Raw genomic sequence first — 112,660 nt, 5'->3', positions numbered from 1 at the left:
CGCACCGCCTCGAGTCCGTGGCGCCGGACCACGATGCTGTAGCAGGCCCAGCTGAAGGCCGCGCTCATGAAGAGCAGGTCGCCCTTCCAGATCTGGCCGCCTTCGAGCGCGTGCAGCAAGCTGGTGCCGCCGACGAACAGGTCGCCGAGGACGATCAGCGCCAGCCCGAGCGCGCGCAGCGGCGTGATGCGGTCGCGCAGGACCAGGGCCGCCAGCAGCGTGGTCCACAGAGGAAGGCTGCCGGGCATCAGCACCGAGGCGTGGCTGGCCGGCGCAAAGAAGAACCCGGTATAGGCCAGGAGCGCGTAGGCCAGGCCGCCGCAGACGCCGGCCAGCGCGGTCAGGCGCAGCGGCAGCGGCGAGAGGCCGAAGAAGGAGTCGCGGGTCGAGCCTTCGGCGCGGGCGCGCATGACCAGCCAGGCGCCCCAGGGCAGCAGCACCAGGCTGGCGCCGCAGATGCGGGCGAAGGCGAGGTCGAAGGGGGTCAGCGAGCGCCCGGCGGACGCGCGCGCGATGACGATGAACGCGGTCCAGACCCCCACCGTGACGACGGCCGCGCCGATGCCGATGGTGCGGGCTGAGAAACGGGGGGCTGCGGGCATCGGGGGATTATCCAGGGTGGGCGGCCGGCCTGCTGCCGCCGGCCGCGAGAGCCGCCGCCGGCCCGGGATAATCCGGGCATGACCGTCGCCCCGCCGTCCGAGCACCGCCGCTCGCGCCTTGCCCGCCCCCTGGTTTTGGTCCTCGCACTCGCCGCCGCCGCGGTGCCGGTCCTGGCCCAGGGCCTGCCGAACGAGGTCGAGGCGGCGCTGGCCCGCGCCAAGGTGCCGCGCGACGCGGTCACGATGCTGGTCGTGGATGCAGAGGGCACCCGGCCGCCGCGGCTCGCCTGGCGCTCCCAGGTGCCGGTGAACCCGGCGTCGATCATGAAGCTGGTCACCACCTATGCGGCGCTCGACCTGCTCGGCCCGGCCTTCACCTGGCAGACGCCGGTGTACGTCGACGGGCCGGTGCGCAACGGCGTGCTCGAGGGCAATCTCTACATCCAGGGCCAGGGCGACCCGAAGCTGGTGATCGAACGGCTGTGGCTGCTGCTGCGCCGGGTCAAAGGGCTCGGCATCCAGGCCGTGCAAGGCGACATCGTGCTGGATCGCAGCGCCTTCGAGGTGGTCGAAAGCGATCCGAATGCCTTCGACGGCGAGGGCCAGCGCCCCTACAACGCCGCCCCGGACGCCCTGCTGGTCAACTTCAAGTCGGTGGTCATGACCTTCGTGCCCGACCGCGGCGCGCAGACCGCGCGGGTGAGCTACGAACCCCCGCTGGCCGGCGTCGCGATGCAGGCGGCGGTGCCGCTGGCGGCCGGCGAGTGCGGCGACTGGCGCAGCGCCCTGGGCAGCGACTTCGCCGATCCGGCGCGGCTCGGATTCGCCGGCAGCTTTCCGGCCGCCTGCGGCGAAAAGACCTGGGCCGTGGCCTATGCCGACCCGCGCAGCTACGCCGAGCGTGCCGTCGGCGGCCTCTGGGCCGAGATGGGCGGCCGGCTCCAGGGCCAGGTGCGCGACGGCCGGGTGCCGGCCGGGTTGCGGCCGGCGTTCGAGGCGGCGTCGCCGCCGCTGGCCGAAGTGATCCGGGACATCAACAAGTACAGCAACAACGTGATGGCGCAGCAGCTGTTCCTGACGCTCGGGCTGCAGCAGAAGAAGCGCGGCACGCTCGACGCCTCGCGCGCCACGCTGCGCCAGTGGTGGAACGAGCGCATCGGCACCGGCGAAGGCCAGCCGGTGATCGACAACGGCTCGGGCCTGTCGCGCGACGAGCGCATCAGCGCCGCCGCGCTGGCCAGGATGCTGCAGGTGGCCTGGCGCTCGCCGCTGATGCCGGAGCTGGCGTCCTCGCTGCCGGCCTCCGGCGTCGACGGCACCCTGCGCAAGCGCGCGCTGCGCTCGGGCGGCGCCGCGCACCTGAAGACCGGCACTTTGCGCGATGCCGCCGGCGTGGCCGGCTACGTGCATGGCGCCAGCGGCCGGCGCTGGGTGGTGGTCGCGATCGCCAACCACGCCAATGCGGCCGCGGCGCGTCCGGCCTTCGACGCCCTGGTCGACTGGGCCGCCCAGGACTGACCCCGCGCCCGCCGTGTAGGCGGCCGCCGCTTGCGCAGGGGGCGGGCGGTGACCAGAATCGAGCGCCGGTCGAAATCCCGCAGGAGACACATCCCATGAACAGACTCCCAGCCCTCGCCCTCTCGGGCGTTGCCCTGATGATCCTCGCAGGCTGTGGCGGCGGCGGCAACGACGGCTTCGCCGTCAACGTGCCGGCGGACACCGGGCGCGGCTCGGTCGTGACCCAGCCGCCGGAGCGGGTGCAGCGGCTCACGACCGACCAGTTCACTGCCCTGCTGCAGGTCACTGCGCAGGGCCGTTCGCTGCAGACCATCGCCGGCACGCCGAAGTGCGGCGTCGACCTGCGCTACCTCGAATACCGCACCATCGGCGGCCAGGGCGAGGCCACCAATGCGACCGCGGCGATCATGGTGCCGGCCGGAACCGACCCGGCCTGCAATGGTCCCCGCCCGGTGGTGCTGTACGCGCACGGCACCGCCGTGGAACGCAGCTACAACATCGCCCGCTGGACCGACACCAGCCAGCCGGCAGCGGGCGAAGGGGTGATCGTGGCGGCGATGTTCGCGGCCCAGGGCTTCATCGTGGTGGCGCCGAACTACGCCGGCTACGACAAGTCGACGCTGACCTACCACCCCTACCTCAACGGCAACCAGCAGGGCAAGGACATGGTCGATGCGCTGACCGCAGCGCGCAAGACCTTCCCCTTCATCGACGCCAGCGACGCCGGCGCGCTGTTCGTGACCGGCTATTCGCAGGGCGGCTACGTCGCCCTGGCGGCGCACCGCGAGCTGCAGGCCATCGGCGCGAAGGTGGCGGCGTCGGCGCCGCTGTCCGCGCCGGCCGCCATCAGCCTGCTGACCGACTACACCTTCAGCGGCTGGCCGGCGCTGGGCAGCACGCTGTTCACGCCGCTGCTGTCGACCAGCTGGCAGAAGCAGTTCGGCTACGTCTACAACAACACCGCCGACATCTACGAAGCCCAGTACGCCGCCGGCATCGACACCCTGCTGCCGAGCCTGACGCCGAGCAACACGCTCTACACCACTGGCAAGCTGCCGCCGCTGGCGCTCTTTCCGCCGAACGCGGTGCCGGGCCCGGTCGATCCCTCGCTGGCCGTGTTCTATGCGCCCAACAACCTGGTCCGCCAGACTTACCTGACACAGGCCGCCACCGACATCCAGGTCAACACCTGCCCGGGCAACGCGCTGCCGGCGACGCCGGCCTCGCTCAACAACGCGTCGCCGCTGGGCTGCCAGCCGCTGCTCGGCTTCCGCAGGGCGGCGCTGGCGAACGACCTGCGCAACTGGCTGCCGACGCGCCCGGTGCTGATGTGCGGCGGCGCCAACGACCCGACCGTGAACTTCCTGAGCACGCGGGCCACGGCCGGCTACTTCCGCGCCAGCGGCATGCCGGCTTCGGCGCTGACCGTGGTCGACCTCGAGGACATCAACGCCACCGACGCCTTCTCGGCGGCGCGGGCCGGCTTCGCGCAGGCCAAGATCGGCACCGCGACCAGCGCCGGCGGCACGACCGCGAACCAGCAGCAGGCGGTGGTGCAGGCTTATCACAGCACGCTGGTGGCGCCGTTCTGCATCGCGGCGGCGCGGGGGTTTTTTGTAGGGGTGCTGGCTTCGGGGGGCTAGCCCTTTGAAGCGCGCGTCAGCCGGTCCCGCACGCCTTCCCACTCGGGGCCGGGCGGCGGGGTCTCGACCCAGATCAGCTTGACGCCCTCGGCGTCGAAGGCGCGCAGCACCGCGAAAAGCTGCTGCGCGGCGGCGCTTGCGTCGTCGGGCATGCGCCGCTGCAGCAGGCGCTGCGACCGGCTGCTCAACTCGGACCGCGACCAGACCGCCATGTTGGCGGCGTTCGCCCCCAGCACGTCGAGACCGGCCTGCAAGGCCTTGGCGTCCATCAGGCGCACCTTGGCGCTCGGCGCGTAGTGCGCTTCGAGGGTGCCGGAGGCCCGCGGGTCGGGCGCCCCGAGCGAGTCCTTGTCGCGCAGCGGCTCGCCGCCGGCGGCCTCGATCTGCGTGCGCGTGATCGCGCCGGGACGCAGCAGCACCGGCGCGCCGCGGCTGCAGTCGACGATGGTCGATTCGATACCGACCTCGCACGGTCCGCCGTCGACCACCAGCAGCGTGTCGCCGAACTCCTGCTGCACGTGCAGCGCGGTGGTCGGGCTGACGCGGCCGAAACGATTGGCGCTCGGCCCGGCGACGCCCAGCACGCCCTGTTCGGCACAGGCGGCCAGCAGGGCCTGCGCCACCGGATGCGCCGGGCAACGCAGGCCGATGGTGTCCTGGCCACCGGCTGCCGCGGCGCCGACGCCGGGCTGGCGTTCGACGATCAGCGTCAGCGGGCCGGGCCAGAAGGCGCGCACCAGCTTCTGGGCGAAGGCCGGCAGGGGCCGGGCGAAATGCGCCAGCGCCTCGGTGCCCCGGGCGCCCGCCGCCACGTGGACGATCAGCGGGTGGTCACTGGGCCGGCCCTTGGCCGCGAAGATGCCCGCGACCGCGGCATCGCTGCCGGCGTCGGCGCCCAGTCCGTAGACGGTTTCGGTCGGGAAGGCGACCAGGCCGCCGGCGCGCAGGACCTGCGCCGCCTCGGCGATCGCCTCGGGCAGGCGGCCATCGCGGATCATCCCGGCGACCCCGCTCATTCGGACAACGGGATCGCCAGCCCCAGCAACGCCGCCGCGAAGTCGGCGGTGCTGCGGACCGTCTCGATGCCGTCGCCGGTGATGTTGAGGTGGCCCATCTTGCGGCCGCGGCGCGCCTCGGTCTTGCCGTAGAGGTGCAGGTGGGTGCCGGGCAGGGCCAGCACGTCGGCCCAGCGCGGCTCCTGCGGCGTCTCGCCGTCGACGAACCACAGGTCCCCCAGCAGGTTCAGCATGATCGCCACGCTGTGCTGGCGCGGCGGATTGAGCGGCAGCCCGGCCAGCGTGCGCACCTGCAGTTCGAACTGCGAGACGTCGCTGGCGTCCATGGTCCAGTGGCCGCTGTTGTGGGGCCGCGGCGCCATCTCGTTGACCACCAGCCGGCCGTCGCCGAGCACGAAGAACTCGACGCACAGCACCCCGACATAGGCCAGCCCGTCGGCGATCGAGCGGGCCGCGGCCACGGCGCGGCGGGCGGTCGACTCGGGCATGTTGTGGGGATGGACCTCGGTGACGGCCAGGATGCCGTCGCGGTGCAGGTTGCGCTGCACCGGGAAGTTCACCATCTGCCCGTCCTCGCCGCGGGCGACGATCACCGAGCATTCGAAGTCGAGGGGCAGCAGCTGTTCGAGCACGCAAGGCACGTCGCCGGCGTCGTGCCAGGCGGCCTGCAGCTCGGCCCGGGTCGCCACCCGGCGCTGGCCTTTGCCGTCGTAGCCGAGCCGCGCGGTCTTGAGGATGCCGGGCAGCAGTTCGTCCGCCACGGCCGCCAGCTGGTCGTCGGTCTCGATCACGGCGTAAGGGGCGCATTCGACGCCGCAGCGCACGAAATGGCTTTTTTCGCGGATCCGGTCCTGGGCGATCGCCACGGCATCGGCGCCCGGCGACACCGGCCGGGCCGTCGCCAGGTGCTCGAGAGAGGGCGCCGGCACGTTCTCGAACTCGGTCGTCACGGCGTCGGCCAGGCCGGCCAGCCGCGCCAGGCCGTCGACGTCGGTGTAGTCGGTGTGGATGTGGTGGTGGCTCACCCGCCCGGCCGGGCTGTCGGCGTCGGGGTCGAGCACCGCGGTGAAATAGCCCATGGTCTGGGCCGCGTGCACGAACATCCGCCCCAGCTGGCCGCCCCCGAGCACCCCCAGCGTGGCGCCCGGCAACACGACGCTCACAATGCGCCCCCGCCCTGCGGCGAGAACGGCGACACCGGCTCGGCATCGCCCGGCGGCAAGGTCATGGCCTGCGCGGCCTCGGTCTGCCGCAGCCGGAAGGCGTCGAGCTGTGCCCGCAGCGCCGGATCGCCCACCGCCAGCATGGCGACCGCGAACAGCGCCGCGTTGGCCGCCCCGGCATTGCCGATCGCGAAGGTCGCCACCGGCACGCCCTTGGGCATCTGGACGATGCTGTAGAGCGAATCGACGCCCTGCAGGTGCCGGCTGGCGACCGGCACGCCGAGCACCGGCACCGTGGTCTTGGCCGCCAGCATGCCCGGCAGGTGGGCGGCCCCGCCGGCGCCGGCGATGATCGCCGCCAGCCCGCGCGACGCGGCGCTTTCGGCGTAGGCGAACAATTCGTCGGGCATCCGGTGGGCCGAGACCACCCGGGCTTCGTGGGCGATGCCGAATTGCTGGAGAATCTCGACCGCGTTGCGCATCGTCTCCCAGTCGGAGTTCGAGCCCATCACCACGCCGACCTGAATTGCTTGCTTCATGGTTCCAATTTTACGTTTCACCCCCACCTTCCCGCGATGATCGACATCACCCTCGAAAATTTCCAGTCCGAGCTGATCGACGGCTCGATGACCACGCCGGTCCTGCTCGACATCTGGGCCGAATGGTGCGGGCCCTGCAAACAGCTCGGGCCGGTGCTCGAAAAGCTCGAAGTCGAGTACGCCGGCCGCTTCACGCTGGCCAAGCTCGATGCCGACAAGGTGCCGCAGATCTCCGAGCAGCTGAGCCAGATGTTCGGCGTGCGCAGCATCCCGTTCTGCGTCATGTTCAAGGACGGCCAGCCGGTCGACGGCTTCGTCGGCGCGATCCCGGCCGACCAGATCCGCGCCTTCCTCGACAAGCACGTGCCGCCGGGCGACGAGGACGCGCCGCCGCTCGACCAAGAAGTCTCGGCCCAGCAGGCCCTGGCCGAGGGCGACACCCAGGGCGCGCTCGAGAAGCTGCAGCACGCGGTCGCCACCGACCCGGCCAACGACGACGCCCGCTTCGATTACGTCAAGCTGCTGCTGCAGGAAGGCCGCACCGACGACGCCAAGGTCGCGTTCGCCCCGGTGATCGCCAAGACCTCGCTGGTGCGCCGCTTCGATTCGCTGCAGCGCTGGATGGACGCGATCGACTTCGCGGCCCCGGCCGCGGGGGCGGCACCCGCGCTGGCCGACCTGGACAGCCGGATCGCCGCGAACAAGCGCGACTTCGACGCCCGCTTCGACCGCGCCCGCCTGCTGATGGCCGCCCGGCGCTGGACCGACGCCATGGACGAGCTGCTCGACATCCTGATGCGCGACAAGAGCTGGAACGAGGACCTGGCGCGCAAGACCTACATCGCGGTGCTCGACATCATCGAACCGCCGAAGGTCAAGGTCGCCGACGGCCAGATTCCGCCGGACGACCCGACCGTGGCCAGCTACCGGCGTCGACTGAGCAGCGTGGTGCTCAGCTGAGGCCCGGGAAGCGCGAGGCGTTGGCGCGCCGGGCCCGGTCGCATACGATGGCGCAAATATCAATTTGTTGCAGAAGGACACACAGGCCATGCGCTCCCGCCCTGCCGCCATCCCCCTTTTCACGGCCGCCCTGCTGGCAGCGATGCTGACTGCCGGCTGCGGCAGCGCCATCCCGCTCGACGAACCGATCGAAGGCCCGGTCTGGCGCCTCGACCAGCTCGGCGGCGAGCCGGTGGCCGCCGGCAACGATCCGCGGCGCGATCCGCAGGTGGTGTTCAACCGCAGCAACGGACGCGTGAGCGGCTCGGGCGGCTGCAACCAGCTGTCGGGCACCTTCGAGCGCAGCGGCAGCACGCTCAAGCTGAGCCAGCTGGCCTCGACCCGGATGGCCTGCGCCGACCCGGCGCTCGGCACCAAGGAGCAACAATTCTTTGCCGCCCTGCAGGCCACCGCCAGCTACCGGCTGCAGAGTCCGACCCGGCTGGCCCTGCTCGATGCGAGCGGGCGCACCGTGGCGACGCTGAGCGCGGCGCGCTGAGACGCGCCCGGCTACCAGCGCGCCGGCAGCTCCCGCAGCAGCGTCAGCTGGCGCTGCGCGACCGCCACGTAGTCCCCCTGCTCGAGGTCCTTGAGCAGCCGGCTCACCATTTCCCGCGAACAGCCGATCTCGCTGGCGATCGCCTGGTGCGTCAGCCGCTCGGCGATCGGCCGGCTACCGTCCGCCGCCGGCGCCGACGCGCGTTCCTCGAGCAGGCGCTTCAGGCGCGCGTAGACGTCGAGCAACGCCATGCTGCGGGCGCTCTCGGTGGCCAGCCGGGCGCGGCGGATCAGCCGCACGATCAGCGCCAGCGCGAAATCGGGATGGTCGGCGATGTGCTGCAACATGGTTTCGCGGGTGACGACGGCGCAGACGGTCGGCTCGACCGCTTCCACGCTGGCGGAACGCGGGCCGCCGTCGAGCGACATCTCGCCGACATATTCGCCCGGCCCGTGCAGGCCCAGGGTGATCTCGCGGCCGCGCGCGTCCGAGAGAAAGGCCCTCAGCCGCCCGGACAGCACGATGTAGATCGAGCCGCCCTGCTCGCCTTCTTCAATCAGCCGCGCCCGCGTTCGGTAGCGGCGCTGGATGCCGCGTTGGGCGAGTTGCAGCAGGGCGGGCGGGAGTGGGACGTGTTCGACACCGGAGGCAGCGGGCATCCGTCGAATATAAGGTCAGCGGGGCCGCCCCCGCCGGCCGTCACTCGCCGAATCTCAGCGCCGACACGATCTGCGGCATCCGCGAGACGCGGTGCACCACCTCGCGGATGCTGTTGCTGCCGGTCTTCTGCCGGACATTCTTGATGTGGGTGCGCACCGTGGACATCCGGATGCCTTCGAGGCAGGCGATCTCCTCGGCGCCATGGCCGGCGCAGAGCCGGGCCAGCACGTTCTGCTCGGCCCGGGTCAGGTGCCGGGCGCGGGCGAACATCTGCATGGTCAGCGTCTCGCAGCCGGGACGGCGGCTGCACATCACGAGCACCGTGTCGACGGTGCCGCTGCCGTGCACCGCGGCCAGTGGAATGAAGGCCACCGAGAGCGAATCCTCGCCGTCTTCGAGCTCGACGATGCTGCGGCAGTCGCGCTCGGCATCCTTGAGGGCCTGGCGGATCTTCGCCTGGGAGGCGGCGTTGCCGGCGCAGAGCATGCCCTCGCCGTTGCGCAACGCGCGCGCCGCGGCCAGTTCGCGCCGGGCCGGGAAATTGGCATGCAGGATGCGGCCGGTCAGGTCCAGCAGCAGCAGGCCATGGTCGATCTCGTCGAGCACCCGGGCCAGCATGCCGGGCTGCAGCGCGTCCGGCGGCGCGGCGGTGACGTCGCGGCCAAAGCGCTCCAGGTAGGTGATCTCGAAATCTGCTGCGGTTTCCATGGTGCTCTCCTCATCTGGGGGGATGAAAAGAGTTTGGAAGACTGCGAGGCTGGCGTGCGGTGAGTATTGCCGCGGATTTTGTGATCTATTTACATTCCGCTGCCTGATCAGGCAGCAGTCAGCCGGTGAGCCGCTGCAGGGCTTCGCGGTACTTCGCCGCGGTCTTCTCGATCACCTCGGCCGGCAGCCGCGGCGCCGGCGGCGTCTTGTCCCAGGGCTTGCCGTTGATCTTCGTGGCCTCGAGCCAGTCGCGCACGAACTGCTTGTCGTAGCTCGGCGGGTTGGTGCCGGCGGCCAGCGCGGCCTCGTAGCCTTCGACCGGCCAGTAGCGCGAGCTGTCGGGCGTCAGCACCTCGTCCATCAGCACCAGCGTGCCGGCCTCGTCGAGGCCGAACTCGAACTTGGTGTCGGCGATGATCATGCCCTTGGTCAGCGCGATCGCGGCCGCGGCCTCGTAGATCGCGATGCTGGTCTCGCGGATCTGCTGGGCCAGCGTCGGGCCGACCACCTCGACCACCTTGTCGTAGCTGATGTTCTCGTCGTGCGCGCCGGCCGCCGCCTTGGCGGCGGGCGTGAAGATCGGCCGCGGCAGCTTGCTGGCGTTGGTCAGCCCCTCGGGCAGGGGGACGCCGCAGACGGCGCGGTTGTCCTGGTATTCCTTCCAGCCGCTGCCGGCCAGGTAGCCGCGCACCACGGCCTCGACCGGGATCGGCGTCAGGCGCTTGACCAGCATCGAGCGGCCCTCGACCTGGGGCACCTCCTCGGGCGTGACCACGCTCTCGGGCGCGTCGCCGGTGAGATGGTTCGGGCACAGGTGGCCGAGCCGTTCGAACCACCACAGCGCCATCTGCGTCAGGATCACACCCTTGCCAGGAATGGGCTCGCCCATGATCACGTCGAAGGCCGACAGGCGGTCGCTCGCGACCATCAGGATGCGGTCGCTGCCGACCGCATAGTTGTCGCGCACCTTGCCGCGCGCCAGCAGCGGAAGGCTTTTGATGGAGGAGGTATGGACGGTGGTCATGGCGAAATGGATGAAGCGGGGCGGGTGACGCCGGAGATTGTGCGCGCGCTGCGGCCGGCGCAGAAAAAAGCCACCGCGAAGGTGGCTTTCAGGCGCAAGCGAAGGGTCAGACCACTTGTTGCGCGAGCTCGCCCTTGGCGTACTTGGCGGCGACCACCTGCAGGGTGTCGCCCTTGATCTTCGGGCCCTGGCCTTCGCAGCCGAACTCGAGGTAGCGCTGCTTGCAGATCAGGCGCGCGGCTTCGCGCGCCGGCTTGAGCCATTCGCGGGCGTCGAACTTCTCGGGGTGCTCGGCCAGGAACTTGCGCACCGCGCCGGTCATCGCCAAGCGGATGTCGGTGTCGATGTTGATCTTGCGCACGCCGTGCTTGATGGCTTCCTGGATTTCCTTGACCGGCACGCCGTAGGTTTCCTTCATGTTGCCGCCGTACTGGCGGATGATCGCCAGCAGCTCCTGCGGCACGCTCGACGAGCCGTGCATCACCAGGTGGGTGTTCGGGATGCGGCGGTGGATTTCCTTGATGCGGTCGATCGCCAGGATGTCGCCGGTGGGCTCGCGGGTGAACTTGTAGGCGCCGTGGCTGGTGCCGATGGCGATCGCCAGGGCGTCGATCTGGGTGCGCTTGACGAAGTCGGCGGCCTGCTCCGGGTCGGTCAGCAGCTGCTCGCGGGTCATGGTGTCGTCGGTGCCGTGGCCGTCTTCCTTGTCGCCCTTCATGGTCTCGAGCGAGCCCAGGCAGCCGAGTTCGCCTTCGACCGTGACGCCGACCTTGTGCGCCATGTCGGCCACCTTGCGCGTGACGTCGACGTTGTAGTCGTAGCTGGCGATGGTCTTGCCGTCGGCTTCGAGCGAGCCGTCCATCATGACCGAGCTGAAGCCGAGGTCGATCGCGCCGCGGCAGACGTCGGGGCTCTGGCCGTGGTCCTGGTGCATCACCAGCGGCACCGTCGGGTAGGCCTCGATGGCGGCCTGGATCAGGTGCTTGATGAAGGCTTCGCCCGCGTACTTGCGGGCGCCAGCGCTGGCTTGCAGGATGACGGGGGCCCCGACTTCCTTGGCGGCCTCCATCACGGCCTGCACCTGTTCGAGGTTGTTGACGTTGAAAGCCGGAATGCCGTAGCCGTTGGCGGCGGCATGGTCGAGCAGTTCGCGCATCGAGACGAGTGCCATTGAAATACCTCGCGGGAATCTAGGGATGGAAACGAAATAACTCCCGCGATTCTACCGAGGCCCCCTGCAGGACGGCTTCGATGGCCCCTGCCACCGCGGGGCGCGCGCTAGCTGACCCTGCAGATCTTCAGCATGTTGGTGCCACCCGGCGCGCCCATCGGCTCGCCGCAGGTGATCGCGTAGACATCGCCAGTCTGCACGATGCCGCGCTTTTTCAGATGCGCCTCGGCCTGCTCCAGCGCCGTGTCCCGGTCGCTTTCCGAATCCATCAGGAGCGGCCGCACGTTGCGGTACAGCGCCATCTTGCGCTGGGTCGAGAGCCGCGAGGTCAGGGCGTACATCGGGATGTGCGCCCGGTGGCGGCTCATCCAAAGCGGGGTCGAGCCCGATTCGGTCAGCGCCACGATCGCCTTGGCGCCCAGGTGGTGGGCCGTGAACAGCGCGCCCATCGCGATCGACTGGTCGATCCGGCTGTAGTTCTTGCCGCTGAAATCGGCGTCGAGCTGCAGGTCTTCGGCGGCCTCGGCGGCTTCGCAGATCTTGCTCATCTCCTGCACCGTCTCGAGCGGGTAGCGGCCCGAGGCGGTCTCGGCCGAGAGCATCACGGCGTCGGTGCCGTCGAGCACCGCGTTGGCGACGTCGCTGACCTCGGCCCGCGTCGGCACCGGGTTGGTGATCATCGACTCCATCATCTGGGTCGCGGTGATGACCACCCGGTCCATCTCGCGCGCCATGCGGATCATCTTCTTCTGCAGCGCCGGCACGGCCGCGTTGCCGACCTCGACGGCCAAGTCGCCGCGGGCCACCATGATGCCGTCGCTGGCGCGCAGGATCTCCTCGAGCTTGGGGATCGCCTCGGCGCGCTCGATCTTGGCGATCATGCCGGGCTTGTGGCCGAATTCGGCCGCCGCCACGTTGCACAGCTGGCGCGCCATCTCCATGTCGGTCGCGTTCTTGGGGAAGCTCACTGCCACGTAGTCGGCCTGGAAGCTCATCGCGGTCTTGATGTCCTCCATGTCCTTGGCGGTCAGCGCCGGCGCGGTGAGCCCGCCGCCCTGCTTGTTGATGCCCTTGTTGTTGGACAGCTCGCCGCCCAGGCGCACCGTGGTGTGGACCGCATCGCCCTTGACCGCGTCGACCGTCAGCACGATGAGGCCGTCGTTCAACAGCAGGCTGTCGCCCGGCTTGACGTCGCGCGGCAGGTCCTTGTAGTCGAGGCCGACGGCGTCGACGTCGCCCGGCTCGGTGCGCGAGGCATCGAGAATGAACTTGGCGCCGGGCTCGAGCCAGACCTTGCCCTCGGCGAACTTGCCGACCCGGATCTTCGGGCCCTGCAGGTCGGCCATGATCGCCACCTCGCGGCCGCTGCGCCGGGCCGCCTCCCGCACCATCGCGGCCCGGTTGATGTGGTCCTGCGCCGTGCCGTGGCTGAAGTTGAGCCGCACCACGCTGACCTTGTAGTGGATCATCTGCTCGAGCAGCTCGAGCGTGTTCGAGGCGGGACCGAGGGTCGCGACGATCTTGGTGGCGTGGCGGGGCAGGCGGGGCGTGCTCATCGTTGTCTCCTTTAATCAGTTGAGGACAGAGCAAAAACTGCTGGGCAGTTTCTTGGTCTGTCCCGCAAAGTGTTTGTATGCCGTACTGTATACACTTTATAGGAGCACCGGAAGAGGGTTATCCGCCCGCCGCCCGTTTCGACAGGATTTCGAAGGCCGGCAGCGTCTTGCCTTCAAGGATTTCCAGGAAGGCGCCGCCGCCGGTCGAGATGTAGCCGATCTTGTCCTCGATGCCGTACTTGGCGATGGCCGCCAGCGTGTCGCCGCCGCCGGCGATCGAGAACGCCTTGCTGTCGGCGATGGCGTGGGCGATGGTCTTGGTGCCGTTGGCAAAAGCGTCGAACTCGAACACGCCCACCGGACCGTTCCAGACGATCGTGCCGGCCTCGCGCAGCTGGGCGGCCAGCAGTTCGGCGGTCTTCGGGCCGATGTCGAGGATCAGGTCGTCGTCGGCGACGTCGGTGGCGTCCTTGATGGTCGCCGCCGCGTCGGCCGCGAAGGCCTTGGCCGTCACCACGTCGACCGGGATCGGCACTGCCGCGCCGCGCGCGCGCATGGCATCGATCACGGCCTTGGCCTGGTCGATCAGGTCGGGCTCGGCCAGCGACTTGCCGATCTTCAACCCGGCGGCCAGCATGAAGGTGTTGGCGATGCCGCCGCCGACGATCAACTGGTCGACCTTCTCGGCCAGGCTCTTCAGGATGGTCAGCTTGGTGCTGACCTTGGAGCCGGCGACGATCGCCACCAGCGGCCGCTGGGGCTGCGCCAGGGCCTTGGTGATGGCATCGATCTCGGCCGCCAGCAACGGGCCGGCCGAGGCGACCTTGGCGAACTGGGCGATGCCGTAGGTGGTGGCCTCGGCCCGGTGCGCGGTGCCGAAGGCATCGTTGACGTAGATGTCGGTCAGCGCGGCGAGCTTGCGCGAAAGCGCCTCGTCGTTCTTTTTCTCGCCCTTGTTCAGGCGGCAGTTCTCGAGCAGCACGACCTGGCCCGGCGCGACCTGCACGCCGTCGACCCAGTCCGACACCAGCGGCACTTGGCGGCCGAGCAGCTCGCCCAGGCGGGCGGCGACCGGCGCCAGCGAATCCTCGGGCTTGAACTGGCCTTCAGTGGGCCGGCCCAGGTGCGAGGTGACCATCACGGCGGCGCCGGCGTCGAGCGCCGCACGGATGCAGGGCACCGAGGCGCGGATGCGGGTGTCCTCGGTGATGCGGCCCGTGTCGTCCTGCGGCACGTTGAGATCGGCTCGGATGAAAACGCGCTGGCCGGCGACTTTGCCTTGCGCACAGAGGTCGGTGAATCGAAGGACGTTCATGGGTGGCAATCTGAAAGCGGATGAAGGGGGCCACAACGGGCAGCGCCATTGTAGGTTTCAGCCCGCCAGGCCCGGCTCGCGCGCGACCTGCTGGAGCAATTCCACGAAGCTGGCGGCCGCCGGCGACAGCGAGCGTTTCGCCGCCCCGTAGACGCAGACCTCGCGGTGGAAGTCGGGCTGGTCGAGCCGCACCATCTGCAGCCCGTGGGCCCGCACCAGCGAGGCCGAATAGGTCGGGCACACCGTGAGCCCGAGCCCGGCGGCGACCATGCCGAGCGCGGTCGTCATGTACGACACCTCCTGGGTCGTGGCGCGCAGCATGAGCTCGCGCGCGTCGGCGGCGAGTTCGGGCAGCACGCGCTGGCGGAAGTCGCGCGTCGGCGCGATGAAGACGTAGGGGCCGAGTTCGCTCCAGCGGACCTGGCGGCGGCGCGCGAAGGCATGGCCCGGCGGGCAGATCAGCCAGTGCCGGTCGCGAAACAGCGTCCGCCGCTCGACCAGCGCGGCGTCCACCGCCACATCCTGGCCGACCGCCAACTCAACCTCGCCCGACAGCAGGCCGTCGAGCAGGTGCTCGGGCAACGTGTCGGCCAGCCGGACATCGACGTCGGGATGCAGCTCGCGGTAGGCCGCGATCACGCGCGGCATCAGCGTGCAGGCCATGAGCTGCGGCGCCGCCAGCCGCAGCACGCCCTTCTTCTTGTCGCGCAGGTCGGTGACGCCGGCCACCGCGCCGGCCAGGTCGGCCAGCAGGCGCTGGACCGAGGGCTGGAATTCGCGCCCGGCCTCGGACAGCAGCACGCGCCGGGTGTGACGGTCGAACAGCTGCACCCCCATTTCGCGTTCGAGCTCGCGCACCAGCACGCTGAGCGCCGACTGGGTCAGGTGCAGGGTGGCGGCGGCAGCGGTGAAGCTGCCGGTCTCGGCCACGGCGGCGAAGGCGCGCAGTTGGCGCAGGGTCAGATTCATGGTCTCGCTTCATCAATCGATGAATTTATTTCGATTGAATCATAAGAAGAATGGCGGCCCAATCGCTCCGACCCTGCGAGACCTTGACTGGAGAGACCGCCATGCCATCGCCCACACCACCCCCCGTGCCCGTGCGCGGCCTGCACCACTTCGCCTGGCGCTGCCGCGACAGCGAGGAGACCCGCCGCTTCTACGAGGACCTGCTGGGCCTGCCGCTGGTGCACGTGATCAAGAGCGACCACGTGCCGAGCACCGGCGAGTACTGCCCCTACGTCCACATCTTCTTCCAGATGCGCGACGGCTCCTACATCGCCTTCTTCGACCTCGGCGACGACATCGCGGCGCTGCCTTCGCCCAACACGCCGGCCTGGGTCAACCACATCGCCCTGCGGGTCGACTCGCAGGCCGAACTGCGCAGCGCCAAGGCCCGGCTCGAAGCCGCCGGCATCGAGGTGCTGGGCCCGACCGACCACCACATCATCGAATCGATCTATTTCTTCGATCCGAACGGCATCCGCGTCGAGCTGACGACACCGACCGTGCCGCAGGCCGAGATGGACGCCCATGCGCTGCACGCGCGCGCCGACCTCGACGCCTGGACCCTGCGCAAGGCCGGGCTGCGCGCGGCCGCCGCCGGAAAGGCAGCCCATGCCTGAGCTGCATCTCGCCGTCATCGACGTCAAGCCCGGGGCCTCGCTCGAAAGCCAGTCCGGCCTGCAGATGCTGCGCCCGCGCATCTATGGCGCCTACCAGGCGCCGGCCGGTCCGAAGAAGGTCGCCGCGATCGTGATGCATCCCACGAGCAACTTCATGGGCCACTACCTGATCGGCCCGCTGGCCGCGCGCGGCATCTGCTGCATGGGACTGAACTCGCGCTACATGGGCAACGACACGGTGCTGCTGATGGAGCGCGCGATCCAGGACCTCGGCGCCGGCGTGCAGTTCCTGCGCGCGGCCGGCTACGAGAAGGTCGTCTTGATCGGCAACTCGGGCGGCGCCGCGCTGGCCAGCTTCTACCAGGCGCAGGCCGAGCAGCTCACGGCCCACCACTTCGCCGACGGCGACCCGACCCACCTGCACCCGGACGACCTGCCGCCGGTGGACGGCCTCGCGCTCTGCGCGGCGCACCAGGGCCGCTCGAAGCTGATGCGCGACTGGATCGATCCCTCGGTCACCGACGAGCACGACCCGCTGTCGGTCGATCCGGAACTCGACATGTACGACTCCCGCCACGCGGTGCCGTACAGCAACGAATTCCTGGCCCGCTTCAGTGCCGCCCAGCAGGCGCGGCTCGAGCGCATCGAGCGCTGGGCGCTCGAACGGCTTCGCCAGCTGCGCAGCACCCCGGGCGCGCCTCGCGACCAGGCCTTCATCGTCTACCGCACCCACGCCGATCCGCGTTGCGTCGACCTGTCGATCGACGCCAACGACCGCGCGCCCGGCAGCGTCTGGGGCGATGCGCGGCAGGTCAACTATTCGGCCAACGCGATGGGGCGCACCACCTCGCTGACCGCCTTTCTCTCGCAGTGGTCGTCGCGCTCGCAGGCCGACGGCCCGTCGAACCTGGCGCGCACCACGGTGCCCAAGCTGCTCCTGACCTACACCGGCGACCAGTCGACCTTCCCGAGCACCCGCGATGCCTGGCTGGCCGCCGGCGGTGCGCGCATCCGCAACGTCGACATCGTCGGCGGCAACCACTACCTGGCGGGCCAGCCGCAACTGGTGCAGCAAGCCGCCGATGCGATCGCCGAATGGGCGCAGGCATTGTGAGCACCGCCATGGAAAGCTACAAGTTCGCCCCCGCCTACGAACTGCCGAACTGGCCCTTCGTGACGCCGCCAGAACTCGGCAGCGACAGCGTCGCGCGCCACCCGATCGTGATCGTCGGCGCCGGCCCGGCGGGACTCACGCTGGCCTGCGATCTCGCCCGCCGCGGCGTGCGCGCCCTCCTGCTCGACGAGGACGACACGGTCGGCGTGCGCGGCGCCTCGTCGCGCGGCATCTGCTACGCGCAGAAGAGCCTGGAGATCTTCGCCCGGCTGGGCATCTACGAGCGGGTCGCACAGAAGGGCATCACCTGGTCCTTCGGCCGCACCTTCTCGGACCAGCAAGAGGTCTACAACTTCAACCTGAAGACCGACAGCGTCTCGGCGCAGCCGCCCTTCATCAACCTGCAGCAGTTCTACATCGAGTGGTTCCTGGTCGAGCGCATCCTCGAACTCGGCCTGACCGACCTGCGCTGGAAGAACCGCGTGGTCGACGTGACGCCGCTCGCCGACGGCGTGCGCATCGAGGTCGAAACGCCCGCCGGCCGCTACACGATCGAAGCCGACCACCTGATCGACGCCACCGGCGCCAACAGCCCGATCCGCACCCAGCTCGGCATCGACGCGCACCCGTCGCGCAGCACCGACCGCTGGTGCATCAGCGATGTTCGCTTCAAGAAGCCGCTGCCGACCGAGCGCTGGACCTGGGTCGATGCGCCCTTCAACGAGGGCCGCGCCGTGTGGCAGCACCTGATGGGCGACGGCGTCTGGCGCATCGACTACCAGATGCCCGAGGACTGCGACTCGGCCCAGATCAGCCAGCCCGAAGTGGCCGGTGCGCGATTGCGCGAGCAACTCGGCCCCGGCGTCGAATTCGAGTTCGTCTGGATCGGCCCGTACGGCTACCGCGATCATCTGCTCGACAATTTCCGGCACGGGCGCATCCTGTTCATCGGCGATTCGGCCCACGTCGTGAGCCCCTTCGGCGCCCGCGGCGGCAACAGCGGCATCCAGGACGCGGCCAACCTCGGATGGAAGCTGGCGCTGGTCGCGCAGGGCCTCGCCGGCGATGCGCTGCTCGACACCTACGACGCCGAACGCCGCCCGGCCGCGGTCGAGAACCTCCGCGTCACCAGCCGTTCGGCACGCTTCCTCGCACCGCGGACGCCGGCCGAGCACACGCTCCGCCGGGCCGTGGTCGCGCTCGCATCGCGCCATGCCTTCGCCCGCGCGCTGGTGAACACGGGCCGCATGTCGGTCGCCAACGACTACCCTGCGGCAGCTCATTTGCCCGAGGGCGGACGCAGCGTGCAGAACCTGCCGCTGCGCCACCTCGACGGAACGCCGACCACGCTGATGGAACTGCTGGCCGACGGCACCCGCTGCCTGGGCCTGTGGTTCGCACCGACGCGCGCGCAGGCGGAAGCCGCGGCCGATGTCGCGGCCTCGCTGCCGCTGCGGCTGGTCGCGGTGGGCGGCGACAGCGGCCTGCCTGCGCTGCAGCCCGACGAGGCACTGGCGCGCCACCTCGGCAACCCGACCCCGGGCAGCCTGTGCCTGGTGCGTCCGGACGCCTATCGCGCCACGCTGCTGGACAACCCCGCGCCGGCGTCGATCTCGGCCGCGGTCCACGCCGCGCTGGCGCACCGTTGAAGGTCACAAGACATGATCACCGAACCCCGCATCCCCGATCCCGACGGCTTCTACGCGGCCTGGGTCAGCGCCCATGAAGGGCTGACCGAGGCGCAGAGCGCCGACTTCAATGCCCGCCTCGTGCTGCTGCTGGCCAACCAGTGCGGCGACCAGGCCGTGCTGCTGGACTGCATCGATGCCGCACGAGAAAGCGGCGTCGCGCCCGAACCCCCACCACGAAGCCCCGCATGACCGACTCCGTTTCCTTCGCCTCCGCCTCCGACACCCGCGAGCAGAAGCCGCAGGTGCGCGAACTCGCGCCCAACGTGTACGGCTACATCAGCGACTTCGATCCCAACTGCGGCTTCATCGTCGGCGATGCGCATGTGGTGCTGATCGACACGCGGCCGACGCCGCGCATGGCGCGCGACTTCCTGGCCGACATCCGCGCGGTCACCGACAAGCCGATCAAGTTCATCGTGCTCACGCACTACCACGCCGTGCGCGTGATGGGCGCCAGCGCCTTCGACGAGGTGCAGGCCATCATCGCCAGCCAGGGCACGCTCGACTGGGTGCGAGAGCGCGGGCAGGCCGATTTCGATTCCGAGGTCGGGCGCTTTCCGCGCCTCTTTGCTGGCGTCGAAGAGATCCCCGGGCTCACGGTGCCGACGATGAGCTTCGAGCGCGAGATGAGCCTGTGGCTCGGCCCGCGCGAAGTGCGCTTGATGTGCCTGGGCCGCGGCCACTCGGGCGGCGACACGGTCGCCTGGCTGCCCGACTGCGGCGTGCTGTTCTCGGGCGATGTGGTCGAGAACCGCTGCGGTGTGTATGCCGGCGACGCCTACATCCAGGACTGGGCCGGCACGCTCGATGCCGTCGCCGCACTGAAACCCGAGGTGCTGGTGCCGGGCCGCGGCGCGGTGGTGCGCGGCACGCCGGCCTGCGTCGAGGCGATCGAACTCACCAAGGCCTTCCTGTCGACGCTGCTGGCCAGCGTGCGCTCGGCCATCGATGCCGGCGACAGCCTGCGCGGCTGCTTCGAGCGCGCCGAGCAGGCGATGAAGCCGCGCTTCGGCGACTGGCCGGTGTTCCAGCACGTGCTGCCATTCGACGTGTCGCGCGCCTATGACGAGTTGCGCGGCATCGAGCATCCGGTGGTCTGGACCGCGGAGCGCGACCGCGAACTGTGGCAGACGCTGCGCGGCTGATTCACGAGATTCCCTTTCAACCCCGGAGACAAAGACGATGAAGAGATTCCTGCAACTGCTGGCCGCAGGCCTCATGCTCGCGCTCGGCAGCCATGCGCCGGCCCAGACCGCCTATCCCAGCCAGCCCGTGCGCTGGATCGTTCCCTACGTGGCCGGCGGGGGCACCGACAACCTGGCGCGTGCGCTGGCCGAGGCGATGCAGCCCTCGCTGGGCCAGCCCCTGATCATCGACAACCGGCCCGGCGCCTCGACCAACATCGGCGTCTCGGTGCTGATGCAGTCCAAGCCGGACGGCTACACGATCATGCAGGCCGAGAACGCGGCGCTGCTGTTCAACGAGTACATGTTCGCCAAGCTGCCCTACAAGCCGGCGAGCGACTTCACCTACATCGGCGCCATCGGCCGCTTCCCGGTCGCGCTGGTGGTCCATCCCGACTTCCCTGCAAAGACCGTGGCCGAATTCGTGAGCTACGTGAAGGCCCATCCCGACAAGGTCAGCTACGCCTCGCCCGGCAATGGCTCGCCGCACCACATGGCGATGGAGCTCTTCAAGCAGAAGGCCGGCATCAACGTCCAGCACGTGCCCTACAAGGGCGCAGCGCCGGCGATGACCGATGTCATGGGCGGCCAGGTGCCGACCATGATGCTGGACCTGGCCTCAGGGCTGCCGATCATCAAGTCGGGCAAGGTGCGCGTGCTGGCGATCGCGCTGCCGCAGCGCGCCGGTGCATTGCCCGAGGTGCCGACCTTCGCCGAACTCGGCTTCAAGGACGTCAACGCCTATGCATTCCACGGCCTGATCGGCCCGTCGGGCATGCCGCCCGAGGCGGTGGCCCGCATCAACGCCGAACTCAACAAGGCCATGCAGGCGCCGAAGGTGGTCAAGTTGTTCTCGGATTTCGGCTTCGAGGCGCTGCCGGGAACCCCGCAGGACTTCTACAAGCTCTCGCGCGCCGAAAGCGAGCGCTGGGGCAAGATCATCAAGACCGCCGGCGTCCAGCTGGACTGACGGGCCCGGGGCCTACCAGCCCAGCCCCAGGTGCAGCGGCAGGTACACCGCCATCCCCGCCAGCATCGTCCCGAGCACGCCGCGCCGCCAGAAGAAATAGGCGGTGCCGGCGACGGCCCCGTAGAGCCGGGCGTCGTGCAGGGTCGAGATCAGGTGGCCCTGCGTCATGACGATCTCGGGCGCGATCACTGCCGCCAGCGCCGCCGCCGGCGCGTAGTGCAGCGCCCGGTGGGCCCACTCCGGCAGGCCCCAGGGCCGATCGAGGATGAAGAAGAAGCAGCGCGTGAGCACGGTGACGCCGGCCAGGCCGAGGATCACTCCGAGGGTCCAGAGATCCGTCCCTCCAAAAACGGCGCTCACTTGTCATCCTCCGCATCGACATCCAGCCCGAACTGCTTCTCGAGCCAGAAGCAAGCCAGCACCGCGACGCCGATGGCGGCCACGATGTTGAGCTTGAGCGGCAGCGCATAGGCCGCCACCGCGGTCGCCGAGGCGATCAGCACCGCCAGCAGCCGAAGCCGCGTGGTCGCCATCGAGCAGACGATCGCCACCAGGCTCAGCACGCCGGCGAAGCCCAGGCCCCAGCTCTGCGGAATCATGTTGGCCAGCACGATGCCGAGCAGGCTCATGCTCATCCAGGCGCACCAGGTCACGCAGTAGTTGCCGGTGAGATAGGCCTCCTGGGCCTGTTCCTCGGCGCGGGTGCGTGGCGGTTGCGCGTACTTGCGGGTGAACAGCGCATAGCTCATGTCGGCAGTGAGATAGCCGTGGGTGATGCGGCGCCAGCGCGGCATGTGCATCAGATAGGGCCGCAGGTGCAGGCTGAAGACCACGAAGCGCAGGTTGACGCAGAAGCCCGTGGCCAGGATGACCCAGGCCGGCGCGCCCGCCATCAGCAGCGGGATGGCGGCCAGCTGCGAACTGCCCGCGTAGACCAGCAGCGTCATCGCCACCGACTCGAACACGCTCATGCCCGACTTGAGCATCGCCACGCCGGTCATCAGGCCCCAGGCGCCGATGCCCATGGCGACCGTGGACATGTCTCTCACGCCCTGGCGGAATTCCGGCTGGCGCCGGATCGCAGAGGAGAGAAACATCAGTGGAAGCGCTGGCCGGGCTTGACGTCGAATCCGCGCAGGAAGTCGGCGACCGCCAGGCGCTTGCCGCCGGCGCGCTGCAGTTCGGTGACCCGCAGCACGGAGTCCTTCGCCGCGACGGCAATGCCCGAAGGCGTCACGGCCAGCACCGTGCCGGGCGCCTCGCCGGGCCCGCCCGGCTCGGCCTCCGCGGCCCACAGCTTGATCGTCTCGCCGTCGAGCACGCTGCTGGCGCCAGGGAAGGGGTCGAAGGCGCGCACCCGGCGCGCGATCGCCGCGGCGTCCAGCGACCAGTCGATCTGGGCCTCGGCCTTCTCGACCTTGTGGGCGTAGGTCACGCCTTCGGTCGGCTGCGGCTCGGCCTTCAGCCCGCCGGCCTCCGCCTGCCGCAAGGCGTCGACGATCAGCCGGCCGCCCATTCCGGCGAGCCGGTCGTGCAGCCGTGCGGTGCTGTCGGTACCGATGTCGAGCGCTTCGCGCAGCAGCATGTCGCCGGTGTCGAGACCGGCGTCCATCTGCATGATCGTGACGCCGGTCTGCGCGTCGCCGGCCTCGATGGCCCGGTGGATCGGCGCCGCGCCGCGCCAGCGCGGCAGCAGGCTGGCATGGATGTTGAGGCAGCCGAGCCGCGGCGCATCCAGCACCCACTGCGGAAGGATCAGGCCGTAGGCGGCGACCACCATCACGTCGGCCCCCGCGGCCGCGATGGCCTCGCGCGCGGCGGCCGCGTCGTCCGGGTACTTGCCGTCGAGCCGCAGGCTGCGCGGCTGCGCCACCGGCCAGCCTCGGCCGACCGCGAACTGCTTCACCGGCGAAGCCTGCAGCTTCATGCCGCGGCCGGCCGGACGGTCCGGCTGGGTCAGCACCAGGACGATCTCGAATCCGGCCGCCGCGATCGCCTCGAGGGCGACCCGGGCGAACTCGGGCGTGCCCGCGAACGCGACTTTCAGTGAGCTCATTGGTCCGTCATCAGCTGGCGCAGGTCGTCAGCCGTATGGTAGTGGTCGACCACGCCGTCCAGGTCGATGTAGATATAGAGCAGCCGCGGGTTGTTCTGCGACTTGTAGCGCCAGGCCCAGACATCGCCGTCGAAGGGCCGCACCTGCGAAATCTCGAAGGGCCGGCCATAGCTGCGCAGGACGTCGTCGACCCGCCAGACACCGGGCTTGATCGTGATGTCGAACATGCCGTCTTCGAGCTCCTGGCGGATCGAGACCACCCGGCCGCCGGCGTCGAGGTCGACGTTGTTGACTGCGAAGCCCGATGGCGCACGCGAATACTGGAGCCGCTCGCCGCCGCCCGGCATCGCATAGGTGGCGGTCGGCTCGCCGAGCTTCTGGAGCGTCTCGGCACGGGTGCTGCCGAGCGGCAGGCGGGTCGGGTCGAGCGCGCAACCGGACAGCGCCACCAGCAGCGCCGCCGCCGCCGGCCACAGGCCCCGCATGGTCAACGCCGCCCTTCGCGCTGTTCCGATTTCTGGTCTTCGCGCTGCTGCTTGAGCAGCTTGCTCTTGATCCGGTTGCGCTTCAGCGGCGACAGGTATTCGACGAACACCTTGCCCAGCAGATGGTCGAGCTCGTGCTGGATGCAGACCGCGAGCAGGCCCTCGGCCTCGATCGTCTGCGGTTCGCCGTCGGCATCGAGCGCGGTCACGCGCACCGAGGTCGAGCGCTCGACGCCGTCGTAGATGCCCGGCACCGACAGGCAGCCTTCTTCGTTGAGCACCTTCTCGTCGCTGGCCCAGACGATTTCGGGATTGATCAGGACGATCGGCTTGTCGCGTTCTTCCGAGATGTCGATCACCACCAGCCGCTCGTGGACGTCGACCTGGGTCGCCGCCAGGCCGATGCCGCTGGCGTCGTACATGGTCTCGAGCATGTCGGCGACCAGCGTCTTGATGCGCGCATCGACGCCCTGGACCGGCTTGGCCACCGTGTGCAGGCGGGGATCCGGGTAACTCAAAATGGTTCTTTTTGCCATGAAAGCGAGGAGAAGTTGTCGCTATTTTCGCCATTTCCGCGACGCCCTGCCGGCCAACAGCCCGAATACGTTGCCCTATCAAGGGCTTCAGCGCAAAATTCGTAGCAAATTGTGAGGATTCGTACATCCTGCGTGGCGTAGTGTGTGCACACCATAAACCATGACCAAACTCCGAATCAACGAAAGCCTGCGTCCCAGCCTTCTGGCCACCCTGGCGGCCGTCGCCCTCGGGGCCGCTGGCGCCACGACCGCTTTCGCGCAGAACTATCCGGTCACGCCACAGCAACGGGCGGTGGCCCAGCAGACTTCGCAGTCCGGCATCCCGATCAGCGAGCTGGCGCCCAACGCGCCTGACGATTACACGGTCAAGCCCGGCGACACGCTGTGGGCCATCTCCCGCCTGTTCCTGCGCAGCCCCTGGCGCTGGCCGGAGCTCTGGGGCATGAACATCAAGGAGATCTCGAACCCGCACCGGATCTACCCGGGCCAGGTGCTCTACCTGGAAAAGAGCGGCGGCCGGGCCCGCCTCAGCACCCGCCGCGGCGGCGCCTCCGACGGCACGATCAAGCTGTCGCCGCGCGCCCGCTACGAGTCGCTGTCGGGGATGGCGCTGCCGACCCTCAATCCGAGCCTGATCGAGCCCTTCCTGAGCGAGCCGATCATCGTCGACGAGGACACCCTCAAGGCCGCGCCCCACATCGTGGCCGGCAACGACAGCCGTGTGCTGCTGGCCCGCGGCGACCGCGCCTACGCGCTGGGCCAGGCCGACGAACAGCTGATCGAGACCGCCGGCCCGATCAAGACCTACCGCATCTTCCGCAACGCGACGCCGCTGAAGGATCCCGCCACCGGCGAGCTGCTCGGCTACGAGGCGGCCTACCTCGGCAAGGCCCAGCTCAAGCGCAGTCAGACCGTCGCCACCCAGCTGGTCGAGGGCAAGGACGTGGTCAACGTGGTCCCCGCGACCATCGACATCGTGGCCGCGCGCGAGGAGATGCGCGCCGGCGACCGCCTGCTGCCCGAGCCGACTCGCCAGCTGCTCAGCTATGCGCCGCGCGCGCCCGAGCAGATCATCGACGGGCGCATCGTCTCGGTCTACGGCAACGCGGTGCAGTTCGTGGCCCAGAACCAGGTGGTGGTCATCAACAAGGGCACCCGCGACGGCATCGAGTCCGGCCACGTGCTGGCCATCCTGAAGAACGGTGACACCATCGTCGACCGCGCCGGCGCGCCCAACGACACCGGCAAGGAAGTGCTCAAGCTGCCGAACGAGCGCATCGGCCTGCTGATGGTGTTCCGGCCGTTCGAAAAGGCGTCCTATGCGCTGGTGCTCGAGATCAGCGACGCCCCGCGGCCCGGCGACCTGCTGGTCAACCCCTGATGCGAGCGCGATCTTGGGGTGGCACGCGATGAACTCTCGGACTGGCTGCGCCTTGCGCTGACGCCCGGGATCGGCAACGTCGCGGCGCGCGCGCTGCTCGCCGCCTTCGGCCTGCCGGCCGGCATCTTCTCGCAGACGCGGCAGGCGCTGTCGCAGGTTGCCACCCAGGCACAGGCCGAGGCGCTCCAGGGGGTGCCGGCCGAACTTCCGGCATTGCTCGGCCGCACCATCGAATGGCTCGAGGGCACCGAGGCCGGGGGCGCCACACGCCGCATCGTGACGCTCGGCGATCCGGGCTACCCCGCGGCGCTGCTCGAGACCGCCGATCCACCGCTGATGCTCTATCTGATCGGCGCGCCGGGCTTCGAGCTGGCGCAGCTGGCGCGCAGCATCGCGATGGTCGGAAGCCGCAACCCCACCGCGCAGGGCGCCGAGAACGCGCGGGCCTTCGGGCGGGCCTTCGGTGAAGCGGGGCTGACCGTGGTGTCGGGCCTGGCGCTCGGCATCGATGGCGCGGCCCACGAAGGCGCCCTCGAGGCCGCTCGGCCGGGGCAACTGGCCACGGTGGCGGTGGTGGGCACCGGCCTCGATCGCGTCTACCCGGCCCGACATCGCGAGCTGGCGCACCGGATCGCCGCGCAAGGGCTGCTCGTGAGCGAATACCCGCTGGGTACGCCGCCCCTGAACCAGAACTTCCCGAAGCGCAATCGCATCATCGCCGGACTCGCGCGCGGCACGCTGGTGGTCGAGGCGGCGCTTCGCTCCGGCTCGCTGATCACGGCGCGGCTGGCGGCCGAGGAGGGGCGGGAGGTGTTCGCGATCCCGGGCTCGATCCATTCGCCGCAGTCGCGCGGCTGCCACGCCTTGATCCGGCAAGGCGCCAAGCTGGTCGAATCGGTGGCCGACGTGCTGGAGGAGTTGCGTTTCGCGCCGCCTCCCCCACCGCCATCGCCCGCCGCCGACGACGACGATGCCGCCGAGCCCGCCTTGCTGGGCGCACTCGGATTCGATCCGGTCAGTCTGGACGCCCTGTGCGACCGCAGCGGATTCAGCCCGGCCATGCTGCAGGCGCAGCTGCTCGAACTCGAGCTGGCGGGCCGCGTCGCCCGCCTGCCGGGGGGCTTGTTCCAGCGCATCGCGCTCGGTTGAGCCGCCGGCAGCGTCGTGTCGGCGCAACTTTCGACGGCCAGCGCGTCGAGTGGGCTATATTGAACCCATGTTCGAAGTGCTCGTGTATGTCTACGAAAACTACTGGCGCGGCGACGCCTGCCCCGAACCCGAGCAGCTGGGGCGCAAGCTCAGCGCGCAAGGCTTCGATGCGGACGAAATCCGCGAGGCGCTGCACTGGCTCGACGGCCTGAGCCTGGCGACCCGGGGCGTCCAGCTCGAGCGCCATGCCGACGGCACCAGCGCCACCGTGCTGCCGGGCATTGCGGCCGATGCCGCGCTGCCCCAGTCGGCCGATTCGATGCGCGTCTACTCCAGTGCCGAGCAGGAGCACATCGGCGCCGAGTGCCTGGGCTTCATCAGCTTCCTCGAATCCGCGAGCGTGCTGCCGGGCGGCATGCGCGAGATCGTGGTCGAGCGCGCCATGGCCACGCCGGGCGAGCCGCTGGCGCTCGACGAACTCAAGATCATCGTGCTGATGGTGCACTGGAGCACCGGCGTCGAACCCGACGCCCTGGTGCTGGATGAGCTCTGCGACGCATCGAGCGACCGCATCGCCCACTAGCTAATTCAACAGTCGCTCGGGGTTGGCGTCCAGCTTGGCCAGCGCTTCGCGCGTGGCCCGTACCGTCAGCGTTTCTTCTTCGGCCGGCACCAGCAGGCCGGCCTGCAGGTAGGACGCCAGGCGGCCGACCTGGATCAGGAAGCTGCGGCCGTCGCTGGATGCGAACAGGTGCAGCTGCTTGCGGTCGCTGCGCCAGACGAACTGCACCTGGCTCACGCGGTCGTTGTGGTCGAGCATGAACCAGGTGCCGACCTGCAGCTCGTGCGCCCAGGCCAGCATGTCCTCGCTGACCTTGGTGCCGGTGTCGGGCACGACCTCGATCGAGGCGGCATCGACGCCGAGCAGCAGTTCGATGCTCGCGGCGTCCAGCGGCAGGTCGGTGGTGCCCTCGTCGGAGACGAAATCCTCGAGGTTGGCCAGGCGCTTGGCCATGGCTTCGATCTTGGCCGGCGGAATCGCCTCGGTCTTCGACAGGAAGGCATCGGACAGCGTCGCGCCGATGGTCTTGATGTGCGCTTCCTGGGGCTCGCCCACGATGCCGAGCAGCGTCATGCCCTGGCGCAGCCGCTGCAGCAGCTTGGGGAGGTCCTGGATGACGCGGGTGCGGTCGTTGCGGTTCGGCTTGGCGCTGGCCGCCCAGACCAGGTCGGAGGCGACCCGCTTCAGCGTCACGGTCTGCTCGTCCTGGGCGCCGTAGCGCAGGGCGGCGATGGCCAACACCTCGGCCCAGACCTTGAACAGGAACTCGCGGATCTCCTCGCGCACCGGCATGTCGTTGAGCATCTTGCGCAACTCGATGGTGTACTGGATCGCCATCGTCTCCTTCTGCTCGACCTGCTGCGCCACGCTCATCACCCGCTGGGTGGTGTCGCTCTGCGTGAGGTACTTGTTGAGGAAGGCGACGAATTCGTCGAACACCAGCTTGAACACCCGCTGGCCGGTTTCCGGGTATTGCTCGATCACCTGGACCACGCGGCGGATCTCGCCCTCGAGCGCGCTGCCCGAAATGGCGGCGGCATCGAAGCCCATCACGCAGGAGCCCATGCGGTCGATCAGCATGCGCGCCGGATGCTGCAAGGTGCCGAAGAATTCGGGCTCGGCGATGGCCACGCGCAGCACCGGCATCTGCAGCCGCGCGAACCAGACGCGGGCCGAGAACGGGATCCGCTCTTCGGCCAGGATGGCCTGGAACATCAGCGCCACGATCTCGACCGTGGCCTTGTCGGCGGTGGTGGGCGCCTTCTTCTTGAGTTCGCTGGTGCGCCGGCGCAGTTCGGCCGATGCGTTGTGGATGGCCGTGGCCTCTTCGCCGACCACGTACTGCGAGGCCGCGACCTGGTAGGCCGCCTCGGCGTCGGCGATCGCGGCGACGAAAGCCGGAGAGGCGGCGCCGCCGACCCCGCCCGCCATCTCGCCGCCGCCCTGGCCGCGCGGCAGCGTGATGTCGCCGCCGATGCGCGCGGTCACGAAGCGCTTGAGATTGAGCAGCACCCCCTGGGCCCGCTGGCGCGCCATCAGCAACGGCGAGCCGCCGGTGGCCACCAGGGTGTCGCCACCCGCCTGCTGGCCCATGCCGGCCGCACCGCGGCCGACGCCGATCGCCGCCGGCGCGAAGCTGCCGGCCGGCGCGCCGAAGCCGCCCGGCACCATCCGCGTCTGGCCGACGCCCATCGAGGCGCTGGCGGCCGCGCCGCCCGCGAAGCTGCCGCCCAAGGGCGCGCTGCCCGAGCCGACCGATCCGGTGCGGCGCACGAAGCTCTTGAGATCGATCTCGGGCATCACGTCCTTGCCGACCAGGAAGGCGTTGGCGTCCTTGTAGGCCTTGACCACCGGATCGACCATGTGCTGCTGGACCTGCTCCTGGACCTTGGTCCAGAGGCCGCGGCTCAGGCCGGTGGCCAGCCACTGGTCGACCAGGACCTTGGCCAGCGCCTCGGGCTTCAGGATGTCCCTTGTGTCCAGTTCATGGGTGCCTTCGAGATGCTGGATGCGCAGCCGCAGGTCGTTGAGCTCGAAGCTGGCCTTGTCCTGGATCGCCTGCGCGAGCCGCGACGACAGAATGCCGGTCTCGACCACCTCGTCGCCGATCAGCTCGAGGCGCGACAGCGAGTTGGAGGACGACCCTTCGATCGCGCTGCTGGCCAGCGCCTTGCGCCAGGCCGCCTGCGACTGCGCCACCCAATTCGCGCCGTGGGTCTGGAAGGCCAGGAAACCGTCGCGGTTCTCCTGCATCTCGCGCGCATTGCCGGTCTGGGAGGCCAGGGCCGTCAGCCGTTCGCCGATAGCCCGGGCGACCGGCGCGATCAGCGGCTCGGTGGCGGCGACGAAACGCTCGCGCGTCTCTCGGGAGAGTTGAAGGGAGGCTGCATGGGACCGCTGGATCATGGATGGTCAGGACGGCAATGGATTCGATTCGACGACAAGGACGAGCTTGCATCGGGAAGCGTAACCGCACAAGGGCTCTCCATGCTCGGCAACCCCAAGATCAGACGGTGGCGCCGGCGTTCGGGTCGTCCGGGTCGCCTTCCCGCTTGGTCGGCGTCTTGACCAGGTCCTCGCGCTTGACGCCCAGCCACATCGCGATTGATGCCGCCACGAAAGCCGAGGAGTAGATGCCGAAGCAGATGCCGATGGTCAGGGCCAGCGCGAAGTAGTGCAGGGTCGGGCCGCCGAAGAAGAACATCGACAGCACCACCAGCTGGGTCGAGCCGTGGGTGATGATGGTCCGGCTGATGGTCGAGGTAATGGCGCTGTCGATCACCTCGGGGGTGCTCAGCTTGCGGAAGCGGCGGAAGTTCTCACGCACGCGGTCGAATATCACGACCGACTCGTTGACCGAATAGCCCAGCACCGCCAGCACCGCCGCCAGCACCGCCAGCGAGAACTCCCACTGGAAGAAGGCGAAGAAGCCCAGGATGATGACGACGTCGTGCAGGTTGGCCAGCACGGTCGCCAGCGCGAACTTCCATTCGAAGCGGAAGGCCAGGTAGATCATGATGCCGACCACCACCATGCCGAGGGCCTTGAGGCCGTTGGTGGTGAGCTCCTCGCCGACCTGCGGGCCGACGAACTCATTGCCGCGCAGGATGGCGGTCGGGTCGACCGCCTTCAGCGCGGCCATGACCTGCTCGCTCTGCTGGGCCGAGGTCTGGCCCTTCTGCACCGGCAGGCGGATCTGGACGTCGCGCGAGGTGCCGAAGTTCTGCACCTGCACGTCCTGGTAGCCCAGCTTGGCGATGGTCTCGCGCACCCGGCCGACGTCGACCGACTGCTGGGAGGCGACCTCCATCACCGTGCCGCCGGTGAACTCGACCGACAGGTGGAGCCCGCGATGGAACAGGAAGAACACCGCCAGGGCGAAGGTGACGAAGGACACCGCGTTCAGCACCAGCGCGTGGCGCATGAACGGGATGGTCCTGTGGATCCGGAAGAATTCCATTTGTCGTGCCCCTTATTTCGCGTTGGCCACGGCGGTGGTGTCTGGCTTCCAGACGGTGCCGATCGACACCGTCTTGAGCTTCTTCTTGCTGCCGTACCAGAAGTTCACCAGCCCGCGCGAGAAGAACACGGCCGAGAACATCGAGGTCACGATGCCGATGCAGTGCACCACCGCGAAGCCGCGGATCGGGCCGGAGCCGAAAGCCAGCAGCGCGACACCCGCGATCAGCGTGGTGACGTTGGAGTCGAGGATGGTGCCCCAGGCGCGCTCGTAGCCGGCGTGGATGGCGGCCTGCGGCGAGGCGCCCCCGCGCAGTTCCTCGCGGATGCGCTCGTTGATCAGCACGTTGGAGTCGATCGCGACGCCGATGGCGAGCGCCATGGCGGCGATGCCGGGCAAGGTCAGCGTGGCCTGCAGCATCGACAGGATCGCCACCAGCAGCAGCAGGTTGACCGCCAGCGCGATCGACGAGAAGACGCCGAACAGCGCGTAGTACAGGCACATGAACACCATGATCGCGGCGAAGCCGTACATCACGCTGTCGAAGCCCTTCTTGATGTTGTCGGCACCCAGGCTCGGGCCGATGGTGCGTTCCTGGATGATCTCCATCGGCGCCGCCAGCGAACCGGCGCGCAGCAGCAGCGCCAGGTCGTTGGCCTCGACCACGCTCATCGAGCCCGAGATCTGGAAGCGGTTGCCGAGCTCGCCGTTGATCGACGGCGCGGTCAGCACCTCGCCCTTGCCCTTTTCGAAGATCAGCATCGCCATCCGCTTGCGGAAGTTCTCGCGGCTGACGTCGCGCATGATGCGCCCGCCCTTGGCGTCCATGGTCAGGTCGACCTTGGGCTGCTGGGTCTGGGAGTCGAAGCCGGGCTGGGCGTCGGTGAGGTTCTCGCCGGTGACCAGCACCTGCTTCTTGACGATCACCGGGCGGCCCTGGCGATCGAGGAACTTCTCCGAGCCGAAGGGCACCGGACCGGTGCCCAACTCGGCGGCACGGCCCTCGGCGCTCTCGTCGACCAGGCGCATCTCGAGGGTGGCGGTGCGGCCCAGGATGTCCTTGGCCTTGGCCGTGTCCTGGACGCCGGGCAGCTGGACGACGATTCGGTCCAGGCCCTGCTGCTGGATCACGGGCTCGGCCACGCCGAGTTCGTTGATCCGGTTGTGCAGGGTCGTGATGTTCTGCTTCAGGGCCGCGTCCTGCAGCCGGCGAACGGCCTCGGGCTTGATCGAGGCGACCAGCTTGAAGTCGGTGCCTTCCTGGCTTTCGACCGCCGTGAGGTCGGGGAACTGGTCCTGCAGCAGCCGCTTGGCGGCGTCCAGGCCGGCGGCATCGCGGAAGCGCATCTCGATGGTCTGGCCGTTGCGGCTGACCGCGCTGCCGCGCACGCTCTTGTCGCGCAGGCCGGTGCGCAGGTCGCTGGCGAAGGATTCGGCGCGCTTGTCGATGGCGCCCTTCATGTCGACCTGCAACAGGAAATCGACGCCGCCGCGCAGGTCGAGGCCCAGGTACATCGGGAAGGCATGCAGCGCGGTGAGCCAGCTCGGCGAACGCGACACCAGGTTGAGCGCCACCGTGTAGGGCGGATCGCTCGGGTCGGGCACCAGGGCGTGCTGCAGGGTGTCGCGCGCCTTCAGCTGGTCGTCGGTGGAGGCGAAGCGGGCCCGCACCGAGGTGGCGTCGAGCGTCAGCAGGTCGGGCACCAGCCCGGCGACCTTCAGCGCCTCGGCCACGCGGGCCTGGGTGCCGGCGTCGACCTTGACGGTCGACTTGGCCGACGACACCTGCACCGCGGGCGCCTCGCCGAAGAAATTGGGCAAGGCGTAGACAAGCCCCACCAGCAGCACGACCACGATGATCGCGTACTTCCAGACCGGATATCGGTTCATCGATTCAACCTTCGGGGGCGCGCGGCGTCCGGCGCCCGTGTTGTGGCACTACTTACTTGATCGCACCCTTGGGCAGCACCTGAATGACCGCGCTGCGCTGGATCTGGACTTCGACGCCCTTGGCGATCTCGACCGTCAGGTATTGCTCGCCGAGCTGGGTGATCTTGCCGAGCATGCCGCCCGAGGTGGCGACTTCGTCGCCCTTGGCCAGGGCCTCGATCATGGCGCGCGCTTCTTTCTGGCGCTTCATTTGCGGGCGGATCATGACGAAGTACAGGACCACGAACATCAGCACCAGCGGCAGCATGCTGCCGAGCGAGGACATCATGTCGCCACCACCGGCGGCGGGTGCGGCCTGGGCGAAAGCAGAAGAAATGAACAAGGGAGTCTCCAACAGAGGGAAAGAAGAGGAGCGCCGGCCCTCCGGATGGGAAAGGACCGGTGCATCCGCGGCCGCACCCAGCGGCCACGCAGCGCGGAACCTGGCCGCGCACAGCACCGGGCATTGTATAGAGGGCAGACGACCCTATTCCGGGGCCGTGCTTGGGGTTTTCGGGGCTTTGCGGCCCCGGGCGTCCGCGCTTCAGGCGGCGGCGCGGGCGGCGGCCTCGGGATGGCGCCACTTGGCCATCAGCTCGGCCCAGCGCACCCGGGCCGCGGCCAGGTTGCGCTCCTTGACGTGGCCGTAGCCCCGGATCTGCTCGGGCAGTCCGGCGATTTCCAGCGCCGTGGCGTGGTTGGCGGCCGTCAGGCCGGCGATCACTTCCTCGATGCTGGCGCGGTATTCGCCGATCAGCGCGCGCTCGGTCTGGCGCTCCTCGGTGCGCCCGAAGATGTCGAGCGCGGTCCCGCGCAGGCCCTTGAGCTTCGCCAGCAGCCTGAAGCCGGTCAGCATCGCCGGACCGAACTTCTGCTTTTGCAGCTCGCCCTTGGCGTTCTTCTTCGCGATGATCGGCGGCGCCAGGTGGTAGTTGAGCTTGAAGTCGCCCTCGAACATGCCTTCGACCCGGTCGAGGAAGCTGCGGTCGGCGTGCAGCCGCGCCACTTCGTATTCGTCCTTGTAGGCCATCAGCTTGAACAGATAGCGGGCCACGGCCTCGGTCAGGCTGCTCTTGCCGAGCGCCGATTCGGCCTGCTGCACCCGGGCGACGAAGGCCTTGTACTGGTCGGCGTAGGCGGCGTTCTGGTAGCCGGTGAGGAACTCGGCGCGGCGGGCCACCAGGGCCTCGACGGTCTCGCGCCGCTTGAACTCGATGACCTGCCCCGGCTGCACCCGCTTTTGCAGCTCCGCCGGGCGTTCGGCCGCCTGGCGGCCCCACTCAAAGGCCTGCTTGTTGTTGTCGATGGCCACGGCGTTGAGCTCGATCGCCCGCATCAGCGACGCGTGGTCCAGCGGAATCCAGCCTTTCTGCCAGGCGAAGCCCAGAAGCATCGGGTTGGCGTACAGGCTGTCGCCCATCAGCGCGGTGGCGGCGGCATCGGCGTCGAAGGCGCCGACCGCATCGGCGCCGACCACCCGCGCGATCTCGTTGGCGCAATCCTGCTGCGGGTTGACCCAGTCGGCGTTGCGCACGAAAGCGGCGGTCGGCGAGCTGTGGCTGTTGAGCGCGACCCGCGTGCGGCCTTCGCGCATGCGCGCCGTGGTTTCGGCATTGACCGCCACCAGCGGGTCGGCCGCCAGCACCAGGTCGGCGGCGGCGGTGCCGACGCGGGTGGTGCGGATCGCGTCCTGGGTCTCGCCGATCAGCACGTGGCTCCAGGTGGCACCGCCCTTCTGCGCCAGGCCGGCCGCGTCCTGGGTGACGATGCCCTTGCCCTCGATGTGGGTCGCCATGCCGAGCAGCTGGCCGATGGTGATGACGCCGGTGCCGCCGACGCCGGCCACCACCACGCCCCAGACCTGGCCCTCGCCCAGCACGGGAATCTCGGGGTCGGGCAGCGCACCCAGTTCGGCCGGCGAGGCGCCCTTGCTCTTCGATTTTTTCTTGAGCTGGCCGCCCTCGACCGTCACGAAGCTGGGGCAGAAGCCCTTCAGGCAGCTCATGTCCTTGTTGCAGGTGCTCTGGTTGATGGTCCGTTTGCGGCCGAACTCGGTCTCCAGCGGCTCCACCGACAGGCAGTTGCTCTTGACGCTGCAGTCGCCGCAGCCTTCGCAGACCAGCTCGTTGATGACCACCCGCACCGCCGGGTCGACCGCCGTGCCCCGCTTGCGGCGGCGCCGCTTCTCGGTGGCGCAGGTCTGGTCGTAGATGATGGCGGTGGTGCCCTTGATCTCGCGGAACTCGCGCTGGATCTCGTCGAGCTCGTCGCGGTGGCGCACCTTGACGTTCTCGCCCGGCACGTTGACGCCCTGGTACTTCTCGGGTTCGTCGGTGACCACCACCACCTTGACCGCGCCTTCGGCATGCAGGCTCTCGGCGATCTGCAGCACCGAATGGCCCTCGGGCCGCTCGCCCACCTGCTGGCCGCCGGTCATGGCGACCGCGTCGTTGTAGAGGATCTTGTAGGTGATGTTGACGCCGGCCGCGATGCTCTGGCGGATCGCCAGCAGGCCGCTGTGGAAGTAGGTGCCGTCGCCGAGGTTGGCAAAGATGTGCTGGTCGGTCGTGAAGGGCTGCTGGCCGACCCACGGCACGCCCTCGCCGCCCATCTGCGTGAAGCCGATGGTCGAGCGGTCCATCCAGGTCGCCATGAAGTGGCAGCCGATGCCGCCCATCGCGCGCGAGCCTTCGGGCACCACGGTGCTGGTGTTGTGCGGGCAGCCCGAGCAGAACCAGGGCTGGCGGGTGGCGTCGGCGGCACCGAGCGACTTGGGCGCGGCCATTGCGCGCTCCTTGGCCTCGAGGATCGCCAGCTGGGCGTCGATGCGGGCCGCCATGTCGGCGCCGGCCGCGGCCAGCAGGCCGGTCTTCTTGAGGCGCTGGGCGATCGCCTTGGCGATCAGCGCCGGGCTCAGGTCGGCATTGGCGCGCAGCAGCGTGTGCGCGGTCGGGTTCGGCATCGACCATTCGCCGCCCGAATAGCCCTCGGCCTCGTGCACCTCGCCCTCGTCGAACTTGCCGACCACGTTGGGCCGGACGTCGCCGCGCCAGTTGTAGAGCTCTTCCTTGAGCTGGTATTCGATGACCTGGCGCTTTTCCTCGACCACCAGGATCTCCTGCAGGCCGGTGGCGAATTCGCGCGTGAGCTGCGCCTCGAGCGGCCAGACCACGGCCACCTTGTGCAGCCGGATGCCGAGCTGGCGGCAGGCCGCGTCGTCGAGGCCGAGGTCGATCAGGGCCTGGCGCGTGTCGTTGAAGGCCTTGCCGCTGGCCATGATGCCGAAGCGGTCGTTCGGGCCCTCGATCACGTTGTGGTTCAGGCGGTTGGCGCGGATGTAGGCGAGGGCGGCGTACCACTTGTAGTGCATCAGCCGCGCTTCCTGCTCGAGCGCATGGTCGGGCCAGCGAATGTGCAGGCCGCCGGGCGGCATCTGGAAGTCGGTCGGGATCACGATCTCGACCCGCTCGGGGTCGATCATCGCGGTGGCGCTGGATTCGACGATCTCCTGGATCGTCTTCATGCCCGACCAGATGCCGGCGAAGCGGCTCATCGCGAAGGCGTGGATGCCGAGGTCGAGGATTTCCTGCACGTTGGCCGGGAAGAACACCGGCGTGCCGCAGGCCTTGAAGATGTGGTCGCTCTGGTGCGCCGCGGTCGAGCTCTTGGAGATGTGGTCGTCGCCCGCCACTGCGATGACGCCGCCGAACTCGGTCGTGCCGGCCATGTTGGCGTGCTTGAAGACGTCAGAGCAGCGGTCCACGCCCGGGCCCTTGCCATACCAGATGCCGAAGACGCCGTCGAACTTGTTGGTGCCGGCCGGCGAGAAGCCCAGCTGCTGGGTGCCCCATAGCGCGGTGGCGGCCAGCTCCTCGTTGACGCCGGGCTGGAAGACGATGTTCTGCTCTTTCAGGAACTTGCTGGCCTTCCACAGCGCCTGGTCGTAGCCGCCCAGGGGCGAGCCGCGGTAGCCGCTGATGAAGCCGGCCGTGTTCTTGCCCTGCTGCTGGTCGCGCAGGCGCTGCAGCATCGGCAGCTTGACCAGCGCCTGGACGCCGCTCATGAAGGCGCGGCCGTAGTCGAGCGAGTACTTGTCGTCGAGCGTGACCGTTTCGAGGGCGCGGCGGATGTGCTCGGGCAGGGGGGCGTTCATCGTGTCGTCTCCAGTGGCTGGGCCTTGTGGGCGTGGCTTGCAAGGCAGCCGGGTCGGCTGCCCCTCGGCCATCATGACGCAAAGTGTATGCCTGCTGTCTTGACAGGTGTTTGCGTTTTGTACCCATTCAAGCCACCTTCTTGAAAGACTCTTGCTTAAAATGGCGCCAAATGGAAGGCATCGACAAGTTTGACCTCGCGATCCTGCAAGAACTGCAGGCCGATGGTCGCCTGACGAATGCCGAGCTGTCGCAGCGCGTGGGCCTGTCGGCGGCCCCCTGCTGGCGCCGGGTGCGCGCCCTCGAGGAAGCCGGCTACATCAAGGGATACCACGCCGAGATCGACCGCCACAAGATCGGGCTCGGCGTGCTCGCTTTCGTGCGCGTCGACACCGAGCGGGTCACGGTCGACGCCACGCGCAAGCTCGAGGACGCCATCCGCAGGCTGCCCGAGGTGACCAGCTGCCACTACATCAGCGGCACCGGCACCTTCGAACTGCAGGTGGTGTCGCAGGACCTCGACAGCTTCTCGCGCTTCGCGCTGCAGCACTTGATGAGCCTGCCCAACGTGAAGGACCTGCACACCAGCTTCTCGCTCGGCGAGGTCAAGGCCAGCCGGGCGCTGCCGCTCGAGCATCTGGCGCCCGGGCGACCGGCCGGCACGCCGGCGCGGCCCGGCCGAAGACAATAGGCCGCGATGCCGCCGATCTCGCCCCAGGAAACCCCCGTCACGCCGCCCGTCCAGGCTTCGCGGGTCGGCCCGCTGGAGCCGCTGCGGATCCCGGTGTTCCGCATGCTCTGGAGCACCTGGCTGATCGCCAACGTCAGCATGTGGATGAACGACGTCGCAGCGGCCTGGATGATGACCTCGCTCACCACCTCGCCGATCTGGGTCGCGCTGGTGCAGTCGGCCTCGACCCTGCCGGTGTTCCTGCTCGGGCTGCCGAGCGGCGCGCTGGCCGACATCCTCGACCGCCGGCGCTGGCTGGTCGCCACCCAGTTCTGGCTCGCCGGCTCGGCCGTGGTGCTGTGCGCAGCGGTGGTCTTCGACCTCATGAGCGCGCCGCTGCTGCTGGCCCTGACCTTCGCCAACGGCATCGGGCTGGCGCTGCGCTGGCCGGTGTTCTCGGCCATCGTGCCCGAGCTGGTGCCGCGCAGCCACCTGCCGGCCGCGCTCGGACTCAACGGCATCTCGATGAACGCCTCGCGCATCATCGGCCCGCTGGTCGCCGGCACGCTGATCGCGAGCGCCGGCACGGTCTGGGTGTTCGCGCTCAACGCCGTGCTGTGCGTGGCCTCGGGCTTCGTGGTGCTGCACTGGCGGCGCGAGCACACGCCCAACCCGCTGGGCCGCGAGCGGCTGATCAGCGCGATGCGGGTCGGTGTGCAGTTCGTGCGGCAGTCGCCGCGCATGCGCGCCGTGCTGACGCGGATCTCGATCTTCTTCCTGCACTCGACCGCCGTGCTGGCCCTGCTGCCGCTGCTGGCGCGCAACCTCCAGGGCGGCGGCGCCGGCACCTTCACGCTGCTGCTGGCCGCCATGGGTTCGGGCGCCATCGTGGCGGTGCTGTTCCTGCCGCGGCTGCGCCAGGCCCTGGTGCGCGACCAGCTGGTGATGCGCGGCACCCTGCTGCAATCCGGCGCCACCGCGGTGATGGCGGTCGCGCCCAACGCCTGGGTGGCGGTGCCGGCGATGTTCCTCGGCGGCATGGCCTGGATCACGGTTGCCAACACGCTCTCGGTGTCGGCCCAGCTGGCGCTGCCGGACTGGGTGCGCGCCCGCGGCATGTCGATGTACCAGATGGCGATCATGGGCGCCAGCGCCCTGGGGGCGGCGCTCTGGGGCCAGGTGGCCGAGCTCAGCTCGATCTACGCCAGCCTGGGCGTGGCCGCGACCACCGGGGTCCTGTGCATGTGGCTGGCGCTGCGCTACGTGACCGACGGCGCCGGCGAGGACGACGACACCCGTCCGGCGCAGCACGGCTGGGCCGCCGGGCCGCCGGCCAGCGCGCCGGACGAGGCCGGCCGGGTGGTCGTCACCGTCGAATACCTGATCGACCCGGCCCGCGCCGCCGCCTTCCACCTGGTGATGCACCAGACCCGGCGCGCGCGGCTGAGCCAGGGCGCGATCGGCTGGGAGCTGCTGCACGACATCGGAGAACCGGGCCGCTACCTGGAGCAGATCGTCGACGAGACCTGGACCGAGCACCTGCGCCGCTTCCATCGCGCGACCGCGGCCGACATGGCGCTGCGCGAGCGGCGGCTGGCGTTCCACGTGGGCGAGACGCTGCCGGTGGTGACGCGCTACATCGTGCACCGCTGAGCGCGTCGGGCCTTCCGTCTTCCTAGTGGAAGAACAGCAGCCGCGTCAGCAGGGTGTGGCCGGCCTCGGCGAACATCAGCCCCACCAGCACCAGCAGGCACAGCGGCGGCAGCAAGATCGCGTAGACCAGCGCCAGCCGCTCCCAGGCCATGTGCATGAAGACCGAGACGATCAGGCCCGCCTTCAGCAGCATGAAGAGGATGATCAGGCCCCAGCGCAGATAGCCCTGGAAGTGGAAGTAGTCGACCAGGTACGACAGCGTGCTGAGCACGAACAGCAGCCCCCAGATCTTGAGGTAGAGGCTGATCGGATGTTGTTGCTGGGCGGTGGCTGGATTCATGATCGACCTCACCAGAGATAGAACAGCGCGAAGATGAACACCCACACCAGGTCGACGAAGTGCCAGTACAGGCCGGCGATCTCGACTATCTGGTAGTTGCCGGTCTTCTCGTAGTCGCCGCGGACCAGCTTGAAGGCGACGATGAACAGGAACACCACGCCGGCCGACACATGCAGCCCGTGGAAGCCCGTGATCATGAAGAAGGTCGAGCCGAACTGCGCCGCCCCCATCGGGTTGCCCCAGGGCCGCACGCCCTCTTCGAGGATCAGCTTGGACCATTCGAAGGCCTGCATGCCGACGAACAGCTCGCCGAAGGTGGCGGTCACGAGCATCAGCGTGGCGGCGTTCACGCGGTCGCGGCGGTAGGCGAAATTGACCGCCATCGCCATCGTGCCGCTGCTGCTGATGAGCACGAAGGTCATGATCGCGATCAGCAGCAGCGGAATGTCGGCCCCGCCCACATGCAGCGCGAACACCTCGCTCGGGTTCGGCCACGGCACGGTGGTCGAGACCCGCACCGTCATGTAGCCGGTGAGGAAGCAGCTGAAGACGAAGGTGTCGCTCAACAGGAAGATCCACATCATCGCCTTGCCCCACGAGACGTGGAAGGCCTGGCGGTCGGACGACCAGTCGGCGATCAGCCCGCGCCATCCGGTGGCCGGCGTGGCAGCACTCGGCATCCCTGGTGCGATCGACACGGCGTTCATCGCGGCCTCCTCCTCACGACGTGCCGCAGATGGCACGCGCCACCTCCGGCGTCACCCAGCCCAAGAGGGCGAACAGCACCCCCCACACCGCCAGCAGGAAATGCCAGTAGCGCGCGCACAGCGCGATCCGCCAGGCGGCCGCGGCGGGGTCGGGCCAGGCGGCGTGCACCGTCCAGGCCCATGCGGCCAGCCCGCCCATCACGTGCAGGCCGTGCATGGCGGTGAGCAGGTAGAAGAATGCGGCGCCCGGATTGCCGGCCGGCGTCACCTGCGTGCTCACCAGCGCCTGCCAGGCCCAGAGCTGCACCGCCAGGAAGGCCAGCGCGCAGAGGCCGCCGGCCCCCAGCAGGCGGCGGGCCCGCGCCGCTTCGGCGCCGCGCGCCGCCGTGGTGGCCCGCTGCAGTGCGACGCTGCCGATGGCCAGCAGCGCCGAGCTGAGCCAGAGCTGCCAGGGCAGCGGGATGGCGACCGCATCGCTGCCGTTCATGCGCATCACATAGGCCATGACGAACAGCGAGAACAAGGCCGTGGCCACGCCCATGAACACCCACAGCCCGATGCCGGCCGCGCTGGCCCGAGCGTCGGGCGGCCGGCCGGCGCGGCCACCGCGGCGGGCCACGCCGGCGCGCAGGGCGGCGCTGGCGTTCATGCCGGCGCTCCCCGGGCCTCGCCCTCGCCCCGGCCGCGCGCCTCGGGCTCCAGCCCCCCGGCCTCGGGCGGCGCGTTCTGGGCGATGTAGTCCTCCCCCTGGCCCGGCACGCCGTAGGCGTAGGCCCAGCGGTAGACCACCGGCAGCTGCGGCCCCCAGTTGCCATGGCCCGGCGGCGTCGTCGGGGTCTGCCATTCGAGCGAGGCGGCGCGCCAGGGATTGGCCGTGGCCGGCCGGCCGCGCCAGGCGCTCCAGGCGAGGTTGAAGACGAACAGCAGCTGGGCCGCGCCGACGACCAGGGCGACCACGGTGATGAAGGTGTTCAGGCTGAAGGCCGAGGGCGGGATGAACTGGTAGCCCTCGAAGCTGTAGTAACGGCGCGGCATGCCCAGCACGCCCAGGTAGTGCATCGGGAAATAGATGGCGTAGGTGCCGAGGAAGGTGATCCAGAAGTGGATCTTGCCGATCCGGTCGTCCAGCATGCGGCCGGTGATCTTCGGGAACCAGTGGTAGATGCCGCCGAACACCACCAGCAGCGGCGCCACGCCCATCACCATGTGGAAGTGCGCGACCACGAAGTAGGTGCCTGAGAGCGGGATGTCCACGCTCACGTTGCCCAGGAACAGGCCGGTCAGGCCGCCGATCGCGAAGGTGCAGACGAAGGCCAGCGCGAACAGCATCGGCACCGACAGGTGGATGTCGCCGTGCCAGAGCGTCAGCACCCAGTTGTAGACCTTGATGGCCGTGGGCACCGCGATGATCAGCGTGGTGGTCGCGAAGAAGAAGCCGAAGTACGGGTTCATGCCGCTCACGAACATGTGGTGCGCCCACACCACCACGCTGAGGCCGCCGATCGCCACGATCGCCCAGACCATCATGCGGTAGCCGAAGATGCTCTTGCGCGCGTGCACGCTGATCAGGTCGGAGACGATGCCGAAGGCCGGCAGCGCCACGATGTACACCTCGGGGTGGCCGAAGAACCAGAACAGGTGCTGGAACAGCAGCGGGCTGCCGCCCTTGTAGCCGCTCGCCTGACCCATCGAGACCAGCGCCGGCATGAAGAAGCTGGTGCCGAGCGTGCGGTCGAGCAGCAGCATGACGCCGCTCACGAACAGCGCCGGGAAGCCGAGCAGCGCCAGGATGGTGGCGACGAAGATGCCCCAGACGGTCAGCGGCATGCGCAGCAGGGTCATGCCTTCGCAGCGCGCCTGCAGCACGGTCGTCACGTAGTTGAGGCCGCCCATCGTGGTCGCCACGATGAAGATCACCAGCGACACCAGCATCAGCACGATGCCGCCCGCATGGCCGGGCGTGCCGGGCAGGATCGACTGCGGCGGGTACAGCGTCCAGCCCGCGCCCGTGGGGCCGCCCTCGACGAAGAAGCTCGCCATCAGGACCACCACCGACAGCAGGTAGACCCAGAAGCTCAGCATGTTGAGGTAGGGAAAGACCATGTCCCGGGCGCCGACCATCAACGGGATCAGGTAGTTGCCGAAGCCGCCGAGGAACAGCGCGGTCAGCAGGTAGATCACCATGATCATCCCGTGCATGGTCACGAACTGGTAGTAGCGCTCGGGGTTGATGAATTCGAACTGGCCCGGAAAGCCGAGCTGCAGGCGCATCAGGTTGGACAGCACCACGCCCACCAGCCCGACCGCGATGGCGGTGCAGGCGTACTGGATCGCGATCACCTTGTGGTCCTGGCTCCAGACATAGTGGGTCAGGAATTTCTTGGTCGCAGGCTTCATCGCGGCACCCCCTTGTCGGTGGCGGCCTGCGTCGGCGGATTGCCCAGGCTCTGGATGTAGGTCACCAGCGCCGCCAGTTCCTCGTCGCTGAGGTCGATCTTCGGCATGACCGGCGCGAAGCCCTTCACCTGGCGGGCCTGCGGATCGCGGATGAAGGCGCGCAGGTAGGCTTCGTCGACCAGCGCCCTGGAGCCGTCCGCCATGGTCTCGGTCTTGCCGTACAGGCCCTTCCAGGTCGGCCCCACGCGCGGACTGCCGTCGATCGTGTGGCAGGCCGTGCAGCCCTTCGCGTCGGCCAGGGCGCGGCCCTGCTCGACGGCGGAGCCCGCCGCCGCGCCGGCCGGGGCGGCGGCCTTGGCCTGGGTGCTGGCGAAGGTCGGCAGCGCGGCCTGCCAGGCATTGAAGGCGGCCACGTCCTGCACCACCACGAAGCCGCGCATGTTGGGATGGCCGACGCCGCAGAGCTGGGCGCACAGGGCTTCGTAGCGCCCGGCGACGGTCGGCGTGAACCAGAAGCGGCTGACCTGGCCCGGCACCGTGTTCATGCGGGCGCGGAACGACGGCACGAAGAAGTCGTGAAGCACGTCGTGCGAGCGCATCAGGACCAGCACCGGCCGGCCCAGCGGCAGGTGCACCTCATCGGCCGCGACCAGCAGGTCGTCCTGACCGGCGGGGTCGGCCGGGTCGAGGCCGAAGGGATTGGCGGCGCCGACGAAGCGCGCATCGCTCGCCCCCAGCTTGCCGTCCGCGCCCGGGAAGCGGAATCGCCATTGCCATTGCTGGCTCACGACCTCGAGCACCAGCGCGTCGTGCGGCGCCCGCACGTAGTTCGCATAGACCACCAGCCCGGGTGCCAGCAGCGCCATGATGCCGACGGTGGTGCCGCCGATCAGCCAGCGCTCGAGCCGCTTGCTCTCGGGCTGCTCGGTCGCCCGGCGGCCCTCGCGGTGGCGAAAGCGCACCAGCGCATAGACGACGAACAGGTTGATCGCGACGAAGAAGGCGCCGGTGATCACCAACGTGATGGTCAGCGTGTCGTCCATCTGCTGCCAGTTCGAGGCCAGCGGGGTCGTCCACCACGGATTGATGACGTGGAACAGCACCGACCCGACCACGATGAGCAGCAGGACGACGGCCATGGTCATGTGCGTTCCCCCGGGGTCGGCATCGACGCTGCGGCGCGCGGACGCGCCTCAGCGGAATGCCGGGATCTGCCCTTCCTCGCCCTCGAACCGGGCCTCGGGATGCGCGGTCTGCAGCAGGTCCTCGATCTCGCGCACGCGCATCGCCGGCAGGTCGACCATCAGCAGGATCTGGCCCTGCGCGATGGCGCCCTCGAAGCGCTGCAGCCGCGGGCTCGGGATGGAGATGCCGACCATGCTGGCCGACCAGGCGCCGACCACGCCGCCCAGGACCCCGACCAGCGCGGCGAATCCCCATTCGGGCTCTTCGCCGACCAGCGGGAACAGCAGCGCGGCCACCAGGCCGGCGGCGATGCCGCAGGCGGTGCCTAGCGCCCACCCGGTCTTGGCCGCATGGACCACGTCCGAGGTCTGCCACACGTTGGCCGCGTGCAGGCCGGTCATGTCCATGCCTTCCGGCCCGGCGAAATGGATATGCGCGACCTCGACACGCGCCTGCAGCAGGTCGCGCATGGCACGCCTGGCGCTGGCCAGGTCCGGCATCAACCAGTAGATGCGTCTCTTCACGGCACCCTCCTTTTCGTCTTGCGACGAGCCAGGAAACCATGAACGACTTATAGGCTCAAGGCTGGACCTAATCAAGAGGAGCCGCCGAGCGGCAGCAGCAGTTGCAGCAGGCCCCCGGCGCTCCCGAGCGGGCCCGGGCTGCGGCTTTCCTCGAGCACTTCGCCGAGCTGACGCACCAGGCGCCGGCTGCGGCGCGCGCGCCAGATCACGAGATCGGCCAGCCACGGGTGCTCGTTGATGCGATTGGCCTGCTCGTAGGCGGCGAAGCGCGGCTTCAGCGCGTGCAGGCCGGCTTCGTAGCGCGCGCGCACCGCGCCATCGGGCGCCCGTGCCTCGCGCCCCTCGGCGATGGCCTGCGCCGCCAGCAGGCCGGCCTCCAGCGCCTTGCCGATGCCCTCGCCGGTCAGCAGGTAGGTGCTGCCTGCCGCCTCGCCCGCGACCAGCAACCCGGGCCGCGACCAGCGTGCCCCTTCGAGCGAGCAGCGCAGCGGCGCGCCCTTCAAGGGCCCCAGGGACCGGCCGGTCGCCATCAGCTCGCGCGCGGTCGGATGCAGGCGCACGAAGGCGTCGAACAGGTCGCGCAGGTTGGCCTCGGGCGGCGCGGCAGCGGCGCCCCGGCCCCGCGTCAGTCCGACGCCGATGTTGAAGACCCCGTCCCGGCACGGAAAGATCCAGCCGTAGCCGCGCCGCAGCGCCCGGTGCCACACCACCTCGAGCCCGGCGACGCGCACGGCCAGCGCCTCGCTGCGCACGTAGCCCCGCAGGGCGATGCCACTGGGCAGGCGGCGCTCGCAGACGCCGGCCGCCACCAGCGGCCCGGCGGCCGCGCCGGTCGCGAGCACCGTCCAGCGGGCCCGCAGCGCCCGCGAGCTGCCGTCCGGCAAGGCCAGCCTGGCGCCCGCCACCCGGCCGTCGGCATCGAACAGCGGCGCCTCGAAGCGCGCCGGCGCGAGCCAGCGGGCGCCGTGCGCCACGGCCTCCCGCCGCAGCAGCTCGTCGAGCTCGCGGCGCGGCAGCACTGCCAGCCGCGCCGCGAGTTCGACCCGGCCGCCGCTCGGGCCGACGCAGCCCACGTGCGTCGCGACGCGGGCGCGCGCAAGCACCTCGTCGAGCAGGCCGAGCCGCGAGAGCGCCCGCTGCGCATCCGGTATCAGGCCGTCGCCGCAGGTCTTGTCGCGCGGAAAGGCGTGCTGGTCGACCAGCAGCACGTCGAGGCCGGCCCCCGCGAGCGCCTGGGCGCAGGCGCTGCCGGCGGGGCCGGCGCCGATCACCAGCACTTCGCATGTGTTCGAGGCAGCCGAGAGGGTCACGGGCACTCCTGGGGAGCACCGATGTTAAATCGACGCCTGCGTGGTGTTTTCATTTGACCGATCGGTCGAATCCAGGCCTCGGATTGCAGCCTGTTGCAATGTCCCGATGCCTCTTTCGGGTAAACGATAGGCCATCTTTTTTTACCGAATGGATAATTTAGCCTACTCCACGATGCAGGAAGCACCCATGCCATCCCTCCGCCCGCGCAGCCGCTACTGGTCCGACCTGACCAGCGAAGAGTTCTCCCGCCTGGACCGGGCCAACCTGATCGCGGTGCTGCCGGTCGGCGCCACCGAGCAGCACGGCCCGCACCTGCCGATGTCGACCGACACCGCGACCATCGACGGCATGGTGCGCGCGACCCTGCCGCACCTGCCCGACGACCTGCCGGTGCTGTTCCTGCCCACCGTGGCCTACGGCAAGAGCAACGAGCATTCGCGCTACCCCGGCACGCTCACCGTGTCGGCCTCGACGCTGATCGCGCAGTGGACGGACATCGGCGCCTGCGTGGCCCGCGCGGGCGTGCGCAAGCTGGTGCTCTACAACAGCCATGGCGGCCAGATGTCGATCATGGACATCGTCGCGCGGGACCTGCGCGAGTCGCACGACATGATGGTGGTGGCGGCCAACTGGTACACGCTGGGGCTGCCGGAAGGGCTCTTCACGGCGCACGAAGGCAAGCACGGCGTGCATGCCGGCGACCTCGAGAGCTCGGTGATGCTGCACCTCACGCCCGACCACGTGCGGCCCGAGAACTTCCGCAACTTCCGCTCGCTGACCGAGGACCTGGCGCAGGAGAACCGCTTTCTCTCGATCACGCCGACCGGCAAGCTGGGCTGGCAGATGCACGACATCAACCCGGCCGGTGCGGCCGGCGACGCCACGCGGGCGACCGCGGCCAAGGGCGAGGCCGTGCTCGACCACGTCGGGCGCAATTTCGTGCAGCTGCTGCAGGAAGTCCATCGCTTCCCGATCGAGCGGCTGGCCAACGAACCGGCCTGGCGCTGAGCAATGGCCGACACCACGCCATCCGCCCCGCCGCTGGTCAGCCTGCGCCAGGTCAGCAAGCGCTTCGCCAACGGCACCCTGGCGCTGCAGGGCATGTCGCTCGACTGCGGCGAGCACGACTTCATCAGCTTCCTCGGCCCCTCGGGCTGCGGCAAGAGCACGGCGCTCCGGCTGATCGCCGGCCTGACGCGCAGCAGCTCGGGCGAACTCGCATGGTCGCGTGCCAACAGCGGCGCGTCGACCAGCGACCGCGAGCTCGGCTTCGTGTTCCAGGAGCCGACCCTGATGCCATGGGCCAAGGTCTTCGACAACGTCTGGCTGCCGCTCAAGCTGGCCGGCATGTCGCGCGATGCGGCCGCACCGGTGGTGGCCCAGGTGCTCGAGATGGTCGGCCTCTCGCGCTTCGCCGACGTCTATCCGCGCGAGCTCTCGGGCGGCATGAAGATGCGGGTGTCGATCGCCCGCGCGCTGGTCACGCGGCCGCGCCTGCTGCTGATGGACGAGCCCTTCGCGGCGCTCGACGAGATGACCCGCATCAAGCTCAACAACGACCTGCTGGCGATCTGGCGCGAACACCGCTTCTCGGTGATCTTCGTCACCCACAGCGTCTACGAGTCGGTCTACCTGTCGAACCGCATCGTCGTGATGGCGCCGCGGCCGGGCCGCGTGGTCGACGAGATCCGCATCGACGAGCCCTACCCGCGCGGCGAAGCCTTCCGCACCTCCACCCGCTACAACGCGCACTGCACCGCGGTGTCGCAATCCCTGCACGGAGCCCTCCATGGCGTCGACATCGATCACTGACAACCCGTCGCTGGCCGCACTCGGCGATGCGCCCTCGGCGGCCGACCTGCAACGGCGCGACGAACGGCTGCGGCGGCGCGAATCGCTGCTGCGCACCGCGGTGCCGATCGCGGTGGTGGTGGCCCTGCTCGCGCTGTGGGAGGCGCTGGTGCGCATCAACAACGTGCCGCACTACATCATCCCGGCGCCCTCGCTGATCCTCACGACGCTGGTCGACAACTGGGACACGCTCTCGAGCGCGCTGTGGTTCACGGTCAAGCTCACGCTGCTCTCGCTGGCCGCGGCGATCGTCGGCGGCGTGCTGCTGGCGATCGCCTTCGCGCTCTTCAAGTGGGTCGAGATCGGCCTCTTCCCGATCGCGGTGATCCTCCAGGTGACGCCGATCATCGCGATCGCGCCGCTGATCCTCATCTACGTGTCGAGCACCACGGCGGCGCTGCTGCTGTGCGCCTGGATCGTGGCCTTCTTCCCGATCCTGTCGAACACCGTGATCGGCCTGAAGAGCGCCGACAGCAACCTGCGCGACCTGTTCCAGCTCTACAAGGCCTCGCCCTGGCAGACCTTCCGCTACCTGCTGGCGCCGAGCGCGCTGCCCTATTTCATGGCCGGCCTGAAGATCGCCGGCGGCCTGAGCCTGGTCGGTGCGGTGGTGGCCGAATTCACGGCCGGCACGGCGGGCCGCGAGACCGGGCTGGCCTCGCGCATCCTCGAATCGAGCTTCCGCACCGAGATCCCGATGATGTTCGCGGCGCTGCTGCTGGTGTCCCTGCTGGGCATCGTGATCTTCATCGTCTTCGCCGCGCTGTCGCGGGCGGTGCTCGGCCATTGGCACGAGAGCGAAATGAGGAGGGAAAGATGAGCGCCGTGCTGAAAGCACCAGAGCGGCCGGCCGCCATCGACTGGGAGGCCGTGAAACGCGACCTGCACGGCTTGAACGTGATCGTGTCGCCCAGCCAGCGCAAGCAGCTGTCGAAGGACTTCTACTGGTACAGCCCGATCCTGACCGAGCGGCTCGCCGGCTGCGTGGCCGACCTGGTGGTCAAGGTCTCGACCGAGGACGACGTCCGCCAGGCCGCCGCCGTGGCCGCCAAGTGGAAGCTGCCGCTCACGGTGCGCGCCGGCGGTACCGGCAACTACGGCCAGTGCGTGCCGCTCGAAGGCGGGCTGGTGCTCGACGTCACGCCGATGAGCCGCGTGCTGGAGATCGGCGACGGCCGCGTGCGGGTGCAGGCCGGCGCCCGCATGCACGACATCGAGCTCGCGGTGGCCGAGACCGGCCAGGCGCTGCGCATGTGGCCCTCGACCTGGCACGTGGCCTCGATCGGCGGTTTCATCGCCGGCGGCTTCGGCGGCATCGGCTCGATCCGCCACGGCATCCTGCGCGACCCGGGCAACCTGCTGCGCGCGCGCATCATGACGGTCGAGCGCGAGCCGCGCGTGATCGAGCTGCACGGCGACGAGATCCAGCAGGTGCACCACGCCTACGGCACCAACGGCATCCTGACCGAGGTCGAGGTGGCGCTGAGCCCGGCGGTCGAGTGGGTGCACTGCATCGCGCTGTTCGACAGCTACCGGAGGGTGCTGGATTTCGGCGTGGCGGCCAGCACGCCCGCGCTCGAGCTGTTCCTGCTGTCGGCGGTCGACGCCCGCTTCTCGCCCTACTACGCGAACCTCGGCGCGCACTTCCCGCCCGATCGCCATGCAATGTTCGCGATGGTCGCGCCGGGGTCGATGCCAGCCTTCCGCGCGCTGGTGGCGGCGCACGGCGGCACGGTCTCGCTGGCTGGCACCGAGGCCGAGCTGCAGGCCGCCGGCCTGCCGCCGGCCTACGAATGCGCCTACAACCACACCACCCTGCAGGCGCTCAAGGTCGATCGCAGCTGGACCTACCTGCAGGTGGCCTATGCGCAGCCCTTCGACCCGGCGGTGGTCGATCGCCACATCGCGGTCTTCGGCGACGACGTGCTGCAGCACCACGAGTTCGCGCGCGCCGGCGGCGAGTACGGCACTTTCTCGATCCTGCTGGTGCGCTGGAAAGGCGAGGCCCACCAGTACGAAGTGATTCGCGAGCTCGAATCGCAGGGCGGCTGCCAGGTGTTCAATCCGCACGTCGTGACCATCGAGGACGGCGGCATGAAGACCATCGACACGCAGCAGATCGACTTCAAGAAGCGCAGCGACCCGATGGGCCTGATGAACCCCGGAAAAACACGCGGCTGGCACCCCGACATGGCGCTGGACGCCTGAACCCCCTCCACAGAGACACAACCAAAGGAACCACGATGCGACTCGAATCCCGCTTCATCGCCCGCACCCTGCTGGCCAGCCTGCTTGCCGGCACCGCCCTGGCGGCCATCGCGCAAGACAAAGTCACGATCGCCACCAACTGGCGCGCCCAGCCCGGCCACGGCGGCTTCTACCAGGCGCTGGCCGACGGCACCTACAAGAAGTACGGGCTCGACGTCGACATCCAGCAGGGCGGCCCGCAGGTCAACAACCGGCCGATGCTGCCGGCCGGCAAGATCGACTTCCTGATGACCGGCAACATGCTGATGGCCTTCGACAACATCAAGCAGAAGGTGCCGACCGTGGTGGTGGCGGCCTACTTCCAGAAAGACCCGCAGGCCATCATCGCCCACCCGGGCCAGGGCTTCGACAAGTTCGCCGACCTCGCCAAGGCCAAGACCGTGCTGCTCGCCAAGGACGGCCAGATCAGCTACTGGCAATGGATGAAGAAGGCCTACGGCATGCGCGACGAGCAAGTGCGCCCCTACAACTACAGCCTGTCGCAGTTCCTGGCCGACAAGCAGGCGGTGCAGCAGGCCTACGCGACCTCGGAGCCGCTGGCGGTCGAGAAGCAGGCCGGCTTCAAGCCGGTGGTGCTGTCGCTGGCCGATGCCGGCTGGTCGACCTACGGCATGGTCATCGAGACCCGCCAGGACCTGGTCAAGACCAAGCCGGACGTGGTCCGCCGCTTCGTCGAGGCCACCAACATCGGCTACGCCAACTACCTGTACGGCGACCGCAAGGCGGCCGACGAGCTGATCAAGAAGATCAACCCGGACATCGGCGACGACTACATCGAGAAGTCGATCCCGATCCTGCGGGCCCACATCGACGTCGGCGATGCCACCACCAAGGGCATCGGTGCGATGAGCGACGAGCGCATGAAGGACTTCTACGACAAGGCCGTGGCGGCCGGGCTCTACAAGCCCACCGACTTCGACTATCGCGACGCCTACACCACGCAGTTCGTCAACAAGGGCGCCGGCGTCGACATCCGCAAGGCGGCCGCGAAGTGACGGTCCGGCGATGACCGAGCGCAATCTCACCGTGCGGGTGGCGCGCATCGCGCGCCAGACACCGGAGATCCTCTCCTTCGAGCTGGTGCATCCGGCCGGCCGGGCGCTGCCGGGCTACCAGGCCGGCGCCCACATCGACGTCCACATGCCGGGCGGCTTCTCGCGCCAGTATTCGCTCGCCTGCGACGCCGGCGGGGACGGCCGCGCCGCTTCGCGCTACCTGATCGGCGTCAAGCGCGAGGCCGCGGGCCGCGGCGGCTCGGCCTCGATGCACGGTCGCGTCCGCGAAGGCGACCTGCTGCCGATCAGCGCGCCGCGCAACAGCTTCCCGGTCCGCGCCGAGGCCCGCTGCCACCTGCTGCTGGCCGGCGGCATCGGCATGACGCCGCTGCTCGCCATGGCCGAGTCGCTGGCGCGCGCCGGCGCCGACTTCACGCTCTGCCTGTTCGCGCGCAGCGCCGAGCACCTGGCCTTCGCCGAGGCGCTGCGCCAGCCACTGCTGGCGCCACACGTGCGCCTGCACTTCGATGCCGGCACCGCCGCGCAGAAGATCGATCTGCGCGATCTGCTCGCAGTGCGCGAGGCCGGCACCCAGCTCTATGTGTGCGGCCCCGCCGGCTTCATGCAGGCGGTGCGCAGCGCCGCCGCGCACTGGCCAGAGGAGGCGGTCCACACCGAATATTTCGCGGCGCCGACCGATGCCGCCGGCGCCACCGGCAAGCCCTTCGTGCTGCACCTGGCCCAGCGCGGCATCCGCGTTCCGGTGGCCGGCGACCAGAGCGCGGTCGACGCGCTGCATGCGGTCGGCATCGACATCCCGGTGTCCTGCGAGCAGGGCCTGTGCGGCACCTGCGTGGTCGGCGGCGAAGGCGAGGGCGCGGAGCACCGCGATTTCTGCCTGACGCGCGGCGAGCGGGCGCACAAGGTGGCACTGTGCTGCTCGCGGGCCAAGGGCGAGGCGCTGGTGGTCGACCTGTGAGCCGCCACTCTGGCACCATCCGCATCCAATGACCACCGCACCCCTCGGCGACGCCCTGGACGAGCCGCTCGACGCCCCCGCCACGCGTGGCCGTGCGCGCAAGTACACGCAGCTGCTGGCCGTGATCCACCGGGCCGCGGTCGAGGTGTTCGCGAGCGACGGGCTGGCCGGCGCGTCGACCCAGGCCATCGCCGACAAGGCTGGCCTGTCGAAGGCGCAGCTGCACTACTACATCGAGAGCAAGGAAGCGCTGTACCGCCAGGTGCTGCAGGGCATCATCGACGACTGGATCGGCGTCTTCGGCTTCAGCGACGAGGCCTTCGGCCCGCGCAAGGTGCTCAGCGACCTGATTCACCGCAAGATGGTGTTCTCGTTCGAGCATCCGCTGCGCTCGCGGATCTTCACGGCCGAGATGATGCGCGGCGCACCGGTGCTGCGGCCGATGATGGACCACAGCCAGCAGCGCACCGACCAGGCGGCGGCCGTGATCCAGAACTGGATCGACCAGGGCCTGATGGACCCGGTGGACCCGATCCTGTTCCTGTTCCATCTCTGGGCCGTGACCCAGTTCTACGCCGACCACGCGACGCAGGTGGCGCTGTTCAGGAAGGTCGCCGAGAGTGACGAGAAAGACCGGCGCTACCTGATCGAGCAGGTGACGGAATTCCTGCTGAAGGGCGCCGGGGTCCGGTAGGAGCGCGGACGGCGGCGCTGCGCCGCTCAGTCGCCTGCGCTTTTCGCCGCATCCGCGCCGCACGACGGCGCAGGACAGGGCGGCGCAGTGTGTCCTGACGTGACCTCGGACACATAGTGGAGGTTGACCGGCTTGACGCGGATGATGCCGCGCCCGGGCACGTCGATTTCGGAGATCACCAGGAACGACAGCGAGATCGTCATCGGCAGCACGAGGAACAGCCCGGCCTTGCGCCGCAGGTGGCGGGCGTTGTAGCCCACGAGGGCGTTGCAGAACACCGCGATCGTGGTCAGCAGCAGCCAGGCGGCCAGCGGAATCTGGGCGCGCCAGCCGGCGTATGTTTTCTGCTGCGCGCTCAGTACCTCGTTCACGCCGGCGACCACCAGCGACGTGATCGGATTCTTCTGCGCGACGGCCGCCGCGCTGGTCGCCGTCCACAGATCGTCCTGCAGTTCCTGCGCGGCGCGGCGGCTTTCGGCGTAGGTGCGCGGGTCGGCGCTCTCGTAGAAGCGGAGGCGCTCGCCCAGGTAGGCCGACAGCGTGCTGCGCAGACGTTCTCCCTCGGCCTGTGGCAACAGGTCGGCGCGCAGATAGGCGGTGCGGATGGCCTCGGCCTCGGCTTCCTCCCCGGCCTGGCGGCTGTTGAAACCGCCGATGGCCATGGACAGCGTGAAGCCGATGATGAGGCCGAGCAGCGACAGCGTGGCCCCGAGGATCATCCGGAAATCCTCTCCGCCTTCCGCGCCGGCCGGCGTCCTTCTGCCCAGAATCCGCGCACCGAACTGGGCCGACAGCCACAACAGGCCGAAACAGCTCAGAAAGAGCGCCAGCGACGCGGGGGTGATGCCGTCGAGCGCCTGGGCAAGGGAAGTACCAAAGGTCTTGAGTTCAATCGGGAACATACGCAGATCAGGAAAATGCGAAAGCCGCGCGGCGCGCGGACGATCCGGCAGCGCCGGCCGCATCGGACAGACGCAGACGACGGAGGTGCACACGCAAGGCATGCGCTTCACGCCATCGCAAGGGTTGTGGACGGGACGGAGGCTGCCGCGCAGGATCGGCAGCAGGGCGGCCGAGCCAGGAGATTGGCGCCGCGCGCGTCGCGCGGGGCGATTCGGGATTCCGCCCGCAGGGGGCACTGAAGTATACAAATGCCTGCCGGGCAGCCCCGCGCTTCGACCGGCCCAAGTGTGCGAAATTCAACGAAAGGGCCGAGTGGCACGCTCCGCGCGAAAGCTTGACGCCACAGGGTGGTGCCGCGGCAGGCTTTGTTCGATCATCGGCCATGCCGAGCGCCTTCGATTTCGAGCATTCGCCCTTTGACTGCCTCACGGCCGAGGAGCGCGAGCGGGTGCGCGCCCAGGTCGACATCGCCTACTTTCGCGAAGGCGAGGCGATCCTCGAGGCCGGCATGGCGCCGACCCACCTGTTCGTCGTCATCAAGGGCTTCGTGCAGCAGTTCGAGCACGGCGGCAGCGAAGCGGTGGCGAGTTTCGGCCCGCACGACACCTTCGACGGCCGCAGCCTGCTGTCGGGCCAGGTCGGCGGGCGCTTCGTGGCCGCCGAGGAAGTGCTGGCCTACCAGCTCGCACGGCAGGTCGTCACCGAGCTGATCGCGCGCAACGCGACCTTCGGCGCCCTGCTGTTCTCCGACCTGTCGAACAAGCTGGCCGCCATCGCCGGCCGCGTCGGCCAGCACGAGCTGCAGTCCCTCGCGCTGGCGCGGGTCGACGCGATCCCGGTGCGGGCGCCGCATTTCGTCGATGCCGACCGCGACGTGCTGTCGGTGGTGCGGCTGCTGCAGGCCGAGCGCAGCACCAACGTGCTGGTGCGCGACCTGTCCGGACCCGCACCGCGGCTGGGCATCTTCACCGTGACGGCGCTGCAGCGTGCGGTGCTGCACGGCACGCCGCTGGACCGCCTGCCGGTGCGCGAGGTCAGCAGCTTCGGCCTGATCACGGTCGACGCGGCGGCCCCGGTCGGCGACGCACTGATCGTCATGGTGCGGCATCGGGTGCACCGCGTGGTCGTGACGGCCGGCGACGGAGGCGGCGACGGCGGCCGGGTCGTGGGCGTGCTGGAAGCGCTCGACCTGTTCAGCTTTCTGTCCAATCACTCCTACCTGATCAACCGCGAGATCGTCGAAGCCCAGGACCTGCAGGCACTGGCCCGCGCGAGCGCCCACGTCACGCAGCTGGTCGGCCTGCTGCACGGCGGCGGCACCCGGGTCGGGCAGATCGCCACGCTGGTGCAGGCGCTCAACGGCCAGCTGTTCCAGCGGGCCTGGGAACTGATCGCGCCGCCCGAGCTGGTCGCCAACAGCTGCCTGTTCGTGATGGGCAGCGAGGGCCGCGGCGAGCAGCTGCAGAAGACCGACCAGGACAACGGCCTGCTGCTGCGCGACGGCTACGTGCCGCCGGCCGACCTGGACGCGATCTGCCAGCGCCTCACACGCGCGCTGATCGAGTTCGGCTGGCCCGAATGCCCCGGCGCCATCATGGTCTCGAATCCGCAGTGGCGCGCCGGCCAGGCCGAATTCGCCGAACGCGCCTGCCAGTGGCTGCTGCAGCCCGACGGCGAGCGGCTGATGGCGCTGGCGATCTTCCTCGATGCCCACGCGGTGGCCGGCGATGCGACGCTTTTGGCCGGCGTGCGGGCCCGGCTGTTCTCGCTGGCCACCGACAACGACGCGATGCTGGCGCGCTTCGCCGCGGCCATCGACGCCTTCGCCGAGGATTCGCATTGGTGGCAGCGCCTGCTGGCCTTCGGCGAGCCCGCGGCGCCGCACCTCGACGTCAAGAAGCAGGGCCTGTTCCCGATCGTGCACGGCGTGCGCAGCCTGGCGCTGCGCGCCGGCCTGGACGCGACCTCCACCGCGGAACGCCTCGAGGCCCTGGTCGCGGCCGGCCGGATCGAGCGCGAGTTCGCCGCCGACCTGCTCGAGAGCCTCTATTTCTTCATGGGCCTGCGGCTCAAGGCCGGCCTGGCGGAGCAGGCGGCCGGGCACGACGTGTCGGGGCAGGTCGATCCGGCCCGCATGAGCAGCCTCGAGCGGGACCTGCTCAAGGACACGCTCGAGGTGGTGAAGCGCTTTCGCCGCATGCTGCGCCTGAGCTTCCGGCTGGACGCGCTGTGATGACCGGCTGGCTCTCCGCCCTCAAGCGCTGGTGGCTGCTGCAGCACCTGGCCGATCCGCGCTTTCGCTTCATGTGGGACCCGCCGCCCGCCGACGAGTGGGTGGCGATCGACTGCGAGACCACCGGCCTCGACACGCGGCGCGACGAGATCGTGGCGATCGCCGCGGTGCGCATCCGTGGCAACTGCGTGGTGTGCAGCGAGCGGCTCGAACTGCTGGTGCGGCCCGAGCGCCGCAGCGTCGCGACCGGCAGCGCGCGCGTGCACCAGCTGCGCGAGCGCGACCTGGCCCAGGGACTGGCGGCCGAGGCCGCCGTGCAGGCGCTGCTGCATTTCATCGGCAGCCGGCCGCTGGTGGGCTACTACCTGGAGTTCGACGTCGCGATGATCGACCGCGTGCTGTTCCCGATGCTGGGCATGGGGCTGCCGCAGCCGAAGATCGAGGTCTCGGCGCTCTACTACGACCATGTAAACCGGCGCCGCTCGCCGCACCTGCGCCATGGCGATATCGACCTGCGCTTCGCGGCCATCATGACCGCGCTGGACCTGCCGCAGCGCCCCGCGCACGATGCGCTGGACGATGCGGTGATGGCGGCGCTGGCCTTCGTCAAGCTGAACGCTCTCAGTGACCCGACGCGCCCGAGGCGCCGAGGCCGGTCTCCGAGCGCACCTGCTGCGCCGGGAACGCCGCCCGCTCCTGCTGCGCCTGGCGGCTTCGGTCGGTGATCGAGAACAGCCAGATGCCGACGAAAGCCAGCGTCATCGAGAACAACGCGGGCGAAGCATAGGGGAACCAGGCCGAGCCCGCGGGGTGGCCCAGCGTGGCTTCCCAGACCGACGGCGAGACGATGGTCAGCGCCACCGACGACACCAGCCCGAGCGAGCCGCCGACGACCGCGCCGCGCGTCGTGCAATCCTTCCAGAGTACCGACATGAACAGCACCGGGAAATTGGCCGAGGCCGCCACCGCGAAGGCCAGCGACACCATGAACGCGATGTTCTGCTTCTCGAAGGCGATGCCGAGCAGCACCGCGACCACGCCGAGCGCGATCGTGGTGATGCGCGACACCCTGAGTTCGGCGCGGCTGTCGGCCTTGCCCTTCTTGATCAGGGTGGCGTAGAGGTCATGCGACACCGCCGAGGCACCCGACAGCGTGAGCCCGGCCACCACCGCGAGGATGGTCGCGAAGGCCACCGCCGAGATGAAGCCGTAGAAGACATTGCCGCCGACCGACTTCGCCACCAGCACCGCCGCCATGTTGGCCGCGCCGCCGCCGCCCTTGATGGTGCCGGTCGCGACGTCGGCGAACTCGGGATTGGTCAGCACCAGCGTGATGGCGCCGAAGCCGATGATGAAGATCAGCAGGTAGAAGTAGCCGATCCAGGTGGTGGCCCAGAACACCGACTTGCGCGCCTGCTTGGCATCGGGCACCGTGAAGAAGCGCATCAGGATGTGCGGCAGGCCGGCGGTGCCGAACATCAGCGCGATACCGAAGGAGATCGCCGAGACCGGGTCCTTCACGAAGCCGCCCGGGCCCATGATGCTGCGTCCGATGGCCGAGGCCTCGAGCGGGCTCTTGCCGCCATTGGCCGCGATCTGGGTGCGCACCTCGACCGACTTGGCGAACAGCGCCTCGGGGCTGAAGCTGAAGGCCGCCAGCACCATCAGCGCCATGAAGGTCACGCCGGCCAGCAGCAGCACGGCCTTGATGATCTGCACCCAGGTGGTGGCCGTCATGCCGCCGAACAGCACGTAGACCATCATCAGCGCGCCGACGATCACCACCGCGACCCAGTAGTCGAGGCCGAACAGCAGCTTGATCAGCTGGCCGGCGCCGACCATCTGCGCGATCAGGTAGAAGGCCACCACCACCAGCGTGCCCGAGGCCGCGAAGGCGCGGATCGGGCCGGGCTGGAAGCGGTAGCCGGCGACGTCGGCGAAGGTGAACTTGCCGAGGTTGCGCAGGCGCTCGGCCATCAGGAAGGTGATCACCGGCCAGCCGACCAGGAAGCCGATCGAATAGATCAGGCCGTCGTAGCCGGTGGCCATCACTGCGGCCGAGATGCCGAGGAACGAGGCCGCCGACATGTAGTCGCCGGCGATCGCCAGGCCGTTCTGGAAGCCCGTGATGCCGCCGCCGGCGGTGTAGAAGTCTGCGGCCGACTTGGTCTTCGAGGCGGCCCACTTGGTGATCCACAAGGTCAGCAGCACGAAGCCCGAGAACATCGCGATCGCGATCCAGTTGGTCGGCTGCTTGGTGACCTGCCCGACGTCAGCGCCGGCGGCCGCGGCCCAGCCGGAGGCGCTGGCCAGCAGCGCGGCAAGAGCGGCGTGACGCGCTTTCATCGCGTGGCCTCCTGGATGATCTCGGCCGTGAGCCGGTCGAACTCGCCATTGGCGCGGCGGATGTAGAAGGCCGTGATCAGGATCGTGAAGACGATCACGCCGAGCCCGATCGGGATGCCGATGGTGGTCACGCCGCCGCCGATCGGCTGCGCCAGGAAAGGCTTGTTGAACGCGATCAGCGCGATGTAGCCGTAGTACACGACCATCATCAGCGCCGTGAGCCACCAGCCGAAGCGGTTGCGCTTGCGGCGAAGCTCGAGGTACTTGGGGTTGGACTGGATCTTCGTCACCACGGGGTCGCTCATGATTCGTCTCCTGGACTACGGTTCGGCGGATTCTGGGATGCGGCTGGCCCGTGCGGGGTGCGGTGCAATCATTCGTCACATTGCGATGCAATGCACGGACCTTTCGAGGCCGAATCGAGACCGATCGACGGGCCTACTCCCACAGCACGTTCGCGGCGAACAGATAGCCGGCGCCGTACACGGTCTTGATGATGGCCGGCTCGTGCGGATCCCGTTCGATCTTCCTGCGCAGGCGCGAGATGCGCACGTCGATGCTGCGGTCGGTGGGCAGCAGGTCGCGCGCGCCCATCAGCTGCTCGCGCGTGAGGATCTGGTGCGGGCGCTCGACGAAGCAGCGCAGCACCTGGGTCTCGGCCGTGCCCAGCAGGTGCTCGCTGCCGTCGGGCGCGCGCAGCACGTTGGCCGCGCAGTCGATGCGCCAGCCCAGGAACGACGCATAGCGCCGCTGCCCCGTGGCCTGGCCCGGCGCCAGGCTGCGCCGGCGCAGGATGCTGCGCACCCGCGCCACCAGCTCGCGGGCCTCGAAGGGCTTGGTGACGTAGTCGTCGCCACCGAGCTCGAGCCCCATCACGCGGTCGGCCGGATGGCCGCGGCCGGTGAGGATCAGCACGCCCGCATTCGACGCCGCCTGGATGCGCCGCATGAGATCGATGCCGTCCATGTCGGGCAGGCCGAGGTCGACGATGCAGAGGTCGGGCTTCTCGACCTGCAGCCGCCGCAGCACGCTCGCGCCGGTGCTGAAGCCTTCGCCATTGAAGCCGAACTCGGCCAGCGTGGCGAGCACCAGCCGCGCCACGGCCGGGTCGTCCTCGATCACGTAGACCAGCGACGGCGGGTTCGCCTCGTCGGCGCCGGCGCCGGCGCCGGCGCGGTGGGTCAGTCCTGCGCTGTGGTGTTCGTTCGTCATCGGCCCTCCTCGATCGCTTGCGCGAGCTGTGCGGTGCTGAAAGGCTTGGTGAGCATCGGAAAGTCGACCTGCCGCGACAGGTCGCCCGGCGCATAGCCGCTCATCAGCACCACGGCGCGGGCCCGACCGCCCTCGCGCGCCGCCCGCGCCACGGCGAGGCCGTCGACACCGCCTCCCATCACCACGTCGGACAGCAGCAGCACGATGTCCGGCGTGTGTTCGAGCAGGCTCAGCGCGTCGGCGCCGCCGTCGGCTTCGAGCACCGAATAGCCCAGCTCCAGCAGGCTGCGCCGGATCACGCGCCGCACCTGGGCGTCGTCGTCCACCAGCAGCGCCAGGCCCATCGAGGCGGCCGGCGGCCGGCCGGTCGGGCGGCTGCTGTCGGCCGCGCCGTCCGCCGGTGCGGGCTCGGCCGCCGGCAGCCATACCGACACCGTGGTGCCGCGCCCCGGTGCGCTGCGCACGTCGATGGCGCCGCCCGACTGCTTCACGAAGCCGTAGACCACGGCCATGCCGAGCCCGGTGCCGCTGCCCGGCTGCTTGGTGGTGAAGAAGGGGTCGAACAAATGGGCCAGGGTGTCGGCGTCCATGCCGCTGCCGTCGTCCTCGACTTCGATGCGCACGCAGTCGCCCGCGGACAGCTGCAGCGGCGCCGCCTCCGCGGCGTCGATGCGAACGCGCCGGGCCCGCAGCACGATGTGTCCGTCGGGACCGGTCGCGTCGCGCGCATTCAGCACCAGGTTCACCAGCGCCTGCTCGAGCAAGGTGGCATCGATCCAGGTCCACAGCGGCAGTTCGCCGACATCGACGTCGATGTCGAGCCGAAGGGTCTCGGGCAGCGAGCGCCGCACCAGCCGGGCCACGGTGTCGACCAGCGCGCCCACATGCACCGCCGCCGCCTGCAGCGGTTGGCGCCGGGCGAAGCTCAGCAGGCCGCGCACCAGCTCGGCCCCGCGGCGCGCGGCGTCGAGCGCCGGATGCACATAGTCGTCCAGCGCCGGATCGCCCGGCCGGGCTTCGGCCAGCGCCGCCAGGTTGCCGATCACGACCGTGAGGATGTTGTTGAAGTCGTGCGCCAGGCCCCCGGTCAGGCGGCCCAGCGAGTCGAGCTTCTGGGCCCGCGCCAGCAGCGCCTGCGAGCGCCGCTCCTGCGTGATGTCGAAGGTCAGTTCGAAGCAGCCGACGACCTGCCCCTCGGCGCTGCGCTGCGGCACCAGCGAGGTCCGCACCCAGAGGCGGCGGGCGTCGCAGGTCTGGAGCTCGTATTCCAGGCTTTGCGTTTCGCCGGCGAGGGCCCGCAGCACCTGCGGCTTGACCATCGCGTAGACCGCGTCGCCCAGGAAGGCCTTGGCGCTGACGGCCTCCGGGCGCGAGGTGTCGACGCAGAACCAGTCGTGGTAGCCGCGGTTGAGGTAGCGGTAGACCCGCCGGTGGTCGAAGTAGGCCACCAGCGCGGGGATCGAATCCATGATCAGCCGCACTCGCTCCTCGCTGTGCTGCAGCTCGGCGGTGCGCGCGGCCACCCGGCCTTCGAGCTCGGCGTTGTGGCGGCGGATGATCTGCTCGGCGCGGCGCTGCTCGGTGACATCGGAATAGAGCGTGACGAAGCCGTGGCCCGGCACCGGCTCGCCGCGGATGAGCAGCACCCGCCCGTCGGGGCGCACCCGCTCGATCTGGTGCGGTGCGAAGTGGCGCGCCGCCGCGACGCGTTCGGCCACCAGCTGTTGCGGGTCGCCCGGGCCGTACTCGCCGCGCCGGGCATTGAAGCCGATGAAGCTCTCGAACGGCGCCCCCATGTAGGCCATGTCGTCGGGAAAGTCGAGCAGGCGGACGTAGGCGCGGTTCCAGGCCACCAGGCGCAGGTCGGCATCGAAGATCGACAGGCCCTGGTCCAGCAGGTCGAGCCCGGCCTGCAGCGTCAGGTAGCGCTCCAGCGTGCGGATCACCCCGGCCACCTTCCTGGGCTGCAAACATTCGTCATTTTTGAATGTGTCTCCTGCAATGTTCGTCGGACATCCTACGGCTCTTGATTGTTGATGACCTCGCCCGAGACGCACTTGACAGCCGTCAAACGGGCGGCGCCGTCGAGTGATCACGGCCGTACATCCCTCATCCACGCACCAGGAGCCCGCCATGGAACCGACCCTTTCCCCCGCCCTGCCCGCCACGCTGTACCCGCCCTCCGAGGCCACCGTGCAACGCGCCCGGATCTCCGGCCGCGCCGCCTACGACCGGCTGGTCGCCGAGGCCGAGGCCGACCCTGACGCGTACTGGGGCCGCCTGGCGCGCGAGCTGGTCGCCTGGAAGCAGCCCTTCACGCAGGTGCTCGACCAGCGCCGGGCGCCCTTCTTCGAATGGTTCGCCGACGGCACGCTCAACGCGTCGTACAACTGCCTGGACCGCCAGGTCGAGAACGGCCTGGGCGAGAAGACCGCGATCGTCTTCGAGGCCGACGACGGCGCAGTCACGCGGATCAGCTACCAGGACCTGCTGGCGCGCGTCTGCCGCACCGCCAACGTGCTCAAGGCCATGGGCGTCGGCCGCGGCGACCGGGTCGTGATCTACATGGCGATGTCGATCGACGGCGTGGTCGCGATGCAGGCTTGCGCGCGCATCGGCGCCATCCATTCGGTGGTCTTCGGCGGCTTCTCGGCGCAGTCCCTGCGCGACCGCATCGCCGACACCGGCGCCGTGTTGGTGCTCACCGCCGACCAGCAGGTGCGCGGCGGCAAGCAGCTGCCGCTGAAGGCGATCGTCGACGAGGCGATCGGCCTGGGCGGCTGCGACAGCGTGCGCCACGTGCTCGTCACGCGGCGCACCGGCGGCGCCGTGCCCTTCCAGGCCCCGCGCGACCAGTGGATGGCCGATCTCGCGGCAGCGCAGGAGCCGGTCTGCGAACCCGAATGGGTGAACGCCGAGCACCCGCTGTTCCTGCTCTACACCTCGGGCTCGACCGGCAAGCCCAAGGGCGTGCAGCACGCCACCGGCGGCTACCTGCTCCATGCGGCGCTGACCTGTCAGTGGACCTTCGACCTCGGCCCCGACGACGTCTTCTGGTGCACGGCCGACATCGGCTGGGTCACCGGCCACACCTACATCGCCTACGGTCCCCTGGCGGTCGGCGCGACCCAGGTGGTGTTCGAGGGCGTGCCCACCTACCCCGATGCCGGCCGCTTCTGGAAGATGATCCAGGATCACAAAGTCAGCGTGTTCTACACCGCGCCGACCGCGATCCGCTCGCTGATCAAGATGGCCGAGGGCAACGACGCGGTGCACCCGCGCCACTACGACCTGTCGAGCCTGCGCATCCTCGGATCGGTCGGCGAACCGATCAACCCGGCCGCCTGGGAGTGGTACCACCGCCACGTGGGCGGCGGCCGCTGCCCGGTGCTCGACACCTTCTGGCAGACCGAGACCGGCGGCCACATGATCACGCCGCTGCCGGGCGTCACGCCGCTGGTGCCGGGCTCGTGCACCCTGCCGTTCCCGGGCATCGACGCGGCCGTGGTGGACGAGGCCGGCAACGAGCTGCCCTGGGGCCAGGGCGGCATCCTGGTCGTGCGCAAGCCCTGGCCGTCGATGATCCGCACCATCTGGAACGACCCGGAGCGCTTCAAGGCCAGCTACTACCCCGAGGAGTTCCAGGGCCGCTACTACCTGGCCGGCGACGGCGCGATACGCGACAAGACGACCGGCTACTTCACCATCACCGGGCGCATCGACGACGTGCTCAACGTCAGCGGCCATCGGATGGGCACGATGGAGATCGAATCCGCCCTGGTGGCGATGACCGACCTGGTGGCCGAGGCCGCGGTGGTGGGACGGCCCGACGACACCACGGGCGAGGCGGTCTGCGCCTTCGTGGTGCTGAAGCGGCCGCTGCCCAGCGGCGACGAGGCCCGGCGCATCGCCGACCAGCTGCGCAACTGGGTCGGCAAGGAGATCGGCCCGATCGCCAAGCCGCGCGACATCCGCTTCGGCGACAACCTGCCGAAGACCCGCAGCGGCAAGATCATGCGCCGGCTGCTGCGCACGCTGGCCAAGGGCGAAGTGGTGACGCAGGACGTGAGCACCCTTGAGAACCCTGCCGTGCTGGAGCAGCTGGGCCAGCCCTACTGAAGGGGCAGGTACATCGTCGCCTCGACCTCGACCAGCACCTCGTCCCCGGGCAGGAAGCGCGACACCTCGACCACCGTGCTGACCGGCGGCTGGCCCGGGTAGAACAGGCCGCGCACCCGGTTGTAGGGCGCGTAGTCGGGCAGGCGGCGGAAGTACTGCACCAGCTTCACGACGTCGTCCATCGTGCCGCCGTGCTCGGCCGCGATCTGGCGGATGCGCTCGAGCACGAACCAGCTCTGGGCCACGATCGGCGCCTCGAACACGTCGACCGACATCTGGCCGGTGGCGTAGCCGAGCGTTTGCAGGGCCGCGCGCGCCGCGTCGGGGATGTCGTCGTAGCCGGCGACCGCGCGGCGGGTCGACGGGTCGACCGCGACCACGCCGCTCATGAAGACGAAATCGCCGACGCGTTTTGCGGCGGCGTAGTTGGCCATCGGCTTGCCCATGCTCATGGGATGTTCTCCAGGGTACGGCCCGCGCGGATAACGGTGCGGCGTCGGCCGTGCGGGTCCAGCAGTTCGTATTCGTCGGTGGCCGCCAGCAGCACCAGGTCGGCCGGGCAGCCGGGCGCGATGCGCCCGTCCCAGGCCAGCCCCAGGGCCCGGGCCGGGCTCACGGTGATGGCGTCGAGCCAGTCGGCGGCCGGCGCCAGGTGCGCCATCTGCACGCCGAGGCCGAAAGTTTCGACCAGGTCGTAGCCGCCATAGGGATAGAAGGCGTCCTGCACGTTGTCGGTGGCGAGGCTCGGCCGCAGGCCGTGCGCCGCGGCTTCGCGCAGCCGCGTGATGCCGCGCTGCACCGGCGTGCGGTCCCAGGCGCCCTGCAGGTAGAGGTTGGTGCTCGGCAAGGCGATCAGGTGGATGCCGGCCTGGGCGCACAGCGCGAGCGTGTCGTTGGCGGCGGCGTCGTCCTGCACCGACAGCGAGCAGGCATGGCCGCAGGCGACGCGCCCCTGCAGGCCGCGCGCGATCGTGAGCTGGGCGATGGTGCGCAGGCCGGTCGCTTCGGCATCGAGGCCTTCGTCGACGTGGAAGTCCAGCGTCAGTCGATGCTGCTGCGCGAGGTCGAAGACCCGCCCGAGCTTGTGCACGATGCCGTCGTTGCGATAGACGAAGGCGCCGAGCACCCCGCCCGCGCGCCGCACCGCCTGCGCGATGCCTTCGCCCGCGTCGGCCTCGGCGAACAGGTCGAGCGGCGCCAGCGCGACGAACTGCAGCTCGATGCGGCCACGCCATTCGTCGCGCAGCTGCTCGAACACCGCGAGCGACATCGGCGCGTCGGCGCTGCCCCAGTCGAGATGGGTGCGCAGGGCCCGCGTGCCGGCGCGCCAGGCTTCGTCCAGCGCCCGCAGCATGCGGGTGCGCAGCGACTGCGCCGTCCAGCGCGCGCGATGCGCCGCCATGCGCTCGATCGCCGCGAACAGGTTGCCTTCGGCCGCGCCGGCCTCGCGCACCGTGTAGTTCTTGTCGATGTGGGCATGGGCATCGACCATCGCGCTCAGCAAGGTGCCGCGCGCCGGCTGGCGGGACGGCACGATGGCCTCGACCTGCGCGCCGGCGAGCGTGACATCGAACACCTCGGCATCGCCCGCCGGAAAGCCCCGCAGGCGCGCCGGGATGCGGACGGCTTCCAGCCTCGAGGGCGCCGTCATCCGCGCGCCGCGCGCGGCAGGCCGCGCAGCCAGCCGAGCCCGGCCGAGGTTCCATCGGCCACGGCGCCGCGGCGCGGCCGGTACTCGCAGCCGACCCAGCCTTGCCAGCCGCATTGCGCCGACACCTCGTCGATGACCTCGAACAGGTAGGGGTGGTTCAGCTCGCCGATGTCGGGCTCGTTGCGATCGGGCACACCGGCGATCTGGAAATGGCCGACCCGGCCGGTCGGCAGGTACTTGCGGATCTTCATCGCCACATCGCCCTCGACGATCTGGCAGTGATAGAGGTCCATCTGCACCTGCACGTTGAGCGCGCCCACCGCCTCGACGAGCTCGTGCGCGTGGTCCTGCCGGTTCAGGAAGAAGCGCGGGATGTCGCGCGTGTTGATCGGCTCGATCAGCACGTCGCGACCGGCCTTGGCCGCCTCGACGGCGGCCCAGCGCAGGTTCTCGAGGTAGGTCGGCTGCACGGTCTCGCGCTCGACGCCCTCGGGCACCAGCCCGGCCATGACGTGGATGCGCGGGCAGTCGAGCGCCGCCGCGTAGTCGAGCGCCTTCAGGATGCCGTCGCGGAACTCGGCCTCGCGCCCGGGCAGGCAGGCGAGGCCGCGCTCGCCGCGCTCCCAGTCGCCGGGCGGGCCGTTGAACAGCACCTGCTTCAGGCCGTTGGCGGCCAGCCGCGAGGCCAGCTCGCGCGCTTCGTAGGCATAGGGGAACAGGTACTCGACGGCGGCGAAGCCATCCTTGGCGGCGGCCTCGAAGCGGTCGAGGAAATCGAGCTCCGGATAGAGCATGGAAAGGTTGGCGGCGAAGCGTGGCATGGTTCGATGATAGGCACGGTCAGGCGGACGGCGGCAGTTCGATGCCCGGGAAGATCTTGATCACCGCGCTGTCGTCTTCCTTCGCGTAGCCGGCCGTCGAGGCCTGCATGAACATCTGGTGCGCGGTCGAGGCCAGCGGCAGCGGGAACTTGCTGGCACGCGCCGTGTCGAGCACCAGCCCGAGGTCCTTGACGAAGATGTCGACCGCCGACAGCGGCGTGTAGTCGCCGGCCAGCACGTGGGCCATGCGGTTCTCGAACATCCAGCTGTTGCCGGCGCTGTGCGTGATGACCTCGTACAGCGCGTCCGGGGCCACGCCTTCTCGCAGGCCCAGGGCCATCGCCTCCGCCGCCGCCGCGATGTGCACCCCGGCCAGCAGCTGGTTGATGATCTTGACCTTGCTGCCCGCGCCGGCGCGGTCGCCGAGCCGGTAGACCTTGCCGGCCATGGCGTCGAGCACCGCGTCGGCGCGCGCGTAGGCCTCGGGCCGGGCCGCGCTCATCACGGTCATCTGGCCGCTCGCGGCCTTGGCGGCGCCGCCCGAGATCGGCGCATCGATGTAGAGGATGCCCAGCGCGCCCAGCCGCTCCTCGAGCGCGATCGACCAGTTGGGATCGACCGTCGAGCACATCACGAACACGCTGCCGGGTTTCATCGAGGCGGCGGCGCCGCCCTCGCCGAACAGCACCTCCTCGGTCTGCGCGGCATTGACCACGACCGAGATCACGACCTCGCAGCGGTGCGCGACCTGCGCCGGCGTGGCCCAGGCGACGCCGCCAGCCTCGGCGAAGCGCACCGCCGCGCCGGGGCGCGCGTCGCACACGTGCATCTCGTAGCCGCGGTCGCGCAAGGTGGCGGCAATGCCAGCGCCCATGGCGCCCAGGCCGATGAGTCCTGCTTTGTTCATGAGGTGTCCTAGGAGGGTTCGCGCTTCGCGCGCGCCATCATAGGCGCCCCGCCCCGCCGCTTCAACGCGATCCGAGCGCGTGCAGGGCCGCGCGCACGATGCGCTGCGCATCGACGCCGAAGAACTGCCGCAGGGCCGCGCGGGTGTCGCTGCGGCCGAAGCCGTCGGTGCCGAGCGTGAGGAAGCGCCGGCCCTCGGGCAGGAAGGCGCGGACGCTCTCGGGCACGCTGCGCACGTAGTCGGTCGCGGCGATGATCGGCCCGCTGCCCCCCGCCAGCTGCCGCGCGATGAACGGCGTGCCCGGCTCGGCCTCGCCCGCCAGGGCACGTTGTTCGCAGATCCGCCCGTCGCGCGCCAGCTCGCTCCAGCTCGTGACGCTGAACACCTCCGCGGCAATGCCCTCTTCGGCCAGCATCTGCGCCGCCTTGACGACTTCGGTGAGGATCGCACCGGAACCGAGCAGCGTGACCTTCGCCTCGGCGGATGTCGGCTGCGCGCCCTTCCATCCATCGAAGCGATAGCAGCCGCGCAGCACATCGGCTTCCGCGCCCGCCGGCAGGTCGGGCTGCGCGTAGTTCTCGTTCATCAAGGTGACGTAGTAGAAGACGTCCTTCTGCTCGACCATCATCTCGCGGATGCCGGCATCGACGATCACCGCCATCTCGCCCGCGAAGGCCGGGTCGTAGGCCTTGCAGTTCGGGATCGTCGCGGCAATGAGGTGGCTCGATCCGTCCTGGTGCTGCAGGCCTTCGCCGCCCAGCGTGGTGCGCCCGGAGGTGGCGCCGAGCAGGAAGCCGCGCGGCCGCTGGTCGGCGGCGGCCCAGATCTGGTCGCCGACGCGCTGGAAGCCGAACATCGAGTAGTAGATGTAGAAGGGCAGCATCGCCAGCCCGTGCACGCTGTAGCTGGTGGCGGCGGCGGTCCAGCTGGCGATGGCACCGGCCTCGCTGATGCCTTCCTCGAGGATCTGGCCGTCGGTCGCCTCGCGGTACGACAGCACCGAGCCGATGTCCTCCGGCGCATAGCGCTGGCCCACGCTCGAATAGATGCCGACCTGCTTGAACAGGTTGGCCATGCCGAAGGTGCGCGCCTCGTCGGCCACGATCGGCACCACCCGCGGGCCGAGCACCTTGTCCTTCAAGAGGTTGCCCAGCATGCGCACGAAGGCCATGGTGGTGCTCATCTCCTTGCCGGCCGCGGCGACCGCGAACTGCGCATAGGCCGCGAGCCCGGGCTTGGCGACGGTGTCGCAGTCGGTGACGCGGCGCGGCATGCTGCCGCCGAGCGCGGCCCGCTTGGCCAGCAGGTAGCGCATCTCGGCGCTGTCGTCGGCCGGCTTGTAGAAGGCGGCGGTGGTGGCCTGCTCGTCGGTCAACGGCAGCTTGAAGCGGTCGCGGAAGGCGATCAGGTCGGTGTCGTCGAACTTCTTCTGCGAATGCGTCGTCATCTTGCCCTGGCCGGCGCTGCCCATGCCGTAGCCCTTCTTGGTGTGGGCCAGGATCACGGTCGGCCGGCCGCGGTGTGCGGCCGCCGCGGCATAGGCGGCGTGGATCTTCACCAGGTCGTGGCCGCCGCGCTTCAGGTGGTCGATCTGCTCGTCGGTCATGCCTTCGGCGAGCCGCGCCAGTTCCGGGTCCTGGCCGAAGAAGGTGTCGCGGTTGTAGCGGCCGTCCTTGGCGGCGAAGGTCTGCATCTGGCCGTCGACCGTGTTGGCGAAGGCCCGCACCAGCGCACCCGTGAGGTCGCGCGCGAACAGGCCGTCCCAGTCGCTGCCCCAGACCAGCTTGATGACGTTCCAGCCGGCGCCGGCGAACAGCTTCTCGAGTTCGTCGATGATGCGGCCGTTTCCGCGCACCGGGCCGTCCAGGCGCTGCAGGTTGCAGTTGACCACCCAGACCAGGTTGTCGAGCTTCTCGCGGGCGGCGAGCGTCAGCGCGCTCATCGATTCGGGCTCGTCCATCTCGCCGTCGCCGAACACGCCCCAGACTTTCCGCCCCTCGCAATCCAGCAGGTTGCGGTGCGTGAGGTAGCGCATGAAGCGGGCGTGGTAGATCGAGCTGATCGGCCCGATGCCCATCGAGCCAGTCGGGAACTGCCAGAAGTCCGGCATCAGGTACGGGTGCGGGTAGCTGCTCAGGCCGCGTGCGCCCTGGCCTTCGGTGAAGGCGGGCGCGGTGAGCTCCTGCCGGTAGTGGCGCAGGTCCTCTTCGCCGAGCCGGCCTTCGAGGAAGGCGCGCGCATAGACGCCCGGCGCGCTGTGCGGCTGGAAGAACACGAGGTCGCCGCGGTGGGCGTCGGTGCGTGCATGGAAGAAGTGGTTGAAGCCGGTCTCGAACAGGTCCGCCGCGCTGGCGTAGCTGGCGATGTGGCCGCCGAGCTCGCCATAGGCCTGGTTGGCGCGCACCACCATCGCCAGCGCATTCCAGCGCATCAGCGAGGCCAGCCGCTCCTCCATCGCGAGGTCGCCGGGGAAGGCCGGCTGGGCGTCGACCGCGATGGTGTTGACGTACGGCGTCGACAGGTCCGGCTCCCAACCGATGCGCTGGGCCCGTGCCAGCCGCGCGAGTTCGTCCAGCATCCAGCGCGCCCGCTCCGGCCCGTGGGCATCGGCCAGGGCGACGAAGGCGGCCCGCCACTCGGCGGTTTCGACGGGATCGGGATCGTGCAGGGGCATGTCGATCAGGGCGCGCAAGGGGTCGAAGGGGATCGGGGCGTTCATGAACCGCAATCTAGGCCGTTCGCGATGGAATGGGGTGCCGATTCCGTGCCTTTCCGGCCCAGTCCACCGCATAGAATTCTGCATTTTTGCCGCTGGGCAGCATTTCATGCAACTGGACACGATCGACCTGCGCATTCTCGACGAACTGCAGCGCGACGGCGGCCTGTCCAACGTCGAACTGGCGCGCCGCATCCACCTGTCGCCCTCGCCCTGCCTGGCGCGGGTGAAGGCGCTCGAGGCCGGCGGCGTGATCCAGCGCTACGTGGCCCTGGTCAATGCCGGCGCACTCGGCCTCGGCCTCAACGTCTTCATCTCGATCAGCCTGAAGACCCAGAGCAAGCAGTCGCTGGCCGATTTCGAGCAGCGCATCGCGGAGCACGACGAGGTGATGGAGTGCTACCTCATGACCGGCGACAGCGACTACCTGATCCGGGTCGCCGTGGCCGATATCGCGGCGCTGGAGAAGTTCATCCTCGAGCAGCTGACGCCGATCGCCGGCATCGAGAAGATTCGCTCGAGCTTCGCGCTCAAGCAGGTGCGCTACAAGACCGCGCTGCCGCTGCCCCGGCCGCAGGAGCCCGTGCGCGCTCACTGATAATCCGTGCTCGTGCAGGCCCGTGTGACAGCAAGGACGGCGGTTTGGTGGATATCTCTTTCGATCTCATGTTCGGGGCCTTGACGCTGGTGGTGGCGGGCGCCGCCCTCCTCATCGCACCCCGGGAGCGGCGGCTCGAGTTCCTGATGCACATCGCGATGGTCACCGCGCTCACGATCTTCGTGGTGAAGATGAACGCCTGACTACTTCGGCCAGAGCGCCCACAGGCGCAATGGCTGGTTGACCCGCGCAGCGACCCGGCCCGCATCGGCGCCGGTCCCGGCGAAATAGTCGGCCCGCACCGCGCCGACGATGGCGCTCCCGGTGTCCTGCGCGACCACCAGCTTGGCCAGCGGCACGGCCGGCCCCGGCGAGGCGAGCCAGACCGGCGTGCCGTAGGGAATGCTGTCGCGGTCGACCGCGATCGAGCGGCCGGCCGTGAGCGGCACGCCCTGCGCGCCCACCGGCCCCGAGGCCGCGTCTACTTCATTGAGGGCTTCCTCGCGGAAGAACACGTAGCGCGGATTGCTCCACAGCAGCTGCGACACACGCTGAGGGTTCTGCGCCACCCACTGCTTGGTGTCGTCCGGCCACAGGCTGACCTTGGTCGCGCCCTGGCTCGACAGCCATTGCTGGACGCTGCGGTAGGGCTGTTCGTTGGTGGCCGCGAAGGCCACGCGCACCATGCGCTGCGAACCGTCGGCCTCGGTGATGCGCAGCCGACCCGAGCCCTGGATGTGCAGCATCAGCGCGTCGATGGGATCGGCCAGCCAGGCGATCTCGCGGCCGCGCAGCGCGGCCTGGGCCTGCGGCAGCGTGTCGATCTCCTGGCGGGTGTACCAGGGGCGCTTGGGGACCAGGCCCGCCGGCACCTGGTAGAGCGGCACCGTGTGGGTCGCCGTCGGGCGCCGCGTGGCATCGAAGACCGGCTCGTAGTAGCTGGTGAGCTTGCCTTCGCTCGGGCCCGCAAGCGACTCGATGCGAAACGGCTGCAGCCGCTGCATCATCCATTCGCGCTGCTGGTTCGGCTCGGCCAGCGCGAGTTGGCGCACCTCGCGGCACAGCGGCGCGATGGCGGCGTTGGGCCGCGCGCAGTTGCTGACCATCGCGACCCAGCCTTCGTGCAGGGCGTCCTCGTTGAAGCCCGGCAGCTCGGACCAGGCCACCGGCGTCCAGCGGCTCTTGGGATGCGCGAGCGAGCCGCCCAGGGGGCCGAGATCGCGTGGCGGGGGCGCGCTCGGGGTTGCCAGCGGCACCTCGGGCTGTCGTGTGCTGACGCTGCAGCCCGCGAGCGTTGCTACGATCGCAAGTCCCACCAGCCACCGGAGTCCTTTGTTCATGGGTCTGATTTTGCTTGAAGCCCTCGCGGCCGCGATCGCGCTGGTGCTGATCGTCTGGTGGACCATGTTCTCGGGCCGCAAGGGTGGCGAACTGGACGACCGCGACGATGCCCAGGAGCCCTCGAAACGCGACTGAGCTGCCGTAGTCCGGCGCCGCGTCGGCCTGTGGGCCAATGCATCACTTGCTATTAAAACAATAGCATTAGAACGAGATTCGACAAGGGTTTCAAGAGACCTCGTTGTCGATAACCGTTACATGCCGACACGGCCGGGTCACCGATTTCGCGCGGATCGCTCGGGATAATGGTTCCTCCCTTGTATTGCATCCCGAGAAGGACCGACATGAAAAAACTCGTACTCGCCACCTCCGCCGCCGCCCTCGTTCTCGCAGGTTGCGCCGGCACCGGCATGACCGACACCCAGCGCAACACCGGCATCGGTGCCGGCGTAGGCGCACTGGCGGGCGCGGCGATCGGCTCGGCGACCGGCGGCCGTGCGGGCACCGGCGCTGCGGTGGGTGCGCTCGCCGGTGCGGCCGGCGGCTACCTGTGGTCGCAGCGCATGGAGAACCAGAAGAAGCAGATGGAAGCCGCCACCCGGGGCACCGGCGTGGCCGTCACCCAGACCGCCAGCAACGAGCTCAAGCTGGCGATCCCGAGCGACATCTCCTTCGACGTCGGCCGCTCGGCGATCAAGCCCAACTTCTCGCCGGTGCTCGACCAGTTCGCCGGCGGCCTGCGCAACAACCCGAATGCCGAGGTCCGCATCATCGGCCACACCGACAGCACCGGCACCGACGCCATCAACAACCCGCTGTCGATCGAACGTGCCGCCAGCACGCGCGACTACCTGGTGGCGCGCGGCGTGCCGGCCGGCGCGATCCGCACCGAAGGCCGCGGCTCGCGCGAGCCGGTCGCCGACAACAACACCGATGCCGGCCGGGCGCAGAACCGCCGCGTCGAGATCTACGTCGGCGAACACCCGCAGGGCTGATCGGGTTCAGACCCCGCGCAGGAGGTTGGCGAGCTCGACCGCCGACTTGACCTCCATCTTCTCGAACACGCGCGCGCGGTGGACCTCCACCGTGCGCACGCTGATCGCCAGCTGATCGGCGATCAGCTTGTTCGGCAGGCCCTCGACCACGCAGCGCATCACGTCGCGCTCGCGCTCCGTCAGTTCGTCGATGCGGCGCTTGAGGAGCTGGCGCGTGCGCCTGGCCTCGACCGCGCGCAGCGACGCCCCGAGCGCGTGCTCGATGCGGTCGACCAGCGCGTTGTCCGAGAACGGCTTCTCGCAGAAGTCGAAGGCGCCGCGCTTGACCGCATCGACCGCGGTCGGCACGTCGGCATGGCCGGTCAGGAAGATCACCGGCATGGCGTCGAGCAGGCCGCGCTCGGCCAGGCGGTCGAACAGCACCAGCCCACTGGTGCCCGGCATGCGCACGTCGAGCAGCAGGCAATGCGGATGGTCGGTCAGCGGCTCCTCGGCCAGACGGGCCTCGAAGGCTTCGGCGCTGGCGAATTGCTCGCTCACCAGGCGCCGCGATCGCAGCAGCCAGGCCAGGGCCTCGCGCACGCTGGCGTCGTCGTCGACGATGAAGATCAGGGCATCGATCAGGGGTTGCATGGCGTGAAGTGTCAGCTGGCGGTGGCCAGGGTGAATCGGAAGACGGTGCCGCGCGGGCGCTGCGGTTCGTGCATCAGCACGCCGCCGTGCTGCTCGACCACGGTGCGGCACAGGCTCAGGCCCAGGCCCATGCCGTCGGGCCGCGTCGTGAAGAAGGGCGTGAACAGGCGCGACGCCACCTCACCGCTGATGCCGCAGCCGAGGTCGGCGACCGAAAATTCAAGCCAGCGGCGCGCGTCCGGGCCCGGACTGCCGCTGGCGCGAACGACCCGCAGGCGCAGCACGCGCTCGCTCAGTTCGGGCATGTCCATCGCCTGCATGCCGTTGCGCGCCAGGTTCAGCAGCACCTGCTCGACCAGCGTGCGGTCGCAGACCACGGCCGGCAGGTTGTCCTCCAGGGCGAGCTCCACGCGCACGCCGAGCTTGCGCGCCTGCAGCCGCACCAGCGGCAGCACCGCGTCGACCAGCGCCTGGGGCGTCACCGACTCGCGCGTGCGGTCGCGCCGGCGCACGAAGTCGTGCACGCTGCGGATCACCTGGCCGGCGCGATCGGCCTGCTCGGCGATCCGGCGCACCGCCATCGCGACCTCCTGCCGGTCGCCGTCTTGCGGCGACCCGTCCGCTCCCAGCAGGTTGAGCGAGCCGCTGGCGTAGCTGGCGATCGCGGCCAGCGGCTGCGTCAGTTCGTGGCTCAGCAGCGAGGCCATCTCGCCCACGGTGGCCAGCCGGGCGCTGGCCTGCAGCCGCTCCTGGCTGGCGCGCGAAAGTTCCTCGACGCGGCGTTGTTCGCTGATGTCGATGAAGGCGCTCATCCAGCCCGACTGCGAGCCTTGCGCGTTGATCAGCGGGGCCTCGAAGATCAGCACCGGGAAGCGGCTGCCGTCCTTGCGCATGAAGACCGACTCGAAGCCCTCGCGCGGCGGCGTCGCGCCCGCCAGCCTCACCGCTTGCCGGCGCTGGTACTCGTGCGCCAGCTCGGTCGGCCAGTAGGGCACCTCGACGTCGCTGTGCATCAGCTCCTCGGGGCTGAAGCCCACCATCTCGCAGAAGGCCGGGTTGACGTAGGTGATGCGGCCCTGCAGGTCGCGCGCGCGCAGGCCGGTGATGACCGAATCCTCCATCGCCTTGCGGAAGGCCAGCGCATCGCCGAGATCGCGCTCGGCCCGCAGGCGCCGCCGGGTGTCGCGCGCCAGCAGCACCAGCACCGACACCAGCGCGATCGAGATCGCCGTGACCAGCGCGGTCAGCATGTTGGGGAACAGGTCCGGCACGGCGCGCCAGCCGTCGACGCGCAGCATCAGGGTGACGCCCGGCAGGTCGATCAGCTGCTGCGAGGTGAAGACCCGGGTGCCGATGCGCCGCGGCGCGCCGATCGCCACCAGCCGGGTGCCGTCGGACTCGGTGAAGGCGACTTCCTGGCCGCGGCTGAGCATTGGCGCCAGCAGCTCGGTGAGCGTATCGCGCAGCGAGTAGGCCGCCACCAGGTAGCCGCCGCCCTCGACCGGGACGCACAGCTCCAGCACCTCGAGGCCGCCGCTGCCCTGCACCGAGGCCACGTAGTGGCTCGGCGAATAGGCCGCCGATCCCAGCTTGCGCGCGGTCGAGCAGGCCTGCTCGACGTCGATCTGCTCGGGGCCGCGCTCGTTGTCGCCGAACACCTTGCGGCGATAGGGCGAATCGACCGCGGCGAGCGGACGCAGCGCCGGGTCGCGCCATTCGAGACGCAGCCACTCGCGGTGATCGCGCAGCAAGGCCGAGGCCCGGCCCTCCCACTGCTCGCGGTCGACGCCGCCGGCCAGCGAAGCGCGCAAGGTCTGGACGTTGCGCTGCAGGCCGTCGCGCAGGTCGGCCACCGCATCGGCCGTGTCGCGGTCCAGCACGGTCTGGGTCTGCTCGACCTCGTGCCGGCCGGCCAGCCAGACCACGGTGACCAGAAGCGCCAGCACCAGCATCGCCAGCAGCACCCAGAGGAACCAGCGGCGCCAGAACGAGCGCAGAAAGCGCAGCCGCGCAAAGGCGGGACGCAGGACGCGGGCGGCGGGCAGGGAAGGCGCGGACACTGCGGCTTCAGATCACGCTGTGGGCCAGCGCCGGGAGCTGGGCGCGCGCGGCCTCGAGTTGCGCGGCATCGACATCGAACAGAACCACGGCCTCGCCCTCGGCGTGCTGGGCCGCCACCGTGCCCCAGGGGTCGACCACCATCGACTGGCCCCAGGTCTGGCGGCCGTTCTCGTGCGTGCCGCCTTGCGCCGGCGCCACCACCCAGGCCAGGTTCTCGATCGCCCGGGCCCGCAGCAGCACCTCCCAGTGGGCGGCGCCCGTGGTTCGCGTGAAGGCGCTGGGCACCAGCAGCAGCTCGGCCCCCTGGCGGCCCAGCGCCCGGTAGAGCTCCGGAAACCGCAGGTCATAGCAGACGCTCATGCCGATGCGCCAGTCGTGGCCGTCGCGCGAGGGCAGGTCGAAGCACACCGGCTGGGTGCCCGGTGCGATCACGCGGCGTTCGTCGTAGCGCTCGCGGCCATTGTCGAAAAAGAACAGGTGGATCTTGTCGTAGCGCGCGACGCGCTCGCCGTCCGGCGCGTAGACCAGCGAGCTGTTGAAGACATGCTGATCGTCGTCGGTCTCGATCGGCAGCGTGCCGCCGACGATCCAGAGGCCGAACTCGCGCGCCGCATCGGCCAGGAAGCTCTGCACCGTGCCGGCCCCCGCGGTCTCGCGCAGCGCCAGCTTGTCGGTGTCGCGGCGCCCCATCATGCAGAAATACTCGGGCAGCACGGCCAGCTCGGCGCCGGCGGCGGCGGCTTCGGCCAGCAGGTCGTGGGCGCGTGCCAGGTTGGCCTCGCGGGCGATGGCCGACACCATCTGGATGGCTGCGACTTTCATGGCGGTGGTCTCCTTTTTCTTTCTAGCGCGGCGCCGGCGGTTCGGCCAGCGCTTCGGGCGTCGCGCGCCGCGGCACGCGGGTGATCTTCGGGTCGGTCCAGGTGCCGTCGATCTGGAACTCCTGCGTGGCCGCCGCGATGAGCGGCCGGCTCAGCACCATCTGCGCCAGGAAGGTGCCGAGTCCGATCGCCGGATTGATCGCGGTCGCCACCAGCGCTGCCGTGCCGGCGCTGATCTCGGGCACCACCACGACCCGGATGCTCTGCGTCTCGCGCGCGATGTCGGCCGAGCCGTCCATCAGCACCGCGGCGTTGACGCCCTTCATCTGCAGGTTGTTGGTGGAGGCCACGCCGTTGGCGATCTTGGCATCGCCGCGCAGGAAGTCGAAGGCGAAGCCGGCGCTGAAGATGTCGCGGAAATCGAGCGTGAGGCGCCGTGGCAAGGCCTGCAGGCTCAGCACGCCGAGCAGCTTGGCGATGCCCGGGTCGGCCTTCAGGAACTGTCCCGATTCGACGTCGATCTGGAGCTGCCCGCCGAGGCTCGGGTAGTCGATCGAGAACGGCGAGCCGGTCCAGTTGACCTGGCCCTCGAGCCGGCCGCGGCCGCGCCGCACCACGTCCTTCATGCCGAACCGGTTCAAGAGCGCCCCGGCGTCCACGATGTCGAGCTTGAAATCCATCGCGGTGCGGCGCTGGTCGCGCCCTGCGCTGGCGCCGGGCGGCGCGGCCCAGCTGCCGTGGGCGTTGAAGGTGGCGTCCGGATTGCTGAGGGTCAGCTTGTTGAGCATCCATTCGCGGCCGGCACCGCCGCGGTTCACGGCATCGATCTCGGCCCGGCCGAGGCGGCGGCCGAAGAGCTCGAAGTCGTCGACCACGATGTCGAGCGCCGGCAGGGTGCTCGGCTGCTCGTCGAGCAGGGACTCGACCGCCGTGGCTTCGCTGCGCGCGATCTTGAGCCGGGCCAGCCGCGCATACAGGCGCCCGGCCTGGGCATGGCGGTACTCGGCATAGCCGCTGAGCTCGACCGCGTCGACGTTGGCGCGCCAGAGCTGGCCGTCGCGCGTCCCGCCGAGCACCACGTCGTGCAGCGTGCGGCCGCCGAACACCAGCTCCTGGGCCCGCAGCGCGATGGTCGTCGGCAGGTAGGCCAGCGCGTCGTCGCCGCTGTCGACATTCGCCACGGCTTCGGGCGCCTTGCCGGTGGCCGCACTGAACAGCGCCTGCCAGGCACCGAGGTCGAGCCGCTCGAAACGCATGTTGGCGGCCACGCCGCGCTCCGGCGGCGGCGCCGATTCGCCGGCCGCGAGGCCGATGCCGATGGCGCCGCGCAGCACCCGCGCCTCGCGGCCCGAGACGTCGCGCACATAGCTGGCCGAGCCGACCTTGCCCAGCTCGAGCGAGATCTGGTCGTGCAGCTGCGGCGCGGCGCCGGCCCCGCGGGCCTCGCGCAGCACGATCTTCTTCTCGACCCGCAGCGGCATGGCGTCCTGGGCCTCCTTGGCCATCGGCGCCGGCAACTGGAGCCCCAGGCCCTGCAGGCTGCTGGTGAGCAGGAACTCGGGCGTGCCTTCACGCACCGAAAAGCTGGCCGCATAGGGCGCGCTGCCGGTCGCGTTCCTGGCCAGGCGGGCCAGCCAGTCGATCTCGCGCGCCGCCCGCAGGCCTTCGGCGCTGGCCGTGCCCTGGACGCGCAGCTCCAGCTCCTGCTTGGCGGTGAAACGGCCGCTGCCGTCGATGCGCATGGCGCCACCGAGGCCGCGCGCCTGCACGCCGGCGAGCGAGAACCCGCTTTCGGTGAAATTCAGCGTGCCGCGCGCCTGCGTCAGCGCCGGAGCGCCAGAGGCCAGCTGCAGCTCGTTGTCGGCGAGCGCGATGGCGGCCTGCACCTTGGTCTTGTCCATCGCCTCGAGCGGCAGCTCGAGGCGCAGCTTGTAGTCGGCATTGCCGGTCGCGCGCATGTCCGCCAGGGTCGGGGCGGCCTCGCCGGCGAGCGGTCCGCCGACCCGCAGCACCTCGCCCAGCGGCCCCTTGGCCTGCACGTCGAGCTTGAGTACCGGCGCATGGTGCGACATGTCGGCAATCTGCGCCTCGGCCTTCGTGACCTCGACCGCCTGGGCCGCCGCCAGTCGCCCGCGCGCATTGCGCACCAGCATGCCGGCCCGCTCGAACACCAGCTCGCCCGACAGGCCGCTCAGCGCGGGCCAGACCACGGTCGCGCCCGGCGCCGGCGGCACATAGGCGTAGCTGACATCCGCGACCTTCGCGGCGATGCGGAAATCGCCCTGCTTCGGGTCCATGAAGGGCATGTCCCAGAGGTCGCCACGGACCTTGAAGTCGACCGCGCTGGCTCGGCCCTTGGTGATCGCGTCGCGGACGTAGTCGCGCGTGGCCTTCGGGATGTGCAGCGGCAGGTAGCGCCAGACACGGGTGCCGTCGGCGCGCGTGAGCTTGCCCTGCAGGTCGAGCACGCCCGGGTAGCGATCGGCGCTGTGCGAGACGGCCGGGTCGCTGGTGCGCCAGCTGGCCTGGGCCTCGCCTTCGGCATCGACGTTGGCGAAACGCAGGTTCGACACCTGCACCTGCACCGCGCCGCGATCGAGCTTCCACTGCAGCTGGGTCGACAGCCGATCGATCGGCACCACCGGCTCCTCGAACACGCCCGGCAGGTCGAGCGCGCCACTGGCGATCGACAGCGTGGCGCTGCCGCCGGCCTGGCTGGCGTCGAAATCGACCGTGGCGCCGCTGACGCCGGGACTGCCGACCGGCACGTGCGGCGCCGAGGCGGACGTGCCGGCCACCCCGGCGGGCGTCGCCGGCGCGGGGGCCGGCAGGCCGGGCTGAGACGCCACGCTGAAGCCGCTCATGCGGCCCTTCAGCTGGTAGCCGGAGGGTTCGCCGGCGGGGCCCTGCCAGCTGGCCTCGATGTGTTCGACCATGCCACGCGGCTGGTAGGCCTCGAGCTGCTTGCGGAACGCCTCGCCCAAGGGCAGCCGGTCGGCGATCAGCGCCAGCGCCGCGAGGTCGAGCCGGTCGGCCCGCAGGGCGGTGCGCTCCGCCGTGCGCCCCTTGGCGTCCGCGTGCTGGAACCACAGGTTGCCGCCGGGCCAGCGCATGTGGTCCGCGGTGTCGAACTGCAGCCGGGTGGTCGCGAACTCGAGCGTGCCGTCGCCGCGCTTGCCGGTCAGGCGGCCGGTGACGTCGCGCAGCACCAGCGGCTCGCGCGCCTTGCCGAGCGACACGTCGATGCGGCTCAGTCCGAGATCGGCCACGCCGCCCGTGATCTCGCCGTCATTGACGTCGGCCCAGAGGCGCAGGCCGCCGGAACCCTGGTGGATCCGGGCGTCGAGGTCGACATAGCCGTCGAGCCGGGTGATGTCGAGGTAGGGAAGGTCGGCATAGAGCTGGCCGTCCCAGGTGCGCCAGTTGCCGCTGCGCACCGACAGCAGCGGCTGGCGGAACTGGCCGCGCAGCGTGAAGCGCTCGCCCCAGCCGGCGGGCGGGGTGGCGTCCAGGCGCATGGCGTGGCGGCGCGCCCCGTTGCGGGCCACGAACTGCACATCGGACAGCAGCAGTGGCGCGGTCTGGCGCCGCTCGTCGGTCCAGCGCACGGTGCCGCCTTGCACGACCAGTTCGCGCTGGGCGAAGAACCAGTCGGCGCCATCGCCGCCGCCGCTGGTGTCGTTCAGCATGTGGAGCCCGGCGACGTGGATCTTGCCGAGTGCATCGCGCCGGACGTCGACCTGCGGCCGCTCGATGTAGAGCTGTTCGAAGCTGAGGTTCCAGAGCGAGCGCGGCGACACGCTGGCCACCACCCGCTCGAGCCGCAGCGCCTCCTGGCTGCGCTCGTCCATCAGCACCACGTCGCGCAGCTCGACGGCCGGGAAAAGGCCGCCCGACCGGGCGCTGATCGCGCCGATGCGCACCGGTACGCCGATGGCCCGTGTGGCCTGCGCCTCCAGTGCGCCACGGTAGTTTCCGATTCGCGGCACAATCCAGAGATGTAGGACAACGACTGACAGCGCAAGCAGGAGCCATGCACCGATCAGCAAACCCAACAACCAGCGCGCCGTCGCAGCGGTGATCTTGAGCAGACGTGAAGGGGAAGACGTCGTGTCGTTCATTGAGGATCGCGCTGTGTCAGGAATTATGACCGCCAGCTCCCAGCCGGGTTCCACCGCCGCCGCCAGCGCCACGCTTCGGCCGCCACCATCATCCGATTCGCCGTCCTTGTCGGCATCGTCCCGCTTCATCCAGCGCTTGCGGCGGCGCTACGCTGCCGAGCTGTCGCTGCTGCCGCCGGGCGAGCCCTCGCGGCCCCACATGGCCGAAGCGTACCGGGCCCTGCGCGAGCGCGGCGACAGCGTCGCCGACGCCTTGCGCATCGTTCGCCAGCTGGTGATGGAACGCCTCATCACGCTCGACTGCGACCTGCAGGCGCCGCTGGCCGTGGTCACCACCGCGGTCACCCAGCTGGCCGAATTCGCGCTCGATGTCGCCTGCCGGGAGGCCTGTGCCGAGCTCGACGAAGCCCACGGCGCACCGCGCGCGGCCGACGGCCGGCGGGCCGAGCTCTGGGTGGTCGGCATGGGCAAGCTCGGCGCCCGCGAGCTCAACGTGTCGAGCGACATCGACCTGATCTACCTCTACGACCACGACGGCGAGACCGCCGGCAACGCCGAGGGCCGCTCCAGGCTGGCCAACCAGGAATACTTCGCGCGGGCGGTCAAGCGGATCTACGCGCTGGTGGGCGACACCACCGAACACGGCTTCGTGTTCCGGGTCGACCTGGCCCTGCGGCCCAACGGCAATTCGGGGCCGAGCGTGGTCTCGCTCGACGCCCTGGAGGAGTATTTCCAGGTCCAGGGCCGCGAATGGGAGCGCTTCGCCTGGCTCAAGAGCCGGGTGGTCGCGCCCGCCGCGGTGGTGGCCGACGGCTCGGCCCAGGCGCTGCGCAGCGCGGTGCTGCCCTTCGTCTTCCGCCGCTACCTCGACTACAGCGTGTTCGATTCGCTGCGCACGCTGCACCGGCAGATTCGCGAACAGGCGGCACGCCGCAGCGCCGGCCGGCCCGAGCGCGCCAACGACGTCAAGCTGTCGCGCGGCGGCATCCGCGAGATCGAGTTCACGGTGCAGTTGCTGCAGGTGGTGCGCGGCGGCCAGTTCCCCGAACTGCGGACCCGGCCGACGCTCGATGCGCTTCAACGGCTGGCGCGCGCCGGGCTGATGCCGCAGGAAGCGGCCGACGCGCTGGCCTCGGCCTACGAGTTCCTGCGCCGGGTCGAGCACCGCATCCAGTACCTGGACGACCAGCAGACCCATGTGCTGCCGGTCAACGACGACGACCTGCACTGGATCTCGCTGACGCTCGGCTTCCCCGATTGCTGCGCCTTCCTGGCCCAGCTCGACACCCATCGCGAATTCGTCGCCCAGGAGTTCGACAAGCTGCTGGGCGGCAAGAAACCCTGCAGCGGCTGCAAGGGCGGCGCTTCGGCTCCCGCCCCGCTCGACATGAGCGACCTGCTCGAATCGCTGCCGGCACCGTTCGCCGCGCGCATCCAGGCCTGGAACGAGAACCCGCGGGTGCTGGCGCTGCGCGACGACACCCGCGCCCGCCTGCGCCAGCTGGTGCAGCGCACCGCCTTGTGGCTGCGCGAGCCCGACAGCAATGCCCAGGGCCAGATCAGCCGCCACGTCGATGCCGCGCTGCGCTGGGCCGACTGGATCGAGCCGCTGCTGCGCCGCGACAGCTACATCGCGCTGCTGGTCGAGCGGCCCGCGGTACAGGAGCGACTGCTGCGCCTGCTCGGCTCGGCCAAATGGCCCGCGAGCTACCTGCTGAAGCACCCCGGCGTGATCGACGAACTGGCCAGCAGCGCCATGCTGTCCGGCCGCTTCGTCGCCGCCGACTTCGAACGCGAACTCGAAGACCGCCACCGCTCGCTGACGCAGACCGGCGAAGCCGACGAGGAGCGGCTGCTGAACCTGCTGCGCCACGCCCACCACGCGGAGCTGTTCCGTACGCTGGCGCGCGACCTCGATGGCCGCATCACGGTCGAGCAGGTGGCCGACGACCTGAGCGCCCTGGCCGACGCGGTGCTGCGCGTGACCGCGCGCTGGTGCTGGCCCCAGGTGCGCAATCCGCACCGCGACCAGCCGCGCTTCGCGATCATCGGCTACGGGAAGCTCGGCGGCAAGGAGCTCGGCTACGGCAGCGACCTCGACATCGTCTTCGTCTACGACGACGAGGACGAGCGTGCCGGTGAAGTCTATGCCGCCTACGTGCGCAAGCTGATCAACTGGCTCACGGTCAAGACCCGCGAGGGCGACCTGTTCGAGATCGACACCGCGCTGCGCCCCAATGGCAATTCAGGCCTGCTGACCACCAGCTTCGATGCCTACGAGAAGTACCAGCTGGGCCGCGGCAGCAACACCGCCTGGACCTGGGAGCACCAGGCCATGACGCGGGCGCGCTGCGTGCTGGGCGAGCCGGCTCACGTCGAGCGTTTCGACCGCATCCGCGAAGCCGTGATCACGGCACCGCGCGACCGCGAGGCCCTCAAGGCCGAGATCGTCGCGATGCGCGCCAAGGTGAGTGCCGCGCGGCCGGTCAAGCCCGACCTCTTCGACGTCAAGCACAGCGCCGGCGGCATGGTCGATGCCGAGTTCGCGGTGCAGTTCCTGGTGCTGTCCGAAGCCAAGGCGCATCCCGAGCTGGTGCCCAACGTCGGCAACATCGCGCTGCTCCAGCGTGCCGAAGCGGCCAACCTGCTGCCCGCAGGCGTGGGCGAGGCCGCCGCCGCGGCCTACCGGGAACTGCGCCGGGTGCAGCACCGGGCCCGCCTCAACGAGGAGCCGACCCAGGTGCCGATGAGCACCCTGGTGGCCGAACGCGAGGCCATGCTGGCGCTCTGGAAGGCGGTCTTTGGCTAGCCAGCGGCAGCTCGTCGGGTGGCTCGCGGCGGCGACGCTGGTGCTTCTCGCGGGCTGCGCCAGCGGACCGCGCGGCGGTGCCGGCCGCGACGGTGCCGACGCCAATCCGCCTTCGGGCCTGGGCCAGGTCCCGGATGCCGAGCCCCGGGTCGAACCGATCCGCGGCAGCGGCGGCACCAGCAAACCCTACACGGTGCTCGGCCGCTCCTATGTGCCGATCACCGACGACCGGCCCTTCCGCGAAACCGGCCTGGCGTCGTGGTACGGGCGCAAGTTCCACGCCCAGTCGACCGCCAGCGGCGAGCCGTACGACATGTACGCGATGACGGCGGCCCACAAGACCTTGCCGCTGCCGAGCTATGCACGGGTGCGCAACCCTGCCAACGGCCGCGAGGTGATCGTCCGCGTGAACGACCGCGGCCCCTTCCACGACGACCGGGTCATCGACCTGAGCTACACCGCGGCCCTCAAGCTCGACCTGCTGCGCGGGGTCGCGCCGGTGGAGATCGAGCGCCTCACCAACGAGGACATCCGTACCGGTGCCTGGCGCCGCGGCGATGCCCCGGTGCTGGCCCAGCAGGCCGCGCCGATCGCTGCCGTGGCCGCCGCGGACGGTGTCGCGGTGCCCGCGGCGCTGACTGCACCGGTGGTCGCCACCTCGCGCTACGACGCCATGGAAGTCGCAGCGCTGCCGCCGATGACGCCGCTGGCCGCGGCACCCGTCCAGCCGGCCACGCCGGCTCCGCGGACGGCGGCCGCCGGGCCCGGTTTCTGGGTCCAGCTCGGCGCCTTCAGCCAGCGCGAAGGCGCCCAGCGTTTTCAGCAGCAGGTGGCACGCGAGATGCCGCCGCTCGCGAACACCCTCAATGTGTTCAGCGAGAACGGCACGCACCGCCTGCAGTCAGGCCCCTATGCCTCGCGGGACACGGCCCGCGACGCGGCCGAACAGGTCCGCAACGGCCTGCAGCTGGCGCCGGTGATCGTCGAGCGCCGCTGAGACCCTGTTCCGGGTTCAGGCGCCCTGGTATTCGGGCCTGGGGCCGAGGGAGGCCGCGAGCTCCTTGCGGTAGCGGTTCAGTTCCTGGACCGTCTTGAAGCTGCGGTTCATCAGCAGGCTCAGGTTGTGCAGGATCCGCTCGCCGACCTTGTTCTCCCAGACCGAATCGAACTTGATCTGCTTGTCGAGCCAGTGCTCGAGCCAGTCGGGATCGGGCACCCGGCTCTGGATCGTGTCGTTCGGGAACAGCGCCTTGTTGACGTGCAGGTTGGTGGGATGCAGCGCCTGCGCCGTGCGGCGGGCGCTGGCCATCAGCACGCCGACCTTGGTGAAGGCCGAGCGGGCCTCGTCGCCGAACTTTTCCATGGCCCGCTTCATGTAGCGCAGGTAGGCGCCGCCGTGGCGCGCCTCGTCCTGGCTCAGCGTGGTGTAGATGTGCTTGATGACCGGCTCGGTGTGCCACTCGGCGGCACGGCGATACCAGTGGTTCAGGCGGATCTCGCCGCAGAAATGCAGCATCAGGGTCTCGAGCGGCGGCGCCGGATCGAAATCGAAGCGCACGTCGTGCAGTTCCTGCTCGGTCGGCGCATGCTGGGGGCTGAAGCGCTTGAGGTATTCCATCAGCACCAGCGAGTGCTTCTGCTCCTCGAAGAACCAGATCGACATGAAGGCCGAAAAGTCGCTGTCATGCCGGTTGTCGCGCAGGAACATCTCGGTGGCCGGCAGCGCCGCCCACTCGGTGATCGCGTTCATCTTGATGGTCTGGGCCTGCTCCTCGGTGAGCCGGCTTGCGTCGAAAGACTGCCAAGGAATATCCTTGTCCATGTCCCAGCGGACAGATTCGAGTTGTCTGAAGAGTTCCGGATAAAGCATCAATGTCTTTCGTAAGCCGACGGATTTTAGTCGGCAGGCTTATCGCGCCTGTGACAAGCGCGCGATGATGTAGCTCCGCGCGCAGCAAACTTGCCAATTCGCGCTGCTTTTCACTCGGGAACACCGCCATGCGAATACCCCTCAGTTTGTTAGTGCCATTTTTCCCGGCCATCGTGCTGGCTGCCAGCCTGCTGCCGGCCGGCGCCGCCGCGCAGGGCGCCCCGGCCGGCTGCCCTGCCATCCTTCAGCACACTTTTCCGCGGCTCCAGGATGAAAAGCCGCAGTCCCTGTGCCAGTACGCGGGCAAGGTCGTGCTGGTGGTCAACACCGCGAGCTTTTGCGGCTTCACGCCCCAGTACAAGGGGCTGGAGGCCCTCGACAGCAAATACCGGTCGAGAGGGCTCGTGGTGCTGGGCTTCCCGTCGAACGATTTCGCCCAGGAGGCCGGCTCGAACAAGGAAATCGCCGACTTCTGCGAAAGCACCTTCGGCGTCAAGTTTCCGATGTTCGCGAAATCATCGGTGCGGGGGCCTGATGCCAGCCCGCTTTTCAAGCAGCTGGCACAGCTCTCCGGCACGACGCCGAAATGGAATTTCTACAAATACCTGATCGGCCGCGACGGCAAGGTGGTGGACGCCTACTCCAGCATGACGGCACCGGACGACCGCGCGTTCGTGCGGGAGATCGAGAAGCAGTTGGGCGCGGCGCCGCTGGCGTCGGTGACTTCACAACCGGCATCAACTTCCAACTAGTCACAAACGCTTACGTATCGCCAGGGAACCGGCTCGCCGGTCCGCGCTCATACCGTTTCCGGGCACGAAAGTCCGGTCGGTTTTTATGTTGCGAGGTCTTCCGGGCGCTTGCCGCCAGGTTGAAATCCCGAGGCGATTCTTCTCCTCCTCCCTCCCTCCCTCCTTCGCGTCGGGGCGCCTCGTAACATCTTTATCTCGCCCCCAGGTTGTCCGGCACTTCGTGTCCGGACGCCCACCCCCTGCCGGGGGCAACACCAGTGGCCCGGCAAAGCCGGTTCCACGGTGTTTCACGAACGGGCCTGGCTGCGCCGGCCTCGGCCTCGCCAAGCAAAAAGCCCCGCGTGCGGGGCTTTTTCATTGGGGCGCTGGGCGGTCAGGGCTTGGTGTCGGCGAAACTGGGGCGCAGCATCAGCTTGTCGAAGAGCTTCACCAGGTTGGCGTGGTCGGCACGCCAGTCGATCTCGGGAAAGCGGTAGTCGAGCCAGCCCAAGACGCAGCCGACGGCGATGTCGGACAGGCTCAGGTGGATGCCGCTGCAGAAGGGCTTGTCGGCCAGGCCTTTGGCCATGGCGGCGATGCCGTTGTTGATCTTGCCGCGCTGCCGGTCCATCCAGGCCTGGCTGCGCTCGCTGTCGGCGCGGTGCACCCAGGTGGCCTCCATGCGCAGCAGCAATCCGGCGTCCATCACGCCATCGGCCAGCGCCTCCCAGGTCTTGACCTCGGCGCGCTCGCGGCTTTGCTGCGGAATCAGCTTGCCGACCGGCGACAGGGTGTCGAGGTACTCGACGATCACCCGCGAATCGAACATCGCCTCGCTGCCGTCCATGATCAGGCAGGGCACCTTGCCGAGCGGGTTGGAACTGGAAATCGTGGTATCGGCAGACCAGACGTCTTCGATCACGAACTGGTAATCGAGCCGCTTCTCGGCCATGACCACGCGCACCTTGCGCACGTACGGGCTGGCAGCGGATCCGATCAGTTTCATGCAGGCACTCCCCCATCAGGGTCATCGTTGTAGCGCTTTGATTCTAGGGGAATGCGCGTCACGGAATGCTGCGCGAAGCCCTGCGAAATTGCTTCGGCCGTCCCGCAACCTAAAATTCGCCCATGAGTTTCTCCACCGTCTCCGCCCTTTCCCCCCTCGACGGCCGTTACGCGGCCAAGCTGTCGGCGCTGCGTCCGCTGATGAGCGAACAGGGCTACATGCACCGGCGCGTGCAGGTCGAGGTGGCCTGGTTCATCGCCCTCTCGGACTGCGGCTTCGCCGAATTCAAGCCCCTCACGGGCGGCGCTCGAAAGTACCTGCTCGGCCTGGTGTCCAACTTCTCCGAAGCCGACGCGGTCGCGATCAAGCAGATCGAAAAGACCACCAACCACGATGTGAAAGCGGTCGAGTACTGGATCAAGTCCAAGTTCGAGGCCCGCCCGGAGCTGCTGGCGGCCTCCGAGTTCGTCCATTTCGCCTGCACCAGCGAGGACATCAACAACACCAGCCACGCGCTGCAGATCCAGGCCGCGCGCGAAAAGGTCATGCTGCCGGCCATCGACGGCCTGATCGCCACCCTGCGCGACATGGCCGGCAAGTTCGCCGGCGTGTCGATGCTGTCGCGCACCCACGGCCAGACCGCGAGCCCGACCACGGTCGGCAAGGAACTCGCGAACGTCGCGGTGCGCCTCGCCAAGGCGCGCGGGCAGATCGCCGGCGTGCAGCTGCTGGGCAAGATGAACGGCGCGGTCGGCAACTACAACGCCCACATGGCCGCCTGGCCCGATTTCGACTGGGAAGCCTTCAGCCGCAAGGTGGTCGAGACGCCCGCGCCGCTCGGCCTGGGCCTGAGCTTCCAGCCCTACAGCATCCAGATCGAGCCGCACGACTACATGGCCGAGCTGTTCGACGCCGTGGCGCGCGCCAACACCATCCTGGTCGACTTCTCGCGCGACATCTGGGGCTACGTCAGCCTGGGCTATTTCAAGCAGCGGCTGAAGCCGGGCGAGATCGGCTCATCGACGATGCCGCACAAGGTCAACCCGATCGACTTCGAGAACGCCGAGGGCAACCTGGGCCTGGCCAACGCGGTGCTGCGCCACCTGAGCGAGAAGCTGCCGATCAGCCGCTGGCAGCGCGACCTGACCGACAGCACGGTGCTGCGCAACATCGGCGTCGCCTTCGGCTACGCCACCCTGGCCTATGCCAGCCTGGCGACCGGGCTGGGCAAGCTCGAGCTCAACGAGGAGGCGCTGGCCCAGGACCTCGACAGCTCGTGGGAAGTACTGGCGGAGCCGATCCAGACCGTGATGCGCCGCTTCGGCGTGCAGGGCGCCTATGAGCAGCTCAAGGAAGTCACGCGCGGCAAGACGGTGACGGCCGAGGCGCTGCACGGGCTGATCCGCTCGCTCGAGATTCCGCAGGAAGAGAAGGACCGCTTGCTGGCCATGACGCCAGCCAGCTACATCGGCAAGGCCGCCGAACTGGCCCGGCGGGCCTGATGGCGCTCAAATCCACCATCTTCAAGGCCAGTCTCGCGGTCGCCGACATCGACCACAACTACTACGCCGACCACGCGCTGACCCTGGCGCGCCACCCCAGCGAGACCGACGAGCGGATGATGATCCGGCTGGTCGCGCTGGCGCTCAATGCCCACCAGCTGCAGGACGTCTGCAACGGCGACGGCACGCTGGCCTTCGGCGCCGGCCTGTCGAACCCCGACGAGCCCGATGTCTGGCTGCGCGATTTCACCGGCCAGGTGAAGCTCTGGATCGAAGTCGGCCAGCCCGAGGACAAGCCGGTCATCAAGGCCTGCGGCAAGGCCGATTCGGTGATCGTCTACTGCTTCAACCACGCGGCCGAGATCTGGTGGCGCGGCATCGAGAACAAGCTGACCCGGCCGCAGAACCTGCAGGTGTTCCGGGTGCCGACGGCGGCTTCGCAGTCGCTGGCAGCCCTGGCGCAGCGCTCGATGCAGCTGCAGGCCACGATCCAGGAAGGCACGCTGATGCTGGGCGACGGCAGCCGCAGCATCGACATCGAGCCCGTGAGGCTGCGCTAGCAGCGCGCTCAGCCTAGGGCATCGGGGCGCCGCAGCGCCAGCACTGGTCGAAGCCGCCCTCGACCAGTTCGCCGCAGCGGCATTCCCAGCGGCGCTGCGGACGGTGCCTGAGCGCATGCAGCAGCCGCTCGGCGAGCGCGAACTGGGCGTCGTCCTCGATCCATATTTCCGGCAGGCACTGATCGGGCGGCAACTGCCCGGCGGCGGCGCCCAGATACTCGCGCTGCACCGAGGCGTCGACGCCATCGTCGCGCAGCATCTGCACCCACAGCGTGGCGAGCGCCAGGTTGGGGGCTTGGGCGAGGCGGCGCATCGGCGTCTGTTCAGCCCGCGGGATCGGGCGGCGGCGGCGCCTCGTCGGCCCGGACCTGGCTGGCCTCGCGGGCGCGTTCGGCGTACTTGTTGAAGCGCCAGGCGGTGTCCTGCATCGTGATGCGGCGCCAGGTCGAGCGCTTCTCGGCCGGTGTCATCGCGGGCCAGTGCTGGACCTCGTCGAAGCTGCGCCCGCAGCCCTTGCATTGATCGTCGCCCTGGCTGGTGGAGCAGATCGCGATACAGGGTGTGTCGGGCGTGGTCTGGTACCAGGCGAGCCAGGCGGCCCAGGCCTTGGCGGGAAAGCCGACCTCGTCGACCTCGTCCTCGTGGTGGAACACCATCAGCGCGTAGACCTCGGCCAGCGCGCGCAGTTCGGGCGCCAGCGTGATGCCGTCGGGCGAGGGTTTTCTCTCGCGCCAGTAGTTGATGGCGGCCTCGATGTCGGTGATGTGAATGGCGGCCATGGACAGACGAAAAAAAGCGAGCGCGAATCATAGTCCGGGCAATGGCCCGCACTCGTTGAAGGAATTGAATGCTATCAAATCAATAGCGACATGTTCCGGATTCACGGGGCATCCAGGCCCTTTCTCTTTAAAGACCCGGACGAGTCCGGTTGCAACACCCCGCCCTCGATGCTCTAATTCCGGCCACGAAGGGGAGTAGCTCCCACTTGCTCCCGAGGGAGTGGGTTCGCCAGGTCGTCAATACGAAGCAAAAAACTTCCGGCCTGTCGGGCAGCCGCGTGCTGTCATGCAAGACCTTCGATACAAGCCCTCGCGGTTTTGATCGAAGCGTTGCATTTCCCGGAACCCCGTTCTCTCAAGTCAACGCCTCCACCGATCCACGCGAGCGGGAGTGAAACGAAATCAGAGAGGACTTCATGGAGCAATTTTTAACCCCCGAGTTCTGGGTCGCGGTCGGCCAGATCATCATGATCGACATCCTGCTGGGTGGCGACAACGCGGTCGTGATCGCACTGGCCTGCCGCAAACTGCCGCCGGCGCAGCGCACCAAGGGCATCCTGTGGGGCACCGCGGGCGCCATCGTGCTGCGCGTGATCCTGATCTTCTTCGCGCTCACGCTGCTGGCGATTCCGTTCCTGAAGCTGGCCGGCGCCATCCTGCTGCTGTGGATCGGCGTCAAGCTGCTGGCGCCCGAGCATGACGACGCCCACGGCAACATCGCCGCCAGCGACAAGCTCTGGGCCGCGGTCAAGACCGTGATCGTGGCCGACCTCGTGATGAGCGTCGACAACGTGATCGCGATCGCAGGCGCCGCGCAGGGCGCCGGCGAGGGCCACCAGATGCCGCTGGTCATCTTCGGCCTGCTCGTGAGCATCCCGATCATCGTCTGGGGCAGCCAGCTGGTCATCAAGCTGATGGACCGCTTCCCGCTGATCATCACCTTGGGCGGCATGCTGCTCGGCTGGATCGCCGGCACCATGGCGGTGTCCGATCCGTCGGTGGCCAACCCGGCCGCCTGGACCTGGGTGCCCAAGCTGCCGCAGAGCGACGTGGTGCGCTACGCGGCCGGCGTCATCGGTGCGCTGCTGGTGCTGGTGATCGGCAAGTGGGTGGCCTCGCGGCGCCCGAAGCCGGCCGAAACGGTCGCCGCCTGAAGCGATTTCTTCCGTCGATGTCTCTCCCACTCCAACCAACCCAAGAAGGAGCAACCATGGAAAAGGTCATTCTGTACGTGGACGACGCGGCCTACGCGCGCGAATTCCTCGCTCGGCCTCCCGCCCAGGGCGGCGGCGCCGAGGTGAGCGAATGGGTGCTCGTGGCGTGCGCCCCGCGCATGACGCACCGCATCAGCAAGTGGGTCAGCCACAGCGCCCGCGAGAACTGGCGCGCCAAATGGTTCGCCAAGGTGCAGGAGCAGCTGCTGCCGGTGCTCACGCACGGCGGCACGCCGGTGATGCCGGTGCTGGCCAAGGGGCCGCTCCCCGAGCTGACCCAGCGCCTGAAGCTGGAGCACGGCGCGGCGCGGGTGGTCGACGCCCGCCGGCCGAAGCTCGGGGTCGACCTCGAGCCCGTGGCGCCCGACGTCCCGCCGGCCGGCCACTCGGGCTGGGCGCTGCCCGGCGCGATGGTGGGCATGGGCGCGCTGCTGGTGCTGGCCAACGAGCTCTCCGAGTAGCCCGGACCGCCTCGCCGGATGCGACTTCTCATCAAGTGGCTGCTCAGCGCGCTGGCGCTGCTGGCGGTGGCCTATCTCTACAGCGGGGTCCAGGTCAGCACCTACACCTCGGCCCTGCTGGCCGCGGCCGTGATCGGGCTGCTCAACATGTTCGTGCGGCCGGTGCTGGTGGTGCTGACCTTGCCGGTCACGATCGTCACGCTGGGCCTGTTCCTGTTCGTCATCAACGCCCTGCTTTTCTGGGCGGCGTCGGGCCTGCTGTCGGGCTTCCACGTCAACAGCTTCTTCGCGGCGCTGGTCGGCTCGCTGATCTATTCGCTGCTCGGCGTGGTGATCGAGTCCGCGCTCGGCGGACTGTTCTCGAAGCAGGCCTGAAGCCCGCGCGCTGCGCGGCCGCTACCTGGGTGGCCGCTTTTCCTCGGCGGCCTGCTCCCTGAGGAGCGCGTCCACCGCGCGGGCGCGGGTGTCGATGATCGACGCCTCGTAGTGGTCGACCGGCACCGAGCCGGGCTTGCGCACCAGGTCCTGCGCCGCCTTGAATCGATCGCGCGCGGCCGCCAGGTCGAGCGTGGCGACGTTGGACTCGGCGTCGGCGCGGATCGCGCTGACCGGTTCGTTGTTGGCGCCATACAGGTTGGCCAGCATGCGCCAGGCCGTGGCGTCGCGCGGATGGGTCGCGACCCAGTCGCGCAGCGGCGGGATCATCGGCGCCGGGGCGTGGGTGGCGACCGCGACCTGCGCCGCGAGCAGCATTTCGGGGCGGTCCTTGGCCTTCGGATCGAGCAGCGCCGCGGCCGCTTGCGGCGCGCCCGCGGCAAGTTCGATCTCGGCCGAGAGCAGGCGCGCCAGCCGCGCCGAAGGCGCATCGCCGGCGGTGCGCACCGTCAGCCGCTGGACCAGGGCCCGGGCCGCCTTGAAATCGCGCAGTTCATTGGCCGACAGGGCGGCCGCGTAGAGCGTGCCGGCCTGCTGCGCCGGCGAACTGCGCGCGAACTCGCTGGCCCCGGCCGCATCGACCCATTGCCGCAGCACGTCGACGCCGGGGCGCGTGAACACCCGGGCGCGGGCGGAGATCATGGCGTGGTCCATCAGCAGCGGCAGTGCAGCCGCGTTGCCGGGCTTGAACTGGAACCGGCCCTGCATGTCGGCGATCCGCTCGCTGTTGAGCGGGTGGCTGCGCAGGTAGGGGTAGGAGCCGTTGTCGTTGAGCCGCGCGGCGTATTGCAGCTTCTCGAACATCGCCGCCGCGCCCTGCGGCGCATAGCCGGCCTGGGTCATGACGCCGAAGCCGACCCGATCGGCCTCGCGCTCCATGTCGCGCGAGAAGCTCAGCTGGTTCTGCATGAAGGCCGCCTGGCTGCCCATGATCATTGCCTGGCCGGCGTCGCCGCTGCGGCTCTTGCTGGCCGCGATCACCCCGAGGACCATGGCCGCCAGCATCAACGGCAGCTGCTGGCTCTGCTTGGCCATGATGCGCGCGATATGGCGCTGCGTGACGTGCGACAGCTCGTGGCCGAGCACGGTGGCCAGCTCGTCGCGGCTGCCGACCACCGCCAGCAGCCCCAGGTTGAGCCCGAGGTAGCCGCCCGGCAGCGCGAAGGCGTTGATGGTCCGGTCGCGGCCCAGCAGGATGGTCCAGGCGAAGCGCTCGTCGAGTTCGGGCGTGAGCTCGCCGCGCACGCGCGCCGCCGCCAGCAGGCGCTGCCAGATGTCCTGCACGTACTCGACCAGGACCGGGTCGTCGAGGTAGTCCGGGTCGCGGTAGAGCTCGCGGGCAATCTGGTCGCCCAGGTGGCGTTCGGCGGCGGCGGTCATCTCGCCGCCATCGCCCATGCCGGGCAGCAGCTGGGCCTGGGCGCGCAGCGGCAGCGCGACCTGGGCGGCCATCAGCAGGCCGGCGCACAGGCCGCGCAGCAGGCGTCTGGCGCCCTGCGTCGCGGTGTGAAGGGGTCGGTCGGTGGGAGTCAAGCGTGGCATTCCTCGTCCATGGCTCGGGCTCGTATGATGCTGCACTCAGCGGAACGTTCACACAATGAGTTCTCTCACCCATTTCGACGACCAGGGCCAGGCGCACATGGTCGACGTGGCGGCCAAGCCCGCGACCCACCGCGTGGCCGTGGCGACCGGCCGCATCGAGATGATGCCGTCGACCCTGGCGCTGATCGAATCCGGCACCGCCAAGAAAGGCGACGTGCTCGGCATCGCGCGCATCGCCGGCATCCAGGCCGCCAAGAAGACCAGCGACCTGATCCCGCTGTGCCATCCGCTGGCGCTGACCCGCGTGGCGGTGGCCTTTGCGCTGGCCGATGGCGGCGTGCCGCAGGTGGCCTGCACCGCGACCGTCGAGACCGTGGGGCCGACCGGCGTCGAGATGGAGGCGCTGACCGCGGTGCAGGTGGCGCTGCTGACCATTTATGACATGTGCAAGGCGGTCGACCGCGGGATGCGCATCAACGACGTGCACGTGCTGGAGAAGCACGGGGGCAAGTCGGGGAGCTACGTGGCGGGCTGAGGCTGTTCGGCCGCGTCGTCGGCCAGCGGCAGGCCGGCGAGCCAGCGGCTGTATTCGCGCGGGAAGGCCGCCATGAAGCGCACGGCCTGGGCGGCCGCCTCGTCCGCCTTGCCCAGCAGCACGGCGCTGTCGATCAGCTTGACGATCACCGACGGCTCGGGCGAGTAGTGCAGCACGCGTTCAGCGAGCGCGTGCATCTCGGCCGCGTTGGTGGGGGTGACAGGGGTCAGCGTCAGGCGGGCGAAGGCGACCGGTGCCTCGAAGAGCAGCGAGCGCTGCGCCTGGTCGAGCGGGTGGTCGCGGTAGGCCCGCAGCCGCTGGTCGCGCGCCAGATAGACCTGGCTGATCCGGGTGTAGTCCCAGGCGGCGTAGCTGACCACGGCCATCAGAGCCAGCGCGCAGGCCATCGGGACGGCACGCGCCGCCAGCGGCAGGACCCGGGGCGAACGCCGGGCTGCCGGTGCCGGTGCCGGCCAGAGGAAACCCAGGCACAGCCCGAAGACGAGCTGGAACGGCCCGAACCACAGCGGGTATTCGAGCAGGCTGTGCAGGACGATGACGGCCAGCAGGCCCCAGGCCATCAGCCGGGCCGGGTCGGCCTCGCGCCACGGACGGGCGGCCCACACCAGCCAGCCGAAGCCGCCGCAGACCAGCAGGGCGGCCGGAATGCCGAGCTCGACCGCGAGGTGCAGCGGCAGGTTGTGGGCGTTGTCGAGGATCTCGACGAAGCGCGGACCGGCATAGAGCGTGCTGTAGTGGGCGAACTTCAGCTCGCCCCAGCCCCAGCCGGCCCATGGGTGCAGGGCGATGAGGTCGATGACGTTTCGCCAGAGCACCAGCCGGCTGTGGGCGTCCGGAGCGCCGTCGCGCAGGCGGGCCAGTATGCCTTCGACCTCGGAACCGGCCAGGTGGGGCAGTAGCCAGGAGGCTGTGAAATAGGCCAGCACCAGCGAGACCAGGACCAGGGGGTGCGGAAGACGGAGTAGCCGCGCAGTAGCGCGTCGACGCTCGCGCCAGGCCAGGAAGGCCGCAGTGCCAGCGATCAGCAGCAGTTGGAGCAGGCCGGTGCGGGAGGTCGCGGCGGCGGCGGCGACGACCAGCAGCAGGGCGGCCGGTGCCAAAGCGGCGCGGACCCGGCGACCGTGCACCGCGTGCAGCCACAAGGCCGCGATCAGCGCCATGCTGATCAGCGAGGCGAACTGGTTGCGCTGGCGCAGGTTGCCGTAGGCCTGGCCGGGTTCGGGGGCGGTGGTCCAGGGGACCAGGGGCTCGGCGCAGCCGTCGTACTGGAGGAGGCCGAGGACGGCATTGAGCAGGCCGGCGATGAGAAGCGCCCAGGCCCAGGGGGCCGGCGAACCGGCGCGCGCCATGCCGGCGCCGAGGCAGGCGGCCATGCCCACCATCGCCAGGGCGAAGACGGTTGCAGCGGCCAGGGGGATGTCGTGGCCGTGGCCGAGGATGGGCGCGAGGGTGGCTGTGGTGAGCCAGGTGATCAGGGGTCGGGAGGGCAGACGGGTCGGTGCGAGGCCTGCCAGCAGGGCCACGCAAGCCCAAGTCGCCAGTTGCTGCGGGGTGTTGACCGAGGGTCCTTCGGCGAATGGAAATAGAAAAGGCAGAGCAATCAGCGTGGCAAACGCGATTTTTCCGACTGCATTCAAGACCATTTCCCTTTTTCACTCAACTCAGAATGAGAACCAAAGATCAATTCAAGCCATGAAAAAGTTCACAGATTGACCGCTCGCGAGCGACGAAAGGAAGCACGGCGCTGACGGGCGGCAAGGGGTGAAACGGGCAGGACAGTGACAATTTGTGACCTAAATCAAGCAATGCGGACAAAGGTCATCACAGTGCAAAACGTTTCCCAATCTCGTTGCCGGTCGACGGGCTTCACGCTCATCGAAGTCATGATTGTGGTGGCGATCATCGGGATCCTGGCCGCCGTGGCACTGCCTGCGTACAACGACTATGTGCGGCGCGGCCAGCAGCCGGAGGCCTTCAACGCGCTGGCCCTCTACCGCTCGAAGATGGAGCAGTACTACCAGGACAACCGCAACTACGGGTCGGCGGCCACCGCCTGCGCCGACGACCCGTCCGCCAACAGCTGGCACACCTTCCCCACCACGATCAAGTACTTCAGCTTCGATTGCCGCGCCAACACCAAAGCGGGCGACGCGAAGCAGCAGAGCTACACCATCACGGCGACAGGCGTTGCGGGCAGCATGAGCGGGTACGCCTACACCATCAACGAGAACGGCGACCGCACCACGACCCAGTTCAAGGGCGTCGACTCGACCGCCCAGTGCTGGCTCACGAAGAGCGCGACCTGCTGATCGCGCGGGAATCACCATGCGCCAACGCGGCTTCTCGATCATCGAAATCGTCGTCACCATCGCGGTGCTGGCGCTGCTGCTCTTCGCAGCGATGCCGAGCCTGGGCACCTGGCTCGACAACACGCGCATCCGCAACGTCGCCGATTCGCTGCAGAACGGGCTCCAGTTGGCGCGCGGCGAGGCGGTCCGGCGCAACCAGAACGTCTCGTTCTGGCTGGTCGAGGTGAACGATCCGTCGCAACTCACCAACGACTGCACGCTCTCGGGCAGCAGCGGTTCATGGGTCGTGAGCGTGAACTCCCCGATTTCGCATTGCGCCGACGCCCCCTCGATCATCTCGTCGCCCATGATCGTCACCGGCCGTGCCGTCGGCGACGCTGGAGGCCGGGTCTCGGTGGCCGCCGTGCAGGCCGATGGCGCCACGGCAGGCACCACCGTCACCTTCAACGGCTTTGGACGCATTGCGAACACCGACCCGATCCAGAAGATCGACGTGACCGGAACGGCCACGGGTGTCACTTACCGCAACCTGCGCATCGCGATCACGTCGGCGGGCCAGGTGCGGATGTGCGATCCGGCCGTGAGCGACGCCAACGACCCGCGCAAATGCCCAGCCGAGTAACCGCGATGCATGCACCCCAACGATTCCAACGCACGGCGCGCCCAGCGCCGCAGCTTCCACGGCAGCGCGGCGCCGGCCGCCGGAGCGAACGCGGCATCGCACTGATCGAAGTGCTCGTCGCGTTGCTGATCTTCATGCTCGGCGTGCTCGGCCTGGTCGGGCTGCAGACTTCGATGACGCGCGCGCAGACCGAGTCCAAGATCCGCGCCGACGCGGCCTACCTGGCGAGCGAGGCGGTCGGGCGCATGTGGTCCGACTTGACCAACCTCGCCAGTTACAACGGCACGAGCTGCGCATCGCTCGATCGCTGCAAGGAATGGCAAGGCAAGGTCGCAAGCGGCCTGCCCGGCGGCAAGGGGGCGATCACCGTCGACGTCCCGACGGGCGACGTCTCGATCGAGATCGACTGGACCCTGCCGAGCGGCGAAACCCACAAGTACGTGACCTCCACCACGGTCACCAAGGCAGGGAAATGACATGCCGGACATGACCAAGTCAACGAGCTTCTCGATGAACAGGCAACGCGGGTTCACGCTGGTCGAACTCATGGTCGGCCTGCTGCTGGGCATGCTCACCGTGCTGGTGATCAGCCAGGTGTTGTCGGTGGCCGAAGGCATGAAGCGCTCGGTGTCCACGGGCAGCGACGCGCAGGTCAACGGTGCGCTCACGCTGTACACACTGCAGAGCGATATCCAGATGGCCGGCTATGGGGCGACCGCTAGCACCGACGCGCTGGGCTGCCTCGTCAAGCGCCAGTTCGACGCCGGCGGCACGGCGTTCACGTTCCCCCTGGCGCCCGTCGTCATCACGGACGGCGCCAATGGTGCACCCGACACCATCACCGTGCTGCAAGGTCGGACCTCTGGATTTTCAGCACCGATGATCCTCACGGAGGACCATCCGAAGACCACGGCGTATTTCACCGTGGCATCCACGCTGGGCGCCGTCGCCAACAACATGATGATCGCGGTGCCCAAGGTGCAGGGAGTCAACGCATGGTGCACGCTGTTCAACGTCACGAACGACACGTCGGCCACCGAGACGACCCTCACCACCACGCGCCTTCCGCACGCGGTCGGCGCTGCAGGCAAATGGAACCAGAGCGCCATCTTTCCGGATGCCGGCTATCTGTCAGGCAGCTATGTCCTGAACATGGGCTCGATGGTCTATCGCACCTATTCGGTGGACAGCGCCAACAATTTCGCGGTCACCGAGTTGTCGCCCACCACCGGCGGCACCAACACACAGGAACTCTTTCCGCAGATCGTCAACCTGCAGGCAATGTACGGCAAGGACACCAACAACGACGGCGTGGTCGACACCTACGACACGACCCTGCCCACCACCAACGCCGGCTGGCTGCAGGTGCTGGCGATCCGCGTCGCCGTGGTGGCGCGCAGCGGCCAGTACGAGAAGGAGGAGGTCACACCGACCGCCCCGCAGTGGGACGTCGGGGCCACCGGCACGATCAGCGGCACCACAACCTGCAACGGGACCAGCAAGTGCATCGCGCTGAAGGTGGACAACCTCACCGACTGGAAGCACTACCGCTACAAGGTCTACGACACGGTGATCCCCTTGCGCAACATGCTCTGGAACTCCTGAATGAGCACCATCGACCATTCCCATATCCGCCGACGCATGCCTCATCGTCGAGGCATGCAGCGCGGCGTGTCGCTGATCTTCGCGCTGATCACCCTGGTGGCACTGATGCTCGCCACCCTGGCGCTGATTCGATCGGTCGACACCAGCGCGCTGCTGATGGGCAACCTCGGTTTCAAGCAGGATGCCACCACCAGCGCCGACCAGGCCACCCGCAAAGCCCTCGACTGGCTGACCCTGAATAGCGCCAGCCTCAACCTCGACGTCGGCGCCAAGGGCTACTACGCGAGCACCCTGGAACTGGATACGGACGGCACGACGGTTCTGCCGCCCGTGGACGTCACGGGGCGCCAGTTCGCCAGCACCGACCCCCGCCAGCTGGTCGACTGGGACGGCGACGGCTGCAAGTACATGTCGGGCGGCACTTGCGGCGTGCTCAGCGCCAGCGCCGGCACCATCAACGGCAACACCGCGCGCTACGTGATCTTCCGGCTGTGCTCCAAGCCCGGCGACTACGCCCTGGACAAGACCATCAGCTGCGCCAAGCCGATCGCCAGCAGCGGCAATACGGCGGGCAAGCGCGGCGAGCTGAACTACACGGACTCGGCTCGTTTCGCCGGCGGTTCAGGCCCGTACTACCGCATCGTGGTGCGCGTGCAGGGCGCGCGCAACACCGCCAGCTACACCGAAACGATCGTGCATTTCTGAAAGAGGGAACGCCCTTGCGGCGTCAGCAGAGGAACCCCAGGCCATGAAACAACAACCGTCCCCATCGCGCCGCCCCCCCCACGGGTCTCACGCAAGCCGCATCCTCCTGCTGGTGGCCTGCGCCCTGCTGGCGGGCACCTTCGCGTCCGGCAGCCCGGCCGCCATCACCGACCTGTCGAGCCAGCCGCTGGCCACGCTGCCCAACGTGGAGGCCAAGCCGAACCTGTTGTTCATCCTGGACGATTCGGGAAGTATGGATAGCGCCTATATGCCGGACGACATGAGCGATAGCGGCAAATATGGCTACCGGTCGGCGCAATGCAATGGCGTCGCCTATGACCCGACGCTGACCTATACGCCGCCGCTGCAATCCGACGGCAAGACCTCGTACACCAAAGCGACCTTCGCCAAGGCGCTGGACGACGGCTACAACAGTACCGGCTCGACGACAGACCTGACCAACGCCTACTACTACGTGTACAACGGCGTCGGCACCGGGAGCAGCAATGTCCGCCAGCCGAAGATGGGCTGGGTCTACGACACGAACGGCGTGGTCAGCAACCCCTTCTACACAGAGTGCACGATAAGCACCGGCAGCAGCACCACCATCTTCACGAAAGTGACGATGACCAGCGAATCGGCCGCGCAACAGCAGAACTACGCCAACTGGTATTCGTTCTATCGCAAGCGCTACCTGCTCATGCGCACCGCGATGGGCCAGGCGATCGCCGCGCTCGATTCGAGCTACCGGGTCGGCTTCAGCACCATCAGCGACACCGGGGTGGTCGACGGCACGAACTACTTCCGGGACATCAAGGACTTCGACAGCACCCAGAAGGCCAACTTCTACAACAGCCTCTACAGCGCGCCGCCCAGCAGCTGGACGCCATTGCGCGGCGCGTTGTCCAAGGCCGGCCGCTACTACGCCAACAAGGCTTCGGGCCAGACCTCCGATCCCGTGCAGTACTCGTGCCAGCGCAACTACACGCTGCTGTCGACCGACGGCTACTGGAACACCAACACGGAGAGTGCGACTTACGGACCGTTCAAACTCGACGGCGTGACCAACGTCGGTCAGCAGGACGGGGCCGAAGATCGCCCGATGCGTGACGGCGCCTCGAAGGGGACGATTGCCGTGACGACCTCGACGGCAAAGGCGTACCGCAACGAAACCAGCACAATCACGCGCACGGCCTATTGGAGGCAAAAGCAGACCACCGTGTCCTCGTCCAAGAAGGACAAGAACGGCAAATACACCGTCACGACAACCGTTCAGAACCAGATCTCCAGGCGAGCCCAGACCCAGACGCGCACCGCGGTCACCGTGCAGGTCGGCACTGCGACCCGAACGACGACGGTCACCACGCCCGATGGTGGCTCGCCGACCACGACGGTCAGCCCCATCACCTACTCCGATTGGGTCAACACCGCCCAGGTCACGGTGACGGACCCCGCCAGCGACAACGGCACGCCGACCAGATTCGACGATGACGGCAACGCCACATCGACCTCGGTGACGCAGGCGACCCCCGGCAACGACGGCACCACGACGACGACGGCTCAGCGAGACCCCTGGACCACCTCGTCGCCTGTCCTCGCTTACAGCACGCCGAACCCGCCGGCCAACAACGCCTTCGTCGCCGGCCCCACCACCACCACGACGGGCTCAGTGGGTGGCGATTCCAACACGCTGGCCGACGTGGCCGAGTACTACTACGCCACCGACCTGCGCACCACCGACCTGTCGAACTGCACCACCAGCAGCAGCGACGACGTCTGCGCCAACCTGGTCCCCGAGGTGGGCAGCGACAAGGCCAGCTGGCAGCACATGAACACCTTCACAATCGGGCTGGGGGTGAGCGGCACGCTGACCTACGACCGCAACTATCTGACCCAGACGGCCGGCTCCTATGCCGACCTCAAGAATCCCAACGGCGCAGTGAACTGGCCCGATCCGACGCTCAAGGAAGGCGCCACGCGGGTCGACGATCTCTGGCACGCAGCAGTCAACGGCCGCGGCCAGTACTACTCGGCGCTGAGTGCCAGCGCACTCACTGAAGCCATCAACGGCGTGGTCACGTCCGTTCAGCAGCTCCCCGGATCGGCATCGGCGGCATCGACCAGTTCGCTCGAACTGGTGGCTGGCGACAAGAACCAGCTGTACAAGGCCAGCTACACGACCAGCTTGTGGACTGGCGACTTGGAGGCCTTCACGCTGAAGGGCGAGGACGCATCGCTGTCGCTGGACCATGTGTGGTCGGCGCAAGCCCTGCTGGACACGACAGCGGCCTCGGCGCGCAAGATCTACTTCAGCAACGGCAGCGCACTGCAGAGCTTCACCTACGCCAACCTCAGCACGGGCCAGAAGGCGTACTTCGACAACCTGTGTTCCCAGACGGTGAAGGCGTCGCAGTGCGCCACACTCTCGACGGCCACCGACACAAAGCGCCCCGTAAGCGACAAGATGCTCGCCGAGACCGGCAGCAACCTGGTCAACTACCTGCGCGGCGATCGCACTTACGAATCCAGCACCGTCGACGCCTCGAGCAACGCGGTCGGGGCACTGTACCGCAAGCGCAGCCATGTGCTGGGCGACATCGTCAACGGCGCTCCTGTGCATGTCAGCAAGCCGCCGTTCAGCTATGCGGATGCGGGCTACGCCGACTTCCTGGCCAACAATGCGACGCGCAAGCCGATGGTGTACGTCGGCGCCAACGACGGCATGCTGCACGCTTTCTCGGCCGACACGACCGATGGCGGCACCGAGGTCTGGGCCTATGTGCCGACGAGCGTCATGCCCAATCTCTACAAGCTGGCGAATAACAACTACGCAGCGAACCACCAATACTATGTGGACGGCGCCCCCGTCATGGCCGACATCAAGGCGGGCGGCGTCTGGAAAACGATCCTGGTGGGCGGCTTCAACAAGGGCGGCAGCGGCTACTACGCCCTTGACATCACCGACCCGAACAGCCCGAAGGCCCTGTGGGAATTCACGGACACCAACCTGGGCCTGAGCTACGGCAACCCGGTCATCACCAAGAACAAGGATGGCGTCTGGGTGGTCGTGTTCGCCTCCGGCTACAACAACACCGCCGACGGCAAGGGCAGGCTCTTCGTGCTCGATGCCAGCACCGGCGCCAAGATGATGGACCCCATCGCGACGACCGCGGGCAGCGCTGGCACCCCGAGCGGCCTGGCGAAGATCAACGCCTGGATCGACAGCCCGAGCAACAACACCGCCACCCGCTTCTACGGCGGCGACCTGATGGGCAACCTCTGGCGCTTCGACACCGACGGCCTGGTGGAACCCCACCAGGGCGCCCTGCTGCTGGCCAAGTTCCAGCTCGACGCCAGCACGCCGCAGCCGATCACGATCAAGCCAGAGACCGTCGACGTGGGCGGCGTTCCGGTGGTCGTGGTGGCGACCGGCCAGTACCTGGGCACCACCGACATCATCACCACGACCCAGCAGAGCATCTATGGCATCAAGGACACGCTGACGAACACCGGCTGGGGGGATGTGCGCGCCGACACCACCGACTTCATCACCCAGACCTTCACCTTGACCAACGATGCGAACGGGCACCCGATCTCCGCGGCCGTCACCGACAACAGCGTCGATTGGGCGACCAAGGGCGGCTGGCGAGTGGACCTGCCGCAGTCGGGCGAGCGTGTGTCCAGCAACCTGGGCCTGCAGTTCAGCACGCTGTCGATCGGTACGACCATCCCGAGCGGCAACGCCTGCAAGTCGGGTGGCGCTTCATGGCGCTACTACCTCGACGTCACCAACGGCGGCGTGGTCAACACCAACCCCGCCGGCGTGCTGTGGAACAACAACGCCCTGATCGTCGGCATGAGCTGGATCAAGGACAGCAACGGCAACGTGCGCATCATTTACCAGAACAGCGACGGCTCCATCAAGAGCGAGATCCCGCCGATCATCCAGTCGTCGGGCGCCGGGAGCGCACATCGAACCTCGTGGCGCGAGCTGACCGATTGATGATGCGGCCATGACGGCGGCGGCGGATGCGGTCGCAGGCGGGCTCCCTCGGCCCGCACGCGCATCGGGATGGACCGACATGCACACGCGTTACGCCTTGCCGCTGTGCGTGGCTGCTTCGCTGGCGGCGCACCTGATGCTGTTGACCATGCAAACGCACACGGAGCGGCCTGGGCAGGCCACACATGCGAGTTTGGGCTCGCCGGGCAATCTGAGGCTGCGGCTGGTCGACGGCGCAGCGAAGCCGGAGACGGGCGCCGCGGCCCATGACGGGCCGTCGCGGCCCGCCCCGGCCGCCGTGGCGAAACCCTCCCCTCGCGTCAGTTCGCAAACGTCCTCGCGCCTCCTCCCCACGCCGGAGCCTCCCGCTGAGGCGCCGACGACGCATGCCGCGGAGAATGCTCCGCCGGTCGCCGCCGAGTCGGGCACGCCGGCGATCGCGGTTCCCGTCGCGACCAGTGTGGACGACGAATATGTGCCCCGCCCCTTGCTGTCAGTCCCGCCCGTTGCTCGGTCGCCGGTGATCATTGCAGCACCCGAAGGCCTGGCGGACTCGAGCCGCCACGTGGGCATCCTGTCGCTGTTCATCGACGAGGACGGCCGTGTGCACCACGTGGCCGCCGACGAGGCGGCGCTGCCGCCGGCCTACGAGCAGGCTGCGCGCGAGGCGTTCATGGCGGCGCGGTTTTCGCCCGGCCAGATCGATGGGCGGTCGGTGAAATCCAGGGTACGGGTGGAAGTCGTGTTTGACAACCTGCCGTTAATGACGACTCGGCCGCGGGCGATCTCGGACACTGCTACAGATCGCGCCATCGGCAATTCGCAGTGATGCCGATTCAGCAGCGCGTCTATCGCGCCTTCGCCTTTGCTTTCAGGGCCTTGCGCGCCGCCTTGCGCAGCACCTTCTGCAGCGCATCGCAGGCGGCATCGATGGCCTGCATGCGGAGCTCGAACTCCGCATTGACCGCCGCCACGAGGGCGCCCAGTTCGGCCGGCGTGGCGCTGAACTCGTCGTGCTCGCGCAGGTGGAAGGGCCGGATGAAACGCTCGATGCAGACGCAGGCGCGGTACACATCTTTGAGGTCGCCCAATCGGTCGGCGACGTCGATGGCGCGGCTTTGGGCGGGCGTTGCGGGGGAGTGCGCGGGTGCGCGAGAGGATTTAGCCATGATGGCCTCCAAGCAGTTCGGTTTGCAAAAACCGCCGCACCCAACGCCAATTGGTGGCGGCGACTCGAACAGGTTGGCGTACCGGGAACTGCTTGCGCAAACCGGCGAGCCTCGCGGCTCCCTGCCCGAGCCGCCAAAAAAATGGAGGCACGAACGACGAAGCCGCAGACTTACTGCGGTAGAGACTGCGGCTTGCGTCGCAGCAGTTACTTGGGACGCCAATCCCGATCACGCCATTTTTGACGTGACGGCCGCAGTATAGCGACGAGACTTGGCAGATGCAGCGGACTCAGGCGCGCACGACGTTGGACGCCCGCTCCAGGTAGACGCCTCGCGTATCGACGATCAGCTTGGCGTTCGCCTGGATCATCGGATAGTCGAACACATCATGATTCGTTGCCACCAGCACCACGTCGTACGAAGCCACGGACTCGGGCGTGAGTTCGACGCTCGAGAGGTCGAAGTGATGCTCGCGCATGGTCGGGAATATGGGCACCCAAGGGTCCGCGTAGGCCACGATGGCGCCGCGTGCTTCGAGCAGTTCCATGAGCACAACGGCAGGCGACTCGCGCATGTCGTCGACATTCTTCTTGTAGGCAATGCCGAGGACCAGGATGCGGCTGCCCTTCACGGCGCGCTCGCGCTCGTTCAACGCGTCGCTCACTTTCTGGATCACCCACTGCGGCATGTCGCTGTTGACCTGGCCGGCAAGCTCGATGAAGCGGGTATTGACGCCGTACTCTCGCGCCTTCCAACTCAGGTAGAAAGGGTCGATCGGGATGCAATGGCCGCCGAGGCCCGGCCCGGGGTAGTAAGGGACGAAACCGAAGGGCTTGGTTGCAGCGGCGCGGATGACCTCGTAGATGTCGATGCCCATGCGATCGGCGATGATCTTCATCTCGTTCACCAACCCAATGTTGACCGCGCGATGAATGTTCTCGAGGAGCTTGGTCATTTCCGCGACCTGGGTGGAACTCACGGGCACGACTGTGTCGATCACATTTCTGTAAAGTGCGACGCCGGCCGCCAAGCAAGCCGGTGTGCATCCGCCGACCACCTTCGGAATGGTCTGTGTCTTGAAGTCGGGATTGCCCGGATCTTCGCGCTCCGGAGAGAACACCAAGAACACATCCCTGCCCACCTCGAGGCCAAGCGATTCAAGCCGCGGCTTCAACTCTTCGACGGTCGTACCGGGATAGGTGGTGCTTTCGAGCGCAACCAACTGCCCGTGCCGAATGTACGGAAGCAATGCATCCATCGTTCCGGTGACGAAACGCAGATCGGGCTCCCTGTGCTTGTCGAGAGGAGTTGGGACGCAAATAATCAGGGCGTCGACTTCACCGGCGCGAGAGAAGTCAATGGTGGCAGAGAAACCCCGACTGACTCCCTGCGCGAGCGCCTCGTCACCGATGTGCTTGATATAGCTGTGAGCCGCCGCGATCGCATCCACTTTGGCCGGGTCGATGTCAAAGCCCAGCACAAGGGTACCGACCTCCGCAAAACGCAAGGCCAACGGAAGCCCGACATAGCCGAGGCCAACGATGCCGACGGTACGGGCAGAGGATTCGCGATGGTTCATCAGGTTAAGGTCATTCAAAGGGATCAACAATTGCACACGAGCGTAGCGCATATGAGCAAGATCACGCAAAACTCACAGCGGCTTGCAGATTTCTGCGTTCCCTGCGAACGCTGCCGCCATCGGCGCAAACGCGCGCGGTAGGTGTCGATGAACCCGGCCACGCCGCTGCCCACCGTCATTGTCTATACGTCAGCATTGCTGCCGTACTCCGAGACCTTCATCAAATCGCAGGCCCTCGCGCTCAGGTCATGGCATGCAGTGTTGGTAGGCGAGCGCGTGCTGCGCGACGGACTTCCGCTTACGGGGCTGGAGATCATGACCCTGTTGCCGGACGACGCGCCACCATGGCAGCGCCTCGTGTTCCGGCTGGCGCGGCGCTGGGGGCGGCCCCATCCCGGCGTCTTGCGGCGATTGCGCAGCCTGGGCGCCGAACTGGTGCACGCCCACTTCGGCCCATCCGCCATCGACATCTGGCCTTACGCGCGCAAACTCGGCTTGCCGATGCTGGTCACCCTGCACGGTTATGACATCAACATCCAAAGGACGTGGTGGGAAAGCGGTCAGGGCGGGCGACGGCAACGCAGCTACCCTGCCAAGCTCCTGCAGCTCACACGGGAGTCCGACGTGCACTTCATCGCCGTCTCCGAGGCCATCGCCTCTCGCGCGGTGGCATACGGAATTCCCCGCGACAAAATTTCCCTTCACTACATCGGCGTCGACACCGCTCTGTTTGCGCCCAGTGTCGCGTCAACGGGTCCACGCGCGAAGCGGGTGCTGTTCGTCGGCAGGTTGGTCGAGAAGAAAGGCGCGACCTACCTTCTACAGGCTTTTGCCCGCGTCCGGATGAGAGTCCCGGACGCAGAGCTTGTTATCGTCGGCGACGGGCCCCTGCGGGCGCAGCTCGAGCAGCAAGCCGTTGATCTAGGCATCGCCCCGATCTTCACAGGTGCGTTGCCAGGCGAGTGCATCCGGTACGAAATGGCAAAAGCCCGAGTACTCTGCCTGCCAAGCGTCACGGCGTCGAATGGCGACGCGGAGGGACTGGGGCTTGTCCTGCTCGAGGCTCAGGCTTCGGGCCTGCCCGTGGTTACATCGGCCCGAGGAGGCGCCGAGGAGGCCATACTCCACGGTAGCTCAGGATTCCGGCATGGCGAGATGGACGTCGCCACGCTAGAGGAACATATAGTAGCCATATTGGCGGACGACCTTCTTTTCGAGCGATTGTCCGCATGCGGTGTGAACTACGTCGGGAAGAATTTCGACCTTTTCCGCCAATCGGAAAAACTGTCCGCCATCTATGCAGAAATGTCCCAGGACGCAAAACGGCCATGAAGCGAATCATCGACCGAATTTTCAGAAATAAAAGAGAGTTCACGAACTCAACAGATTATTGGCGTGAGAGGTATCGCAGGGGCGGCAACTCCGGCGCTGGCTCCTACAACCATCTAGCCGAATTCAAAGCCGAGGTGCTGAACAAGATCGTAGTCGATCAAAAAATAGACAATGTCATTGAATTTGGAAGTGGGGATGGAAATCAGCTCACGCTTGCCAATTATCCAAAATACACGGGATTCGATGTCAGCAAAGATGCGATCGCACTTTGCAAAGCCAAGTTTTTCGGAGACCACACCAAGAACTTTATGTATTTGGAGGACTACAACCTCTCCAAACATCAGGCTGATCTAGCATTGTCGCTCGATGTTATATTTCATTTAATCGAGGACGACGTTTTTGACGACTACATGCGCCGGCTCTTTGATTCTTCGCGCAACCTCGTTGTCATCTATTCATCAAATACGGACGACAACTCTGAGGTAGAGGCAGATCACGTCAAGCATCGAAAATTCACTCGCTGGATCGAGGCTCACCAATCCCACTGGCGACTTGTCGACATCATCAAAAACAAGTACCCATACGACGGAAATCATGAATTGACGTCTTTCGCCGATTTTTTCGTTTTTCAAAAATTACCGAAAATCAAACAGGCTGATGTACCCCGTCCATAGGTTCACACATAATTGGCTGATCAAGGAGCTCGTGAACCGTCAGGTGCAGATGCGCCTACCCCGACTCACCGGCGCAGTGGTCGATTTGGGTTGCGGCGTCCGGCCATTCGCGCCTGATATTGAAGCGCACTGTGACAGCTATCTCGGCGTGGACTGGGAGAACACGCTTCACGGGCTGCGCGCCGACGTCGTCGCCGACTTGAATCACCGCCTTCCTTTCGAGGACCGCACCTTCGATAATGTCGTATCGTTCGAGGTGATTGAACACTTGGCGGAGCCTGACACCATGCTCGCAGAGGCATGGAGAATTCTCAGGCCTGGCGGCGGCATCACACTGTCCGCCCCATTCCAGTGGTGGCTTCACGAAGCCCCTTGGGATTACCAGCGATTCACACGCCACGGTTTCGACTACCACTTGCGCAAGGCCGGCTTCGTAGATATCAAGATCGCGCCCACATCCGGCTTTTGGTCGATGTGGATACTAAAGCTCAACTACCAGACCGTACGGCTCATCCGAGGCCCAAAAATTCTTCGATTTGCCATCAGAGCCTGCCTCGTGCCATTCTGGTTTATAGGGCAAGTCACAGCCAGGGCACTCGATCGCCATTGGCACGCGGAAGAGGAAACCGCCGGCTATTTTGTAACGGCGCGCAAGCGGTGAAATTCAAAGACAGCACCGTACTCGCAGGACGCTGGACCGCGCTCTCGGCTTTCGGTCGCTTGATCCTCCAGTTGGCGCAAACGATGATTTTGGCACGACTGCTAGGCCCGCATGAATTTGGAACAATGGCCGTTATATCCGGCTTCATTTCAATTGCCATCGTTCTGGCGGATCTCGGTCTCAGCCGATCGCTCATTCACTTTCAGGACATACCCTCAGATACGCTGTCGTCACTCTATTTCCTCAACCTCCTCGTCGCCTGCATTTTGGCAGCTATGACTGTCATTGCCGCGCCACTACTGGGTCGTTTGTACGACAATTCTTCCATGCCAACGGCGATCGCCTTAGGCAGTCTTGTTTTCCCGTTCACGGCTTTCGGGCAACAATTGAGAGTTTTGGCAGAAAAAAGGTTAGATTTCAAGCTTGTTGCTTGGGTGGAACTGGCCTCCTCGATAACGGGCGTCGTCATTGCAGTATTTGCCGCACTTGTAGGCATGGGGGTTTACGCGCTTGTACTGGGAATGCTTGCAACCGCCTTGATGAACAGCGCGATGTCGTGGATTCTTCTGGTTAATGACTGGAGGCCCCGCTTCCGGCTCCATGCCAGCGGACTCAGTCGATACATCACGTACGGACTTCATTTGGCCGGAGAGAATTTTGCGAACATAGCCAGAATGCAATTAGACGTCTTGGTCGCAGGATCCATTGCGCCGCCGGCAACGGTAGGGTTTTATTCTGTGTCAAGGGATTTATCTTTACGGCTAGCCAACAGTTTTGTAAATCCGATCATTACAAAGCTCAGCTTGCCCATCATGGCAGAAGCGCAGAACGATCGAGCTCGGCTGAAGACGCTGTATATGGCCACCATTCGAATGGTGTCGGCGATCAATTTTCTTCTCTATGCGATTTTGGGCCTCTTCGCAGAAGATATAGTTCTGGTACTTTACGGAAGTCAATGGCGAGGTGCGATCTATTTTCTCCAGGGTTTTTCTGCATGGAGCCTGATCCGGTCGACGGGAAATCCCGTGGGCACTCTGCTTTATGCAACGGGAGAGACGCGTCGCGCACTCTATTGGAATATTGCGCTGCTGGCCATCGTGGGGCCGATGATCTGGCTTAACGGTATTTTTGGAAATATGCAGAGCTTGATGTGGACGCTGGTTCTCACGCAGGGTGCCACATACATTTTTGCCTGGCGATACCTTGTTTATCCCCTCTGCGGCGCTTCACTCAAGGAGTACATTGCCCAATCGGTTCCCGCATTGATTGCGTCGTTGATCAGCTGCGCTACAGCCGTGGCGGCCACTTCAATGATGGATGCTGGATTGATGCGACTCGCAATAGGTTGTGGTTTGAGCTTCATTCTGTATGGTCTTCTCAGTTGGTTCATCAACAGAGGTTGGGTACGTGCGATGCTACAAATTTTTGACGTTTCTCTGGCAAAGAACCTGTAATTGCAGAGCGAGAAATTATCATCTGAATTGCGGATGAAATATCAACATGAAATTTCCCTTGGTCAGCGTCGTCATTCCCACCGCTTCGCGGCCGCATTTTTTGCACAAAGCGATCGAAAGCGCCCTGGCCGGCATGGGCGCCGACATCGAGGTCGTTGTGATTCCGAATGGCAGCGACGAGAGTTGGAAAACTTTGCTGCATAGATACCTCAACGATTCACGAGTGAGTTTTTTCCCGATCGAGGTCGGTCATGGCAACGTTGCGAGAAACGCAGGCTTGCATCGCGCCAGCGGCAAGTACGTACGGTTTCTGGATGATGACGACGAGATCTACCCTGATACAGCAGTACGTCAATATGAAGCCATGGAGTCCCATGACTTCGATCTGTGCTCCGCTGCGGTGGAACTTGTCACCGCAGACGGCCGGTCTCAGGAAATCTGGGCCGTGCCAGATTCCGACGATCCCGTGAGTGCTACGCTTGATTCCAAGCGTCTCACCTTGCCAACGGCTCACGTCTACCGGCGAAGCTTCATCGAGCGTAGTCGATGGAGCCCGGCTGTCGACATTGGGCAAGATATTCATTGGGCATATCAGCTTTGCCGGCGGGAAATCTCTTGGGCAAAGGTTCCGGGGGTCGCCGGGATGTGGCGCCAGCATGATGGCCCAAGAACATCGCGATCAGATTCCATCGAAAAGATACATCGCCTGACCGCCGAACTGAGTTTCCAGCTGATTCATGAATTGAAGGCAAACTCGAGTCTGACGAACGAAAGAGCATCGGCAGCTGCCAATGGACTTTGGTTTTGTGCGCACAATTCGTTTTATCTGAATCCGAGGTATTGGACTGAAGTTATCGTGCGAATCATGAACCAATTCCCGGGTACATACCCGGATGTGGGATGGTATCGCACGAAAATTGGCGGGATGATACATCCACTGTTTTTTGAACGGACAATGCTTCCAAAACGCCGTCTCAATCGAGCGCTCGAGTCACTGCGTGAAAAGTATAGGAATTGAATCCGTGAGCGACAAAATCAAAGGCGATGTCATCTGCTGCGGCTTCGATGTCTACGACACTTGCATTTCCCGTAGACTCGCCGCGCCTGTTGACCTTTTCTATGCGCTCGGATTGAAAATACATGCCCTCTTTCCACAAACAAGTGAAGCTCCCGCCTTTGCACATCGCTTCATGCTTCACAGAATTCTCGCGGAGCGCAAAGCGAACCGACTTTTGGGTAGAAAACGCACCGCACACATCAGTGCGATCTATCGATCGTTCGACATCGAACTTCCCGCTCCAGCGACCGCACTGATCGAAATTGAAATGGAATTGGAGCGGGAATACACATACCCGATTTCAGAAACAATAGACCATATAAATTCGCAAAGGGCGAAGGGCAAGAGAATTATTTTTATATCAGACATGTACTTGCCCAGAGACTACCTCGAGGAAACCCTGCTTCGATTCGGCATGATGATTCCGGGCGATGGTCTCTATGTGTCGAGCGACTCCAGCTTGACCAAGCGTTCAGGCGAGCTCTTCAAACTTGTGATGCAGAAGGAAGGGATTACTCCGCGGCAATTGTCCTATTTTGGTGATGATCGAAAAGCAGATTTGATAGTCCCTCGAAAACTGGGTATCCGTGCCAGTCAGTTCTTGAGAAGCCACCTGACGAAAAGCGAGCACCGCCTGCGCGCAAGGTCGTCAATGGCCGGGGAGGCGGCTTCCGAATACGCAGCGCTGTCGAAGCGGCTAAGACTCACGGCCGACGCCGAAGAAGCGGCGATCGACTCGCTTCTCTCTGCTGTCGCACCGACTCTGGTGTGCTTTGTGGACTGGGTCCTGAAGCGCGCTCGAGAGGAAGGCATCCGAAGGCTCTATTTTGTTGCTCGAGACGGGGACACCCTGTTCCGGATCGCTTCCGTCCTGGTTGGTGATAGCAAGGACATCGAGTTAAGGTACTTGCATGGCTCAAGACAGGCTTGGCTGGCGCCTTCGTTGGATTTTTCGGACGACAGTTGGAAGCGGCTGCTGTTCACGCCAGCCCAATCGAACAGTCGACTTGATGTTCTGAAGCGGCTTGGGTTGACTCGCGATGAGGCGGAATTGATCTCGAAAGCGACGGGAGAGCGGATCGACGAAACACCGCTGACAGAGATTCAGTTCAACAGCTTTGTCGAAGCGTTGCTGGAACATGATGTGGCAGGAAGAATCCTAGCGGCTCACGTGAGCCACCTTCGGGAAGGCGTGTTGGGCTACCTGACGCAACAGAACATGTTCGATGGCACGCCTTGGGCGCTGGTCGATGCAGGATGGAGCCTGAATTGTCAGGCGGCGTTGAAAAGAATCGTTCAAGGTAGACTTCATGGCCAAACGGCGCCGATTGGCTTCTACTTCGGACTTGCGAAGAACCACTTTTCGGCGGATCTCGCAGGAATGGCATTTTCATTTACGCCCGTAGGGTCTATTTTTTCGAGACGGAGGGTCGTCATCGAGCACTGCTTCATGCCATCGCCCAGTGCGTCGACGATCGGCTACGCAATCGATCCCGAAGGAAGATTCGCTCCGCAATTTGCGGCTGAGACTCGATCCCGTGCAGAGATTGATCTGGCCAGGAAGATCCAGGCGTTTGCAGGCCGCTATGCTGCAGCCGCAGCTTCCGATTCGAGGCTGATGATGGCCATCGGCAACCGGCACATCGACACCTGCCATATGGCCGCTGAATTCTTGATGCGACCGAGTCGGGAAGACGCCTTGATTCTGAGCTCGATGAAAGTCAATGCCGACGTTCAGCACGTTTCGGAACGCACGCGAACCCTGTGCAAGCGGCTCGGGGTGGTAGATATTGCAGCCATCGTTGCAACCTTCTTTTCTGCGCGATTCAGGTCGCGCGAAGCGACAACGCTTTGGCTCGAAGGCTCGGCCGCGATCTCGCCTTTCTATGTTCAGATAATTCTGCGGGTTTTATTAAATGTCGATCGCATCAGGCAAGACGGCATCCGGGCCTAAGCGCCGCATCTGTGTCGTGGGCGCTGGATTCGCGGGCTGCGTGGTCGCCCGCGAGCTGGCGGACGCCGGATGCTGGGTGTCGCTGATAGACCGCCGCCTTCACATCGGCGGCAACGCCTACGACGAGACCGACGCGCAGGGCGTACTGATCCACACCTACGGCCCCCATATCTTCCACACCAACGCCGAGCGCATTTCGCTCTACCTGTCGCGCTTCACTCAATGGCGTCCCTATGAGCATCGGGTCCAGGCCGTCGTCGGCGGCACGAACTACCCGTTTCCGATCAACCGAGACACCGTCAACCGCCTCTATGGT

At 68.1% G+C, this 112,660-nt stretch carries 103 protein-coding genes (2 of these 103 running past the window's edge); 52 read left to right on the top strand and 51 right to left on the bottom strand.

The genetic code is table 11. From position 1 onward, the window contains the following. On the bottom strand, positions 1–602 hold the 5' portion of the coding sequence (locus QTI68_RS04225; protein WP_286519841.1) for a DMT family transporter. Its footprint begins 415 nt before the window's first position; only the first 602 of its 1,017 coding nucleotides appear in the window; the start codon lies at positions 600–602; its stop codon lies off the left edge, out of view. Positions 603–680: 78 nt separating this feature from the next. Here QTI68_RS04225 and dacB point away from each other — a divergent pair, with 78 nt between their 5' ends. Continuing rightward, entirely contained in the window at positions 681–2,120 is a 1,440-nt protein-coding gene (dacB, locus tag QTI68_RS04220) for a D-alanyl-D-alanine carboxypeptidase/D-alanyl-D-alanine endopeptidase (protein ID WP_286519840.1), read from the top strand. Positions 2,121–2,215: 95 nt separating this feature from the next. Continuing rightward, complete coding sequence (locus QTI68_RS04215; protein ID WP_286519839.1) at positions 2,216–3,763, top strand: alpha/beta hydrolase family protein; 1,548 nt, start codon at positions 2,216–2,218, stop codon at positions 3,761–3,763. Here QTI68_RS04215 and QTI68_RS04210 read toward each other — a convergent pair. The 3 genes from QTI68_RS04210 to purE are packed head-to-tail and all read right to left on the bottom strand — an operon-like array spanning position 3,760 to position 6,481. Beyond that, positions 3,760–4,761: an L-threonylcarbamoyladenylate synthase gene (locus tag QTI68_RS04210; RefSeq protein WP_286520221.1), complete on the bottom strand. Its 1,002-nt coding sequence runs from the start codon at positions 4,759–4,761 to the stop codon at positions 3,760–3,762. The genes QTI68_RS04215 and QTI68_RS04210 overlap by 4 nt on opposite strands. Before the next feature lie 14 nt (positions 4,762–4,775). Further along, positions 4,776–5,942 carry a 5-(carboxyamino)imidazole ribonucleotide synthase gene (locus QTI68_RS04205; RefSeq protein ID WP_503011619.1) on the bottom strand — a complete coding sequence of 389 codons (1,167 nt, stop codon included), beginning with the start codon at positions 5,940–5,942 and terminating at the stop codon, positions 4,776–4,778. Beyond that, positions 5,939–6,481 (bottom strand): 5-(carboxyamino)imidazole ribonucleotide mutase, encoded by a 543-nt coding sequence (purE, locus tag QTI68_RS04200; RefSeq protein ID WP_286519838.1) that lies wholly within the window; start codon positions 6,479–6,481, stop codon positions 5,939–5,941. Before purE ends, QTI68_RS04205 begins: the two co-directional genes overlap by 4 nt. Positions 6,482–6,517: 36 nt before the next feature. On the opposite strand from purE, the gene QTI68_RS04195 reads away from it, so the two are divergent. Both QTI68_RS04195 and QTI68_RS04190 read left to right on the top strand, forming a co-directional pair. Beyond that, positions 6,518–7,441, top strand: a complete 924-nt coding sequence (locus tag QTI68_RS04195; RefSeq protein ID WP_286519836.1) for a tetratricopeptide repeat protein — start codon at positions 6,518–6,520, stop codon at positions 7,439–7,441. 88 nt (positions 7,442–7,529) lie between these two features. After that, positions 7,530–7,979 (top strand): META domain-containing protein, encoded by a 450-nt coding sequence (locus QTI68_RS04190; RefSeq protein WP_286519835.1) that lies wholly within the window; start codon positions 7,530–7,532, stop codon positions 7,977–7,979. A gap of 11 nt (positions 7,980–7,990) precedes the next feature. Here QTI68_RS04190 and QTI68_RS04185 read toward each other — a convergent pair whose 3' ends face one another. From QTI68_RS04185 to QTI68_RS04155, 7 genes are all read right to left on the bottom strand, one after another. Then, on the bottom strand, positions 7,991–8,638 hold the full coding sequence (locus tag QTI68_RS04185) for a Crp/Fnr family transcriptional regulator (RefSeq protein ID WP_286519834.1): 648 nt from the start codon (positions 8,636–8,638) through the stop codon (positions 7,991–7,993). Between the two features lie 40 nt (positions 8,639–8,678). Further along, positions 8,679–9,347, bottom strand: coding sequence for a helix-turn-helix transcriptional regulator (locus QTI68_RS04180; protein ID WP_286519833.1), 669 nt, complete (start codon positions 9,345–9,347; stop codon positions 8,679–8,681). 118 nt (positions 9,348–9,465) lie between these two features. Further along, positions 9,466–10,371 carry a phosphoribosylaminoimidazolesuccinocarboxamide synthase gene (locus QTI68_RS04175; RefSeq protein WP_286519831.1) on the bottom strand — a complete coding sequence of 302 codons (906 nt, stop codon included), beginning with the start codon at positions 10,369–10,371 and terminating at the stop codon, positions 9,466–9,468. Positions 10,372–10,477: 106 nt separating this feature from the next. Next, a complete protein-coding gene (gene fba / locus QTI68_RS04170) occupies positions 10,478–11,542 on the bottom strand; it encodes a class II fructose-bisphosphate aldolase (protein ID WP_286519830.1) in 1,065 nt (354 codons plus the stop codon). A gap of 107 nt (positions 11,543–11,649) precedes the next feature. Then, on the bottom strand, positions 11,650–13,098 hold the full coding sequence (gene pyk, locus QTI68_RS04165; protein WP_286519829.1) for a pyruvate kinase: 1,449 nt from the start codon (positions 13,096–13,098) through the stop codon (positions 11,650–11,652). A gap of 118 nt (positions 13,099–13,216) precedes the next feature. Beyond that, on the bottom strand, positions 13,217–14,413 hold the full coding sequence (locus QTI68_RS04160) for a phosphoglycerate kinase (protein ID WP_286519828.1): 1,197 nt from the start codon (positions 14,411–14,413) through the stop codon (positions 13,217–13,219). 57 nt (positions 14,414–14,470) lie between these two features. Further along, complete coding sequence (locus tag QTI68_RS04155; protein WP_286519827.1) at positions 14,471–15,382, bottom strand: LysR family transcriptional regulator; 912 nt, start codon at positions 15,380–15,382, stop codon at positions 14,471–14,473. Between the two features lie 101 nt (positions 15,383–15,483). Here QTI68_RS04155 and QTI68_RS04150 point away from each other — a divergent pair, with 101 nt between their 5' ends. Genes QTI68_RS04150 through QTI68_RS04125 form a run of 6 tightly spaced genes read left to right on the top strand, consistent with a single transcriptional unit; the run spans position 15,484 to position 20,997 of the window. Then, positions 15,484–16,038 carry a VOC family protein gene (locus QTI68_RS04150; RefSeq protein ID WP_286519826.1) on the top strand — a complete coding sequence of 185 codons (555 nt, stop codon included), beginning with the start codon at positions 15,484–15,486 and terminating at the stop codon, positions 16,036–16,038. Beyond that, positions 16,031–17,152, top strand: a complete 1,122-nt coding sequence (locus QTI68_RS04145; protein WP_286519825.1) for an alpha/beta hydrolase family protein — start codon at positions 16,031–16,033, stop codon at positions 17,150–17,152. The genes QTI68_RS04150 and QTI68_RS04145 overlap by 8 nt, the downstream gene beginning before the upstream one ends. Positions 17,153–17,160: 8 nt before the next feature. After that, positions 17,161–18,801: an FAD-dependent oxidoreductase gene (locus tag QTI68_RS04140; protein ID WP_286520218.1), complete on the top strand. Its 1,641-nt coding sequence runs from the start codon at positions 17,161–17,163 to the stop codon at positions 18,799–18,801. A gap of 12 nt (positions 18,802–18,813) precedes the next feature. Continuing rightward, positions 18,814–19,032 (top strand): DUF2783 domain-containing protein, encoded by a 219-nt coding sequence (locus tag QTI68_RS04135; RefSeq protein WP_286519824.1) that lies wholly within the window; start codon positions 18,814–18,816, stop codon positions 19,030–19,032. Continuing rightward, positions 19,029–19,988 carry an MBL fold metallo-hydrolase gene (locus QTI68_RS04130; RefSeq protein ID WP_286519823.1) on the top strand — a complete coding sequence of 320 codons (960 nt, stop codon included), beginning with the start codon at positions 19,029–19,031 and terminating at the stop codon, positions 19,986–19,988. The genes QTI68_RS04135 and QTI68_RS04130 overlap by 4 nt, the downstream gene beginning before the upstream one ends. A 37-nt stretch (positions 19,989–20,025) precedes the next feature. After that, positions 20,026–20,997, top strand: coding sequence for a Bug family tripartite tricarboxylate transporter substrate binding protein (locus tag QTI68_RS04125; protein WP_286519822.1), 972 nt, complete (start codon positions 20,026–20,028; stop codon positions 20,995–20,997). A 12-nt stretch (positions 20,998–21,009) separates the two neighbouring features. On the opposite strand, the gene QTI68_RS04120 is transcribed toward QTI68_RS04125, so the two are convergent. The 5 genes from QTI68_RS04120 to def are packed head-to-tail and all read right to left on the bottom strand — an operon-like array spanning position 21,010 to position 24,074. Beyond that, complete coding sequence (locus QTI68_RS04120; RefSeq protein ID WP_286519821.1) at positions 21,010–21,357, bottom strand: AzlD domain-containing protein; 348 nt, start codon at positions 21,355–21,357, stop codon at positions 21,010–21,012. Continuing rightward, positions 21,354–22,094, bottom strand: a complete 741-nt coding sequence (locus QTI68_RS04115) for an AzlC family ABC transporter permease (protein WP_286519820.1) — start codon at positions 22,092–22,094, stop codon at positions 21,354–21,356. Before QTI68_RS04115 ends, QTI68_RS04120 begins: the two co-directional genes overlap by 4 nt. After that, entirely contained in the window at positions 22,094–23,053 is a 960-nt protein-coding gene (fmt, locus tag QTI68_RS04110) for a methionyl-tRNA formyltransferase (RefSeq protein ID WP_286519818.1), read from the bottom strand. Before fmt ends, QTI68_RS04115 begins: the two co-directional genes overlap by 1 nt. Beyond that, positions 23,050–23,538 (bottom strand): hypothetical protein, encoded by a 489-nt coding sequence (locus QTI68_RS04105; RefSeq protein WP_286519817.1) that lies wholly within the window; start codon positions 23,536–23,538, stop codon positions 23,050–23,052. The genes fmt and QTI68_RS04105 overlap by 4 nt, the downstream gene beginning before the upstream one ends. 2 nt (positions 23,539–23,540) lie before the next feature. Further along, positions 23,541–24,074, bottom strand: a complete 534-nt coding sequence (def, locus tag QTI68_RS04100; RefSeq protein ID WP_286519816.1) for a peptide deformylase — start codon at positions 24,072–24,074, stop codon at positions 23,541–23,543. Positions 24,075–24,234: 160 nt separating this feature from the next. Here def and QTI68_RS04095 point away from each other — a divergent pair, with 160 nt between their 5' ends. From QTI68_RS04095 to QTI68_RS04085, 3 genes are all read left to right on the top strand, one after another. Continuing rightward, entirely contained in the window at positions 24,235–25,455 is a 1,221-nt protein-coding gene (locus QTI68_RS04095) for a LysM peptidoglycan-binding domain-containing protein (protein WP_286519815.1), read from the top strand. Positions 25,456–25,473: 18 nt separating this feature from the next. Then, positions 25,474–26,604, top strand: a complete 1,131-nt coding sequence (gene dprA / locus QTI68_RS04090) for a DNA-processing protein DprA (protein ID WP_286519813.1) — start codon at positions 25,474–25,476, stop codon at positions 26,602–26,604. A 67-nt stretch (positions 26,605–26,671) separates the two neighbouring features. After that, complete coding sequence (locus QTI68_RS04085) at positions 26,672–27,187, top strand: Smg family protein (protein ID WP_286509709.1); 516 nt, start codon at positions 26,672–26,674, stop codon at positions 27,185–27,187. Here QTI68_RS04085 and QTI68_RS04080 read toward each other — a convergent pair whose 3' ends face one another. From QTI68_RS04080 to QTI68_RS04060, 5 genes are all read right to left on the bottom strand, one after another. Next, positions 27,188–29,572, bottom strand: coding sequence for a DUF1631 family protein (locus tag QTI68_RS04080; RefSeq protein WP_286519812.1), 2,385 nt, complete (start codon positions 29,570–29,572; stop codon positions 27,188–27,190). Between the two features lie 100 nt (positions 29,573–29,672). After that, positions 29,673–30,626, bottom strand: coding sequence for a protein translocase subunit SecF (secF, locus tag QTI68_RS04075; protein ID WP_286519811.1), 954 nt, complete (start codon positions 30,624–30,626; stop codon positions 29,673–29,675). 12 nt (positions 30,627–30,638) lie between these two features. After that, complete coding sequence (gene secD, locus QTI68_RS04070; RefSeq protein ID WP_286519810.1) at positions 30,639–32,516, bottom strand: protein translocase subunit SecD; 1,878 nt, start codon at positions 32,514–32,516, stop codon at positions 30,639–30,641. Between the two features lie 52 nt (positions 32,517–32,568). Continuing rightward, positions 32,569–32,898 (bottom strand): preprotein translocase subunit YajC, encoded by a 330-nt coding sequence (gene yajC / locus QTI68_RS04065; protein ID WP_286509705.1) that lies wholly within the window; start codon positions 32,896–32,898, stop codon positions 32,569–32,571. 201 nt (positions 32,899–33,099) lie between these two features. Beyond that, a complete protein-coding gene (locus QTI68_RS04060) occupies positions 33,100–36,708 on the bottom strand; it encodes an indolepyruvate ferredoxin oxidoreductase family protein (protein WP_286519809.1) in 3,609 nt (1,202 codons plus the stop codon). 170 nt (positions 36,709–36,878) lie between these two features. Between QTI68_RS04060 and QTI68_RS04055 the strand changes: the two genes are divergently transcribed. Both QTI68_RS04055 and QTI68_RS04050 read left to right on the top strand, forming a co-directional pair. After that, the gene (locus QTI68_RS04055) at positions 36,879–37,397 is read left to right on the top strand and encodes an Lrp/AsnC family transcriptional regulator (protein ID WP_286519808.1); all 519 of its coding nucleotides are present in this window, start codon (positions 36,879–36,881) and stop codon (positions 37,395–37,397) included. 6 nt (positions 37,398–37,403) lie between these two features. After that, a complete protein-coding gene (locus tag QTI68_RS04050; RefSeq protein ID WP_286519807.1) occupies positions 37,404–39,029 on the top strand; it encodes an MFS transporter in 1,626 nt (541 codons plus the stop codon). Between the two features lie 22 nt (positions 39,030–39,051). Here QTI68_RS04050 and QTI68_RS04045 read toward each other — a convergent pair whose 3' ends face one another. The 7 genes from QTI68_RS04045 to QTI68_RS04015 form a co-directional block, all read right to left on the bottom strand. Further along, a complete protein-coding gene (locus QTI68_RS04045; protein WP_286519805.1) occupies positions 39,052–39,369 on the bottom strand; it encodes a cytochrome C oxidase subunit IV family protein in 318 nt (105 codons plus the stop codon). Between the two features lie 8 nt (positions 39,370–39,377). Then, positions 39,378–40,076, bottom strand: a complete 699-nt coding sequence (locus tag QTI68_RS04040; RefSeq protein ID WP_286519804.1) for a heme-copper oxidase subunit III family protein — start codon at positions 40,074–40,076, stop codon at positions 39,378–39,380. 13 nt (positions 40,077–40,089) lie between these two features. Beyond that, positions 40,090–40,725 (bottom strand): cytochrome c oxidase subunit 3 family protein, encoded by a 636-nt coding sequence (locus tag QTI68_RS04035; protein WP_286519803.1) that lies wholly within the window; start codon positions 40,723–40,725, stop codon positions 40,090–40,092. After that, the gene (ctaD, locus tag QTI68_RS04030) at positions 40,722–42,473 is read right to left on the bottom strand and encodes a cytochrome c oxidase subunit I (RefSeq protein ID WP_286519802.1); all 1,752 of its coding nucleotides are present in this window, start codon (positions 42,471–42,473) and stop codon (positions 40,722–40,724) included. Before ctaD ends, QTI68_RS04035 begins: the two co-directional genes overlap by 4 nt. Next, on the bottom strand, positions 42,470–43,618 hold the full coding sequence (locus QTI68_RS04025) for a cytochrome c oxidase subunit II (RefSeq protein WP_286519800.1): 1,149 nt from the start codon (positions 43,616–43,618) through the stop codon (positions 42,470–42,472). The genes ctaD and QTI68_RS04025 overlap by 4 nt, the downstream gene beginning before the upstream one ends. Positions 43,619–43,666: 48 nt before the next feature. Continuing rightward, positions 43,667–44,182, bottom strand: a complete 516-nt coding sequence (locus tag QTI68_RS04020) for a DUF1269 domain-containing protein (protein ID WP_286519799.1) — start codon at positions 44,180–44,182, stop codon at positions 43,667–43,669. 71 nt (positions 44,183–44,253) lie between these two features. Continuing rightward, entirely contained in the window at positions 44,254–45,492 is a 1,239-nt protein-coding gene (locus QTI68_RS04015) for an NAD(P)/FAD-dependent oxidoreductase (protein ID WP_286519798.1), read from the bottom strand. Between the two features lie 187 nt (positions 45,493–45,679). Here QTI68_RS04015 and QTI68_RS04010 point away from each other — a divergent pair, with 187 nt between their 5' ends. The 7 genes from QTI68_RS04010 to QTI68_RS03980 are packed head-to-tail and all read left to right on the top strand — an operon-like array spanning position 45,680 to position 52,280. Then, positions 45,680–46,501 (top strand): creatininase family protein, encoded by an 822-nt coding sequence (locus tag QTI68_RS04010; RefSeq protein ID WP_286519797.1) that lies wholly within the window; start codon positions 45,680–45,682, stop codon positions 46,499–46,501. A 3-nt stretch (positions 46,502–46,504) separates the two neighbouring features. Next, positions 46,505–47,305, top strand: a complete 801-nt coding sequence (locus tag QTI68_RS04005) for an ABC transporter ATP-binding protein (protein WP_286519796.1) — start codon at positions 46,505–46,507, stop codon at positions 47,303–47,305. After that, complete coding sequence (locus QTI68_RS04000; protein ID WP_286519795.1) at positions 47,283–48,164, top strand: ABC transporter permease; 882 nt, start codon at positions 47,283–47,285, stop codon at positions 48,162–48,164. Before QTI68_RS04005 ends, QTI68_RS04000 begins: the two co-directional genes overlap by 23 nt. Continuing rightward, on the top strand, positions 48,161–49,552 hold the full coding sequence (locus QTI68_RS03995) for an FAD-binding oxidoreductase (protein ID WP_286519794.1): 1,392 nt from the start codon (positions 48,161–48,163) through the stop codon (positions 49,550–49,552). The genes QTI68_RS04000 and QTI68_RS03995 overlap by 4 nt, the downstream gene beginning before the upstream one ends. Positions 49,553–49,587: 35 nt before the next feature. Then, positions 49,588–50,607: an ABC transporter substrate-binding protein gene (locus QTI68_RS03990; protein WP_286519792.1), complete on the top strand. Its 1,020-nt coding sequence runs from the start codon at positions 49,588–49,590 to the stop codon at positions 50,605–50,607. A gap of 10 nt (positions 50,608–50,617) precedes the next feature. After that, positions 50,618–51,586 carry a PDR/VanB family oxidoreductase gene (locus QTI68_RS03985; protein ID WP_286519791.1) on the top strand — a complete coding sequence of 323 codons (969 nt, stop codon included), beginning with the start codon at positions 50,618–50,620 and terminating at the stop codon, positions 51,584–51,586. A 28-nt stretch (positions 51,587–51,614) separates the two neighbouring features. Beyond that, positions 51,615–52,280 (top strand): TetR family transcriptional regulator C-terminal domain-containing protein, encoded by a 666-nt coding sequence (locus QTI68_RS03980; protein ID WP_286519790.1) that lies wholly within the window; start codon positions 51,615–51,617, stop codon positions 52,278–52,280. A gap of 26 nt (positions 52,281–52,306) precedes the next feature. Here QTI68_RS03980 and QTI68_RS03975 read toward each other — a convergent pair whose 3' ends face one another. After that, positions 52,307–53,275 carry a bestrophin-like domain gene (locus QTI68_RS03975; protein ID WP_286519789.1) on the bottom strand — a complete coding sequence of 323 codons (969 nt, stop codon included), beginning with the start codon at positions 53,273–53,275 and terminating at the stop codon, positions 52,307–52,309. Between the two features lie 290 nt (positions 53,276–53,565). Between QTI68_RS03975 and QTI68_RS03970 the strand changes: the two genes are divergently transcribed. Together QTI68_RS03970 and QTI68_RS03965 are read left to right on the top strand one after the other, a co-directional pair. After that, complete coding sequence (locus QTI68_RS03970) at positions 53,566–55,416, top strand: putative nucleotidyltransferase substrate binding domain-containing protein (RefSeq protein ID WP_286519788.1); 1,851 nt, start codon at positions 53,566–53,568, stop codon at positions 55,414–55,416. Beyond that, complete coding sequence (locus tag QTI68_RS03965; RefSeq protein WP_286519787.1) at positions 55,416–56,141, top strand: 3'-5' exonuclease; 726 nt, start codon at positions 55,416–55,418, stop codon at positions 56,139–56,141. Before QTI68_RS03970 ends, QTI68_RS03965 begins: the two co-directional genes overlap by 1 nt. On the opposite strand, the gene QTI68_RS03960 is transcribed toward QTI68_RS03965, so the two are convergent. The 4 genes from QTI68_RS03960 to QTI68_RS03945 all read right to left on the bottom strand — a co-directional run bounded on the left by QTI68_RS03960 (position 56,038) and on the right by QTI68_RS03945 (position 60,944). Beyond that, positions 56,038–57,762 carry a cation acetate symporter gene (locus tag QTI68_RS03960; protein ID WP_286519786.1) on the bottom strand — a complete coding sequence of 575 codons (1,725 nt, stop codon included), beginning with the start codon at positions 57,760–57,762 and terminating at the stop codon, positions 56,038–56,040. The two genes, QTI68_RS03965 and QTI68_RS03960, sit on opposite strands and share 104 nt — an antisense overlap. Further along, a complete protein-coding gene (locus tag QTI68_RS03955) occupies positions 57,759–58,067 on the bottom strand; it encodes a DUF485 domain-containing protein (RefSeq protein ID WP_286519785.1) in 309 nt (102 codons plus the stop codon). Before QTI68_RS03955 ends, QTI68_RS03960 begins: the two co-directional genes overlap by 4 nt. Before the next feature lie 133 nt (positions 58,068–58,200). Continuing rightward, positions 58,201–58,974 (bottom strand): response regulator transcription factor, encoded by a 774-nt coding sequence (locus QTI68_RS03950; protein ID WP_286519784.1) that lies wholly within the window; start codon positions 58,972–58,974, stop codon positions 58,201–58,203. Continuing rightward, on the bottom strand, positions 58,971–60,944 hold the full coding sequence (locus QTI68_RS03945; RefSeq protein ID WP_286519782.1) for a hybrid sensor histidine kinase/response regulator: 1,974 nt from the start codon (positions 60,942–60,944) through the stop codon (positions 58,971–58,973). Before QTI68_RS03945 ends, QTI68_RS03950 begins: the two co-directional genes overlap by 4 nt. Before the next feature lie 163 nt (positions 60,945–61,107). Between QTI68_RS03945 and acs the strand changes: the two genes are divergently transcribed. Beyond that, on the top strand, positions 61,108–63,093 hold the full coding sequence (acs, locus tag QTI68_RS03940) for an acetate--CoA ligase (protein WP_286519781.1): 1,986 nt from the start codon (positions 61,108–61,110) through the stop codon (positions 63,091–63,093). Here the strand turns inward: acs and QTI68_RS03935 are convergent. The 5 genes from QTI68_RS03935 to mdeB form a co-directional block, all read right to left on the bottom strand. Next, entirely contained in the window at positions 63,087–63,545 is a 459-nt protein-coding gene (locus tag QTI68_RS03935) for a RidA family protein (protein WP_286519780.1), read from the bottom strand. The genes acs and QTI68_RS03935 overlap by 7 nt on opposite strands. Continuing rightward, complete coding sequence (locus QTI68_RS03930) at positions 63,542–64,744, bottom strand: amidohydrolase family protein (protein WP_286519779.1); 1,203 nt, start codon at positions 64,742–64,744, stop codon at positions 63,542–63,544. The genes QTI68_RS03935 and QTI68_RS03930 overlap by 4 nt, the downstream gene beginning before the upstream one ends. Further along, entirely contained in the window at positions 64,741–65,565 is an 825-nt protein-coding gene (gene otnI / locus QTI68_RS03925; RefSeq protein WP_286519778.1) for a 2-oxo-tetronate isomerase, read from the bottom strand. Before otnI ends, QTI68_RS03930 begins: the two co-directional genes overlap by 4 nt. Positions 65,566–65,584: 19 nt before the next feature. Beyond that, positions 65,585–66,472 (bottom strand): L-threonate dehydrogenase, encoded by an 888-nt coding sequence (ltnD, locus tag QTI68_RS03920; RefSeq protein WP_286519777.1) that lies wholly within the window; start codon positions 66,470–66,472, stop codon positions 65,585–65,587. 61 nt (positions 66,473–66,533) lie between these two features. After that, entirely contained in the window at positions 66,534–69,191 is a 2,658-nt protein-coding gene (mdeB, locus tag QTI68_RS03915; protein ID WP_286519776.1) for an alpha-ketoglutarate dehydrogenase, read from the bottom strand. A gap of 106 nt (positions 69,192–69,297) precedes the next feature. Here mdeB and QTI68_RS03910 point away from each other — a divergent pair, with 106 nt between their 5' ends. After that, complete coding sequence (locus QTI68_RS03910) at positions 69,298–69,786, top strand: Lrp/AsnC family transcriptional regulator (RefSeq protein WP_286509673.1); 489 nt, start codon at positions 69,298–69,300, stop codon at positions 69,784–69,786. Positions 69,787–69,833: 47 nt separating this feature from the next. Next, complete coding sequence (locus QTI68_RS03905) at positions 69,834–69,989, top strand: hypothetical protein (RefSeq protein ID WP_286519775.1); 156 nt, start codon at positions 69,834–69,836, stop codon at positions 69,987–69,989. On the opposite strand, the gene mltA is transcribed toward QTI68_RS03905, so the two are convergent. Continuing rightward, positions 69,990–71,126 carry a murein transglycosylase A gene (mltA, locus tag QTI68_RS03900; RefSeq protein ID WP_286519774.1) on the bottom strand — a complete coding sequence of 379 codons (1,137 nt, stop codon included), beginning with the start codon at positions 71,124–71,126 and terminating at the stop codon, positions 69,990–69,992. On the opposite strand from mltA, the gene QTI68_RS03895 reads away from it, so the two are divergent. Further along, the gene (locus QTI68_RS03895) at positions 71,125–71,262 is read left to right on the top strand and encodes a hypothetical protein (protein ID WP_286519773.1); all 138 of its coding nucleotides are present in this window, start codon (positions 71,125–71,127) and stop codon (positions 71,260–71,262) included. The genes mltA and QTI68_RS03895 overlap by 2 nt on opposite strands. A 206-nt stretch (positions 71,263–71,468) precedes the next feature. Further along, on the top strand, positions 71,469–72,119 hold the full coding sequence (locus QTI68_RS03890; protein WP_286519771.1) for a YiaD family glycine zipper/OmpA-like lipoprotein: 651 nt from the start codon (positions 71,469–71,471) through the stop codon (positions 72,117–72,119). Positions 72,120–72,125: 6 nt separating this feature from the next. Here QTI68_RS03890 and QTI68_RS03885 read toward each other — a convergent pair whose 3' ends face one another. The 4 genes from QTI68_RS03885 to QTI68_RS03870 all read right to left on the bottom strand — a co-directional run bounded on the left by QTI68_RS03885 (position 72,126) and on the right by QTI68_RS03870 (position 79,755). Next, entirely contained in the window at positions 72,126–72,752 is a 627-nt protein-coding gene (locus QTI68_RS03885) for a response regulator transcription factor (protein WP_286509668.1), read from the bottom strand. A gap of 11 nt (positions 72,753–72,763) precedes the next feature. Then, positions 72,764–74,704, bottom strand: a complete 1,941-nt coding sequence (locus QTI68_RS03880) for a two-component system sensor histidine kinase NtrB (protein WP_286520217.1) — start codon at positions 74,702–74,704, stop codon at positions 72,764–72,766. Between the two features lie 115 nt (positions 74,705–74,819). Further along, the gene (locus tag QTI68_RS03875; protein WP_286519770.1) at positions 74,820–75,635 is read right to left on the bottom strand and encodes a carbon-nitrogen hydrolase family protein; all 816 of its coding nucleotides are present in this window, start codon (positions 75,633–75,635) and stop codon (positions 74,820–74,822) included. A 22-nt stretch (positions 75,636–75,657) separates the two neighbouring features. Next, positions 75,658–79,755, bottom strand: a complete 4,098-nt coding sequence (locus QTI68_RS03870; RefSeq protein ID WP_286519769.1) for a YhdP family protein — start codon at positions 79,753–79,755, stop codon at positions 75,658–75,660. A gap of 25 nt (positions 79,756–79,780) precedes the next feature. On the opposite strand from QTI68_RS03870, the gene glnE reads away from it, so the two are divergent. Both glnE and QTI68_RS03860 read left to right on the top strand, forming a co-directional pair. After that, positions 79,781–82,564: a bifunctional [glutamate--ammonia ligase]-adenylyl-L-tyrosine phosphorylase/[glutamate--ammonia-ligase] adenylyltransferase gene (glnE, locus tag QTI68_RS03865; protein ID WP_286519767.1), complete on the top strand. Its 2,784-nt coding sequence runs from the start codon at positions 79,781–79,783 to the stop codon at positions 82,562–82,564. Next, positions 82,557–83,561 (top strand): septal ring lytic transglycosylase RlpA family protein, encoded by a 1,005-nt coding sequence (locus QTI68_RS03860; protein WP_286519765.1) that lies wholly within the window; start codon positions 82,557–82,559, stop codon positions 83,559–83,561. The genes glnE and QTI68_RS03860 overlap by 8 nt, the downstream gene beginning before the upstream one ends. Positions 83,562–83,576: 15 nt before the next feature. Here the strand turns inward: QTI68_RS03860 and QTI68_RS03855 are convergent, their stop codons facing one another. Further along, positions 83,577–84,434 carry a ferritin family protein gene (locus QTI68_RS03855; protein WP_286519763.1) on the bottom strand — a complete coding sequence of 286 codons (858 nt, stop codon included), beginning with the start codon at positions 84,432–84,434 and terminating at the stop codon, positions 83,577–83,579. A 128-nt stretch (positions 84,435–84,562) separates the two neighbouring features. Here QTI68_RS03855 and QTI68_RS03850 point away from each other — a divergent pair, with 128 nt between their 5' ends. Continuing rightward, the gene (locus QTI68_RS03850; protein WP_286519762.1) at positions 84,563–85,186 is read left to right on the top strand and encodes a glutathione peroxidase; all 624 of its coding nucleotides are present in this window, start codon (positions 84,563–84,565) and stop codon (positions 85,184–85,186) included. A gap of 373 nt (positions 85,187–85,559) precedes the next feature. Here QTI68_RS03850 and QTI68_RS03845 read toward each other — a convergent pair whose 3' ends face one another. Beyond that, positions 85,560–86,171, bottom strand: coding sequence for a glutathione S-transferase N-terminal domain-containing protein (locus QTI68_RS03845; protein ID WP_286519761.1), 612 nt, complete (start codon positions 86,169–86,171; stop codon positions 85,560–85,562). A 122-nt stretch (positions 86,172–86,293) separates the two neighbouring features. Here QTI68_RS03845 and purB point away from each other — a divergent pair, with 122 nt between their 5' ends. After that, on the top strand, positions 86,294–87,673 hold the full coding sequence (purB, locus tag QTI68_RS03840) for an adenylosuccinate lyase (protein WP_286519760.1): 1,380 nt from the start codon (positions 86,294–86,296) through the stop codon (positions 87,671–87,673). Further along, positions 87,673–88,233, top strand: coding sequence for a YaeQ family protein (locus tag QTI68_RS03835; protein ID WP_286519759.1), 561 nt, complete (start codon positions 87,673–87,675; stop codon positions 88,231–88,233). The genes purB and QTI68_RS03835 overlap by 1 nt, the downstream gene beginning before the upstream one ends. 13 nt (positions 88,234–88,246) lie before the next feature. Here QTI68_RS03835 and QTI68_RS03830 read toward each other — a convergent pair whose 3' ends face one another. After that, entirely contained in the window at positions 88,247–88,546 is a 300-nt protein-coding gene (locus tag QTI68_RS03830) for a DUF2007 domain-containing protein (protein ID WP_286519758.1), read from the bottom strand. Between the two features lie 10 nt (positions 88,547–88,556). Beyond that, positions 88,557–89,012: a DUF3717 domain-containing protein gene (locus QTI68_RS03825; protein ID WP_286519757.1), complete on the bottom strand. Its 456-nt coding sequence runs from the start codon at positions 89,010–89,012 to the stop codon at positions 88,557–88,559. Positions 89,013–89,428: 416 nt separating this feature from the next. Between QTI68_RS03825 and QTI68_RS03820 the strand changes: the two genes are divergently transcribed. The 3 genes from QTI68_RS03820 to QTI68_RS03810 are packed head-to-tail and all read left to right on the top strand — an operon-like array spanning position 89,429 to position 91,062. Continuing rightward, complete coding sequence (locus QTI68_RS03820) at positions 89,429–90,166, top strand: TerC family protein (RefSeq protein ID WP_286519756.1); 738 nt, start codon at positions 89,429–89,431, stop codon at positions 90,164–90,166. 56 nt (positions 90,167–90,222) lie between these two features. After that, on the top strand, positions 90,223–90,687 hold the full coding sequence (locus QTI68_RS03815) for a hypothetical protein (protein WP_286519755.1): 465 nt from the start codon (positions 90,223–90,225) through the stop codon (positions 90,685–90,687). 18 nt (positions 90,688–90,705) lie between these two features. Next, positions 90,706–91,062 carry a phage holin family protein gene (locus tag QTI68_RS03810; protein WP_286519753.1) on the top strand — a complete coding sequence of 119 codons (357 nt, stop codon included), beginning with the start codon at positions 90,706–90,708 and terminating at the stop codon, positions 91,060–91,062. Positions 91,063–91,083: 21 nt separating this feature from the next. On the opposite strand, the gene QTI68_RS03805 is transcribed toward QTI68_RS03810, so the two are convergent. Next, positions 91,084–92,664 (bottom strand): M48 family metalloprotease, encoded by a 1,581-nt coding sequence (locus QTI68_RS03805; protein ID WP_503011618.1) that lies wholly within the window; start codon positions 92,662–92,664, stop codon positions 91,084–91,086. Between the two features lie 55 nt (positions 92,665–92,719). On the opposite strand from QTI68_RS03805, the gene moaC reads away from it, so the two are divergent. Next, complete coding sequence (gene moaC, locus QTI68_RS03800) at positions 92,720–93,199, top strand: cyclic pyranopterin monophosphate synthase MoaC (protein ID WP_286519752.1); 480 nt, start codon at positions 92,720–92,722, stop codon at positions 93,197–93,199. Here moaC and QTI68_RS03795 read toward each other — a convergent pair. Then, positions 93,184–94,743 carry a PglL family O-oligosaccharyltransferase gene (locus QTI68_RS03795; protein ID WP_353506396.1) on the bottom strand — a complete coding sequence of 520 codons (1,560 nt, stop codon included), beginning with the start codon at positions 94,741–94,743 and terminating at the stop codon, positions 93,184–93,186. The two genes, moaC and QTI68_RS03795, sit on opposite strands and share 16 nt — an antisense overlap. Before the next feature lie 282 nt (positions 94,744–95,025). On the opposite strand from QTI68_RS03795, the gene QTI68_RS03785 reads away from it, so the two are divergent. From QTI68_RS03785 to QTI68_RS03755, 7 genes are all read left to right on the top strand, one after another. Next, positions 95,026–95,529, top strand: a complete 504-nt coding sequence (locus tag QTI68_RS03785) for a type IV pilin protein (protein WP_353506395.1) — start codon at positions 95,026–95,028, stop codon at positions 95,527–95,529. A 16-nt stretch (positions 95,530–95,545) separates the two neighbouring features. Beyond that, positions 95,546–96,151, top strand: coding sequence for a pilus assembly FimT family protein (locus QTI68_RS03780; protein ID WP_286519750.1), 606 nt, complete (start codon positions 95,546–95,548; stop codon positions 96,149–96,151). 5 nt (positions 96,152–96,156) lie between these two features. After that, positions 96,157–96,627 carry a type IV pilus modification PilV family protein gene (locus tag QTI68_RS03775; RefSeq protein ID WP_286519748.1) on the top strand — a complete coding sequence of 157 codons (471 nt, stop codon included), beginning with the start codon at positions 96,157–96,159 and terminating at the stop codon, positions 96,625–96,627. 10 nt (positions 96,628–96,637) lie between these two features. Beyond that, positions 96,638–97,756 carry a PilW family protein gene (locus tag QTI68_RS03770; protein ID WP_286519747.1) on the top strand — a complete coding sequence of 373 codons (1,119 nt, stop codon included), beginning with the start codon at positions 96,638–96,640 and terminating at the stop codon, positions 97,754–97,756. Then, positions 97,757–98,461, top strand: a complete 705-nt coding sequence (locus QTI68_RS03765; protein ID WP_286519746.1) for a pilus assembly PilX family protein — start codon at positions 97,757–97,759, stop codon at positions 98,459–98,461. 43 nt (positions 98,462–98,504) lie between these two features. After that, positions 98,505–102,464 (top strand): pilus assembly protein, encoded by a 3,960-nt coding sequence (locus tag QTI68_RS03760; protein WP_286519745.1) that lies wholly within the window; start codon positions 98,505–98,507, stop codon positions 102,462–102,464. 79 nt (positions 102,465–102,543) lie between these two features. Continuing rightward, positions 102,544–103,293, top strand: a complete 750-nt coding sequence (locus QTI68_RS03755) for an energy transducer TonB (RefSeq protein ID WP_286519744.1) — start codon at positions 102,544–102,546, stop codon at positions 103,291–103,293. A 19-nt stretch (positions 103,294–103,312) separates the two neighbouring features. On the opposite strand, the gene QTI68_RS03750 is transcribed toward QTI68_RS03755, so the two are convergent. Both QTI68_RS03750 and QTI68_RS03745 read right to left on the bottom strand, forming a co-directional pair. Beyond that, entirely contained in the window at positions 103,313–103,633 is a 321-nt protein-coding gene (locus QTI68_RS03750) for a hypothetical protein (RefSeq protein ID WP_286519743.1), read from the bottom strand. A 289-nt stretch (positions 103,634–103,922) separates the two neighbouring features. Further along, positions 103,923–105,212, bottom strand: a complete 1,290-nt coding sequence (locus QTI68_RS03745; protein WP_286519742.1) for a nucleotide sugar dehydrogenase — start codon at positions 105,210–105,212, stop codon at positions 103,923–103,925. 147 nt (positions 105,213–105,359) lie between these two features. Between QTI68_RS03745 and QTI68_RS03740 the strand changes: the two genes are divergently transcribed. The 7 genes in view from QTI68_RS03740 to glf are tightly spaced (at most 46 nt apart) and all read left to right on the top strand, a layout consistent with a single transcriptional unit that may run on beyond the window. Further along, positions 105,360–106,544 carry a glycosyltransferase gene (locus QTI68_RS03740; protein WP_286519741.1) on the top strand — a complete coding sequence of 395 codons (1,185 nt, stop codon included), beginning with the start codon at positions 105,360–105,362 and terminating at the stop codon, positions 106,542–106,544. After that, positions 106,541–107,218 (top strand): class I SAM-dependent methyltransferase, encoded by a 678-nt coding sequence (locus QTI68_RS03735; RefSeq protein ID WP_286519740.1) that lies wholly within the window; start codon positions 106,541–106,543, stop codon positions 107,216–107,218. The genes QTI68_RS03740 and QTI68_RS03735 overlap by 4 nt, the downstream gene beginning before the upstream one ends. Before the next feature lie 31 nt (positions 107,219–107,249). Further along, a complete protein-coding gene (locus tag QTI68_RS03730; protein WP_286519739.1) occupies positions 107,250–107,879 on the top strand; it encodes a class I SAM-dependent methyltransferase in 630 nt (209 codons plus the stop codon). Then, complete coding sequence (locus QTI68_RS03725) at positions 107,876–109,333, top strand: MOP flippase family protein (protein WP_286519738.1); 1,458 nt, start codon at positions 107,876–107,878, stop codon at positions 109,331–109,333. The genes QTI68_RS03730 and QTI68_RS03725 overlap by 4 nt, the downstream gene beginning before the upstream one ends. Before the next feature lie 46 nt (positions 109,334–109,379). Further along, positions 109,380–110,351, top strand: a complete 972-nt coding sequence (locus tag QTI68_RS03720) for a glycosyltransferase family 2 protein (RefSeq protein WP_286519737.1) — start codon at positions 109,380–109,382, stop codon at positions 110,349–110,351. Between the two features lie 4 nt (positions 110,352–110,355). Then, complete coding sequence (locus QTI68_RS03715) at positions 110,356–112,344, top strand: hypothetical protein (RefSeq protein ID WP_286519736.1); 1,989 nt, start codon at positions 110,356–110,358, stop codon at positions 112,342–112,344. Next, on the top strand, positions 112,307–112,660 hold the 5' end (the start) of the coding sequence (glf, locus tag QTI68_RS03710; protein ID WP_286519734.1) for a UDP-galactopyranose mutase. Its footprint extends 771 nt past the window's final position; the window shows 354 of its 1,125 coding nt (coding positions 1–354); the start codon lies at positions 112,307–112,309; the stop codon falls past the right edge of the window. The genes QTI68_RS03715 and glf overlap by 38 nt, the downstream gene beginning before the upstream one ends.

This window comes from Variovorax sp. J31P207, from assembly GCF_030316965.1.
In the GTDB taxonomy this organism is placed as follows: Bacteria; Pseudomonadota; Gammaproteobacteria; order Burkholderiales; family Burkholderiaceae_C; genus Variovorax; species Variovorax ginsengisoli_B.
The sequence above is the reverse complement of the archived record's forward strand: the minus strand, read 5'-3'. Positions and strand labels throughout refer to the sequence as shown.

Bases quoted from the DNA above. Each gene is read 5' to 3' on its own strand.
- QTI68_RS03910 (WP_286509673.1), top strand. From the start codon at position 69,298: ATGCAACTGGACACGATCGACCTGCGCATTCTCGACGAACTGCAGCGC.
- fba (WP_286519830.1), bottom strand. From the start codon at position 11,542: ATGGCACTCGTCTCGATGCGCGAACTGCTCGACCATGCCGCCGCCAAC.
- QTI68_RS04185 (WP_286519834.1), bottom strand. From the start codon at position 8,638: ATGCCCGCTGCCTCCGGTGTCGAACACGTCCCACTCCCGCCCGCCCTG.
- QTI68_RS04085 (WP_286509709.1), top strand. From the start codon at position 26,672: ATGTTCGAAGTGCTCGTGTATGTCTACGAAAACTACTGGCGCGGCGAC.
- QTI68_RS04000 (WP_286519795.1), top strand. From the start codon at position 47,283: ATGGCGTCGACATCGATCACTGACAACCCGTCGCTGGCCGCACTCGGC.
- QTI68_RS04045 (WP_286519805.1), bottom strand. From the start codon at position 39,369: ATGAATCCAGCCACCGCCCAGCAACAACATCCGATCAGCCTCTACCTC.
- ltnD (WP_286519777.1), bottom strand. From the start codon at position 66,472: ATGAACAAAGCAGGACTCATCGGCCTGGGCGCCATGGGCGCTGGCATT.
- QTI68_RS04210 (WP_286520221.1), bottom strand. From the start codon at position 4,761: ATGATCCGCGATGGCCGCCTGCCCGAGGCGATCGCCGAGGCGGCGCAG.
- QTI68_RS03735 (WP_286519740.1), top strand. From the start codon at position 106,541: ATGAAGCGAATCATCGACCGAATTTTCAGAAATAAAAGAGAGTTCACG.
- QTI68_RS04155 (WP_286519827.1), bottom strand. From the start codon at position 15,382: ATGAATCTGACCCTGCGCCAACTGCGCGCCTTCGCCGCCGTGGCCGAG.
- QTI68_RS03980 (WP_286519790.1), top strand. From the start codon at position 51,615: ATGACCACCGCACCCCTCGGCGACGCCCTGGACGAGCCGCTCGACGCC.
- QTI68_RS04175 (WP_286519831.1), bottom strand. From the start codon at position 10,371: ATGACCACCGTCCATACCTCCTCCATCAAAAGCCTTCCGCTGCTGGCG.
- purE (WP_286519838.1), bottom strand. From the start codon at position 6,481: ATGAAGCAAGCAATTCAGGTCGGCGTGGTGATGGGCTCGAACTCCGAC.
- QTI68_RS03870 (WP_286519769.1), bottom strand. From the start codon at position 79,755: ATGAACGACACGACGTCTTCCCCTTCACGTCTGCTCAAGATCACCGCT.
- QTI68_RS03930 (WP_286519779.1), bottom strand. From the start codon at position 64,744: ATGACGGCGCCCTCGAGGCTGGAAGCCGTCCGCATCCCGGCGCGCCTG.
- QTI68_RS03755 (WP_286519744.1), top strand. From the start codon at position 102,544: ATGCACACGCGTTACGCCTTGCCGCTGTGCGTGGCTGCTTCGCTGGCG.
- QTI68_RS03825 (WP_286519757.1), bottom strand. From the start codon at position 89,012: ATGGCCGCCATTCACATCACCGACATCGAGGCCGCCATCAACTACTGG.
- QTI68_RS04215 (WP_286519839.1), top strand. From the start codon at position 2,216: ATGAACAGACTCCCAGCCCTCGCCCTCTCGGGCGTTGCCCTGATGATC.
- QTI68_RS03765 (WP_286519746.1), top strand. From the start codon at position 97,757: ATGAGCACCATCGACCATTCCCATATCCGCCGACGCATGCCTCATCGT.
- moaC (WP_286519752.1), top strand. From the start codon at position 92,720: ATGAGTTCTCTCACCCATTTCGACGACCAGGGCCAGGCGCACATGGTC.
- QTI68_RS03880 (WP_286520217.1), bottom strand. From the start codon at position 74,704: ATGCTGGTGCTGGCGCTTCTGGTCACCGTGGTCTGGCTGGCCGGCCGG.
- QTI68_RS04135 (WP_286519824.1), top strand. From the start codon at position 18,814: ATGATCACCGAACCCCGCATCCCCGATCCCGACGGCTTCTACGCGGCC.
- QTI68_RS03990 (WP_286519792.1), top strand. From the start codon at position 49,588: ATGCGACTCGAATCCCGCTTCATCGCCCGCACCCTGCTGGCCAGCCTG.
- otnI (WP_286519778.1), bottom strand. From the start codon at position 65,565: ATGCCACGCTTCGCCGCCAACCTTTCCATGCTCTATCCGGAGCTCGAT.
- QTI68_RS03775 (WP_286519748.1), top strand. From the start codon at position 96,157: ATGCATGCACCCCAACGATTCCAACGCACGGCGCGCCCAGCGCCGCAG.
- fmt (WP_286519818.1), bottom strand. From the start codon at position 23,053: ATGAGCTCACTGAAAGTCGCGTTCGCGGGCACGCCCGAGTTCGCCCGG.
- QTI68_RS03935 (WP_286519780.1), bottom strand. From the start codon at position 63,545: ATGAGCATGGGCAAGCCGATGGCCAACTACGCCGCCGCAAAACGCGTC.
- mdeB (WP_286519776.1), bottom strand. From the start codon at position 69,191: ATGAACGCCCCGATCCCCTTCGACCCCTTGCGCGCCCTGATCGACATG.
- QTI68_RS03885 (WP_286509668.1), bottom strand. From the start codon at position 72,752: ATGCAACCCCTGATCGATGCCCTGATCTTCATCGTCGACGACGACGCC.
- QTI68_RS03815 (WP_286519755.1), top strand. From the start codon at position 90,223: ATGGAAAAGGTCATTCTGTACGTGGACGACGCGGCCTACGCGCGCGAA.
- QTI68_RS04125 (WP_286519822.1), top strand. From the start codon at position 20,026: ATGAAGAGATTCCTGCAACTGCTGGCCGCAGGCCTCATGCTCGCGCTC.
- QTI68_RS04150 (WP_286519826.1), top strand. From the start codon at position 15,484: ATGCCATCGCCCACACCACCCCCCGTGCCCGTGCGCGGCCTGCACCAC.
- QTI68_RS04060 (WP_286519809.1), bottom strand. From the start codon at position 36,708: ATGAACGCCCCCCTGCCCGAGCACATCCGCCGCGCCCTCGAAACGGTC.
- QTI68_RS04040 (WP_286519804.1), bottom strand. From the start codon at position 40,076: ATGAACGCCGTGTCGATCGCACCAGGGATGCCGAGTGCTGCCACGCCG.
- dacB (WP_286519840.1), top strand. From the start codon at position 681: ATGACCGTCGCCCCGCCGTCCGAGCACCGCCGCTCGCGCCTTGCCCGC.
- QTI68_RS03970 (WP_286519788.1), top strand. From the start codon at position 53,566: ATGCCGAGCGCCTTCGATTTCGAGCATTCGCCCTTTGACTGCCTCACG.
- QTI68_RS04005 (WP_286519796.1), top strand. From the start codon at position 46,505: ATGGCCGACACCACGCCATCCGCCCCGCCGCTGGTCAGCCTGCGCCAG.
- def (WP_286519816.1), bottom strand. From the start codon at position 24,074: ATGGCAAAAAGAACCATTTTGAGTTACCCGGATCCCCGCCTGCACACG.
- QTI68_RS04160 (WP_286519828.1), bottom strand. From the start codon at position 14,413: ATGAACGTCCTTCGATTCACCGACCTCTGTGCGCAAGGCAAAGTCGCC.
- secF (WP_286519811.1), bottom strand. From the start codon at position 30,626: ATGGAATTCTTCCGGATCCACAGGACCATCCCGTTCATGCGCCACGCG.
- QTI68_RS03805 (WP_503011618.1), bottom strand. From the start codon at position 92,664: ATGCCACGCTTGACTCCCACCGACCGACCCCTTCACACCGCGACGCAG.
- QTI68_RS03785 (WP_353506395.1), top strand. From the start codon at position 95,026: ATGCGGACAAAGGTCATCACAGTGCAAAACGTTTCCCAATCTCGTTGC.
- QTI68_RS04180 (WP_286519833.1), bottom strand. From the start codon at position 9,347: ATGGAAACCGCAGCAGATTTCGAGATCACCTACCTGGAGCGCTTTGGC.
- pyk (WP_286519829.1), bottom strand. From the start codon at position 13,098: ATGAGCACGCCCCGCCTGCCCCGCCACGCCACCAAGATCGTCGCGACC.
- QTI68_RS03740 (WP_286519741.1), top strand. From the start codon at position 105,360: ATGAACCCGGCCACGCCGCTGCCCACCGTCATTGTCTATACGTCAGCA.
- QTI68_RS03845 (WP_286519761.1), bottom strand. From the start codon at position 86,171: ATGAAACTGATCGGATCCGCTGCCAGCCCGTACGTGCGCAAGGTGCGC.
- ctaD (WP_286519802.1), bottom strand. From the start codon at position 42,473: ATGAAGCCTGCGACCAAGAAATTCCTGACCCACTATGTCTGGAGCCAG.
- QTI68_RS04105 (WP_286519817.1), bottom strand. From the start codon at position 23,538: ATGCGGGGCCTGTGGCCGGCGGCGGCGGCGCTGCTGGTGGCGCTGTCC.
- QTI68_RS03770 (WP_286519747.1), top strand. From the start codon at position 96,638: ATGACCAAGTCAACGAGCTTCTCGATGAACAGGCAACGCGGGTTCACG.
- QTI68_RS03750 (WP_286519743.1), bottom strand. From the start codon at position 103,633: ATGGCTAAATCCTCTCGCGCACCCGCGCACTCCCCCGCAACGCCCGCC.
- QTI68_RS04145 (WP_286519825.1), top strand. From the start codon at position 16,031: ATGCCTGAGCTGCATCTCGCCGTCATCGACGTCAAGCCCGGGGCCTCG.
- purB (WP_286519760.1), top strand. From the start codon at position 86,294: ATGAGTTTCTCCACCGTCTCCGCCCTTTCCCCCCTCGACGGCCGTTAC.
- QTI68_RS04130 (WP_286519823.1), top strand. From the start codon at position 19,029: ATGACCGACTCCGTTTCCTTCGCCTCCGCCTCCGACACCCGCGAGCAG.
- QTI68_RS04095 (WP_286519815.1), top strand. From the start codon at position 24,235: ATGACCAAACTCCGAATCAACGAAAGCCTGCGTCCCAGCCTTCTGGCC.
- secD (WP_286519810.1), bottom strand. From the start codon at position 32,516: ATGAACCGATATCCGGTCTGGAAGTACGCGATCATCGTGGTCGTGCTG.
- mltA (WP_286519774.1), bottom strand. From the start codon at position 71,126: ATGAACAAAGGACTCCGGTGGCTGGTGGGACTTGCGATCGTAGCAACG.
- QTI68_RS04050 (WP_286519807.1), top strand. From the start codon at position 37,404: ATGCCGCCGATCTCGCCCCAGGAAACCCCCGTCACGCCGCCCGTCCAG.
- QTI68_RS03875 (WP_286519770.1), bottom strand. From the start codon at position 75,635: ATGAAAGTCGCAGCCATCCAGATGGTGTCGGCCATCGCCCGCGAGGCC.
- QTI68_RS04195 (WP_286519836.1), top strand. From the start codon at position 6,518: ATGATCGACATCACCCTCGAAAATTTCCAGTCCGAGCTGATCGACGGC.
- QTI68_RS04055 (WP_286519808.1), top strand. From the start codon at position 36,879: ATGGAAGGCATCGACAAGTTTGACCTCGCGATCCTGCAAGAACTGCAG.
- QTI68_RS03955 (WP_286519785.1), bottom strand. From the start codon at position 58,067: ATGAGCGACCCCGTGGTGACGAAGATCCAGTCCAACCCCAAGTACCTC.
- QTI68_RS03720 (WP_286519737.1), top strand. From the start codon at position 109,380: ATGAAATTTCCCTTGGTCAGCGTCGTCATTCCCACCGCTTCGCGGCCG.
- QTI68_RS03835 (WP_286519759.1), top strand. From the start codon at position 87,673: ATGGCGCTCAAATCCACCATCTTCAAGGCCAGTCTCGCGGTCGCCGAC.
- QTI68_RS03830 (WP_286519758.1), bottom strand. From the start codon at position 88,546: ATGCGCCGCCTCGCCCAAGCCCCCAACCTGGCGCTCGCCACGCTGTGG.
- QTI68_RS04080 (WP_286519812.1), bottom strand. From the start codon at position 29,572: ATGATCCAGCGGTCCCATGCAGCCTCCCTTCAACTCTCCCGAGAGACG.
- QTI68_RS03895 (WP_286519773.1), top strand. From the start codon at position 71,125: ATGGGTCTGATTTTGCTTGAAGCCCTCGCGGCCGCGATCGCGCTGGTG.
- QTI68_RS03950 (WP_286519784.1), bottom strand. From the start codon at position 58,974: ATGACGAACGAACACCACAGCGCAGGACTGACCCACCGCGCCGGCGCC.
- QTI68_RS04140 (WP_286520218.1), top strand. From the start codon at position 17,161: ATGGAAAGCTACAAGTTCGCCCCCGCCTACGAACTGCCGAACTGGCCC.
- QTI68_RS03890 (WP_286519771.1), top strand. From the start codon at position 71,469: ATGAAAAAACTCGTACTCGCCACCTCCGCCGCCGCCCTCGTTCTCGCA.
- QTI68_RS03995 (WP_286519794.1), top strand. From the start codon at position 48,161: ATGAGCGCCGTGCTGAAAGCACCAGAGCGGCCGGCCGCCATCGACTGG.
- QTI68_RS04115 (WP_286519820.1), bottom strand. From the start codon at position 22,094: ATGTTTCTCTCCTCTGCGATCCGGCGCCAGCCGGAATTCCGCCAGGGC.
- QTI68_RS04035 (WP_286519803.1), bottom strand. From the start codon at position 40,725: ATGAACGCCAGCGCCGCCCTGCGCGCCGGCGTGGCCCGCCGCGGTGGC.
- QTI68_RS03780 (WP_286519750.1), top strand. From the start codon at position 95,546: ATGCGCCAACGCGGCTTCTCGATCATCGAAATCGTCGTCACCATCGCG.
- QTI68_RS03985 (WP_286519791.1), top strand. From the start codon at position 50,618: ATGACCGAGCGCAATCTCACCGTGCGGGTGGCGCGCATCGCGCGCCAG.
- acs (WP_286519781.1), top strand. From the start codon at position 61,108: ATGGAACCGACCCTTTCCCCCGCCCTGCCCGCCACGCTGTACCCGCCC.
- QTI68_RS03810 (WP_286519753.1), top strand. From the start codon at position 90,706: ATGCGACTTCTCATCAAGTGGCTGCTCAGCGCGCTGGCGCTGCTGGCG.
- QTI68_RS03820 (WP_286519756.1), top strand. From the start codon at position 89,429: ATGGAGCAATTTTTAACCCCCGAGTTCTGGGTCGCGGTCGGCCAGATC.
- QTI68_RS03745 (WP_286519742.1), bottom strand. From the start codon at position 105,212: ATGAACCATCGCGAATCCTCTGCCCGTACCGTCGGCATCGTTGGCCTC.
- glnE (WP_286519767.1), top strand. From the start codon at position 79,781: ATGACCGCCAGCTCCCAGCCGGGTTCCACCGCCGCCGCCAGCGCCACG.
- QTI68_RS03850 (WP_286519762.1), top strand. From the start codon at position 84,563: ATGCGAATACCCCTCAGTTTGTTAGTGCCATTTTTCCCGGCCATCGTG.
- QTI68_RS04025 (WP_286519800.1), bottom strand. From the start codon at position 43,618: ATGACCATGGCCGTCGTCCTGCTGCTCATCGTGGTCGGGTCGGTGCTG.
- QTI68_RS04190 (WP_286519835.1), top strand. From the start codon at position 7,530: ATGCGCTCCCGCCCTGCCGCCATCCCCCTTTTCACGGCCGCCCTGCTG.
- QTI68_RS03760 (WP_286519745.1), top strand. From the start codon at position 98,505: ATGAAACAACAACCGTCCCCATCGCGCCGCCCCCCCCACGGGTCTCAC.
- QTI68_RS03960 (WP_286519786.1), bottom strand. From the start codon at position 57,762: ATGAAAGCGCGTCACGCCGCTCTTGCCGCGCTGCTGGCCAGCGCCTCC.
- QTI68_RS03965 (WP_286519787.1), top strand. From the start codon at position 55,416: ATGACCGGCTGGCTCTCCGCCCTCAAGCGCTGGTGGCTGCTGCAGCAC.
- QTI68_RS04010 (WP_286519797.1), top strand. From the start codon at position 45,680: ATGCCATCCCTCCGCCCGCGCAGCCGCTACTGGTCCGACCTGACCAGC.
- QTI68_RS03855 (WP_286519763.1), bottom strand. From the start codon at position 84,434: ATGCTTTATCCGGAACTCTTCAGACAACTCGAATCTGTCCGCTGGGAC.